The sequence below is a fragment of the Cellulosimicrobium funkei genome, assembly GCF_900155925.1.
GTDB lineage: Bacteria > Actinomycetota > Actinomycetes > Actinomycetales > Cellulomonadaceae > Cellulosimicrobium > Cellulosimicrobium funkei.
Map to the genome: position 1 here is coordinate 741,576 of NZ_FTMI01000002.1, position 113,732 is coordinate 855,307.

Annotated in this window: 104 protein-coding genes, 1 tRNA gene and 1 pseudogene (2 of these 106 cut by a window edge); 69 read left to right on the forward strand and 37 right to left on the reverse strand. The window is 75.2% G+C overall.

Annotation, left to right across the window (positions count from 1 at the left end):
* The 8 genes from BXA05_RS07550 to BXA05_RS07585 all read left to right on the forward strand — a co-directional run.
* Positions 1 to 330: the 3' portion of a MetQ/NlpA family ABC transporter substrate-binding protein gene (locus tag BXA05_RS07550; RefSeq protein WP_061268967.1), read on the forward strand. 573 nt of this gene lie to the left of the window's left edge; 330 of the gene's 903 nt are visible here — the last part of the coding sequence; its start codon lies beyond the left edge, outside the window; its stop codon occupies positions 328 to 330.
* A 170-nt stretch (positions 331 to 500) separates the two neighbouring features.
* A complete protein-coding gene (locus tag BXA05_RS07555; protein ID WP_372490675.1) occupies positions 501 to 1,709 on the forward strand; it encodes a methionine ABC transporter ATP-binding protein in 1,209 nt (402 codons plus the stop codon).
* A complete protein-coding gene (locus BXA05_RS07560; RefSeq protein ID WP_021483094.1) occupies positions 1,709 to 2,371 on the forward strand; it encodes a methionine ABC transporter permease in 663 nt (220 codons plus the stop codon). The genes BXA05_RS07555 and BXA05_RS07560 overlap by 1 nt, the downstream gene beginning before the upstream one ends.
* Before the next feature lie 78 nt (positions 2,372 to 2,449).
* A complete protein-coding gene (locus BXA05_RS07565; RefSeq protein WP_076404664.1) occupies positions 2,450 to 5,602 on the forward strand; it encodes a DNA polymerase III subunit gamma and tau in 3,153 nt (1,050 codons plus the stop codon).
* Between the two features lie 43 nt (positions 5,603 to 5,645).
* Positions 5,646 to 6,242 carry an RNA polymerase sigma factor gene (locus BXA05_RS07570; RefSeq protein WP_083711640.1) on the forward strand — a complete coding sequence of 199 codons (597 nt, stop codon included), beginning with the start codon at positions 5,646 to 5,648 and terminating at the stop codon, positions 6,240 to 6,242.
* Positions 6,239 to 7,105, forward strand: a complete 867-nt coding sequence (locus BXA05_RS07575) for a hypothetical protein (protein WP_076404489.1) — start codon at positions 6,239 to 6,241, stop codon at positions 7,103 to 7,105. Before BXA05_RS07570 ends, BXA05_RS07575 begins: the two co-directional genes overlap by 4 nt.
* 86 nt (positions 7,106 to 7,191) lie before the next feature.
* A complete protein-coding gene (recR, locus tag BXA05_RS07580; RefSeq protein ID WP_021483478.1) occupies positions 7,192 to 7,791 on the forward strand; it encodes a recombination mediator RecR in 600 nt (199 codons plus the stop codon).
* A gap of 15 nt (positions 7,792 to 7,806) precedes the next feature.
* Positions 7,807 to 8,376: a DUF5063 domain-containing protein gene (locus BXA05_RS07585; RefSeq protein WP_043659926.1), complete on the forward strand. Its 570-nt coding sequence runs from the start codon at positions 7,807 to 7,809 to the stop codon at positions 8,374 to 8,376.
* Between the two features lie 42 nt (positions 8,377 to 8,418).
* Here the strand turns inward: BXA05_RS07585 and BXA05_RS07590 are convergent, their stop codons facing one another.
* Positions 8,419 to 8,973 (reverse strand): SRPBCC family protein, encoded by a 555-nt coding sequence (locus tag BXA05_RS07590; RefSeq protein WP_083711642.1) that lies wholly within the window; start codon positions 8,971 to 8,973, stop codon positions 8,419 to 8,421.
* Positions 8,970 to 9,335, reverse strand: coding sequence for an ArsR/SmtB family transcription factor (locus BXA05_RS07595; protein ID WP_076404490.1), 366 nt, complete (start codon positions 9,333 to 9,335; stop codon positions 8,970 to 8,972). The genes BXA05_RS07590 and BXA05_RS07595 overlap by 4 nt, the downstream gene beginning before the upstream one ends.
* 114 nt (positions 9,336 to 9,449) lie before the next feature.
* Here BXA05_RS07595 and BXA05_RS07600 point away from each other — a divergent pair, with 114 nt between their 5' ends.
* The 5 genes from BXA05_RS07600 (at position 9,450) to BXA05_RS07620 (ending at position 13,427) form a co-directional block, all read left to right on the forward strand.
* A complete protein-coding gene (locus BXA05_RS07600; protein WP_076404491.1) occupies positions 9,450 to 10,265 on the forward strand; it encodes a TSUP family transporter in 816 nt (271 codons plus the stop codon).
* A gap of 94 nt (positions 10,266 to 10,359) precedes the next feature.
* Complete coding sequence (locus BXA05_RS07605) at positions 10,360 to 10,890, forward strand: histidine kinase (protein ID WP_076404492.1); 531 nt, start codon at positions 10,360 to 10,362, stop codon at positions 10,888 to 10,890.
* Positions 10,891 to 10,963: 73 nt separating this feature from the next.
* On the forward strand, positions 10,964 to 11,806 hold the full coding sequence (locus BXA05_RS07610) for a DUF4097 family beta strand repeat-containing protein (protein WP_076404493.1): 843 nt from the start codon (positions 10,964 to 10,966) through the stop codon (positions 11,804 to 11,806).
* A 29-nt stretch (positions 11,807 to 11,835) separates the two neighbouring features.
* On the forward strand, positions 11,836 to 12,666 hold the full coding sequence (locus tag BXA05_RS07615; RefSeq protein ID WP_076404494.1) for an ABC transporter ATP-binding protein: 831 nt from the start codon (positions 11,836 to 11,838) through the stop codon (positions 12,664 to 12,666).
* Positions 12,663 to 13,427, forward strand: coding sequence for an ABC transporter permease (locus BXA05_RS07620; protein ID WP_076404495.1), 765 nt, complete (start codon positions 12,663 to 12,665; stop codon positions 13,425 to 13,427). The genes BXA05_RS07615 and BXA05_RS07620 overlap by 4 nt, the downstream gene beginning before the upstream one ends.
* 140 nt (positions 13,428 to 13,567) lie before the next feature.
* Here BXA05_RS07620 and BXA05_RS07625 read toward each other — a convergent pair whose 3' ends face one another.
* The 6 genes from BXA05_RS07625 to BXA05_RS07650 form a co-directional block, all read right to left on the reverse strand.
* Entirely contained in the window at positions 13,568 to 14,737 is a 1,170-nt protein-coding gene (locus BXA05_RS07625) for an ABC transporter permease (RefSeq protein ID WP_083711644.1), read from the reverse strand.
* Between the two features lie 3 nt (positions 14,738 to 14,740).
* Positions 14,741 to 15,724: an ABC transporter permease gene (locus BXA05_RS07630; RefSeq protein ID WP_076404496.1), complete on the reverse strand. Its 984-nt coding sequence runs from the start codon at positions 15,722 to 15,724 to the stop codon at positions 14,741 to 14,743.
* 5 nt (positions 15,725 to 15,729) lie between these two features.
* Complete coding sequence (locus BXA05_RS07635) at positions 15,730 to 16,533, reverse strand: ABC transporter ATP-binding protein (protein WP_076404497.1); 804 nt, start codon at positions 16,531 to 16,533, stop codon at positions 15,730 to 15,732.
* On the reverse strand, positions 16,530 to 17,423 hold the full coding sequence (locus BXA05_RS07640; RefSeq protein WP_076404498.1) for an ABC transporter ATP-binding protein: 894 nt from the start codon (positions 17,421 to 17,423) through the stop codon (positions 16,530 to 16,532). The genes BXA05_RS07635 and BXA05_RS07640 overlap by 4 nt, the downstream gene beginning before the upstream one ends.
* A 76-nt stretch (positions 17,424 to 17,499) precedes the next feature.
* Entirely contained in the window at positions 17,500 to 19,170 is a 1,671-nt protein-coding gene (locus tag BXA05_RS07645; RefSeq protein ID WP_076404499.1) for an ABC transporter substrate-binding protein, read from the reverse strand.
* A 116-nt stretch (positions 19,171 to 19,286) separates the two neighbouring features.
* Positions 19,287 to 21,800 carry a beta-glucosidase family protein gene (locus BXA05_RS07650; RefSeq protein ID WP_076404500.1) on the reverse strand — a complete coding sequence of 838 codons (2,514 nt, stop codon included), beginning with the start codon at positions 21,798 to 21,800 and terminating at the stop codon, positions 19,287 to 19,289.
* A gap of 257 nt (positions 21,801 to 22,057) precedes the next feature.
* On the opposite strand from BXA05_RS07650, the gene BXA05_RS07655 reads away from it, so the two are divergent.
* The 4 genes from BXA05_RS07655 (at position 22,058) to BXA05_RS07670 (ending at position 26,293) form a co-directional block, all read left to right on the forward strand.
* Positions 22,058 to 22,789 (forward strand): TetR/AcrR family transcriptional regulator, encoded by a 732-nt coding sequence (locus BXA05_RS07655; protein WP_083711646.1) that lies wholly within the window; start codon positions 22,058 to 22,060, stop codon positions 22,787 to 22,789.
* A gap of 90 nt (positions 22,790 to 22,879) precedes the next feature.
* The gene (locus BXA05_RS07660; RefSeq protein WP_076404501.1) at positions 22,880 to 23,674 is read left to right on the forward strand and encodes a formate/nitrite transporter family protein; all 795 of its coding nucleotides are present in this window, start codon (positions 22,880 to 22,882) and stop codon (positions 23,672 to 23,674) included.
* 139 nt (positions 23,675 to 23,813) lie between these two features.
* Positions 23,814 to 25,151 carry an aspartate kinase gene (locus BXA05_RS07665; RefSeq protein ID WP_031316267.1) on the forward strand — a complete coding sequence of 446 codons (1,338 nt, stop codon included), beginning with the start codon at positions 23,814 to 23,816 and terminating at the stop codon, positions 25,149 to 25,151.
* Between the two features lie 23 nt (positions 25,152 to 25,174).
* Positions 25,175 to 26,293: an aspartate-semialdehyde dehydrogenase gene (locus tag BXA05_RS07670; protein WP_076404502.1), complete on the forward strand. Its 1,119-nt coding sequence runs from the start codon at positions 25,175 to 25,177 to the stop codon at positions 26,291 to 26,293.
* A 99-nt stretch (positions 26,294 to 26,392) separates the two neighbouring features.
* Here the strand turns inward: BXA05_RS07670 and BXA05_RS07675 are convergent, their stop codons facing one another.
* Positions 26,393 to 26,800: a VOC family protein gene (locus tag BXA05_RS07675; protein WP_076404503.1), complete on the reverse strand. Its 408-nt coding sequence runs from the start codon at positions 26,798 to 26,800 to the stop codon at positions 26,393 to 26,395.
* A 125-nt stretch (positions 26,801 to 26,925) separates the two neighbouring features.
* Positions 26,926 to 27,618: a hypothetical protein gene (locus BXA05_RS07680; RefSeq protein ID WP_076404504.1), complete on the reverse strand. Its 693-nt coding sequence runs from the start codon at positions 27,616 to 27,618 to the stop codon at positions 26,926 to 26,928.
* 190 nt (positions 27,619 to 27,808) lie between these two features.
* On the opposite strand from BXA05_RS07680, the gene BXA05_RS07685 reads away from it, so the two are divergent.
* From BXA05_RS07685 to BXA05_RS07710, 6 genes are all read left to right on the forward strand, one after another.
* Positions 27,809 to 28,228, forward strand: coding sequence for a GntR family transcriptional regulator (locus BXA05_RS07685; RefSeq protein ID WP_031316974.1), 420 nt, complete (start codon positions 27,809 to 27,811; stop codon positions 28,226 to 28,228).
* 5 nt (positions 28,229 to 28,233) lie between these two features.
* Positions 28,234 to 29,217: an ATP-binding cassette domain-containing protein gene (locus BXA05_RS07690; protein WP_083711648.1), complete on the forward strand. Its 984-nt coding sequence runs from the start codon at positions 28,234 to 28,236 to the stop codon at positions 29,215 to 29,217.
* Positions 29,214 to 30,005, forward strand: a complete 792-nt coding sequence (locus BXA05_RS07695) for a hypothetical protein (RefSeq protein ID WP_076404505.1) — start codon at positions 29,214 to 29,216, stop codon at positions 30,003 to 30,005. The genes BXA05_RS07690 and BXA05_RS07695 overlap by 4 nt, the downstream gene beginning before the upstream one ends.
* Positions 30,006 to 30,092: 87 nt before the next feature.
* Positions 30,093 to 31,175, forward strand: coding sequence for an ABC transporter ATP-binding protein (locus BXA05_RS07700; RefSeq protein ID WP_083711650.1), 1,083 nt, complete (start codon positions 30,093 to 30,095; stop codon positions 31,173 to 31,175).
* Positions 31,172 to 31,981, forward strand: coding sequence for an ABC transporter permease (locus BXA05_RS07705; protein WP_076404506.1), 810 nt, complete (start codon positions 31,172 to 31,174; stop codon positions 31,979 to 31,981). The genes BXA05_RS07700 and BXA05_RS07705 overlap by 4 nt, the downstream gene beginning before the upstream one ends.
* 118 nt (positions 31,982 to 32,099) lie before the next feature.
* Positions 32,100 to 32,834, forward strand: coding sequence for a glutamine amidotransferase (locus BXA05_RS07710; protein WP_076404507.1), 735 nt, complete (start codon positions 32,100 to 32,102; stop codon positions 32,832 to 32,834).
* 69 nt (positions 32,835 to 32,903) lie between these two features.
* Here the strand turns inward: BXA05_RS07710 and BXA05_RS07715 are convergent, their stop codons facing one another.
* Positions 32,904 to 33,833 (reverse strand): sulfite exporter TauE/SafE family protein, encoded by a 930-nt coding sequence (locus tag BXA05_RS07715; RefSeq protein ID WP_034652036.1) that lies wholly within the window; start codon positions 33,831 to 33,833, stop codon positions 32,904 to 32,906.
* A 119-nt stretch (positions 33,834 to 33,952) separates the two neighbouring features.
* On the reverse strand, positions 33,953 to 34,411 hold the full coding sequence (locus tag BXA05_RS07720) for an RrF2 family transcriptional regulator (RefSeq protein ID WP_034652034.1): 459 nt from the start codon (positions 34,409 to 34,411) through the stop codon (positions 33,953 to 33,955).
* 79 nt (positions 34,412 to 34,490) lie between these two features.
* Here BXA05_RS07720 and BXA05_RS07725 point away from each other — a divergent pair, with 79 nt between their 5' ends.
* Together BXA05_RS07725 and BXA05_RS07730 are read left to right on the forward strand one after the other, a co-directional pair.
* Positions 34,491 to 35,303 carry an alpha/beta fold hydrolase gene (locus BXA05_RS07725; protein WP_076404508.1) on the forward strand — a complete coding sequence of 271 codons (813 nt, stop codon included), beginning with the start codon at positions 34,491 to 34,493 and terminating at the stop codon, positions 35,301 to 35,303.
* Entirely contained in the window at positions 35,303 to 36,871 is a 1,569-nt protein-coding gene (locus tag BXA05_RS07730; protein WP_076404509.1) for a PP2C family protein-serine/threonine phosphatase, read from the forward strand. The genes BXA05_RS07725 and BXA05_RS07730 overlap by 1 nt, the downstream gene beginning before the upstream one ends.
* On the opposite strand, the gene BXA05_RS07735 is transcribed toward BXA05_RS07730, so the two are convergent.
* Positions 36,845 to 37,342, reverse strand: coding sequence for an NUDIX hydrolase (locus tag BXA05_RS07735; protein ID WP_076404510.1), 498 nt, complete (start codon positions 37,340 to 37,342; stop codon positions 36,845 to 36,847). The genes BXA05_RS07730 and BXA05_RS07735 overlap by 27 nt on opposite strands.
* A gap of 384 nt (positions 37,343 to 37,726) precedes the next feature.
* Here BXA05_RS07735 and BXA05_RS07740 point away from each other — a divergent pair, with 384 nt between their 5' ends.
* From BXA05_RS07740 to BXA05_RS07765, 6 genes are all read left to right on the forward strand, one after another.
* Positions 37,727 to 38,809 carry a 3-deoxy-7-phosphoheptulonate synthase gene (locus BXA05_RS07740; protein WP_074804177.1) on the forward strand — a complete coding sequence of 361 codons (1,083 nt, stop codon included), beginning with the start codon at positions 37,727 to 37,729 and terminating at the stop codon, positions 38,807 to 38,809.
* A gap of 163 nt (positions 38,810 to 38,972) precedes the next feature.
* Positions 38,973 to 39,545 (forward strand): ECF RNA polymerase sigma factor SigK, encoded by a 573-nt coding sequence (gene sigK / locus BXA05_RS07745; RefSeq protein ID WP_076404668.1) that lies wholly within the window; start codon positions 38,973 to 38,975, stop codon positions 39,543 to 39,545.
* Positions 39,538 to 40,305: an anti-sigma factor gene (locus tag BXA05_RS07750; protein WP_076404511.1), complete on the forward strand. Its 768-nt coding sequence runs from the start codon at positions 39,538 to 39,540 to the stop codon at positions 40,303 to 40,305. Before sigK ends, BXA05_RS07750 begins: the two co-directional genes overlap by 8 nt.
* A gap of 134 nt (positions 40,306 to 40,439) precedes the next feature.
* The gene (locus tag BXA05_RS07755; RefSeq protein ID WP_076404512.1) at positions 40,440 to 41,141 is read left to right on the forward strand and encodes a fasciclin domain-containing protein; all 702 of its coding nucleotides are present in this window, start codon (positions 40,440 to 40,442) and stop codon (positions 41,139 to 41,141) included.
* A gap of 157 nt (positions 41,142 to 41,298) precedes the next feature.
* Positions 41,299 to 43,302, forward strand: coding sequence for a cytochrome c biogenesis protein DipZ (locus BXA05_RS07760; protein ID WP_076404513.1), 2,004 nt, complete (start codon positions 41,299 to 41,301; stop codon positions 43,300 to 43,302).
* A 183-nt stretch (positions 43,303 to 43,485) separates the two neighbouring features.
* Positions 43,486 to 45,471: a LamG-like jellyroll fold domain-containing protein gene (locus tag BXA05_RS07765; RefSeq protein ID WP_076404514.1), complete on the forward strand. Its 1,986-nt coding sequence runs from the start codon at positions 43,486 to 43,488 to the stop codon at positions 45,469 to 45,471.
* A gap of 58 nt (positions 45,472 to 45,529) precedes the next feature.
* Here BXA05_RS07765 and BXA05_RS07770 read toward each other — a convergent pair whose 3' ends face one another.
* Positions 45,530 to 47,026 (reverse strand): DUF4232 domain-containing protein, encoded by a 1,497-nt coding sequence (locus tag BXA05_RS07770; protein WP_143311088.1) that lies wholly within the window; start codon positions 47,024 to 47,026, stop codon positions 45,530 to 45,532.
* A gap of 214 nt (positions 47,027 to 47,240) precedes the next feature.
* Between BXA05_RS07770 and BXA05_RS07775 the strand changes: the two genes are divergently transcribed.
* Complete coding sequence (locus tag BXA05_RS07775) at positions 47,241 to 47,981, forward strand: DUF2625 family protein (RefSeq protein ID WP_083711654.1); 741 nt, start codon at positions 47,241 to 47,243, stop codon at positions 47,979 to 47,981.
* 18 nt (positions 47,982 to 47,999) lie between these two features.
* Here BXA05_RS07775 and sigJ read toward each other — a convergent pair whose 3' ends face one another.
* Positions 48,000 to 48,935 (reverse strand): RNA polymerase sigma factor SigJ, encoded by a 936-nt coding sequence (gene sigJ, locus BXA05_RS07780; protein WP_076404517.1) that lies wholly within the window; start codon positions 48,933 to 48,935, stop codon positions 48,000 to 48,002.
* Entirely contained in the window at positions 48,932 to 49,687 is a 756-nt protein-coding gene (locus BXA05_RS07785; RefSeq protein ID WP_244550409.1) for an SDR family oxidoreductase, read from the reverse strand. The genes sigJ and BXA05_RS07785 overlap by 4 nt, the downstream gene beginning before the upstream one ends.
* Before the next feature lie 108 nt (positions 49,688 to 49,795).
* Between BXA05_RS07785 and BXA05_RS07790 the strand changes: the two genes are divergently transcribed.
* From BXA05_RS07790 to BXA05_RS07805, 4 genes and pseudogenes are all read left to right on the forward strand, one after another.
* Positions 49,796 to 50,524 (forward strand): GntR family transcriptional regulator, encoded by a 729-nt coding sequence (locus BXA05_RS07790; protein WP_076404519.1) that lies wholly within the window; start codon positions 49,796 to 49,798, stop codon positions 50,522 to 50,524.
* A 29-nt stretch (positions 50,525 to 50,553) separates the two neighbouring features.
* Positions 50,554 to 52,068 (forward strand): annotated as a pseudogene (locus BXA05_RS07795) (MmgE/PrpD family protein); the annotation flags it as partial.
* Positions 52,069 to 52,166: 98 nt separating this feature from the next.
* Entirely contained in the window at positions 52,167 to 53,084 is a 918-nt protein-coding gene (prpB, locus tag BXA05_RS07800) for a methylisocitrate lyase (protein WP_076404520.1), read from the forward strand.
* Positions 53,085 to 53,163: 79 nt separating this feature from the next.
* Positions 53,164 to 54,297 (forward strand): bifunctional 2-methylcitrate synthase/citrate synthase, encoded by a 1,134-nt coding sequence (locus BXA05_RS07805; RefSeq protein ID WP_076404521.1) that lies wholly within the window; start codon positions 53,164 to 53,166, stop codon positions 54,295 to 54,297.
* A gap of 138 nt (positions 54,298 to 54,435) precedes the next feature.
* Here the strand turns inward: BXA05_RS07805 and BXA05_RS07810 are convergent, their stop codons facing one another.
* The 3 genes from BXA05_RS07810 to BXA05_RS07820 all read right to left on the reverse strand — a co-directional run bounded on the left by BXA05_RS07810 (position 54,436) and on the right by BXA05_RS07820 (position 57,343).
* A complete protein-coding gene (locus BXA05_RS07810) occupies positions 54,436 to 55,671 on the reverse strand; it encodes an NAD(P)/FAD-dependent oxidoreductase (RefSeq protein ID WP_076404522.1) in 1,236 nt (411 codons plus the stop codon).
* A gap of 273 nt (positions 55,672 to 55,944) precedes the next feature.
* Positions 55,945 to 56,607, reverse strand: a complete 663-nt coding sequence (locus tag BXA05_RS07815) for an NADPH-dependent F420 reductase (RefSeq protein WP_076404523.1) — start codon at positions 56,605 to 56,607, stop codon at positions 55,945 to 55,947.
* A 37-nt stretch (positions 56,608 to 56,644) separates the two neighbouring features.
* The gene (locus tag BXA05_RS07820) at positions 56,645 to 57,343 is read right to left on the reverse strand and encodes an SDR family NAD(P)-dependent oxidoreductase (protein WP_076404524.1); all 699 of its coding nucleotides are present in this window, start codon (positions 57,341 to 57,343) and stop codon (positions 56,645 to 56,647) included.
* 113 nt (positions 57,344 to 57,456) lie between these two features.
* Between BXA05_RS07820 and BXA05_RS07825 the strand changes: the two genes are divergently transcribed.
* Positions 57,457 to 58,344, forward strand: coding sequence for a helix-turn-helix domain-containing protein (locus BXA05_RS07825; protein WP_076404525.1), 888 nt, complete (start codon positions 57,457 to 57,459; stop codon positions 58,342 to 58,344).
* Positions 58,345 to 58,532: 188 nt separating this feature from the next.
* Here BXA05_RS07825 and BXA05_RS07830 read toward each other — a convergent pair.
* The 3 genes from BXA05_RS07830 to BXA05_RS07840 all read right to left on the reverse strand — a co-directional run bounded on the left by BXA05_RS07830 (position 58,533) and on the right by BXA05_RS07840 (position 62,131).
* Positions 58,533 to 58,609 (reverse strand) — tRNA-Pro (locus BXA05_RS07830).
* A 226-nt stretch (positions 58,610 to 58,835) separates the two neighbouring features.
* Positions 58,836 to 59,783, reverse strand: coding sequence for a metallophosphoesterase (locus BXA05_RS07835; protein ID WP_425291918.1), 948 nt, complete (start codon positions 59,781 to 59,783; stop codon positions 58,836 to 58,838).
* Positions 59,780 to 62,131, reverse strand: a complete 2,352-nt coding sequence (locus BXA05_RS07840) for a transglycosylase domain-containing protein (RefSeq protein ID WP_083711660.1) — start codon at positions 62,129 to 62,131, stop codon at positions 59,780 to 59,782. The genes BXA05_RS07835 and BXA05_RS07840 overlap by 4 nt, the downstream gene beginning before the upstream one ends.
* Before the next feature lie 138 nt (positions 62,132 to 62,269).
* On the opposite strand from BXA05_RS07840, the gene sp36 reads away from it, so the two are divergent.
* Positions 62,270 to 62,434: a Sp36 family protein gene (gene sp36, locus BXA05_RS20035; RefSeq protein WP_021481786.1), complete on the forward strand. Its 165-nt coding sequence runs from the start codon at positions 62,270 to 62,272 to the stop codon at positions 62,432 to 62,434.
* Entirely contained in the window at positions 62,434 to 62,922 is a 489-nt protein-coding gene (locus tag BXA05_RS07845) for a RidA family protein (RefSeq protein WP_061267989.1), read from the forward strand. Before sp36 ends, BXA05_RS07845 begins: the two co-directional genes overlap by 1 nt.
* 85 nt (positions 62,923 to 63,007) lie before the next feature.
* On the opposite strand, the gene BXA05_RS07850 is transcribed toward BXA05_RS07845, so the two are convergent.
* Entirely contained in the window at positions 63,008 to 63,685 is a 678-nt protein-coding gene (locus BXA05_RS07850; RefSeq protein WP_047232250.1) for a Crp/Fnr family transcriptional regulator, read from the reverse strand.
* 98 nt (positions 63,686 to 63,783) lie between these two features.
* On the opposite strand from BXA05_RS07850, the gene nth reads away from it, so the two are divergent.
* A complete protein-coding gene (gene nth, locus BXA05_RS07855) occupies positions 63,784 to 64,509 on the forward strand; it encodes an endonuclease III (RefSeq protein WP_076404527.1) in 726 nt (241 codons plus the stop codon).
* A gap of 33 nt (positions 64,510 to 64,542) precedes the next feature.
* On the opposite strand, the gene BXA05_RS07860 is transcribed toward nth, so the two are convergent.
* A complete protein-coding gene (locus BXA05_RS07860) occupies positions 64,543 to 65,487 on the reverse strand; it encodes an alpha/beta fold hydrolase (protein WP_076404528.1) in 945 nt (314 codons plus the stop codon).
* Positions 65,484 to 66,266: a winged helix-turn-helix transcriptional regulator gene (locus BXA05_RS07865; protein WP_061267987.1), complete on the reverse strand. Its 783-nt coding sequence runs from the start codon at positions 66,264 to 66,266 to the stop codon at positions 65,484 to 65,486. The genes BXA05_RS07860 and BXA05_RS07865 overlap by 4 nt, the downstream gene beginning before the upstream one ends.
* 358 nt (positions 66,267 to 66,624) lie before the next feature.
* Here BXA05_RS07865 and BXA05_RS07870 point away from each other — a divergent pair, with 358 nt between their 5' ends.
* The 3 genes from BXA05_RS07870 to BXA05_RS07880 are packed head-to-tail and all read left to right on the forward strand — an operon-like array spanning position 66,625 to position 68,360.
* Complete coding sequence (locus BXA05_RS07870) at positions 66,625 to 67,359, forward strand: hypothetical protein (protein WP_076404529.1); 735 nt, start codon at positions 66,625 to 66,627, stop codon at positions 67,357 to 67,359.
* Entirely contained in the window at positions 67,356 to 67,844 is a 489-nt protein-coding gene (locus tag BXA05_RS07875; protein WP_076404530.1) for a thioredoxin family protein, read from the forward strand. Before BXA05_RS07870 ends, BXA05_RS07875 begins: the two co-directional genes overlap by 4 nt.
* A gap of 36 nt (positions 67,845 to 67,880) precedes the next feature.
* Positions 67,881 to 68,360, forward strand: a complete 480-nt coding sequence (locus BXA05_RS07880) for a DUF4395 domain-containing protein (protein ID WP_076404531.1) — start codon at positions 67,881 to 67,883, stop codon at positions 68,358 to 68,360.
* Between the two features lie 51 nt (positions 68,361 to 68,411).
* Here BXA05_RS07880 and BXA05_RS07885 read toward each other — a convergent pair whose 3' ends face one another.
* Positions 68,412 to 68,807 carry a DsrE family protein gene (locus tag BXA05_RS07885; protein WP_076404670.1) on the reverse strand — a complete coding sequence of 132 codons (396 nt, stop codon included), beginning with the start codon at positions 68,805 to 68,807 and terminating at the stop codon, positions 68,412 to 68,414.
* Between the two features lie 254 nt (positions 68,808 to 69,061).
* On the opposite strand from BXA05_RS07885, the gene BXA05_RS07890 reads away from it, so the two are divergent.
* The 9 genes from BXA05_RS07890 (at position 69,062) to BXA05_RS07930 (ending at position 76,589) form a co-directional block, all read left to right on the forward strand.
* Positions 69,062 to 69,658, forward strand: coding sequence for a heme-binding beta-barrel domain-containing protein (locus tag BXA05_RS07890; protein ID WP_043654723.1), 597 nt, complete (start codon positions 69,062 to 69,064; stop codon positions 69,656 to 69,658).
* 64 nt (positions 69,659 to 69,722) lie between these two features.
* Positions 69,723 to 70,865, forward strand: a complete 1,143-nt coding sequence (gene ygfZ, locus BXA05_RS07895) for a CAF17-like 4Fe-4S cluster assembly/insertion protein YgfZ (RefSeq protein WP_076404532.1) — start codon at positions 69,723 to 69,725, stop codon at positions 70,863 to 70,865.
* Positions 70,862 to 72,004, forward strand: a complete 1,143-nt coding sequence (locus tag BXA05_RS07900) for an FUSC family protein (protein WP_076404533.1) — start codon at positions 70,862 to 70,864, stop codon at positions 72,002 to 72,004. The genes ygfZ and BXA05_RS07900 overlap by 4 nt, the downstream gene beginning before the upstream one ends.
* Positions 72,005 to 72,068: 64 nt before the next feature.
* On the forward strand, positions 72,069 to 72,401 hold the full coding sequence (locus tag BXA05_RS07905; protein WP_076404534.1) for a type II toxin-antitoxin system prevent-host-death family antitoxin: 333 nt from the start codon (positions 72,069 to 72,071) through the stop codon (positions 72,399 to 72,401).
* A gap of 10 nt (positions 72,402 to 72,411) precedes the next feature.
* Positions 72,412 to 72,849, forward strand: a complete 438-nt coding sequence (locus BXA05_RS07910) for a type II toxin-antitoxin system VapC family toxin (RefSeq protein ID WP_043660314.1) — start codon at positions 72,412 to 72,414, stop codon at positions 72,847 to 72,849.
* Positions 72,850 to 72,859: 10 nt separating this feature from the next.
* On the forward strand, positions 72,860 to 73,198 hold the full coding sequence (locus BXA05_RS07915; RefSeq protein WP_308200541.1) for a DUF2516 family protein: 339 nt from the start codon (positions 72,860 to 72,862) through the stop codon (positions 73,196 to 73,198).
* A gap of 8 nt (positions 73,199 to 73,206) precedes the next feature.
* A complete protein-coding gene (locus BXA05_RS07920; RefSeq protein ID WP_083711737.1) occupies positions 73,207 to 74,289 on the forward strand; it encodes an asparaginase in 1,083 nt (360 codons plus the stop codon).
* Positions 74,286 to 74,726, forward strand: a complete 441-nt coding sequence (dtd, locus tag BXA05_RS07925) for a D-aminoacyl-tRNA deacylase (RefSeq protein WP_076404536.1) — start codon at positions 74,286 to 74,288, stop codon at positions 74,724 to 74,726. The genes BXA05_RS07920 and dtd overlap by 4 nt, the downstream gene beginning before the upstream one ends.
* Before the next feature lie 222 nt (positions 74,727 to 74,948).
* Entirely contained in the window at positions 74,949 to 76,589 is a 1,641-nt protein-coding gene (locus tag BXA05_RS07930) for a glycosyl hydrolase family 18 protein (protein ID WP_076404537.1), read from the forward strand.
* 52 nt (positions 76,590 to 76,641) lie between these two features.
* Here the strand turns inward: BXA05_RS07930 and BXA05_RS07935 are convergent, their stop codons facing one another.
* Complete coding sequence (locus BXA05_RS07935) at positions 76,642 to 77,667, reverse strand: CorA family divalent cation transporter (protein WP_061267978.1); 1,026 nt, start codon at positions 77,665 to 77,667, stop codon at positions 76,642 to 76,644.
* Positions 77,667 to 77,882: a hypothetical protein gene (locus BXA05_RS19690; RefSeq protein ID WP_137280719.1), complete on the reverse strand. Its 216-nt coding sequence runs from the start codon at positions 77,880 to 77,882 to the stop codon at positions 77,667 to 77,669. The genes BXA05_RS07935 and BXA05_RS19690 overlap by 1 nt, the downstream gene beginning before the upstream one ends.
* A gap of 505 nt (positions 77,883 to 78,387) precedes the next feature.
* Here BXA05_RS19690 and BXA05_RS07940 point away from each other — a divergent pair.
* The 3 genes from BXA05_RS07940 (at position 78,388) to BXA05_RS07950 (ending at position 84,428) form a co-directional block, all read left to right on the forward strand.
* Entirely contained in the window at positions 78,388 to 81,438 is a 3,051-nt protein-coding gene (locus tag BXA05_RS07940; protein WP_143311090.1) for a helix-turn-helix transcriptional regulator, read from the forward strand.
* A 211-nt stretch (positions 81,439 to 81,649) separates the two neighbouring features.
* A complete protein-coding gene (locus tag BXA05_RS07945) occupies positions 81,650 to 83,560 on the forward strand; it encodes a glycosyl hydrolase family 18 protein (RefSeq protein WP_083711664.1) in 1,911 nt (636 codons plus the stop codon).
* Between the two features lie 256 nt (positions 83,561 to 83,816).
* Entirely contained in the window at positions 83,817 to 84,428 is a 612-nt protein-coding gene (locus BXA05_RS07950; RefSeq protein WP_076404540.1) for a hypothetical protein, read from the forward strand.
* Positions 84,429 to 84,513: 85 nt separating this feature from the next.
* Here BXA05_RS07950 and BXA05_RS07955 read toward each other — a convergent pair whose 3' ends face one another.
* Positions 84,514 to 85,194 carry a hypothetical protein gene (locus BXA05_RS07955; protein WP_061267975.1) on the reverse strand — a complete coding sequence of 227 codons (681 nt, stop codon included), beginning with the start codon at positions 85,192 to 85,194 and terminating at the stop codon, positions 84,514 to 84,516.
* A 207-nt stretch (positions 85,195 to 85,401) separates the two neighbouring features.
* Positions 85,402 to 87,228 carry a DUF4012 domain-containing protein gene (locus BXA05_RS07960; RefSeq protein ID WP_083711666.1) on the reverse strand — a complete coding sequence of 609 codons (1,827 nt, stop codon included), beginning with the start codon at positions 87,226 to 87,228 and terminating at the stop codon, positions 85,402 to 85,404.
* 138 nt (positions 87,229 to 87,366) lie between these two features.
* Between BXA05_RS07960 and BXA05_RS07965 the strand changes: the two genes are divergently transcribed.
* The 9 genes from BXA05_RS07965 (at position 87,367) to BXA05_RS08000 (ending at position 97,144) form a co-directional block, all read left to right on the forward strand.
* Entirely contained in the window at positions 87,367 to 87,930 is a 564-nt protein-coding gene (locus BXA05_RS07965; protein ID WP_061267973.1) for an RNA polymerase sigma factor, read from the forward strand.
* A 70-nt stretch (positions 87,931 to 88,000) separates the two neighbouring features.
* Entirely contained in the window at positions 88,001 to 89,503 is a 1,503-nt protein-coding gene (locus BXA05_RS07970; protein WP_076404541.1) for a hypothetical protein, read from the forward strand.
* 279 nt (positions 89,504 to 89,782) lie between these two features.
* On the forward strand, positions 89,783 to 91,030 hold the full coding sequence (locus tag BXA05_RS07975) for an inositol-3-phosphate synthase (protein ID WP_076404672.1): 1,248 nt from the start codon (positions 89,783 to 89,785) through the stop codon (positions 91,028 to 91,030).
* On the forward strand, positions 91,027 to 91,956 hold the full coding sequence (locus BXA05_RS07980) for an SCO3242 family prenyltransferase (RefSeq protein WP_076404542.1): 930 nt from the start codon (positions 91,027 to 91,029) through the stop codon (positions 91,954 to 91,956). Before BXA05_RS07975 ends, BXA05_RS07980 begins: the two co-directional genes overlap by 4 nt.
* Complete coding sequence (locus tag BXA05_RS20270) at positions 91,953 to 92,867, forward strand: sugar phosphate isomerase/epimerase family protein (RefSeq protein ID WP_244550411.1); 915 nt, start codon at positions 91,953 to 91,955, stop codon at positions 92,865 to 92,867. Before BXA05_RS07980 ends, BXA05_RS20270 begins: the two co-directional genes overlap by 4 nt.
* The gene (locus tag BXA05_RS20275; protein ID WP_206154037.1) at positions 92,864 to 93,565 is read left to right on the forward strand and encodes an EboA domain-containing protein; all 702 of its coding nucleotides are present in this window, start codon (positions 92,864 to 92,866) and stop codon (positions 93,563 to 93,565) included. Before BXA05_RS20270 ends, BXA05_RS20275 begins: the two co-directional genes overlap by 4 nt.
* Positions 93,565 to 94,443, forward strand: a complete 879-nt coding sequence (locus tag BXA05_RS07990) for a TatD family hydrolase (RefSeq protein ID WP_061267969.1) — start codon at positions 93,565 to 93,567, stop codon at positions 94,441 to 94,443. The genes BXA05_RS20275 and BXA05_RS07990 overlap by 1 nt, the downstream gene beginning before the upstream one ends.
* 17 nt (positions 94,444 to 94,460) lie before the next feature.
* The gene (eboE, locus tag BXA05_RS07995) at positions 94,461 to 95,729 is read left to right on the forward strand and encodes a metabolite traffic protein EboE (protein WP_170963151.1); all 1,269 of its coding nucleotides are present in this window, start codon (positions 94,461 to 94,463) and stop codon (positions 95,727 to 95,729) included.
* Positions 95,726 to 97,144, forward strand: coding sequence for an alkaline phosphatase family protein (locus BXA05_RS08000; protein ID WP_076404543.1), 1,419 nt, complete (start codon positions 95,726 to 95,728; stop codon positions 97,142 to 97,144). The genes eboE and BXA05_RS08000 overlap by 4 nt, the downstream gene beginning before the upstream one ends.
* 11 nt (positions 97,145 to 97,155) lie before the next feature.
* Here BXA05_RS08000 and BXA05_RS08005 read toward each other — a convergent pair whose 3' ends face one another.
* The 4 genes from BXA05_RS08005 to BXA05_RS08020 all read right to left on the reverse strand — a co-directional run bounded on the left by BXA05_RS08005 (position 97,156) and on the right by BXA05_RS08020 (position 103,626).
* Complete coding sequence (locus BXA05_RS08005) at positions 97,156 to 98,385, reverse strand: alpha/beta hydrolase family protein (RefSeq protein WP_076404544.1); 1,230 nt, start codon at positions 98,383 to 98,385, stop codon at positions 97,156 to 97,158.
* Between the two features lie 125 nt (positions 98,386 to 98,510).
* Complete coding sequence (locus tag BXA05_RS08010) at positions 98,511 to 99,059, reverse strand: hypothetical protein (RefSeq protein ID WP_043658818.1); 549 nt, start codon at positions 99,057 to 99,059, stop codon at positions 98,511 to 98,513.
* A gap of 85 nt (positions 99,060 to 99,144) precedes the next feature.
* The gene (locus BXA05_RS08015; protein ID WP_163188632.1) at positions 99,145 to 99,837 is read right to left on the reverse strand and encodes a DUF4241 domain-containing protein; all 693 of its coding nucleotides are present in this window, start codon (positions 99,835 to 99,837) and stop codon (positions 99,145 to 99,147) included.
* 186 nt (positions 99,838 to 100,023) lie between these two features.
* Positions 100,024 to 103,626, reverse strand: a complete 3,603-nt coding sequence (locus BXA05_RS08020; protein ID WP_076404545.1) for a S8 family peptidase — start codon at positions 103,624 to 103,626, stop codon at positions 100,024 to 100,026.
* A gap of 297 nt (positions 103,627 to 103,923) precedes the next feature.
* Between BXA05_RS08020 and BXA05_RS08025 the strand changes: the two genes are divergently transcribed.
* Both BXA05_RS08025 and BXA05_RS08030 read left to right on the forward strand, forming a co-directional pair.
* Positions 103,924 to 104,640 (forward strand): hypothetical protein, encoded by a 717-nt coding sequence (locus BXA05_RS08025; RefSeq protein ID WP_076404546.1) that lies wholly within the window; start codon positions 103,924 to 103,926, stop codon positions 104,638 to 104,640.
* Positions 104,641 to 104,754: 114 nt separating this feature from the next.
* A complete protein-coding gene (locus tag BXA05_RS08030) occupies positions 104,755 to 105,198 on the forward strand; it encodes an OsmC family peroxiredoxin (protein WP_076404547.1) in 444 nt (147 codons plus the stop codon).
* A 97-nt stretch (positions 105,199 to 105,295) separates the two neighbouring features.
* Here the strand turns inward: BXA05_RS08030 and BXA05_RS08035 are convergent, their stop codons facing one another.
* Together BXA05_RS08035 and BXA05_RS08040 are read right to left on the reverse strand one after the other, a co-directional pair.
* Positions 105,296 to 106,339, reverse strand: coding sequence for an NAD-dependent epimerase/dehydratase family protein (locus BXA05_RS08035; RefSeq protein WP_076404548.1), 1,044 nt, complete (start codon positions 106,337 to 106,339; stop codon positions 105,296 to 105,298).
* A 41-nt stretch (positions 106,340 to 106,380) separates the two neighbouring features.
* Complete coding sequence (locus BXA05_RS08040; protein WP_076404549.1) at positions 106,381 to 107,091, reverse strand: TetR/AcrR family transcriptional regulator; 711 nt, start codon at positions 107,089 to 107,091, stop codon at positions 106,381 to 106,383.
* 113 nt (positions 107,092 to 107,204) lie between these two features.
* Here BXA05_RS08040 and BXA05_RS20280 point away from each other — a divergent pair, with 113 nt between their 5' ends.
* Entirely contained in the window at positions 107,205 to 108,092 is an 888-nt protein-coding gene (locus BXA05_RS20280; RefSeq protein WP_076404550.1) for a hypothetical protein, read from the forward strand.
* Positions 108,089 to 110,191 (forward strand): YhgE/Pip domain-containing protein, encoded by a 2,103-nt coding sequence (locus BXA05_RS08050; RefSeq protein WP_076404551.1) that lies wholly within the window; start codon positions 108,089 to 108,091, stop codon positions 110,189 to 110,191. The genes BXA05_RS20280 and BXA05_RS08050 overlap by 4 nt, the downstream gene beginning before the upstream one ends.
* A 269-nt stretch (positions 110,192 to 110,460) precedes the next feature.
* Here the strand turns inward: BXA05_RS08050 and BXA05_RS20040 are convergent, their stop codons facing one another.
* A complete protein-coding gene (locus BXA05_RS20040) occupies positions 110,461 to 110,622 on the reverse strand; it encodes a hypothetical protein (protein WP_170963152.1) in 162 nt (53 codons plus the stop codon).
* 371 nt (positions 110,623 to 110,993) lie between these two features.
* Here BXA05_RS20040 and BXA05_RS08055 point away from each other — a divergent pair, with 371 nt between their 5' ends.
* Positions 110,994 to 113,732 carry the 5' portion of an FAD-binding and (Fe-S)-binding domain-containing protein gene (locus BXA05_RS08055; RefSeq protein ID WP_076404673.1) on the forward strand. Its footprint extends 180 nt past the window's final position, so the window shows 2,739 of its 2,919 coding nt (coding positions 1-2,739); it begins with the start codon at positions 110,994 to 110,996; the stop codon falls past the right edge of the window.

Sequence of the window (113,732 nt, forward strand, 5' to 3'; positions counted from 1 at the left end):
GACGCCGCGCAGACCCCGATCCAGCTCCAGTCGGTCGACGCGTCGATCATCAACAACGACTTCGTCGAGGACGCGGGCCTCTCGCCCGACGAGGCCCTCTTCCAGGACGACCCCGACTCCGACGCCGCCAAGCCCTACATCAACGTGTGGGTCGCGCGCGCCGAGGACAAGGACGACGAGACGCTGCTCAAGCTCGCCGAGCTCTCGCACTCGCCGGAGGTCGTCGAGGCCGAGAAGAAGGCGTCGGGCGGCACCGCAGTCATCAAGGAGAACTCCCCGGCGGAGCTCCAGGAGATCCTCGCGGGCATCGAGGACGACATCCGCGGCTGACCCCGGCACGTCCCGGGCGACGGGAGGGCGGGCGCGCACGACGCGCCCGCCCTCGCGCGCCGTCGTGCCGGGGAGAGACGATGGCAGGCGGACGGCTCGCCCGACGGCGGGCCCCCGACCGCGCCAGGCGGCCCGGCCCTCGGCCCGGCCTCCGACGAGAGGATTCCGACGTGACCGACGTCCCCCGCGACCCGGGTGGTGACGAGCAGCCCGCGATCGAGCTGCGCCACGTGAGCAAGACCTTCGGCGAGGGCGACGGTGCCGTGCACGCGGTCGACGACGTCTCGCTGTCCATCCGCCGCGGCGAGATCTTCGGCGTCATCGGCTACTCCGGCGCCGGGAAGTCGACGCTCGTGCGGCTCGTCAACGCGCTGGAGACGGTGACGAGCGGCGAGGTCGTCGTCGACGGGCAGGTCATCACGGGCCTGCCCGAGCGCCGCGTGCGCGAGGTGCGCTCGCGCATCGGGATGGTGTTCCAGCAGTTCAACCTCCTGTCGTCGCGCACCGTGGCCGGGAACGTGGCCTACCCGCTCAAGGTGGCGGGCTGGTCGCGCGAGAAGCGCGCGGCGCGCGTCGCGGAGCTCCTCGCGTTCGTCGGGCTCGCCGACAAGGCGAAGGCGTACCCGCGCCAGCTCTCGGGCGGGCAGAAGCAGCGCGTCGGGATCGCCCGCGCGCTCGCGGCGCAGCCCACGATCCTCCTCGCCGACGAGGCGACCTCCGCGCTCGACCCCGAGACGACCCGCGAGGTCCTCGCGCTCCTGCGGCGCGTCAACGCCGAGCTCGGCATCACCATCGTCGTCATCACGCACGAGATGGAGGTCGTGCGCTCGACGTGCCACCGCGTCGCCGTGATGGAGCACGGGCGGGTCGTCGAGACGGGCGACGTGTACGACGTCTTCTCCGCGCCCCGCGCCGACGCCGCGCAGCGGTTCGTCGGCACCGCGCTGCACGACCGGCCGTCGCGCGAGACGCTCGCCCGCCTGCGCGAGCGCCACCCGGGCCGGCTCGTGACGGTCGGCGTGCGCGAGGGCGCGAGCACCGGGACGGACCTGTTCCGCCTGCTGCGCGAGCACGACGTCGACGGGTCCGTCGTCTACGGCGGCATCTCCGAGGTGGGGGAGCGGCCGTTCGGGTCGCTCACCGTCCAGCTCGACGCGCCCGAGGACCGCATCGCGCCGTTCCTCCTCGCGCTGGGCGAGCGCGCCGACGTCGTCGACCTCGGGACGGCGGAGCACCCGCTCGACGACCCGCGCGTCGCGCGCCTCGCCGCGGCTCCGGCCGACGAGGACGCCCCCGACCCGACCGACGACGACCCGGGCGACCCGTACGGCCTCGCCCGCGACACCCTCTTCCGCCACGGCAACCTCGGAGGCCGCTGATGAACCGCGACTGGTCCCAGCTGTGGCCGATCCTCGTCGAGTCGTTCGGCCAGACGCTCCAGATGGTGTCCGTCGCCCTGCTCACGGGCGGCGTCGCGGGCCTCGCGCTCGGCATCGCGCTCTACGTGACGCGGCGCGGCAACCTGCTCGCCAACCGCTGGGTGTTCGGCGTGCTCAACGTGCTCGTCAACATCGTGCGGCCGATCCCGTTCATCATCTTCGTCACCCTGCTCGGACCGGTGACGCTCCAGGTGGTCGGGACGACGCTCGGCACGGAGGCGTTCATCTTCCCGCTGTCGGTGATGACGGCGTTCGGCACGAGCCGCATCGTCGAGCAGAACCTCGTGGGCATCGACCCGGGCGTGATCGAGGCGGCGCGCGCCATGGGCGCGTCGTCGTGGCGCATCATCACGACGGTGCTCGTGCCCGAGGCGCTCGCGCCGCTCATCCTCGGCTACACGTTCCTCTTCATCGCGGTGCTCGACATGTCGGCGATCGCCGGGATCATCGGCGGCGGCGGGCTGGGGAACTTCGCGATCGTCTACGGCTACCAGCGCTACAACTGGGGGGTCGTGGTCGTGACGGTGCTCGTCATCATCGCGATCGTGCAGGTCGCGCAGCTGCTGGGCAACTGGCTCGCGCGCAAGGCGCTGCACCGCTGAGGTGGCCGGGCCGGGACCGGCGGGACCGACGGCGGAGCGACCTCGTGCGTGTGGGTCGCGACGTCTAGAGTGACCGGGGTGAGCACCGCCCTGTACCGCCGCTACCGGCCCGAGACCTTCGCCGAGGTGATCGGTCAGGACCACGTGACCGCACCGCTCATGCAGGCGTTGCGCAGCGGTCGGGTGAACCACGCCTATCTCTTCTCCGGGCCCCGGGGGTGCGGCAAGACGACGAGCGCGCGCATCCTCGCGCGCACGCTCAACTGCGAGCGGAACACCCCCGAGAGCCCGCTGGACACGCCGTGCGGGCAGTGCCCGTCGTGCGTCGAGCTGGCGCGCGGCGGCCCCGGCAGCCTCGACGTGGTCGAGATCGACGCGGCGTCGCACAACGGCGTGGACGACGCGCGCGAGCTGCGCGAGCGTGCCGCGTTCGCCCCCGCGCGCGACCGGTACAAGATCTTCATCCTCGACGAGGCGCACATGGTGACGCCGCAGGGCTTCAACGCGCTGCTCAAGCTCGTCGAGGAGCCGCCGGAGCACGTGAAGTTCGTCTTCGCGACGACGGAGCCGGACAAGGTCATCGGCACCATCCGCTCGCGCACTCACCACTACCCGTTCCGCCTCGTCCCGCCGGACGTGCTCGGCCCCTACCTCGAGGAGCTGTGCGCGGCCGAGGGCGTGTCGATCGGCAGCGGCGTGGTCCCGCTCGTCACGCGCGCGGGCGGCGGCTCGGTCCGTGACTCGCTGTCGGTCATGGACCAGCTCATCGCGGGCGCCGAGGACGGCGCCGTCGAGTACGAGCGCGCGGTCGCGCTGCTCGGCTTCACGCACGCGACCCTGCTCGACGACGTCGTGGACGCGCTCGCCGCGCGCGACGGCGCGAGCATCTTCCGGGTCGTGGACCACGTCATCGCGACGGGGCACGAGCCGCGGCGCTTCGTCGAGGACGTGCTCGAGCGCCTGCGCGACCTCATCGTCATCGCGGTCTCGGGCGACGAGGCGCAGGCCGTCCTGCGCGACCAGCCCGCCGACCAGCTCGACCGCATGCGCACGCAGGCGCAGCACCTCGGGGTGGCCGAGCTGTCCCGGGCCGCCGACCTCGTCAACGCCGCGCTCACCGAGATGACGGGCGCGACGTCGCCCCGCCTGCACCTCGAGCTCCTCATGGCCCGCCTGCTCCTGCCCGGGGCGGACGACGGCGCGGCCGGGTTCGCGGCGCGCCTCGACCGGCTCGAGCGCGGGGGCCTGGGCAACGTCGTGGTCCCCCCGGCCGCGGGGACGCCCGCCTCGGGCGACGGCGCCACGGCCACCGCGACGGCCCCGGTTGCTGCTCCGGCCGGCGCGCCCTCCTCGGGCCTCACCGGTGCCGCTGCCGTCCGCGCGGCGCTCCGGCCCGCGCGACCGGGCCAGCCCGCCGCGGCACCTGCGAGCACGCCGGCCGCGCAGGACCCGACGCCGGTCGGGCGCGTCGCGGCTCCCGCCACGCCGGAGCAGGAGCGCCCGTCCAGCGACGCCTCCGCGTCGCCTGCTGCCGCGTCGCCCGCTGCCGCGTCGCGCGCGGCCGACGGCGCGGGGTCGTCGGCGGTCGACAGCGCCGGGTCGGCCGTCGCGTCGTCCGCTCCCACGCACTCGTCCGCGCAGGGCGAGGAGACCACGCCTGCCGAGGCGTCCGGCCCCGAGCGGACCGGATCCGTGTCCGGTGCGGCGAGCACCTCGCCCCCTACCGCGTCCGACGCGACGTCGGGCACCGAGTCCGGCACGACGTCCGTCGCGGAGTCCGAAGCCCCGGACGACCACGCCCGCGGGACCGCTGCCTCTGCTGCCTCGGCGGATGCTCTCTCCCACGCCCCCGAGGCACGGCACCCCGAGGCGTCGCGCCCGGAGACGTCGCGCCCGGAGGCGTCACGCGAGGAGACCCCGCGGCCGTCGACGCCGCGCGAGGCGGCTCCCCGGCAGGAGGCGGCTGCGTCGTCTGCTCCGGCGGCGGGTGGCGCGAGCCCTGCCCTGACGACGGAGGAGCTGCGCCGGCGCTGGCCGGAGGTCCTCGAGAACCTGCGTGCGAGCCCCGTGACGTGGTCGCTGGTGAGCGCCAACGCGCAGGTCGCGGAGCTCGGCGCCGACGTGCTCTACCTCGCCTTCCCGTCGCCCGGGCTGGCCCGCACGTTCTCGTCGTCCCGGCACACGAGCGCGGTCCAGGACGTCGTCTACCAGACGCTCGGGCTCCAGGTTCGCGTCGAGCCGCGCCTCGACGAGGGTGGTCAGGCGGGCGGTGGCTCGGCGCCGTCGTCCGGCCCTGCGCCGGTAGCGCCCGCGCCGTCCGGCGGCCCCGCGCCGTCGGGACCCGCGTCGCCCGTCGCCACGTCGTCCGGCCCGGCGGCGAGCGCCCCGACGGCGGCCGCTTCCGCCGCGTCCGGCCCTGCGGGGTCCGCCTCGGCGAGCGTCGGGGCTGCCGCCCTCCACGGCTCGAGCGGCGTGCAGGCAGGAGTGCCGGTGGCGACCGTCGCGGCGCCGAGCGCGCCCGGCGCCGCCCGCTCCGCGAGCACCTCCCGCCCGGCGGACGAGGCCGCGGAGGCGCACGAGACCCCGCGCACCGCCGTCGCGCTCCAGGAGCGACCGAGCACCGAGACCGCACCCGCCGCGCCGCGGGCAAGCTCGACCGTGGTGGACGCCGCCGACGAGGCCTGGCTCGCCGGGGCGTCGGTCCCGGCGTCCGCACCGGCGCCCGCACCGCGCGTGGACAGCGCGGACGAGGCGTGGCTCGCGGGGCTGCCCGCGGAGCCGCCCGTCGACCTCGACGACGGCCCCGAGCCGGAGCCCGTGCTCGAACCTGCCCCGCCGACCACCCCGGCCTCCACGCAGGCCCCCGCCCGCACCGCGCCGTCCGCCGCCACCGCGCCGACGGCGCCCGGACGGCCGTCCGCGGCGTCGCCCGCGGCCTCGTCGCAGGGGGCGCCCGCCCGCGCGGCGGCCCCCGCCGCACCGGCGTCCGCAGGCACGTCGGCCGCACCGTTGCGCGGCGTCTCCGCCGCTCGCGCGGCGATCGCGGCGGCCCGCGTCCCGCGGCCCGCCGAGGAACCCGCCCGGCGGGGCGAACCGTCCACGGCCGACCCCATGGACGACCTCCCGTCCGCCGACGACCCCGACATCGTCTCGACGGGCCTCGTCGGGACGGCGCTCGTGGTGAGCCTGCTCGACGGCAAGATCATCGAGGAGATCCAGGACCAGGGCTGACGCCCCTCGAAACAGCGGGCCGGCTGCCGGACACGTACGAGGTATGAGCCCACCTCCCGTGGCGGACCGTGAGGAACGGTTCCGCGACCTCTACCGAGACACGTACGCCGACGTGCTGCGCTTCGTGCGGCGACGCACCGACGACGACCACGCCGAGGACGTCGTCCACGAGGCGTTCGTCGTCGCGTGGCGGCGGATGCGCGACCTCCCACCGACCCGGGACGCGCAACGGGCGTGGCTGTTCGGGGTCGCGCGCGGCTGCCTCCTCAACGACCGGCGGGCGAGCACGCGACGCGGTGCGCTCGGTGTCCGGCTCGCCGCGCAGCCCGAGCCGATGCTCCCGGCCCCCGACGAGCAGACCGCCGCGCGCTCCGACCTCGCCGCGGCGTGGCGCCGGCTCACCCCGGAGCAGCAGGAGGTGCTGTCGCTGCTCCTCTGGGAGGACCTGCCGTCCGCTGACGCCGGACGCGTCCTCGGCATCTCGGCGGTCGCCTACCGGCTCCGCCTGCACCGCGCTCGCACGGCGCTCCGCCGGCTGCTCGCCCTCGACGAGGGAGCCGGCGCGGACGGCGAGGACCACCGGCCCGCCGCCCTCCCGACCCCATCCCTCGACGTCACCGCCCAGGAGGCGCTCCGATGACGCACGACGACCTGACCATGCTCCGCGGGCTCGATCACGCCCCCGCGTCCGACCTCTCCGCCGCCGAGGCCGCGCGAGCGGCGCAGGGCCTCGACCGCATCCTCGCCGGCGAGGAGCCGGGCACGACGGGCGCGCTCGCCGTCGGGCACCTCGCCGTGCAGGCCCGGCGCCGCGCGGCCCGCCGGATCGGCATCCCGGTGGCCGTGGCCGCCGCCGCGGCGGCGGCGTTCGCGCTCCCGTTCGTCGGTCCGGCACCGCACGCGCTCGCGTCGTGGACGCCCGAGCCGGACGCCCTCTCCTCGCAGGACCTCGCCGTGCTCGACGCGGCGTGCCAGGCGCGGCTGGGCTCCGAGCGGGCGGTGACCGTCGACGACGTGGTGCTCGCGGAGCGTCGCGGCTCGTGGGCGGCCGTGATGTACCTCCACGACGACGCGCAGGGGCAGACGCTGCAGTCGTCGTGCGTCGGCTACCTGCCCCCGGGCGCGGACGAGGCGAAGGACGTCTCCGCCGGGTCCGCGGGCGGTGGCGACCTCGTCCCCTCCGCCCGGGGCGTCGCGGAGGGCGCGATGTTCCAGTCGGGCGGCAAGGCCTACCCGTGGAGCCGCGAGCGTCCCGTCCTGTCGATGACGGGTGGCCGTGCCGGCGCCGACGTCGTGGCGCTCACGCTCCGGCTCGCGGACGGGACCGCCGTCGAGACGACGCTCGAGGACGGCCGCTTCGTGGCCTGGTGGCCCGGGCCGATCTTCGACCCGGAGACGGTGGACGGTCCCGACGGCGAGGGCGGCCCGCTGCCGACCCTCGCTTACGAGGCGACGTACACGGACGGCACCACGCGGACCGTGACGCCCGAGCTCCCGGACTGACCCCGGTGCCCGGGCACGGACCCGGCCTGTCCGCGACGGCGGCGGGCCGGGTCCGCCGTGCGGGCCGCGCCCCGTAGGCTGGGGGCGTGTACGAAGGCGCTGTCCAGGACCTGATCGACGAGCTCGGCCGGCTTCCCGGCGTCGGGCCCAAGAGCGCGCAGCGCATCGCGTTCCACCTGCTCGCCGCGGACGCGGTGGACGTGCGCCGGCTCGCCGACGCGCTCACCGAGGTGAAGGCGCGCGTCCGCTTCTGCGAGACGTGCGGCAACGTCGCGGAGTCGGAGCAGTGCCGCATCTGCGCGGACCCGCGCCGCTCGCCCGAGGTGATCTGCGTCGTCGAGGAGCCCAAGGACGTCGTCGCGATCGAGCGCACGCGCGAGTTCCGCGGCCGGTACCACGTGCTCGGCGGCGCCATCAACCCGATCGAGAACGTCGGGCCGGGCGACCTACGGATCGCGGAGCTCATGAGCCGGCTCGCGGACGGGCAGGTGACCGAGGTGATCCTCGCGACCGACCCGAACGTCGAGGGCGAGGCCACCGCGACCTACCTCGCGCGCATGCTCGGCCCCATGGGCCTGCGCGTGACCCGCCTCGCGTCGGGCCTCCCGGTCGGTGGAGACTTGGAGTACGCGGACGAGGTGACGCTCGGCCGGGCGTTCGAGGGCCGCCGCCTCGTCGGCGGCTGACGGGAGGTGACGAGCATGGGGGAGATCCACAACGACCCCGACCTGCGGGAGATCGCCGAGGGCATGGCGGAGCAGGCCCGCGCCTACCTCACCACGACGACGCAGGTCGCGTCCGGCGCGGCCCCCGGCGCGGTGCTGCCGCTCCTGCTCCTCGCGCTGTCCGACGCGCTCGCCGCGGGCGCCCGCCTGGGGGCCGTGGGCGACGTCGTGCCGGTCGAGCGCTTCGAGCCCGACGCCGGCCGCGACACGGACGTGGACCCGCTGCGGACGGCGCTCGCGCGCCTCTTCGACGGGTTCGACGACTACGCCGAGATCACCGACCCGCTCGTCGGCGCCGAGGTCGGCGCGGCGTCGCTCTCGGGCGACCTCGCGTGCGTGGCCGAGTGCCTCGCGAAGGGCCTGCAGCACTACGACGGCGGCCGCGAGCTCGAGGGCCTGTGGTGGTGGCAGTTCTCCTACGTCTCGCTGTGGGGGGAGCGCGCCGCGAGCGCGCTGCGCGTCCTGCAGCTCGCGCTCGCGCACCTGCGTCTCGACGTGGAGGACGACGTCGCGACCGAGGCGGAGTACGACGCCCTCCAGTCCTGAGCCGTCGCTCCCGGCGTCCCCGGCGCGGCGGACGTCCCGCGGTCAGACGGCGCCGGCCGCCCGGCCGTAGTGGTCCGCCAGCCCGGCGAGGTACGGCTCCCACGGCACGGTGGCGGCGTCGCGCCCCTCGCGCACGGCGACGAGCCGGTCGAGGTAGTACTCCCACCCGGGCCCGATGTTCCGGGCGTCGTCGCCGGGGCCGAGGAGCTGCCGGAAGGTCAGCGTCGTGACGCCGTCCTGCTCGGTGAGCTCGAAGGACAGGTGCCACGTCTGGTCGCCCGAGGACGTCACCCCGGCGAAGCGGTGCGGCGGCTCGCACCGGGTGATGCGGTACTCCTCGGGATCGGGGTCGTCGCTCTCGGCCGTCATGAAGAACTCGACGCGGCCGGTCGCGGGGTCGCCCTCCCAGTAGCCGATCCACCGCGCGAGCCGGTCGGGATCCGTGAGGCTCGCCCACACGTCGTCGGCCGGCGCGCGGAACGTCCGCGTGACGACGAGCTCGTCGCCCGCGGCCCCGCGCTCCACCGTCCCGCCGGGTGTCGGCAGACCGGGTGCCGCCGGGACGGGCGCTGTCGAAGGGGTCGTCGGGTCGCTCATGCGCTCTCCTCGTGACGGGTCGTGCCGCGCCCGGCACGACGTTCTCGGGTCGTGCGGCGGACCTCGAGGTCGAGGCCGTCGAGCGCCCGCGCCGGGACGGGCGGGGCGGGTCTGGTGAGCGCCGCGACGAACGCGGCGAGGGGGTCGAGCGCGGCGGGCCGCAGCGAGTAGACGCGACGGCGTCCCGCGACGACGGCCTCCACGAGCCCCGCCTCGCGCAGCACGCGCAGGTGGCGGCTCACGGCCGGGCGGGAGACGTCGTCGCGCACGCGCGCGAGCTCGCCCGCGCTCAGCGACCCGGCCCGCAGCGCGCGGAGCAGGTCGCGGCGGACGTCGTCGGCGACGGCCTCGAACACGTCCATCCGTCAAGCGTAACCGCACGGTTACGCATTGGGAAGGGTCGCGGCCTCCTCCGCGCCCGGGACCGGCCGTGGACCCGGCCCGGGCGCGCCCCGTGGGCGTGGTACCACTGGGGGGTGCTTCCCGCCTTCTCCCTCCCGGTCTCCGGCGGGCTCGAGATCGACGGCGTGACCGTCCTCCTGCTCGTCCTCGCCGCGCTCACGGCGGGGTGGATCGACGCCGTCGTCGGCGGGGGCGGCCTCGTCCAGCTCCCGGCGCTCCTCCTGGTCCCCGGCATCAGCCCCGTGCAGGCGCTCGCGACGAACAAGCTCGCGAGCATCATGGGGACGTCGGTGAGCGCCGCGACGTACTACCGGCGCGTCGGGCCGGACCTGCGCACCGCCGGGCCCATGGCGCTCGCGGCGCTCGTGGGCGCCGTCGGGGGAGCGGCGCTCGCGTCGCGCATCCCGGCCGACCTGTTCAAGCCGATCATCCTCGTGGTGCTCGTCGGCGTCGCGGCCTACACGATCGCGAAGCCGAAGCTCGGGCACACGACGAACCTGCGCTGGGAGGGAAACGGCCACCGCTGGGCCGCGGCCGGGATCGGCCTCGTCATCGGCACCTACGACGGCCTGCTCGGCCCGGGCACGGGGACGTTCTTCGTCATCGCGCTCGTGAGCATCCTCGGGTACGCGTTCCTCCCGGCGTCGGCGCTCGCGAAGATCGCGAACTTCGCCACGAACGCCGGCGCGCTGATCTTCTTCGTGCCGTACGGCGCGGTGCTGTGGGGGCTGGGCCTCGTCATGGGCGCGGCCAACCTGCTCGGGGCGTACGTGGGCGCCCGGATGGCGGTCGCCAAGGGCAGCGCGTTCGTGCGCGTAGTGTTCGTGGTCGTCGTCGGCGCGCTCATCGTCAAGCTCGGGTACGACGTCGTCCACGACCTCACGGCCTGAGATCCCGGCGTCTCGAGGCGGGTGCCACCCGTGGTGTCATCATGTTGTCAACAAGGGGTTGCGGTGACACCACTCGTGGTGCCATGATGGCGTCATGGACCTCACCCCGTACGTCGACGACCTCCAGGACCGCCTCGCCGCTGCTGCGGACGCCGCCGGTGACGACGGCCGTCGGCTCGCCGAGCGCCTGACCGCTCCGCTGGACGCGGCCGTGCGCCTCGTCCTCCTCGACGCGCTCTCCGCCGCGGCGGGGGAGATCTCCGCGGAGCTCGCCCCCGGGTCGGTGGACGTGCGGCTGCGCGGTGGTGCCCCTGAGTTCGTGGTCGCCGTCCCCGCCGTCGCGCCCGCCCCGACCGAGGCGCTCGTCCCGGCGAGCACCCCGGCCGCGCCGGCCGGCCCCGCGCCGGCCGACGTGGAGGCGGGGGCCACGACCCGCACGACCCTGCGCCTGCCCGACCACCTCAAGACGCAGGCCGAGACCGCCGCCGCGCGCGACGGCGTCTCCGTCAACACGTGGCTCGTGCGCGCGGTCGCCGCGGCGCTCGAGCAGTCCACCGGACGCCCTGCCGCGCAGGCCCGCCCGCAGCAGCGCGGCTCCGCCCGCGTCACCGGCTGGGTGCGCTGACCGCCTCGGTCCCCGCCCCCGCCTCCTCCGACCGCACCTGACACCACCACGACACCACTCCTGGAGCTTCGTCATGCCCACTTTCCCCGCCCCCCAGCCCCTGCCCGTCGTCGTCGACGTGCCGTTCGCCCAGCTGCACGTGGTCGCCGGGGACCGCGACGACGTCGTCGTCACGGTCCTGCCGACCGACCCTGCGAAGTCCGGCAGCGTCCGCGCCGCCGAGGCGGTCCGCGTCGACGGCGACGGCAGCGCCCTGACGATCTCCTACCCCGGGTCGTGGAAGCAGTACGTGCTGCCGTTCGCGTCCGGCACCGCCGACATCACCGTCGAGCTGCCCGCGGGCTCCGACGTGCGCGGCAAGGCGGGCTCGCTCTACGCCGAGGGCAGCCTCGGCACCGTCGAGATGGCGCTGTCCGCCGGGGACGCCCGCGTCGAGGACGTCGACCGGCTCGACGTCAAGGCCTCGGCGGGCTCCGTGGCGGCGCGTCGCGTGCGGGGCTCGCTGGACGCCCGCGTCAGCGCCGGGTCGGTCCGCGTCGAGGAGGTCCGTGGCGAGGGCACCATCAAGGCGACCAACGGCACGACGACGGTCGGTGCCGTCACCGGCTCGCTCGCCGTGCACGGCGCGCACGGCGACATCGCGGTGGCGCGCGTGAGCGGCACGCTCACGGCCAAGTCCGCGCACGCCGGCATCCGGGTCGAGCGCCTGGAGTCGGGGAGCGTCACCCTCGCGACGTCGTACGGCTCGATCGAGGTGGGCGTGCCCGAGGGCACCGCCGCGTTCCTCGACGCGAGCTCCGAGCACGGCAGCGTGCGCAACCACCTCACGCCCACGGAGGGCCCCGTCGAGGACGAGGCCACCGCGGAGATCCACGCCAGCACCGGGTTCGGCGACGTCGTCGTCCGCCGGCCCTGACCACACCTGAGAGAGACGGAGGCCTGGACATGTCTGTCGACCAGACCCTCGCACCCGCGGTACGGGTACGAGACATCGAGAAGTCGTTCGGCGACCTGCACGTGCTGCGAGGGGTCGACCTGGACGTGGCACGCGGGAGCATCTTCGCGCTGCTGGGGTCCAACGGGGCGGGCAAGACCACGCTCGTGCGGATCCTGTCGACGCTGCTCGCGCCCGACGCGGGGACCGCGAGCGTCCACGGGCACGACGTCGTCGAGCAGCCCGGGCAGGTCCGGGAGTCGATCTCGCTGACCGGGCAGTTCGCCGCGGTCGACGAGGTCCTCACCGGACGGGAGAACCTCGTGCTCGTCGCGCGCCTGCGCCACCTGAAGAACCCCGGTCAGGTGGCGGACGACCTCCTCGCCCGCTTCTCGCTCACCGACGCGGGCTCGCGTCGGGCCGGGACCTACTCGGGCGGGATGCGCCGTCGCCTCGACATCGCGATGAGCCTGATCGGCGACCCGCCGGTCATCTTCCTCGACGAGCCGACGACCGGCCTGGACCCCCAGGCTCGCATCGAGGTCTGGGCCACGGTGCGCGAGCTCGCCCAGGGCGGCACGACCGTGCTGCTCACCACGCAGTACCTCGACGAGGCCGAGCAGCTCGCGGACCGGATCGCGATCCTGCACCGCGGCACCATCATCCAGAACGGCACCCTGGCCGAGCTCAAGGCGCTCCTGCCGCCCGCGCAGGTCGAGTACGTCGAGAAGCAGCCGTCCCTGGAGGACGTGTTCCTCACCCTCGTCGGCGAGACCGGCGACGACCCCACGACCCCGACGACCCCCGAGGGCACCCAGCCCGCCGGAGAGGAGCTCCGATGACCACGCACGTCCTGGCCGACACCCGTGTGCTGACCGGCCGCTCGCTGCGCCACATCCTGCGCAGCCCGGACACGATCATCACGACCGCAGTCACCCCGATCGCGCTCATGCTGCTCTTCGTCTACGTCCTCGGCGGCGCGATCGACACCGGCGCCGCCGGGTCGTACATCGACTACATGCTGCCCGGCATCCTGCTCATCACCGTCGCCTCGGGCGTCGCGTACACGTCGTACCGGCTGTTCCTCGACCTGCAGGGCGGCATCTTCGAACGCTTCCAGTCGATGCCCGTCGCGCGGTCCAGCGTCCTGTGGGCGCACGTGCTGACGTCGCTCGTGGCGAACCTCGTCTCCGTGACGATCGTCGTGGGCGTGGCGCTCCTCATGGGGTTCCGCACCGGGGCGTCGGTGGGCGCGTGGCTCGCGGTGCTGGGCATCCTCGTGCTCTTCACGCTCGCCCTGACATGGCTCGCGGTGGTCGCCGGGCTCTCGGCCAAGACGGTCGACGGAGCGTCGGCGTTCAGCTACCCGTTGATCTTCCTCCCGTTCATCAGCTCCGCGTTCGTCCCCACGGACACGATGCCGGGCCCGGTCGCGTGGTTCGCGGAGAACCAGCCGGTCACCGCGATCGTCGACACGCTGCGCGCGCTGTTCGGCGGGCAGCCGGTCGGGTCCGACATCTGGGTCGCGCTCGCGTGGCTCGGCGGGATCCTCGTCGTCGCCTACGCGTGGGCCGTCGCGATCTACCGGCGCAAGATGCGCTGACCCGAGGGACGCGGACGGTCCCGGCACGGGTGGAGGCGTGCCGCCCGCGCCAGGGGCGTGGCGCGGACGGCGTCCCGTGCCGGGACCGGCTGCCGGTGAGGGGCCGCGGCGCGGCCCCTCACCCGTCTGTGCGGCGTCCGCTACGCGGAGCGCTCGGGCCGACCGGCCGGGATCACGTCCGGGCCGTCGGTCGCCTGGTCCGCCTCCACGACCGCACCGATGTCGTCGCCGTGCACCGGCGCGCCCGGGAGGTCGACGGGCGGCGAGTCGGGCGGGGGAGGGGTGACGCTCCCCGCGAGCAGGTCGGGCCGGTCGGCGACGGTCGTGATCCCGCTCGACGCCGCGTAGCCCTTCTTGCGCAGGGCGCGCGCACGCTCGCCGGCCGAGCGCAGGCGCGGGTTCACGTACTCGTCGATGCCGAAGTTGACGAGCGACAGGGCCGTGCCGAGCAGCGCGATGCACAGGCCGGCGGGGACGTACCACCACCAGTAGTCGGGGAAGGCGCCGTTCTGCTGGGCCCAGAAGAGGATCGTGCCCCAGTTGAGGTTCGTGATGGGGATGACCCCGATGAAGGCGAGGGTCGTCAGGCCGAGGACTGCGGCGGTCACGGTGCCGACGAAGCTCGACGCGATGATCGCGGTGAGGTTCGGCAGCATCTCGACGGCGATGATGCGGTGGATCGGCTCGCCGTTCGCCCGCGCGGCCTGGATGAAGTCCCTGTTCCGCAGCGACAGGGTCTGCGCCCGCAGGACGCGCGCGCCCCAGGCCCAGCCCGTGATCGCGAGCACCGTGGAGACGAGCAGCAGGCTCGGGTTCTCCTGCTGCGACGCCACGATGATCATGAGCGGCAGGCCCGGGAGCACGAGGAACACGTTGGTCACGGCCGAGAGCGACTCGCTCCGCCACCCCGCGACGTACCCGGCGGTCACCCCGACGACCACCGCGACGAGCGTCGCGATGATGCCGGAGACGAAGCCGACGACGAGCACGCCGCGCGTGCCGTAGATGATCTGGCTGAGGACGTCCTCGCCCATGTGCGTCGTGCCGAGCAGGTGCTGGGCGGACGGCGGCTGCTTGAGCGCGGTGAAGTCCTTCTCCAGCGGGCCGTAGGGCGCGAGGAGGTCGCCGAAGACCGCCACGAGCGCGAACACGCCGAGGATGATCAGGCCCGTGAGCGACTTGCCGTTGCGGAACATCGCGAACGACGCCCCGGCACGGCTCGTGAGGCCGCGGCCGGAGGACGTGCCCGGGTCGGGCGGGGTCGTCGCGGGCGTGGGACCGCTCGCCGCGGTCGTGGTGGTGGACGTCATGGCTCAGGCCTCCGTCTGGCGCGTGCGCGGGTCGAGGGTGGCGTAGGCGACGTCCGCCAGGATGTTCGCCACGAGGACCGAGAGCGTGATGACGAGGAAGAGCCCCTGCATCAGCGGGTAGTCCTTCGCGTTGGTGGCGTCGAGCAGCAGCTTGCCCACCCCGGGGTAGGAGAAGACGAGCTCCATGACGAGCGTGCCGCCCACGATGAAGCCGAGGGAGAGGGCGAAGCTCGACAGCTGCGGCAGCACCGCGTTGCGCGACGCGTAGCGCGTGAGCACCTTGCGGGGCGGGAGGCCCTTGGCCTGCGCGACCGTGACGTAGTCCTCGTCGAGGACGGTGATCATCATGTTGCGCATCCCGAGGATCCAGCCGCCGAGCGACGCGACGACGATGGTCAGCGCGGGCAGCGTGCCGTGCTGGACGACGTCCCACGCGAACTCCCACGACCACTCGGGCGACGCGCCCTTGCTGTACGCGTGGGAGGCGGGGAACCAGCCGAGCGTGCTGGAGAAGACCGCGATCGCGATGAGCCCCATCCAGAAGTACGGCACCGTCGAGAAGAACGTCGAGACGGGCACGATCGCGTCGGCCCTGCTCCCGCGGCGCCACCCGATGATCGCGCCCAGCCCGCTGCCGAGGAAGAAGCTGAGGATCGTGGCGATGCCGACGAGCCCGAGCGTCCACGGCAGGGCAGCGGCGATCACGTCGCCGACAGGAGCGAGGCCCTTGGAGAACGAGCGCCCGAGGTCGCCGCGGAGCATGAGGCCCCAGTAGTCGACGTACTGCTGGACGAGCGAGCGGCCGTCGTCGAGCCCGAAGAGGGTGCGCAGCGACTCGGCCGCCTCGGGGCTGATCTTCCCCTGGTTCTTCGCGAGGTACGCGGAGACCGGGTCGCCCTTCATCATGCGGGGCAGGAAGAAGTTGATCGTGATCGCCGCCCAGGCGGTGAACAGGTAGAAGGCGGTGCGGCGGGCGAAGAATCGCAACGGGATCAGCTCCTCGACGATGCGCGGCCGGCGCCGGAGAAGTGGACCTCCGGGTTGGGCGAGGCATCGCGTAGCGCGCGGGTGTAGGGGTGCTGGGGGGCGAGGATCACGTCGTCGGCCGGGCCGTGCTCCACGACCTGGCCGTGGTGCAGCACCATGATCTCGTCGCTGAAGTGGCGCGCGGTCGCCAGGTCGTGCGTGATGTACAGGACCCCGAGGTTCGCCTCGCGCTGGAGCTCGGCGAGGAGGTTGAGGACGCCGAGGCGGATGGACACGTCGAGCATCGAGACCGGCTCGTCCGCGACGAGCAGCGCCGGTCGCGAGGCGAGGGCGCGCGCGATCGCGACGCGCTGGCGCTGGCCGCCGGAGAGCTCGTGCGGGCGCCGGTCCACGACCCCGCCGTCGAGGTGGACCCGGTCGAGGAGGCGGTGCACCTCGGCGTCGACCTCGTCCTTCGGGACCACGTGGTCGAGGCGCAGCGGGCGCTCGAGGTGGTGGCGGATCGTGTGGTACGGGTTGAGCGACGCGAACGGGTCCTGGAAGACCATGCGGACCTGCTGCCGGTAGCGGCGCAGGGCGCGTCCGCGACGGGGGACCGGCGCGCCGTCGAGCAGGATCTCGCCCGAGGTGGCGCGCTCGAGCTGCGTGAGGATCTTCGCGATCGTCGACTTGCCGCTGCCGCTCTGCCCGACGAGCGCGACGGTGCGGCCCGAGGTGAGCGTGAAGCTGACGTCGTCGAGCGCGAGCAGGTCGCCGGAGCCCCGGACCTTGTACTTCTTGCTCACGTGCGAGAGCTCGAGGGTGGTCATCGGGCCTGGCCTCCTGCGCTGGTCGTGGCCGTGCTCGCGACCGTGGCCGCGGGCTCCGAGCGGCCGCGCACGAAGCCGCCCCGGTCCCCGGTGAGGCTCGGGAACGAGCCGAGGAGCGTGCGCGTGTACTCGTGCCGGGCGTGGTAGTAGATGTTCGACGCCGTGTCGAGCTCGACGATCCGGCCCTGGCGCATGACCGCGATCCGGTCGGAGATCTCGAGGAGCAGCGGGAGGTCGTGCGTGATGAAGATGACCGAGAAGCCGAACTGCTTCCGCAGGTCCGAGATCTGCTGGAGGATCTCGCGCTGCACGAGGACGTCGAGTGCCGTCGTCGGCTCGTCCATGATCATGAGCTGCGGCTTGAGCGCGAAGGCCATCGCGATCATGACGCGCTGGCGCATGCCGCCGGACAGCTCGTGCGGGTAGGAGCGCAGCCGGTCGCGGCCGACGCCGACGAGGTCGAGGAGCTGGGCGCTCTCCTCGGTCCGCTCGGCCTTGCTCATCCGGGGGCGGTGCGTCTCGAACACGTCGCCGAGCTGCTTGCCGATGTTGGCGACCGGGTTGAGCGCGTTCATCGCCCCCTGGAACACCATCGACGCCTTGTCCCACCGGAACCGGCGCATCGCGTCGTCGTCCAGCGCGTTGAGGTCGACGTCCTCGCCCGACTCGTCGTGGAAGACCGCCGACCCCGAGGGGATGACGGCCGGCGGCTTGAGCAGCCGCTGGATGCCGTACGCGAGCGACGTCTTGCCGCAGCCGGACTCGCCGGCGAGACCGAGGATCTCCCCCCGGTGCAGCGTGAGGGAGACGTCGCTGACGGCCTCGACGGGCGGGTCGACGTCGTAGACCACGCTGAAGTGCGAGACGGTCAGCAGGGGTTCGCTGTTCACTCGTCCTACCTGTTCCTGTGCTGGGGGCCGGGCCGCACCGAGGCTCGCGCGGCAGGGCCGCGCGAGCCTCGGGGTCTCACTCGGCCGGCTTGAGCTGGGTGAGGATCAGCACCGCGGTCGGCTGCGTCGGGTCCGCGTTGATGTACGGGTCGTCGTCGCTGGGCCAGCCGACGTAGCTGCGCGTGTTGAACTCCGTGATGAACGGGCGCGTGCCGATCGGCATGACCGGGACCTGCTCGACGAAGATCTTCTGCGCCTCCGCGATGGCCGTGGCGCGGTCCTCGTCCGTCGTCGCGGCGAGGTACGCGTCGAGGGCGGCCGTGGCCTCCGGGCTGTCGAAGCGGCCGAAGTTGTAGTCCGCGGCCTCGCCGACCGGCTTGAGCCAGCGGGCGTCCATCGTGTCGCTGTAGATGTCGTACGGGGTCGCCCCGGTCTCGGTCCAGTGCAGGATCGCGTCGAAGTCGCCCGTGCCCTTCGCGGCCCACCAGGAGTCGGAGTCGGGCGTGTCGACCGTGGCCTCGACGCCGATCGCCTTGACCGACTCCGCGATGAGGCTGATGCCCGTGACGTAGTCGTTCCAGCCCTGCGGGACGCTCAGCCGGAACGTGACGGGCTCGCCGTCCGGGTCGACGAGGGAGTCGCCCTGGAACGTGTACCCCGCGTCGGTGAGCACCTTCTTGGCGCCGTCGACGTCGACCTCGTACTCCTCGCCCGCGTACTCGTCCGAGATGAACGGGTCGCCGGCCGGGGTGGGCAGGCCCGTGACGGAGGTCAGGAGCGGCACGCCGCCCTCGCGGGCGATCTGCTGGTGCTGCTCGCGGTCGATCACCATGTTGACGGCCTGGCGGAACGCGACGTCGTCGAACGGCTTCTTGGTCGTGTTGACGAACATCGCGTCGATGCCGAGACCGGCGGGCGCCCAGTACACGTTGTGCTCCGGGTCCTTGTCGACGAAGGCCGACTGCACGTTCGGCAGGAACGCCTGGGCCCAGTCCGCGTCCCCGTTGGCGAGGGCGGTCGTCAGGGCGCTGTTGTCGTTGTAGGAGACGTAGTACAGCGTCGGGACCGCGAGCTCGCCGCCCCAGTAGTCGTCGCGCGCGTCGAGCTGGACGCTCTCCGTGCTGAAGCTCGTCAGCGTGTACGGGCCCGTGCCGACGGGGTCGGGGTTCGTCTCCGTCGTCGGGTCGGCGATGCCCTCCCACACGTGCTTCGGCACGACGAACCGGTGCAGCACCTTGTCCTGCTTGGCGAACATCGGCGTGCCGAACGAGACGGTGACCGTGTCGCCGTCGACGGCGACGTCGGTGATGTCGAGCGCCGCGGTGTTCAGCTCGGGGGTGTCGACGAGCATCTGGTACGAGTACGCGATGTCGTCGGCCGTGAGGTCCTGGCCGTCGCTCCACTTCACGCCCTCGCGGGTCGTGAGCGTGACCGACGTGTAGTCGTCGGACCACGTGATCTCGGACGCCAGCCACGGACGGACCTCGTCCGACGGGTCGACCACGTTGACGATGCCGACGGGCTCGTAGATCGCGTTGACGTAGCCGAGCTTGAGCGCGGACGAGTCGCCGATCCAGGGGTTGTTCGACTCGGTCGCGATGGCGCCGTCCGGCTTGGCGATCGTGAGGGCTGCGCCCCCGCCGGAGCTGGTCGTGCTGTCGTCGTCGTTGCCGCCGGACGACGAGCAGCCGGTCAGCACGAGTGCTGTCGCGATGCCGAGGGCGATCGCGGAGGCCTTCAACCTCATGAATCTCTCTCCTTCGAGGGAACGACGTCCCCGGCGCGCTGCCGGGGCGGTGGAGCGTGGGGTGTGACGGAAGGTGCGGGGCGCTGGGTCGCCCCTCGGCTGGACCGCGGTCCGGGCTACTCCTCTTCGGTGGTGCTCTCCTGCACCCGGACCGCGGTGTCCAGGCGGAGGTCGTGGACGGAACGCCCCACCCGCAGCCGGTACGTCCCGGCCGGGAGGTGCCAGCGTCCGCCGTCGGCGTCCCACACCTCGAGCTGACGACGGGGGACGGTCACGGTGACGTCGGCGGAGGCGCCCGCAGCGACGTCGACGACGGCGAACCCGCCGAGCCAGCGGACCGGACGGTCGCGCTCGGCGACCGGGGCCGACGCGGGCACGACCGGGGGCTCGACGTAGACCTGGACGACCTCGCGGCCGTCGCGCGGTCCCGTGTTGGTGACGTGGACCGTGAGGACGGTGTCGCCGTCGGGCGTGCGGGCCGGCCGGCCTACGCGGTCGTACGACCACGTCGTCCAGCCCAGCCCGTGGCCGAAGGGTGCGGCGGGGACGGCGCCCGAGCGCTCCCACGCGCGGTACCCGACGTGGACGCCGTCGTGGTACTCGACGATCCCGCCGGCGGGCACCGCGTGCGGGACCGGGACGTCCGCCTCGGCGGCAGGGAGCGTCCAGGGGAGCCGGCCGGCCGGCTCGACGGCGCCCGCGAGCACGTCGGCGATCGAGTGCCCGGCCTCCTGGCCGGGGAACCAGACCCAGAGCACGGTGCGCGCGCGGTCGAGCCAGGGGAGCAGCACGGGCGCGCCGGCGTTGACCACGACGACGGCGTCCGGGTCGGCGTCGAGGACGCGCTCGACGAGCTCGTCCTGGCGACCGGGGAGCGCGAGGGACGTGCGGTCCCAGCCCTCCGACTCGACCTCCTCGTTCGTCCCGACGACGACGACGGTGAGGTCCGCCGCGCGGGCGGCCTCGACGGCGTCGGCGATCTCTCGCTCGACGCTCGGGGCGGGCACCCGGTGGCGCAGCTCCGCGCGCACGAGGTTGCCGTACCCCTCGGCGCGCGTGACGAGCAGCGCGGCGCTGATCCGCACGCGGCGCGGAGCGTCGACGTGGACGGTCGCCGGGACCCCCGCCGGGTTGTTGATCGAGGAGTCGAGGATGACCTCGACGCCCGACCGGTGCTCGTCCTTCGCGACGACGGCCCCGTCGATCTCGATCGAGTGGCCGGGGACCGTCCCGACCTCGAGCACGTGGTCCCCGGGCTCGTCGAGCAGCACGTCGACGTCGAGCACGACGGTGTCGACCTCGTCGGGCAGGTCGCGCAGGAACCCGTCCCAGCGCGGCAGGACCTCCTCGTGGAGCGTCGCGCCCTCGGCGTCGAGCCAGGTCACCGAGACGGCGGCGCCGTCGGGGCTGCGCCCCTCGACGTCGAGCCGCGGGGCGAACCGGCGTGCGTCGCCGCCGCGGGCCACGGTGAGCGTGGCGTCGGGCCAGCGGGCGGCCAGACCCTCGGCGGGCGTGACGACGTGCGCGGGGTTCACGGTCGAGCTGCCGCCGCCGAGCACGTGCGGGCGCACGGCGTTGGGGCCGACGAGCGCGATCGAGCGCGGCGCGGGGCGGTCCCAGACGGGGTTCTCGGCGTCCGACCGCAGGACGACGGTGCCGGTCGCGGCGGTGCGGCGCACGAGCGCGCGCAGGTCGCCGTCGTGGGTGACCGGGCGGCCGGGCTCGTCGAGCGCACCGACGCGGCGCGCGAGCAGGAGGATGCGGGCGACCTTGTCGTCGATCTCGCTCCGGGGGACGCGACCCTCCTCGACCGCGCGGACGAGGGCGTCCTCCCACGGGCCGCCGGGCCCGGGCATGACGACGTCGAGGCCGCCGTTCGCCGAGAGCTCGGTCGTGCGCGTCGCGACCCAGTCGGAGACGACGGCGCCGTCGAACCCGAGCTCGTCCTTGAGCACGGCGGTGAGCAGGTGCCGGTGCCCGGTCATGGGTCCGGACTCGACGCCGTCGTCCACCTGGTTGTAGGCGGCCATGACGGACCAGGCGCCGGCTGCCACGGCGTCCTCGAACGGCGCGAGGTAGACCTCGCGCAGCACGCGCGGGTCGACGTGCGACACGTACGACGTGCGCTGCGTCTCGGAGTCGTTCGCGACGTAGTGCTTGACGCACGCCGCGACGCCCTGGTCCTGGAGCCCGCGCACGACGCCGGTGCCGATCTGCGCGGTGAGGTACGGGTCCTCGGAGTAGCACTCGAAGTGCCGGCCGCCGACGGGCGTGCGCTGGATGTTGACCTGGGGTGCGAGGACGACGTCGACGCCGTGCGCACGCGCCTCGCGGGCGAACGCCTGCCCGGTCTCGCGGGCGACCTCTCGGTCCCACGTCGCTCCCACCGCGCTCGGCGACGGGAAGAGGACGGAGGTCTCGCCCTCGACCTCGCTCGTGCCCCGGACGCCGACGGGCCCGTCCGACAGGACGACAGGCCGCAGCCCGAGCGCGTCCGACGCGTGCAGGCGCCACATGGACTGCCCGGTGAGGAGGCGGACCGCGTCGCGGAGGGGCAGGCCCTGCGCGGTGGTGCGCAGCGTGGCGAGCTCCGCGGGATCGCGCTCTCCCGCCAGGGACTGCGATGTCACGTTCGTGCTCCTCGTCGTCGAGTCGGCTGTCGATCCGTGAACTTACCGTGCAGTCAGTAAGTGCGCAAGAATCTGCGTTTGCGCAGGTCAGATCGATATCTGTCCGTGATCTTCGGCGCGGTGGGGACTCGGACGCGGTGCGGCGTGCGTAGGATCGCCCCGGACGGTGACGGACCGAGGACGTGCTCGGCGCCCGCGAGCCCGCGTCGACGCCGACGGCGGCGCACCGGGCACCACGACGAGAAAGTGACGAGGCGATGACCACGAGCAGGCGGCGTCCGCGGGTGCGGGAGGAGACCCTCCGGCGCCGTGAGGAGATCCTCAAGGCCGCCATGGCGACCTTCGGGAGCAAGGGCTACCACAACGGCCCGCTCACGGAGATCGCGGAGCAGGTCGACATGACCCACGCCGGGATCCTCCACCACTTCGGGTCCAAGGACCACCTCCTCCTGGAGGTGCTCCGCTACCGCGACGAGAGCGACGTCGCCGGCCTCGACGGGCAGCACATCCCCGGCGGCATCGACATGTTCCGCCACCTGGTGCGCACCGCGTTCCTCAACGCGCAGCGGGCCGGGATCGTGCAGACGTACGCCGTGCTCTCCGCGGAGTCCGTGACCGACGCCCACCCGGCGCGAGAGTTCTTCGAGGTCCGGTACCGGACCCTGCGGCGCGAGGCGGTCGAGGCGTTCGAGGCGTTGTGCGCGGAGCGGGGCGTCACGGTGCCGACGACCGTCCGGCACGCGGCGGCCTCGATCCTCGCGGTCATGGACGGGCTCCAGGTGCAGTGGCTCCTCGACCCGACCCAGGTCGACCTCGGCGAGGCGAGCGAGTTCGCGATCGAGGCGATCGTCTCGGCGGTGCTCGACCCGCGCCCGTCCCCGCTGGGGGGCCGTGCGCCGGCCCCGGCGGAGGAGGACGGCGTCGCGGACCCGGCCCCCACCGGGGAGACGGGGGCGCCGGTCGAGCCCGCGGAGGCGGCGAAGGCCTGACGCGCGCGGGCCGGGTCCGGACCTTCGGCCCCGCGGCGTCGCGACGACCGGCCCTGTCCGGGGGGCGGCCCAGCTGCGAGGATCGAGGGTGTGCAGACCCTCGCCCAGGCGGTGACCACCCAGTCGGAGGCGGCCCGGGAGAAGGTGCTCCTCGCCAGACGCCCCGGGCGCTACCTCGTCGCGGCGATGCTCGCGGGCGCGTACATCGGCGTCGGCGTCGTGCTCATGGTCGCGACGGCGGGACCGTTCCTCGCCGCCGGGGCGCCGGGCGAGCGGCTCGTCGCCGGCGGCGTGTTCGCCGCGGCGCTCACCCTCGTCGTCTTCGCCGGGGCCGAGCTCGCCACGTCCGCGATGATGGTCCTCACCCAGGGCGTCGCGACGCGCGCCGTCCGGGTGCGCGACGCCGTCGTCACGCTGGGCCTGTGCCTCGTCGGCAACCTGGCCGGGTCGATGCTCTTCGCCTGGGCCGTCACGCAGGCGGGGGTGCTGCGCTCCAACGCGGCGGCGGGCGAGATGGTCGCCTCGATGCTGCGGGCCAAGGCGCACGAGACCGGGGGAGAGCTGTTCTTCCGCGGCGTGCTCTGCAACGTCCTCGTGTGCGCCGCGATCTGGGCCTGCGGGCGCCTGCGCTCGGAGGCGGGCAAGGCGGTCATCCTGTTCTGGGGGATCCTCGCGTTCATCGCGTCCGGGTTCGAGCACGTCGTCGCCAACATGACGACGTTCTCCCTCGGGCTCTTCGGCGGCCTCGGCCCGACGACGTGGGCCGACTTCGGCCGCAACCTCACCTGGGTGGGCCTCGGCAACCTCGTCGGCGGGGCCGTCGTCGTCGGGCTGGCGTACGTCGTCGTGGCCGGTCCGCGGGCGCGCGTGCTGCCCGAGGTGTGACCCCGGGCGTCGGTCGTCACGGTCCGCAGGGCGGGACGGGCTTGGCCGGGGCGTGGGACTCGTGCCTATCATCGACCGACCCACAAGCACCCGGCGGGCCGTTGAGAGAGACGGAGGCCGGCGACAGATGGAGCAGCACGTGGCACTTGTCGTGCAGAAGTACGGCGGTTCGTCCGTCTCGGACGCCGAGAGCATCAAGCGGGTGGCCAAGCGCATCGCCGAGGCGAAGCGGGCCGGGAACGACGTCGTCGTCGTGGTCTCGGCGATGGGCGACACGACCGACGAGCTCATCGACCTCGCCCAGCAGGTCAGCCCCCTCCCTCCGCAGCGCGAGATGGACATCCTCCTCACCGCGGGCGAGCGCATCTCGATGTCGCTGCTCGCGATGGCGATCACGAGCCTCGGCGTGAAGGCGAAGTCGTTCACCGGGCAGCAGGCCGGTCTCATCACCGACGCGGTGCACGGCAAGGCGCGCATCGTCGACGTCGTCCCGACGCGCGTGCGCGAGACCCTCGACCGCGGCCAGGTCGCGATCGTCGCGGGGTTCCAGGGCGTGACGCAGTCGACGAACGACGTGACGACGCTCGGGCGCGGCGGGTCGGACACGACCGCCGTCGCGCTCGCGGCAGGTCTCGACGCCGACGTGTGCGAGATCTACACCGACGTGGACGGCGTGTTCACGGCCGACCCGCGCATCGTGCCGTCCGCGCGCAAGATCGACCGCATCACGTACGAGGAGATGCTCGAGATGGCGGCGAGCGGCGCGAAGGTCCTCGCGCTGCGCTGCGTCGAGTACGGCCGCCGGTACGGCGTCCCCATCCACGTGCGCTCGTCCTTCAGCGGCAAGGACGGCACGTTCGTCAGCGCGGACGCGTACACCGCGCGCCCCGGCGCGAGCGCCGGCTCCCCGGCCGGCACCGCCGGCAGCACCGCAGACCTTCCCGAGGAGACCGTCATGGAAGACCCGATCATCTCCGGCGTCGCGCACGACCGCAGCGAGGCCAAGATCACCGTCGTCGGCGTGCCCGACGTCCCGGGCACGGCCGCGCGGATCTTCGAGGTCGTCGCGGGCTCGGGCGTGAACATCGACATGATCGTGCAGAACGTGTCGGCGGCCCGCACGGGCCTCACCGACATCTCGTTCTCCCTCCCCGAGGGCGACGGACCCGCCGCGATGTCCGCGCTCTCGGCGCTGCAGGCCGAGATCGGGTTCGACTCGCTCCAGTTCGACGACCAGATCGGCAAGCTCTCGCTCGTCGGCGCGGGCATGAAGTCGCACCCCGGCGTCTCCGCGAAGCTCTTCGGTGCGCTGCGCGACGCGGGCATCAACATCGAGATGATCTCCACCTCGGAGATCCGCATCTCGGTCGTCACGCGCGAGGACTCGCTCGACGACGCGGTGCGCGCCGTGCACACCGCCTTCGAGCTCGACGCCGCCGACGGCGAGGCCGTCGTCTACGCCGGCACCGGCCGCTGACCCGACGCAGGAGAGGACCCACCATGAGCACCCAGAGCACCCCCGGTCTGCACCTCGCCGTCGTCGGCGCGACCGGCCAGGTCGGCGCGGTCATGCGCCGCCTCCTCGAGGAGCGCGACCTGCCCGTCGCGAGCGTCCGCTACTTCGCGTCGGCGCGCTCCGCCGGGTCGACGCTCCCGTGGCGCGGGACCGACGTCGTCGTGGAGGACGTCGCCGCGACCCCGACCGAGGACCTGCGCGGGATCGACGTCGCGCTCTTCTCCGCGGGCGGCGCGACGTCGAAGGCGCAGGCCGAGCGGTTCGCCGCCGCGGGCGCCGTCGTCATCGACAACTCCTCCGCGTGGCGCATGGACCCCGACGTCCCGCTCGTCGTCTCGGAGGTGAACCCGGGCGCGCTGCGCGAGGCGCGCAAGGGCATCATCGCCAACCCCAACTGCACGACGATGGCCGCGATGCCCGTCCTCAAGCCGCTCTCGGACGAGGCCGGGCTGGAGCGCCTCGTCGTCGCGACGTACCAGGCCGTCTCCGGGGCCGGGCTCGCCGGTGCGGAGGAGCTGCGCGCCCAGGCCGTCGCCGGCGCGGCGGCCGAGGGCACGGGCGCCGGGCTCGTCGGGCTCGTGCACGACGGCGGCGCGGTCGCCTTCCCCGAGCCCACCGTCTTCCCGCGCAACGTCGCGTTCAACGTCGTCCCGCTCGCCGGGTCGATCGTCGACGACGGGCAGGAGGAGACGGACGAGGAGAAGAAGCTCCGCAACGAGTCGCGCAAGATCCTCGGGCTGCCCGAGCTCGCCGTCGCGGGCACGTGCGTGCGCGTCCCCGTGTTCACCGGGCACTCGCTCGCGATCCACGCGGAGTTCGGCGCCCCGATCACGCCCGACCGGGCGCGCGAGATCCTCGCCGCCGCCCCCGGCGTCGCGCTCGCGGACGTGCCGAACCCGCTGGAGGCGGCGGGCAAGGACCCGTCGTTCGTCGGTCGCATCCGCACCGACCAGTCCGTCCCCGGCGGGCGCGGCCTCGTGCTGTTCGTCTCGAACGACAACCTCCGCAAGGGCGCCGCGCTCAACGCGGTGCAGCTCGCCGAGCTCGTCGCGCAGGACCTCGACGGCGTCCGCGCCGCGTTCGCCCCCGCCCTCGCGAGGTAGAGCCCCGGTCCCGCGAGGTAGAGCCCTGGTCCGCCGAGGTAGAGCCCTGGTCGTGACCAGGGCTCTACCTCGCGAGCCGGGGGTGTCAGCGGGCCGCGTTCAGCCCTCGACGAGCCGGGCCATGTCGTCCCCGTCCGCGAGGCCCACGATGTTGCCGGCCGGGTCGGTGAACCAGGCGCCGTCGCCGCCCTCCATGAAGCCGCGCGCGATCCCCTTCTCGTCCTGGTCGAACCCGTCGTAGCGCTCGAACGTCACGCCCTTCGCGGTGAGCTCGTCGACGACCTGGTCCACGTCGTCGACGGTGAGGTGCATGACCGTGAAGGCGGCCGGCCGATGGTCCTCCTTCGGGTAGACGAACACGTCCGAGCCGCCGCCGAGGTGGAGCACCAGACCGTTCCCGCCGTCGAGTGCCGTGACGGGGAGCCCGAGGGTTTCCCCGTAGAACGCGCGCGCCGCGTCGAGGTCGTCCGCCGAGAAGCTGGAGAACCCGCGCTTGATGGTGACCATCGTTGCCTCACTCCTTCGGGACCGCCGGCGGTCGGAGGGCGGGGCCCGCCGCGGACGCCGGATCCTCCCAGCGTCCCACCGCCGGCCCGCGGTGGGTACCGCCCGGGGCGGGTGAAGGGAGCGGGTCAGGGCGAGCGTGCGGGCGCGGGGCGGGTCCCGAGCGTCGGTGCGAGCACCCACAGCGCCGTGGCGGCGAGCACGTGCCAGACGGCGTGCCCCTGGAGCGTGACGCCGAGCGCGCCGTCGGCGTCGCACAGCGGCCAGCCCGGGCGGGTCAGGGTCCCCGCCGTGCCGCCGACGGCGAGCAGCACGAGCGCGGCGACCGTGCGGCGTCGGACGGCGGGCCGTCGCCACGCGCGCGCGGCGCTCGCAGCCACGGCGACGCACGCCGCGACCACCTGGGCGGCGGTGGACGCCGGCACCGAGACCGCCGCGAGCACGACCCCGAGCAGGGTCGGCGCGAGCCACCACCACGTCCGCAGGCGGCGCCCGGTGAGGTCCGCGACGGCGTCGGCGGCGACGAGCGCGAGCGTCCCGAGCAGCGGCGGGTCGTGCACGACGGGGTTCCACGACGGCGACGGCCCGTGCTGCACCACGGAACCCACCCCGATGAGGGCGACCAGCACCCCGAAGGCCACGCGGAGCCGCGACGCCGCACCCACGGCGTCGGCCACGCCCGGGGCGGGGCGGGGCCCGGGTCCGGACCGCCGCGCCGCCACCACGACGGCCGCGCCGGCCACGACGAACGCGAGGCTCGTCCACGTGCTCAGCGGCTCGGCCCAGGGCGTCCCTCCCGCGAGCTCGCGCGCTCCGCCCACCCCGCCTCCTCCGCCTCGCAGCCAGTCGGACCCGGCCTACCGGGACGGGCCTCGGCACCGATGTCCCCATCGTTCCGCCCGGCGCCGGTCGCCGCGCGTCCGGACGAGGGGTTGCGCCGGGCAGGCCATCTGTGGTTCATTACTCAAGTAATGAACCACAGAACGCGCGAGGCGGGAGAGGATGGGACCCATGTTCGACGGACCTGAACCCATCTACCTCCAGATCGCGCAGATGATCCGTGCGCAGGTGCTCGCGGGGGAGCTCGCGGAGGAGGAGCAGGTCATGTCCACGACGCAGTTCGCGACGACGTTCCGGATCAACCCGGCGACGGCGGCCAAGGCGTTCGCCGGGCTCGTCGACGAGGGCGTCCTCTACAAGCGGCGCGGGCTCGGCATGTTCGTCGCACCGGGCGCGCGCGAGCGGCTGCTCGCCGAGCACCGCGCGCGGTTCTTCGACGAGGTCCTCGACCCCGCGCTGGCGCAGGCGGACCTCCTCGACATCCCGGCCGCCGAGATCGTCGAGCACGTCCTCGGCCGCCCGCGGCCCGCCGGTCCCGGGACCGGCGACGCACCCCGTACCGGCCCCGACACCGACCCCACCCCGAGGTGAGACCCGTGACCGCCCGGCCCACCAGCCATCCCACCGACCACCCCGCCGCGACCGCGCCCTTCGGCGCCGAGGTGCGCGACGTCGTCGTGCGGTACTCCCGCGGCGACGACCCCGCGCTCGACGGCGCGACCCTGACGATCCGCCCCGGCGTCATCACCGGCCTCCTGGGCCGCAACGGCGCCGGCAAGACGACGCTCGCGGCCCTGCTCGCCGCGTTCCGGCGCCCGACGTCGGGCACGGTCCGCGTCGGTCCGGACGGCGAGCTCGAGGACCCGTTCGAGAACGTCTGGGCGACGATGCACACCCAGCTCGTGCGCGAGAGCGGCGACGTGGGGGAGTCCGACAAGGCGCGCGACACGCTCGAGTACTACGCGGACGTGCGACCGCACTGGGACGCCGACCTCGCAGGGCGCCTCCTCGACACCTTCAAGGTGGACGTCCGCAAGAAGCCCAACGAGCTCTCGCGCGGCAAGCGCTCGGCGCTCGGCGCGGTCGTCGGGCTCGCCGCCCGCGCGCCCCTGACGATCTTCGACGAGGTCTACCTCGGCATGGACGCCCCGAGCCGCTACGCGTTCTACGACGCGCTCGTCGCGGACTACGCCGAGCACCCGCGCACGATCCTGCTCTCGAGCCACCTGATCGCCGAGGTCGAGCGGCTCTTCGAGGACGTCGTGATCATCGACCGCGGGCGGGTCCTGCTCGCCGAGAACGCCGACGACGTCCGCGCGCGCGGCGTCAGCCTCACCGGGCCGGCGGACGTCGTCGAGCGCCACACCGCGGGCCGGGAGGTGCTCGCCCGGCAGCGGCTGGGCAGCACGGCCCAGGTCACGCTCTTCGGCACGTTCGCCCCCGACGAGCGGGCCGCGGCCGCCGCGGCCGGGCTCGAGGTCGGGTCGGTGCCCGTCCAGGACCTGTTCGTCCACCTCACGCGCACCGACCGCACCGCGGACGGCGCGCCCGCCCGCACCCGCACGCAGGAGGCACGATGACCGCCACGATCCCGCGCTCCGCGGAGCGCCGCGCGCTCGAGAAGGCCGCCCACCGGCGCGGCGTCCGCGCCGTCGCCTGGTACTTCATCGGCGGCACCTGGTACGTCGGCGTGTGGTTCTGGCTCATCGCGCTCGCCATCGGGGCCCTCGTCCTGTGGATCATGCTGCGCAACGACGACGTGAGCATCGAGGGCGTGGGCGGCGTCGCGGGCTCGGCGAAGTTCTTCCTCTTCGTCATGGGCATCCTCCTGCCGCTCATGACCATCGCGCTGCACGTCGCCGCCGGCGGCACGCGGCGGTCGTACACGCACGGCCTGTGGATCGGCGCCGCCGTCTCCGGGCTCACGTTCGGGATCGCGACCGCGCTCGTGCGGTGGGCGGAGTGGGCGCTGTTCCGCCAGGCCGGCTGGCCGACGGAGCAGGACCTCACGCAGCTCTACGCGGACGGGTCCGAGGTCGGGCTCATGATCCTCGTCGAGGGCACGTTCTGCGTCGTCTACTACCTCGCGGGCATGGTCGTCGCCGCGGGCTTCTACGGCTTCGGGTTCCTGCGCGGCGTGCTGCTCGTCGTCGCGTCGCTCGCGACCGTCCTGGTGAGCGAGGTGTTCCTGCGCTCCGGGTTCTTCGGCCACGCGCTCTCGCGCGTCGTCGGTCTCGACGGCACCCCCGTCTGGCTCGCCGTGCTCGGCGGGCTCGTCGGGGTCGTGCTCGCCGCACTGCTCCTGCGCGTCGTCCTGCGGGGCGTCGCGATCCGTCCGGTCGAGTTCGCGGGCACCGCGAGCGCCTGACCGGCAGCACCCTCCCACCGCACTCCCACCCGTCCGGGCGGCGCACGGCGCCGCCCGTGGGTGCCGCACACCCTCCTGGAGGTCACCATGAGCACCGCAGCACCGCCCCCGGGCGGCACGACGGCGACGTCGCCCGCCCCGCCCGCCGACCGCACGGCCGGGCCCGCCCCGGTCGTCGAGATCCGGAACCTGCGCAAGACGTACCCGGGACCGCAGGGTTCCGGCACGCGCACCGTCGCGGTCGAGGACGTGAGCCTCACCGTCCGGCAGGGCGAGATCTTCGGCATCCTCGGGCCCAACGGGGCCGGCAAGACGACGACCGTCGAGTGCCTCGCCGGGCTGCGCCAGGCCGACGGCGGCACGGTGCGCGTGCTCGGCGTCGACCCGCAGGCCGACCCCGCCGCGGTGCGCGACGTCGTCGGCGTCCAGCTCCAGGAGGCCGCGCTCAACGAGAAGATCACGGTCGAGGAGGCGATGCGGCTCTTCGCGTCGTTCTACGCGTCGCCCGGCGACGTGGAGGAGCTCCTCGACCTGCTCGACCTCGCCGCGCACCGGCGCGTCGCGTTCGCCAAGCTCTCGGGCGGGCAGAAGCAGCGCCTGTCGATCGCGCTCGCGCTCGTGGGGAACCCGCGCGTCGCGGTCCTCGACGAGCTGACCACCGGGCTGGACCCGGCGGCCCGCCGCGCGACGTGGGAGCTCGTCGAGCGTGTGCGCGACCGCGGCGTGACGATCCTGCTCGTCACGCACTTCATGGACGAGGCGGAGCGCCTGTGCGACCGGCTCGTCATCATCGACCGCGGCCGGGTCGTCGCGCAGGGCACGCCCGCGGAGCTCGTCGACTCCGTCGACACGTCGCGCACCGTGCGCCTGCGCGTGCCGCCCGCGGACCACGACCTCGCGCTGCACACGATCGCGGGGCTCGCGGACGTCGAGCGCGTCGAGGCGTCGCCGACCGGCGGGCGCGAGATCGAGGTCACGGGCTCCCGGCGGGTGCTGCCCGCCGTCGTGCTCGCGCTCGCCGAGCACGAGGTCGTGCCCGACGACGTCCGGACCGTCTCCCGCACGCTCGAGGACGTCTTCGTGGCCGTGACCGGCCGCACGTACGACCCGGACGCGACCGACGCCTCGGACGCGACCGACGCCCGACCGACCCGAGGGGAGTCCCGATGACCGCCACGACCCTGACCCCGTCCGCCGTGCCCGTCCGCCGCGGCAGCGGCTGGCGCGGGTTCGGCGTCCTGCTCGCCACGGAGGCGCGGCTCTGGCTGCGCGACCCGGGGACGGTGTTCTTCGCGCTCGTGTTCCCGACCGTCCTGCTCGTCGGGGTCGGGTTCGCCATCCCGGGCATGCGCGTGCCGATCGAGGACGCGCCCCCGCCGTGGGGCGGGCTCACGCCCGTCGCTCTCTACGCGCCCGTGGTGCTCGCCGCGGCGATCGCGACCCCGGCCCTGACGACCATGCCGGTCTACTTCGCCACGTTCCGCGAGAAGGGCCTGCTGCGGCGGCTGTCGACGACGCCCATGCGCCCGCAGGGGATCGTCGTCGCGCACCTCGTCATCAACCTCGTGGCCGTCGTGGTCGCGTCGGCCGTCGCGCTCGTCGTCGGGCAGCTCGTGTTCGGCCTGCCGGCGCCGCAGAACGCGGCGACGGTCGTGCTGGCGTTCGTCCTCGGCGTCGCGTCGATGTACGCGCTCGGCACCCTCGTCGCGGCGCGCGCGCCCAAGGCGAGCACGGCGTCCGCGATCGGGACGCTCATCTACTTCCCGCTCCTGTTCCTCTCCGGGCTGTGGACGCCGGGGCCGATGATGCCGGAGGCCGTCGCGCAGGTCGGCAGGTTCACGCCGCTCGGCGCCGCGTCGCAGGCGATGACGGCGGGGTGGTTCGAGGAGGGCTTCCCCACGGTGCAGGTGGTCGTCATGGTCGTGTGGACGGCCGTGCTCCTGCCGCTCGGCATCCGGCTCTTCCGCTGGAGCTGAGGCGGGACGGACCGCGGGGCCGGGCCCTCGGCCCCGTCCGGGCCGCTGCTCTGTCTGCTCCGGGCCGGGGCCCGGCGCCCGCGGGCGTGGCTGCCGGAGCGCCCCTAGCCTGACCGGCATGAAGCCCTTCCTGCTGCTGGCGTCCCGGGCGGAGGACCCGGCCGCGGACGGCGAGCACGCGGCGGTGCTGCGTCACTCCGGCCTCGCGCCGCACGAGCTGCACCGCGTGCGGATGGAGGCGGGCCCGCTGCCGGCGATCGACCTCGACGCGTACTCGGGGGTGATCGTCGGCGGCAGCCCGTTCGACTCGTCGCGGCCCGAGGCGGAGAAGTCGGCGACGCAGCGCCGGGTCGAGCGCGAGCTCGCACCGCTCCTGGACGAGATCGTCGAGCGCGACGTCCCGTTCCTCGGGGCGTGCTACGGCGTCGGGACCCTCGGCCTGCACGAGGGCGCGGTGCTGGACGACACGTACGCCGAGCCCATCTCGCCAGTGACGATCCGGCTCACCCCGGAGGGCCGGGCCGACCCGCTGCTCGCGGGCCTGCCCGACGCGTTCGAGGCGTACGTGGGCCACAAGGAGGCGGTGCGGGAGCTGCCGCCGCACGCGGTGCTGCTCGCGACGTCGGACGCGTGTGCGGTGCAGATGTTCCGCGTCAAGGAGAACCTCTACGCGACGCAGTTCCACCCGGAGCTCGACCTGGAGGGCATCCTCACGCGCATCGGCGTCTACCGGGACTACGGCTACTTCCCGCCCGAGGCCGCGGGCGACGTCGAGGCGGCCGTCCGGCGCGGCGACGTCCGGGAGCCCCACCGCATCCTCGCAACCTTCGTCCGCCGCTACGCGAGCAACTGAGGTCGAGCAGGTGGTCGTGGTCCGTCCTGCCGCCAGGACGGACCACGACCACCTGCTCGGCGGAGCGGGTCAGCGGGTGGCGGGGGCCGGGTGGGGGGTGTCGGCGGGTGTCGGGTCGGCCGCTGCCTCCGCCGCTACGGCGCGGCGGTGCGCCCGCACCGACCAGACGACGGCGGCCGCCCAGACGACCGCGACGAGCGCCAGCACGACGCCCTGGACCGCGCCGCTCGCGTCGACCCAGTCGGAGCGCAGCAGCGTGCGGACGTTGGTGAGCACGATGACGCCGCCCACGGCCGAGCCGAGGATCCGGGGCGGGAGCATCCGCACGAGCCAGGCCGCGATCGGCGCGGCGACGAGCCCGCCGAGGAGGAGCGCCACGACCCACGTCAGGTCGATCCCCTGCGAGCCGAGCGACCAGAGGAACCCGAGCGACGCGGCGACCGCGACGAGGAACTCGCTCGTGTCGACGGACCCGATGACCTTGCGCGGCTCGATCCGGCCCGACGCGAGCAGGGCGGGCGTGCCCACCGGGCCCCAGCCGCCGCCGCCCGTGGCGTCGACGAAGCCCGCCACGAGACCGAGCGGCGCGAGGAACCGCTTGCGCAGCGGCAGCCCCAGGCGGCCCGTCGGCAGCCCGGCGAACGTGAAGCGCGAGAGCACGTAGACGCCGAGCGCGAGGAGCAGCAGCGACATGACAGGGGCGGCGACCTCGGTCGACAGGTTCGCGAGGAACGTCGCGCCCGCGAACGCCCCGAGCGCGCCCGGCACGCCGATGCGCAGCACGACCTTCCAGTCGACGTTCCCGAACCGCCAGTGCGCCGCGCCGGACGCGAGCGTCGTCCCGATCTCCGCGAGGTGGATCGTCGCGGACGCCGCCGCGGGGTTGGTCCCGATCGCGAGGAGGAGCGTCGTGGACGTCACGCCGTACGCCATGCCGAGGCTGCCGTCGACGAGCTGGGCGCCGAGGCCCACGAGGGCCAGCAGGACGAGGGTCCGCACCGGGGCCTCCTTGCTCGGGCGCCGGGAGGGTCCCGACGTGTCCTGACAAGGTTGACCGGGCGGGTCCACTATGTGAAGCGCCGCCCGCATCGTGGGCCAGTGTTAACGGGAGCGTCCCGTCAGGGGTTCTCCCACGCGTCGGCGCGGGCCGCGAGCGCGTGCACGTCGTCGGGCAGGTCGCGGCGCACGACGTCGTCGATCGTCACGCGGTCCAGCACGTCGCGGACGCTCGCGCGCAGGGCGATCCACACCTCGAGCAGGCCCGCGGCGGAGCCGTCGTACTCGAGGCTCGGGGGGCGCTCGTCGCGGACCGTGACGAGCGGGCCGTCGACCGCGCGGAAGACGTCGGCGAGCGTCACCTCGGACGCCGGGCGCGCGAGGCGGTGGCCGCCGGAGCGCCCGCGGACGCTCGCGACGATCCCGGCCCGGCGCAGGTCGCCGAGGATCCGTTCGAGGAAGCTCACCGGGAGGCCCTGACCCGTCGCGAGGTCCTCCGCCCGTACCGGGTCGCCGTGCGGCGACGCCGCGAGCTCGGCGCACGCCCGCACCGCATAGTCCGCCTTCGCCGAGACACGCATGAGGACATTGTGCCGTGCGCGGGTCTCACCCCGGGGCGCCGCTGCCCCTCGCGACCCCTTCCCCCCTACGCTGTGACGCGTGGACGTGCACGAGCGCAACAACGTGCGGGTCATGGGGGCGCAGGACGGCCCGACGATGGTCTTCGCGCACGGTTTCGGCTGCGACCAGTCGATGTGGCGCTTCGTCGCGCCCGCGTTCGCGACGGACCACCGGGTCGTGCTGTTCGACCACTCGGGGTGCGGGGCGTCGCACCCGACCGCGCACGACGCCGTCCGGCACGCCGACCTCGCGGGCTACGCCGCGGACGTGGTGGAGATCGTGGAGGCCGTCGGGCCGGGGGAGGGGCGCGGGCCCGTGGTGCTCGTGGGCCACTCGGTGAGCGCCGTGATCGCGCTGCTCGCGGCGGCCGACCGCCCGGACCTGTTCGACCGGCTGGTGCTCGTGGGCCCGAGCCCGCGGTACGTCGACGACGACGGCTACCGCGGCGGGTTCACCGCCGAGGAGATCGACGAGCTCCTGGAGACGATGGACGCGAACTACCTCGGCTGGACGCAGGTCATGGCACCCGTGATCGCCGGGAACCCGGACCGCCCGGCGCTCGGCGACGAGCTCGCCGCGGTGTTCCGGCGCAACGACCCGGCGGTCGCCCGGCAGTTCGCGCGCGCGACGTTCCTCGGCGACAACCGGGCGGACCTGGCGCGCGTGCGCACCCGGAGCCTCGTGGTGCAGAGCCGGGAGGACGTCATCGCGCCGCCCGAGGTCGGGCGCTACGTGCACGAGCACCTGCCGGGCAGCGACCTCGTCGTCATCGACTCGGTGGGGCACTGCCCGAACCTCTCGCACCCGGACCTCCTCGTGCGCGCGATGCGCGACTGGCTGGGCGCCGCCTGATGGCGATGTCCCGCGCCGAGCGCTGGGCGCTCGCCCCCGTCGCGCTGCTCCTCCTCGACACCGAGGCGCGCGTCCTCGACGCCAACGACGAGTTCCTGCGGACGATCGAGGTCCCGGACGTCGAGGCGGTCGCGGGCCGCCGGCTGGCGGACCTGCTCACCGTGGGCGGGCGCATCTTCTGGGAGACGCACGTCGGTCCGCGCCTGCACATCGAGGGCCGCGTGGACGAGGTCGCGGTGGAGCTCCGCACGCCCGGGGGCCGCGAGCCCGTGCTGCTCACGGCGATCGAGCGCGAGGCGCGCGGCGAGCGGCTGATCGAGGTCGCGATGCTCGGCGCGCGCGAGCGGTCGCGCTTCGAGCACGAGCTCGTCGAGGCGCGCCGCGCGGCGGAGGAGGCGGAGCGCCGGGTGCGGCTGCTGCACGGCGTCGCCGCCGACCTCGCGAGCGTCGCCGGTCTCGACGGCGTCGCGTGGGTCCTGCTCCGGGCGGCCGTCACGATGCTGGGCGCGGGCGACGCCGCGCTGTGGACGGCGCAGGAGCGCGGCCCGCTGCGGCGGTGGGGCGGCGCCGTCGGCGTGCTGGCGCCGACGATCGACGAGCTCACCGAGGCGACCGTGCGGGACGACGGGACGGTCGTCGTGCCGCTGCGCACCGCGGGCGCGCTGCTCGGCGTGCTCGCGCTCGAACCACGTCGCGCCGCGGGCTCCGACCCCGTCGACCTGGGCACCGCCGCCGCCGCGGGCCAGCTCGCGGCGCTCGCGCTCTCGCGCGCGCGGGTCCACGAGCAGAGCGTCTCGGTCGCGAGCGAGCTCCAGGGCGCGATGCTCTCGGACGGGATCGTCACCGACCCGCAGGTCGAGGTCTCGGCGTGCTACCGCCCGGGCGTCCACGACCTCCAGGTCGGCGGCGACTGGTACGACACCTTCCGGGTCGCGCCCGACGTCGTCGCGCTCAGCGTGGGGGACGTCGTCGGCCGCGGGCTCAAGGCGGCGACGTCGATGGGGCAGCTGCGCACCGCCGTCCGGGCCGCGTCCGACACGGGGCTGCCGCCGGAGGAGGTGGTCGAGCGCGTCGACCGCTTCGTCGACCGGACGGGCACGGGCTTCATGGCGAGCCTCGTGTACGGGGAGCTCGACCTGCGGGCCGGGGTGCTGCGCTACACGTGCGCGGGCCACCTGCCGCCCCTGCTCGTGCGCGCGGGCGGCTCCGCGGCGTACCTGTGGGAGGCGCGGTCGACCCCGCTGGGCGTGCGGGGCACGACGCCGCGCGTCGCGAAGGCCGTGCGGCTCGCCCCGGGCGACCTCCTGCTGCTCTTCACGGACGGCGTGGTCGAGCGCCGCGACCGGCCGCTCGCGCTCGCGCTCGACGAGCTCGCGGACGTCGTCACGCGCGCCCTCGACGTCGGCCTGCGCGACGACCGGCTGCTGGAGGCCGTCGTCTCGCGCGCTCCGGAGGACGACGACGCGTGCCTGCTCGCGGTGCGCTGGCTGGGCCCCGCCACGGACGGGAGGGCGCCGGTGCCCGACGCGCCGGCCGCCGCGTCAGCGGACGAAGAACGGGCCGGCTGAGGGGTCGGCGAGCCGCGCGAGGGCGTGGCCGAGGCGCTCGGTCGACGAGCGCGCGACGTCGTCGGGCAGGGCGTCCGGGGCGAACCACGCGACGGCGAGGGACTCGTCGTCCGCGACGTGCGCCGCCGCGGCGGCCGCCGGCGACGCCGGGCGGCACAGGAACGCCAGGTCGAGGTACTGCGACCGGTCGCCGTTGGGGTACTCCATCGGCTCCGTGACCGTCACCGCGACGAGCGCGTCCACCACGACCTCGACGCCCGTCTCCTCGAGCACCTCGCGCGCGAGCCCGACCGCCGGGTCCTCGCCCGGCTCGAGGATCCCGCTGATCACGGCCCACTGGCCGGAGTCGGCGCGCTGCCCGAGCAGCACCCGGCCGGCGTCGTCCACGACGACGCCCGACACCCCCGGCATCCACAGCAGGTCGGTCCCGACGTGGGACCGGAGGGCGGCGACGAACTCGGGGATCGGCATGCCCCGAGCGTAGGCGCTGCCCGACCGGCCCGTGAGACGGGCCGTCCGCCCCTCGGAGGCGCTGTGCTACCGTCGGCTCGTGACTTCTCAGTGGTATTGGCGCTTTACGCAGGCTCCCGGTGGGGCCGTGCGGGCGTCAGCCTGACCACAGATCACCACCCGGAGCCAGCACAGGGCCTTGGACGCGGACCGCGTCCGGGCCCTTCGTCGTGAGACGGGCCGCTCCGGGACCACGGGCGGCAGCAGGCCGGTGGAGCGCCGCTGGGCATCCCGACTCACGGCGTTCCCAGACCCCGCCGCACAGACCAGGAGCCCCCCGTGACCAGCACCACCACCTCGCCCGAGACCGCGACGACCGACGGCGCGACGAGTACCGTCGACCTCGTGGACAGCCCCGAGCTCCAGGCGCGCACGAGCGACCTGCGGGTCCGCGCGCTCGACGCCCTCCCCGCGCCGCGCGCCATGCTCGCTGACCTGCCCCTCGGTGCGACGCGCAGCGACCTCGTGACGACGTCGCGCCGCGAGGTCCGTGACGTTCTCGCGGGCGACGACGACCGCCTCCTCGTCATCGTCGGCCCGTGCTCGGTGCACGACCCCGAGGCCGCGCTCGAGTACGCGGGGCGCCTGGCCGCCGTCGCGCACGAGCTCGCGGACGACCTCATGGTCGTCATGCGCGTCTACTTCGAGAAGCCGCGCACGACCGTGGGGTGGAAGGGCCTCATCAACGACCCGCACCTCGACGGCTCGCACGACGTGCACCACGGCCTGCGCCTCGCGCGCGAGGTGCTGCTCGGCGTGCTGGACGCCGGCGTCCCGGCCGCGTGCGAGTTCCTCGAGCCGACGAGCCCGCAGTACATCGCCGACGCGGTGTCCTGGGGCGCGATCGGCGCGCGCAACGCCGAGTCGCAGGTGCACCGCCAGCTCGCCTCGGGCCTGTCCATGCCCGTCGGGTTCAAGAACGCGACCGACGGCGACGTGCAGATCGCGGTCGACGGCTGCATCACCGCGGCGAGCGAGCACACGTTCTTCGGCATGGACTCGCTCGGCCGGGCCGCCGCCGTGGAGACCGCGGGCAACCCCGACTGCCACGTCATCCTGCGCGGCGGGCGCTCGGGCCCCAACTACGGGGCCGACGACGTCGCGGCGGCGCTCGCGGTCGCGCGCACCTCGGGCCGCGGCGGGGTCACGGAGCACGGGCTCGTGGTCGACGCGTCGCACGGCAACTCCGGCAAGAGCCACGTGCGCCAGGCGGAGGTCGTGCGCGAGGTCTCCGCGCGGCTGGCCGAGGGCGAGCAGGGCATCACGGGCCTCATGATGGAGAGCTTCCTCGTGGCGGGCGCGCAGAAGCCCGCGCCGAGCGGCCTCGTGTACGGGCAGTCCGTCACGGACGCGTGCATCGACTGGGACACGACGGCCGACCTCCTGCGCGAGCTCGCGGGCGCGGTCCGCGCCCGACGCGCGCTCTGAGCGGTGCCCGCGGGGCGGGGACCCATCCGTCCGGGCGTCGGCGCCGAACCCAGGGTGTCCCGGACGGACCGGGACGGCGCTGGCGACGGGAGGTCGGGTGCCGAGAGCCGTGGTCGACGCGCCGCAGCGCGTGCGGGAGGCGCCCGTGCTGCACACTGACCGGGTGCCACCTCCCGTGACGACGAACCCGGCGGTCGACGCCGCCCTCACGGCGTGCGCCGGCGGCGACCCCGCCGCGTTCGCGCCCGTCTACGACGCGCTCGCGCCGGTCGCGTACGGCACGTGCCTGGGGGTCCTGCGGGACCCGGACCATGCGGCGGAGGTCGTGCAGGAGGTGATGGTGGAGGTGTGGCAGACGGCGGCGCGCTACGACGCGACCCGCGGCTCGGCGCGGACCTGGGTCGCCACGCTCGCCCGGCGGCGCGCGGTGGACCGCGTGCGGGCCGAGCAGGCGCGCCGCGACCGCGACCAGCGCGACGTGGACGCCTCGACGGCCGCGGCACCGCGGGACGTGGTGGTGGAGGACGTCGAGCGACGTCTCGAGGGCGCGGCCGTGCGGCGGTGCCTGGACTCGCTCACGGCGACGCAGCGGGAGGCGGTCGTGCAGGCGTACTACGGCGGGCTCACCTACCGGGAGGTCGCGGAGCGGCTCGACGCCGCGCTGCCGACCGTGAAGTCCCGCATCCGGGACGGGCTCCTGCGGCTCCGCGACTGCCTGGGGGTGCGTCGTGGCTGACCCGACCACGCCCCGCAGTGACGGCGCGGACGACCGTCCGGACGTCCGCGACCTGCTCCCCGCCTACGCGCTCGACGCAGTGGACGACGTCGAGCGGCGCGCCGTCGAGCGCCTGCTCGCGGCCGACCCCGACGCGCGGCGCGAGCTCGACGAGTACCGCGACGTCGTGGCGGCGTTCGCCGTCGAGAGCGCACCGCCGCCCGCGCTGCGCGACACCGTCCTGGCCCGGGTGGCCGCGTCCGCGGCCACGGTCCCGGCCGCCGGGGAGAGCACCGGCGGTGTGGTCGTCGACCTCGCGGCCGCGCGTCGCGCCCGCCGCCGACGCTGGACCGGGCTCGCGGCGGCGGTGGCCGCGGTGGTCGCGGTGGCCGTCCCGACCACGGTCGCGGTCCGCGCGACGCAGGAGCAGTCCCGCCTGGAGGCGCGGGCGGACGCGATCGAGCGCATGCTCGCCGACCCCGACGCGACGATCCTGCACGGCGACGTGGCGGGCGGCGGGCAGGCGTCCGTCCTCGCGGCGGGCGACGACATGTACTTCCGCGCGTCCGACCTGCCGGACGCGGGCGACGACCGCGACTACCAGCTCTGGGTGGTCGAGCCCGACGGCGCCGTCGTCTCGGCGGGCGTCCTCGACGTCCAGGACGGCAGCACGTCGCGGCTCGTCCAGGGCGAGCCGGGCGTCGGCATGGCCGTGACGGTCGAGCCGGCGGGCGGCTCGGAACAGCCCACGACGGACCCGGTGGTCGCGCTCGTCGGCTGAGCGCAGCGGCCCGGAGGGGTCGGGACGCGCGCGGGAGAAACTCGTGCCGATCCCGACCCATCCACCCGGGGCGGCGCTCCGAACCCTCGGCATGACGCCCCGCACCGGCGGGGCGACGACCCGAGGAGAGACCGATGAACGTTCGCACCCGCACGTCGTACGCCGTCGCCGGCATCGCCACGCTCGCCGTGCTCGGCCTGTCCGCGTGCAGCTCGGACACGGACACGGGGTCCGACTCGACGACGACCGATTCGCAGTCCGACACCATGACGGACGACTCGACGTCCGACGACATGACCGACGACTCGACCGAGGGCTCGGACGACATGGCGGCCGACCCCGCCGCGAACCTCGTGGGCCCCGGCTGTGCCGCCTACGCGGAGCAGGTGCCCGACGGCGCCGGGTCGATCACCGGGATGTCGACGGACCCCGTCGCCGTGGCGGCGTCGAACAACCCGCTGCTCACGACGCTCACCGCGGCCGTCTCGGGTGAGCTCAACCCGGACGTCAACCTCGTCGACACGCTCAACGGCGGCGAGTTCACCGTGTTCGCCCCCGTCGACGACGCGTTCGCCAAGATCGACGCCGCGACGCTCGAGTCGCTGAAGACGGACTCCGACACGCTGACGAAGATCCTCACGTACCACGTGGTGCCCGGCCAGCTCACGCCCGACCAGGTCGCCGGCGAGCACGAGACCGTCGAGGGCGGCACGGTCGAGGTCACCGGATCGGGCGACGAGCTCATGGTCAACGACGCGGCCGTCGTGTGCGGTGGCGTGATGACGCAGAACGCGACCGTGTACCTCGTGGACACGGTGCTCATGCCGACGATGTGATCCTCCCTGCGCGTCCAGAAGCGGGCGCGCGGTGGACCCGCGAGAGCGGGTCCCGACGGCCCCGACCGGACGGTCGGGGCCGTCGTCGTGCGCCCGGCGACGTCCCCTCGGCGCGCGGCGGACCCATCCGCGAGGGCCGCCGGTCCGAACCCCGGGCATGGAGACGCTCATCGTCATCGGCCTGCTCGGCGGACTCATCACGGGGATCTCGCCGTGCATCCTGCCCATGCTGCCCGTCATCTTCTTCGCGGGCGGCGTGCAGGGCGCGCGCACGGGGGCGACGCCGTCGGGCACCGCGGAGACCGGGACGGGCGGCGTCTCCCCGGGGCTGTTCGCGGGCGTCCCCGACGCGGTCCGCGTCGGCGGTCGCCCGGCCGCGGGGCTGCGTGGCCGGGGTGGCCCGGTCGGCGCGCCGGAGGCCGCCGGGTCGCGGGAGGTCGCGGCGCGTCCGACGCGTGGCGGGGCGCTCGCCCTCGACCTGTCGACGGGGGACGCGGAGCCCGCCGCCCCGGCCGGCGGCGGGCCCGGGCCCCGCGCGACGCGGCGGACCACGCGCCGCTCGTGGCGCCCCTACCTCGTCATCGCGGGCCTGGTCCTCAGCTTCAGCGTCTTCACGCTCCTCGGCTCCCTCCTGCTGACCGCGCTCGGGCTCCCGCAGGACCTGCTGCGCTGGGCGGGCATCGTCCTCCTCGTCGCGATCGGCGTGGGGATGATCGTTCCGCGCGTCGAGGAGGTCCTGGAGCGGCCGTTCCGGCGGGTCGCGGCGCTCGGGGCACGACGCGGCGCCGCCCGCCAGGACCGCGGGGCGTTCGTGCTCGGCCTCGGCCTCGGCGTGCTGTACGTGCCGTGCGCCGGGCCGGTCCTCGCGGCGATCACCGTGGCCGGGGCGACGGGGAACATCGGCCCGGGCACCGTCGCCCTCACGGTGTCGTTCGCGGTCGGTGCGGCGATCCCGCTCCTGGTCTTCGCGCTCGCGGGGCGCCGCGTCGCGGAGCGGGTCCGCGGGTTCCAGCGGCACACGCGCGGCATCCGCGTCACGGGCGGCGTCGTGATGATCGCGCTCGCGGGCGCGCTCGCGCTGAACCTCCCCGCCGCGCTCCAGCGCGCCCTGCCCGACTACACGGGTGCGCTCCAGCAGCGGGTCGACGAGAACGACGCCGTGCGCGAGGCGCTCGACCTCGGCGGGCTCGTCACCGACGAGAACCGCGAGCTGTCGAACTGCTCGAACGGCGCGCCCGTGCTGGAGGACTGCGGCACCGCCCCGGAGCTGCGCGGCATCGACACGTGGCTCAACACCCCGGACGGCGAGGCGCTGACGCTCGAGGGGCTGCGCGGCAAGGTCGTGCTCGTCGACTTCTGGACCTACTCCTGCATCAACTGCCAGCGCGCGATCCCGCACGTCAACGCCTGGTACGACCGCTACCGCGACGTCGGCGCGGGGTTCGAGGTCGTCGGGGTCCACACGCCCGAGTTCGCGTTCGAGCGCGAGACGCGCAACGTCGTCGCCGGCGCGCAGGACCTCGGCGTCACCTACCCCGTGGCCCAGGACAACGCGTACGCGACCTGGACGGCCTACCGGAACCGTTACTGGCCCGCGCAGTACCTCGTCGACGCCGACGGGACCGTGCGCCACATCCGCTTCGGGGAGGGCGGGTACGAGGACACCGAGCGTCTGGTGCGCGAGCTCCTCGAGGACGCGAACCCGGGCGTCGAGCTGCCCGAGCCCACCACCGTCGGCGACACCACCCCGCAGGACGAGACGACTCCCGAGACCTACTTCTCCATCAAGCGCGTCGTGAACTACGCCGGCGAGCCGCGCTACGCCGCGGGGCAGCAGGACTTCACGCTCGCCGACGACCAGCGGCAGGACACGTTCTCGCTCGGCGGCACGTGGGACGTCGACTTCCAGGGCGCGACCGCCGTGTCCGACGACGCGCGCGTGCGTCTCGCGTACCGCTCGACCGACGTGTTCACGGTGCTCGGCGGCGAGGGCACCGTCACGGCCCGTGTCACGACGGACGGGCGGACCACGACCCGCGAGATCGACGTGTCCGGCAGCCCGACGCTCTACCCCGTCCTGGAGGGCGACGGCCCGACGGACGGTCTCGTGGAGCTCGACGTCCCGCCCGGCGTCCAGGTGTTCACCGCGACGTTCGGGTGAGCACGGGCCGGTCCGCGACCGGACGACGGCGCCGCGCGCCGCGGTGTCGCAGGGCGGGTGTACATTTCCGGCATCTGCCGTGGGACGACCTGGTCGAGGACGACCGGAGCATGCGGCAAGCACCTCGCCGACGACGGCGAGCGGGTGATCGGGGGAGACGTGGGACGAACGACGCGGAGGACCGTGGGCGCGCTGCTGGGCGCCGTGCTGGCCCTCTCCGGTCTGACGGCGGGCGCCGCCGCGGCGAGCGCAGGACCGCTGCCGGCCGGTGCGCTCGCGGAGGACGGCGCGCGCGTCGTCCTCGCGGGGGACGGCGCCGCGCGGACGGTGCTGCGGTCGGCGCTGCCGCGGTCGGCGTCCGGGTACGGGTTCACGGGCGGGCAGGCCGTCGGCGGGTGCGACTCCGGTCTCCTGTGCGCGGTGCTGGGCGAGACCCGCGTCGCGTGGGACTTCACGGACGCGATCGGCTCGGCGGTGCCCGCGGGCGCGACCGTCACCGGGGCGACGCTCCGGACGTCGGGCGTGCAGGGCGCGCAGTGCCGTACCGCGCCGGTCACGGCGCACGGGGTGGGCGCGGTGGTCCGGTCGAGCACGTGGGCGAACCACGCCTCGACGTGGGGCGCCGCCGTCGCGTCGGCCGCCTCGGCGGGGCGCTGCGACCGCTGGGGCGCCGTGTCCTGGGACGTCACCGCGCCCGTCGCGGAGGCGGTCGCGTCCGGCGGTCCCGTCGCGCTCGGCCTCTCCGGTGCACGGTCCGGGCTGGCGGTGCTCGGTGCGGGGACGGCGCTCGAGCTCGAGCTCGCGCCTGCCGCAGGGGCGACCGCGACCGCGCTCGGGACCGCGGAGCCCGAGAGCGCGTGCGTGACGGGCGAGGCCCGCCCGGCCGTGCGGTCGGGAACGCCGACGCTCCGGGCGGAGCTCTCCGGCGAGGGGTCCGGGGCGCTCCTCGCTCGGTTCGCCCTGCAGGACGTCGCGACGGGCGCCGAGCTGTGGACGGCGGAGACGCCGCCGCAGTCCCCGGGGACGGTCGCGTCGGTGGTGGTGCCGTCGGGTCTGCTGCAGCACGACGGCGTGTACTCGTGGGAGGCACGAGCGGCCACGGCGGACGGCGGGACCTGGAGCGAGGCGAGCAGCTGCGAGTTCGTCGCCGACCTCGTGCGGCCCGAGCGGGAGCCCGTGATCACGCCCGTCGAGGGTGAGCCCGCGGTCTACCGGGAGGGTGCGACGACCGGGGGTGTCGGCGTGCGCGGCGCGTTCGTGCTGTCCACCGACGAGCCCGGGGTCGTGGCGATCCGCTACTCGTTCGACTCGGACGCGCTCGACCGTTCGGCGGTGCCGGGCGAGCGGGTCGAGTTCACGCCGACGGCGAGCGGGAGCCATCGCATCTCCGCGCAGGCGGTCGACGCCGCCGGGGCGACGGGCCCGGTGCGCCTCTACCGGTTCTCCGTGGCGAGCGCGGCGCCGGTGCGCTGGGCATTCTCCGAGGGCGCGGGGCCGGAGGCGCGGGACGCCTCGGGCAGCCGCTCGCTCACGCTCGCCCATGGCGGGATGTGGGGTCGCGGTTACCTCGCGGACTTCGAGATCGACCCGTCGGACGGCGCGCTCGTGATCGCCGACGACGCGTCCGCCGCCTGGTCCGCGACTCCCGTGGCGCCGACGGGCGGGGCCTTCTCCGTGGGCGCGACGGTGCGGGCCGACGCGACCGGGGCGACGCGTGCCGCGGTGAGCCAGGCGGGCGACCGGGCGAGCGCGTTCTCCCTGGGCGTGCGGCACGACGCCGCGTGCGGGACGGCGTCCGGCACGTGCTGGGCGTTCTGGACGGCGGACGCCGACGCCGACGGCTCGGCGTCGACCGTCGCTCTCTCGGGCGTCGACGTGAAGCCCGGGGCGTGGGTGCGGCTGACGGGCGTGCGGGACGCCGCCGCGGGCGAGCTGCGCCTCTACGTCTGCGAGATCGGCTCGGTGGACGATCCGGGCGCGGGCGAGACGACGCTCGCGGGGACCGCCACGACCACGAGCCCGGGCTGGCCGTCGAGCGGTGCGCTCCAGGTGGGTCGGGCACAGCGCGACGGCACGTGGACGGACCACTGGCGGGGCGCGGTCGACCGGTTGTCGGTCGTCGACGGTGTGCAGTCGGTGAGCCAGATGTCCAGGGAGTGCCTGAGCTGACGCTCTCGGGGTCCGTCGGCGGGCCGCCGACGGGCCCCGCAGCCCGCGTGCGTTCTCGTCACCCCGCCCGCGCGGGCGTCCACGACCCGACCGTCGCGGTCCCGCCGCCGAGCAGGTCGAGGCCGTCCCCGACGCCGGGGATCCCCGCGAGCCCGACGACCGACTCGGGGTCGCCCGGGTGCGGGGCCACGAGCAGCGTCGTGACGAGCGGCGGGTCGTCCGCCGTCGACCCGCCGCGCCACGAGAGCGCGGCCCAGGCGGTGGCGCCCGGCGCGAGGGTGATCGGGGCGAGACCGTCGTCGTCCGGCTCGAGGAGCACGTCCGTCTCCGAGCCGTCGTCGGCGACGAAGCGGACCACGGGCGCGCCCGCGAGGACACACTCCGCGGCGCCGTCGTTGCGGGCCGTGACGGTGAGGAACCGGCGCCCCGCCGCGGCGTCGAACCCGAGGGCCCCGAGCGTGAGGTCGCCCGGGGCGCACGCGCCCGCGGGGGGCGTCCCGGTCGTCGGTGCGGCGGCTCCCGCGACGAACCCGGAGCGCGTCGCGGACGCGCCGCCGTCGGTCGAGCCGTGGACCTGGTACGCGAGGGTCGGGCCGGCATAGGCGGCGCCGTCGAGGGTCCGCGCGACCACGGCGGCGTCGCCCGAGGTGATGACGGTGAGCAGGGGTCTCGGCGGGAACGTGTCCCGCGCGGTCTCGTGCACGACCTGCGTCACGCCAGGTTCCGCGGCGACCTCTCCGAGCAGGGTGAGCAGCGCGTCGTCGGGGACGGACTGCCCGCCGTCGTCGTAGGTGCCGACGGCGCCGCCGGCGACACCGAGGCTCGTCAGCCCCCGGCCCTCGGCACGGACGAGCGCGGCGGCCGCGACGAGGTCCCCGGCCGCGCGGACGTCGACCGACGCGGACCCCGGGGACAGGAACACGCGGCGCACGGGGTCGTGGGCGACGAGGCGCACGGCGTCGGCGACGGCGTCGGCCCCGAGGAGCTCGGGGCGGGGCTCCCCGGTGGCCGGGTCGATGCCGCGGTCGGTGTCCGCGCCCGGGCCGTGCGCGACGGCGAACGTCCCGCCGCCCGCGCCCGTGCCCTCGACGCGGAGCGACCAGGCACCACCGCCGGGCACGGCGGCGACGATCGCGCTCGCGTCGTCGGCGGTGCGCTGCGCCTCCTCGGGTGTCGGCAGCGGGCTGACCAGCGTGACGCGCGCGGACTCGCCCGCGGTCCCCAGGGCATCCACGGCCGCGACGCCGGGCAGCGCCCGCAGCCGCGCCGCGACGGCCTCGTGGTCGCTCTCGGGGGAGGTCGGCGCGGGCGTCGCACCGGGTGCGGGGGTCGTCGGGGCGACCGACGAGGTGGTCGGGGCGGGCTGCTCGGCCGCGGTGCGCAGCGCCGCCAGCCCGACGACGGCGGCGACCACCGCGAGAACACCGCCCACGCCCGCGGCGGCCACCGCGACGAGGGGGCCGCGCCGTCGTGCCCGTGGCGGGACCGTCCCGGTGCCGGTGCCGGTGCCGGGGTCGGTGGCGGGCTCGGGGGAGGGTGTGCCGTCGTCGTCCACGGCCGTGACCGTACCGGTCACCGCGACCGTGCGGGGTGGCGCGCCGACGTCCTCCCCAGGGTCCGCCCGGCGTCTTCACCGTGCCAGGGCCTACCCGGGCCGCCGCGCGGGGGAACCGGTCTTTTCGGCGCATCGACGGACGAGCCGGGCGCGTACCGACCCCGCGCTTTTACCAGGACTCCTGCTGACGGGCAACATCTGGCATGATCCGGCCATGACAGTGCGGACGGCTGCGGAGCTCGCTGCGGTCGACGACCCGGCGTGGCCGACGCTCTCGCGCATGCTGGGTCGCGGCGGCGTCGAGGTCGTGCCCGCGCCCGCCTGGTCGCTCGAGGTCCTCTACCGGCTCCAGGTCACCGTCCGCTCGACCCTCGGCGCGCTCGCCCTGCACACCGGCGGGGTCCTCGTCGACGGCGGGTGGCTCCGGATCATCGGCGGGGGCGGGGCCGGGCTGCCGGACCTCGCGACCGTCAACGGCCTCGGGGAGCCGGGGGAGAACAGCGTCGCGCCGTCCGTCCTCGTCGTCGCGTACGACGTGCTCGGCGGCACGTTCGCGATCAACGGCGGCGGGCTCCCCGGCCCGCTCGGCAACGTCCACTACTTCGCGCCGGGCTCGCTCTCCTGGCTCGACCTCGGGTTCGGCCAGGCGGCGTTCCTCGAGTGGTCCGTGAGCGGGGGGACCGCCGAGTTCTACGCGCCCGTGCGCTGGCCCGGCTGGTACGACGAGATCGGCTCCGTGCGCCTCGACGAGGGCCTGAGCGTCTACCCGCCCCTGTGGTCGGAGGAGGGGCGCGACGTCGCCCGCTCGTCGCGCACCCCGGTGCCGCTCGGCGAGCTCGTGGACTGGCACTTCGAGATGGCCGAGCGCATGGCCCCGGTCGACGACTACGTGCGCGACGCCGACGAGCACCTCGACGGCTACGGCGCCTGGCCCACGGACGGCTACCGCCCCTGAGCCCCGGTCACGCCCTCGTCATGCCGGGTCCGCGTCGAGAAGGTCGGCGCGCACCGTCCCGAGCTTGTCGGGGTTGCGCACGACGTCGAGCGCCGCGACCCGCCCCCCGACGACCGTGAACGCGATCACCGTGAGCACCCCGGTCCCGTCGCGCAGGAGCAGCCCGGGCGCGCCGTTGACGTCGACCAGGCGCATCGCTTCGGGCGGCGTGCGCAGATAGCTGAGCAGCACGGGACCTGCCGTCCCCGCCCCACGCACGGTGTGCCGCAGCGCGCGGACCTTGCCGCCGCCGTCGCCCCGCAGCACGACGTCCGGGTCGAGCACCGCGAGCAGGGCCGGCAGATCGGCGTCCGAGCAGGCCGCGACGAACGCCTCGACGGCGCGCGCCTGCTCGGCGCGCGTCGCGGTCCCGCGCGGCCGCCCCGCCTCCACGTCCTTGCGGGCGCGCGCCGCGAGCTGGCGGACGGCGGCCGGCGAGCGCCCGACGACGTCGCCCACCTCGTCGAACGGCAGCCCGAACACGTCGTGGAGCACGAACGCGACGCGCTGCGCGGGGGAGAGGCGCTCGAGCACGACGAGGAGGGCCATGCTCACCTCCTCGTCGAGCGTCACGCGGTCGGCCGGGTCCGCCGCGTCGACGACGCCCGTCGCGACCGGCGAGGCGGCGCCCGGGGTCGTCACGACCGGCTCCGGCAGCCACGTCCCGACGTAGCGCTCGCGGCGCGCCCGCGCGCTCCCGAGCACGTCGAGCGCGAGCCGCCCGACCGTCGTCGTCAGCCAGGCCGCGAGGTTGCGGATCGAGCCTGCGTCCTGGGTGCGCAGCCGCAGCCACGCGTCCTGGACGCAGTCCTCGGCGTCGGACCAGGAGCCGGTCGTCGTGTACGCGAGCCGCAGGAGGCGCGGGCGCTCGGCCTCGAACGCGCGCGCGAGGTCGTCGGCGGCCGGGCCGGTCACCGGGCTGCCGCCCGCTCGGCGCGCTGCGCCGCGAGCCAGTCGCGGAACGTCGTGGTGCCGCGCACGTCGGGGTGCGGGTCGGTGAGGCCGCCGGCGCGCAGCGCGCGGCCGAGCGCGCCCGGGAGCGGCACCCGGACGGGGACGGCGCGCGAGCCGGTGACGTCGCGCCAGGCGCGCGCCAGGTCGCGCAGGTCGACCGCCTCGGGACCCGCGACGGTCGTGGTGCCGCCGAGCGGGTCGCGCTCGGCCGCGTCCGCCACGGCGGCGCCGACCTCGGCGGCCGCGACCGGCTGGACCGGGGCGCGTAGCAGCGGCACGACGCCCCGGCGCGCCGCGGCCCCGAGCGTCGCGGCGACGAGCTCGTGGAACTGGGTCGCGGCGACGACCGTCGACGGCACGCCCCCGTCCGCGACCTCGCGCTCCTGCGCGACCTTGGCGGCGTAGTAGGCCATCGGCACATCGTGGCACCCGACCACCGACAGGAGCACGTGGTGCCGCACCCCGGCGTCGCGCTCGGCGGCGAGCAGGCGCCGCGTGCCGTCGACGACGGCCGCGCGCACGTGCCGCAACGACGTCGCGGTGTTGCTCGCGTCGACCACGACGTCGACGCCGTCGAGCGCCGCCGCGAGACCTGCGCCCGTCGTGAGGTCGACGGGGTGCTCCCGGGCGTGCCTGCTCAGCGCCCGCACCTCGTGGCCGCGCGCGGCCAGGCCCGCCACGACGTGCCGACCGACGGTCCCCGTCCCACCCACCACAGCGATCCTCATACCCGGACGACGACGCGGCGCCATCCGATGTGACATCTCCAGCCTCCTCCCGAGTTGTATACAAGTGCGCAGGACGTGTGGCACGATGGCCGGGTGACGACGACGCCCGAGCTGCGCACCGCCGTCGGGCCGTCCGCGGCGCCTGGCGACGCGGGCCTCGCGCGCCGCCAGTCCGGGGCCCGCGCGGTCTACGACCTGCTGCGCGGCCGCATCATCGACGGCTCCCTCGCGCCCGACGCGCGGCTCACCGAGCCCGTGCTCTCCGCCGAGCTCGGCGTCTCGCGGACCCCGGTGCGCGAGGCGCTGCGGCTGCTCCAGGCCGAGGCGCTCGTCGTCGAGCTGCCCACCGGGGGAGTGCGCGTCGCGCCGCTCGACCTCGCCGACGCGCGGCGCGTCTACGACGTGCGCGCCCGCCTCGAAGGCCTCCTCGCCCGGGACGCGTGCGAGCGCGCCACGCCCGACGACGTCGCGCGGCTCGCGCGCCTCGTGACGCTCATGGACGCGGTCCGCGACCACGAGGACGAGGTGCTGCGCATCGGCGCCCAGTTCCACGGCGAGATCGAGGCGCTCGCCGACAACCGCTGGGGCTCGGCGCTCCTGCGCCAGATCCGCGGCCACGTCGACCGGTACCGCGCGCTCGCGGCTCGCCGCCGCGTGGGCACCACCGACCACGTCGACGAGCACCGCGCCGTCGCCGACACCATCGCGAGCCGCGACGCCGCCGCCGCCGAGGCGGCGATGCGCGCCCACATCGAGCGCAGCGCCGCCCTCGCCGAGCAGTCGCTGCGCGGCGCGGGGTCGGCGACCGACGACCTCCCCTGACCACCGCCCACCGCACGACGGAGACACCGATGCCGTACACCCACCACCTGCGCGTCTACCCCAGCGCGGAGCCGCTCGACCGCACCGACCAGCTCGCGTGGAAGCTCGCCGAGCTCGCGACCGACCCCGTCGAGGTCACGCCCGAGGTCGTCGACATGGTCGTCAACCGGGTCATCGACAACGCCGCGGTCGCCGCGGCCAGCCTGACGCGCGGCCCCGCGGTCGCGGCGCGCGGCCAGGCGCTCGCGCACCCCTACACCCCGGGGTCGACGGTGTTCGGCTGCGGCCTCACCACCCGCACGAGCCCCGAGTGGGCGGCCTGGGCGAACGGCGTCGCGGTGCGCGAGCTCGACTTCCACGACACGTTCCTCGCCGCCGAGTACTCCCACCCGGGCGACAACATCCCGCCGATCCTCGCCGTCGCGCAGCACGCCGGGTCCGACGGCGCCGCCGTCGTCCGGGCGATCGCAACCGGGTACGAGGTCCAGGTCGACCTCGTGCGCGCGATCAGCCTGCACCGGCACAAGATCGACCACGTCGCGCACCTCGGGCCGTCGGCCGCCGCGGGCATCGGGACGCTGCTCGGCCTCGACACCGAGACGGTGTTCCAGGCGATCGGGCAGGCCCTGCACACGACGACGGCCACCCGCCAGTCGCGCAAGGGCCAGATCTCCACGTGGAAGGCGCACGCCCCGGCGTTCGCGGGCAAGGTCGCGGTCGAGGCGGTCGACCGCGCGATGCGTGGCCAGACGTCGCCCGAGCCGATCTACGAGGGCGAGGACGGGGTCGTCGCGTGGCTGCTCGACGGCCCGGACGCGGCGTACGACGTCGTGCTCCCGGCCCCCGGCGAGCCCAAGACGGCGATCCTCGACACGTACACCAAGGAGCACTCCGCGGAGTACCAGTCGCAGGCGCTCATCGACCTCGCGCGGGCACTGCACGACGAGCACCCGTGGCTCGCCGACCCCGAGAACGTCACGTCGATCGTCATCCACACGAGCCACCACACCCACTACGTCATCGGCTCCGGCGCGAACGACCCGCAGAAGTACGACCCGACGGCGTCGCGCGAGACGCTCGACCACTCGATCCCCTACATCTTCGCGGTCGCGCTGCAGGACGGCGGCTGGCACCACGTCGACTCGTACGCCCCCGAGCGCGCGGCCCGCCCCGACACCGTCGCGCTGTGGGCCAAGGTCACGACGGCCGAGGACCCCGAGTGGACGCGCCGCTACCACTCGACCGACCCGGCGGAGAAGGCGTTCGGCGGGCGCGTCGAGATCGAGCTGGCCGACGGCGGCCGCCTCGTCCGCGAGATCGCCGTCGCCGACGCGCACCCGCTCGGCGCGCGGCCGTTCGGGCGCGAGCAGTACGTGCACAAGTTCCGCACGCTCGCCGCGGGCGTCCTCGAGGACGCCGAGATCGAGCGCTTCCTCGACCTCGCGCAGCGGCTCCCGGAGCTCACGCCCGCGGAGGTGCGCGAGCTGACGATCGTCGGGCGGCCCGGTCTGCTCGACTCCGTCCCCACCCCGACCGGCCTGTTCGAGCTCGGTCGCGACGACGCCCCCGCGCACCCCGAGGTCGAAGGCGACGGGTTCACCATGCACGAGGCCGACGCGACCACCGAGGGAGAGGCGCGCTGATGCTGTACAGCCAGGTGACGCCGTCGGACAAGCGGCGCGCGTTCCGCGCGGCGCTCGACGCCGCGGCGACCACGGGGGAGCCGCTGCGGCTCCCGGGCGCGTTCAACCCGCTGTCCGCGCGCCTGATCCAGGACAAGGGCTTCGAGGGCGTGTACGTATCGGGGGCCGTGCTGTCGGCCGACCTCGGCCTGCCCGACATCGGCCTCACGACCCTCACCGAGGTCGCGGGGCGATCGCAGCAGATCGCGCGCGTCACGGACCTGCCCGCGCTCGTCGACGCCGACACCGGCTTCGGCGAGCCGATGAACGTCGCGCGCACCGTCCAGGCGCTCGAGGACGCAGGCGTGGCGGGCGCGCACGTCGAGGACCAGGTCAACCCCAAGCGGTGCGGCCACCTCGACGGCAAGGAGGTCGTCGGGCTCGACGAGGCGGCGAAGCGCGTGCGGGCGGCCGCCGACGCGCGCCGCGACCCCGGCTTCCTGATCATGGCGCGCACCGACGTCCGCGGCACGATCCCCGGCGACGCCGGGCTGCGCGCCGCGATCGACCGCGCGAAGGCGCTCGTCGACGCGGGGGCCGACGCGATCTTCCCCGAGGCGATGAAGGACCTGTCGGAGTTCGAGGCCGTGGCGTCGGCCGTGGACGTGCCCGTGCTCGCCAACATGACCGAGTTCGGCAAGTCCGAGCTCTTCACGCGCCGTCAGCTCGGCGACGCCGGCGTGCGGCTGATCATCTACCCCGTCACGCTCCTGCGAGTCGCGATGGGCGCCGCCGAGCGCGCGCTCGACGAGATCTCCGCGACCGGCACCCAGGCAGGCCAGGTCGAGGGCATGCAGACGCGCGCACGCCTCTACGAGCTGCTCGACTACGCCGCCTACAACACCTTCGACGAGGGCATCTTCACCTACCGGCCCTGACGACCGGCCGGTGCCGCGCGCCCGTCGGCCGCGGCACCGGCATCTCCCCGCGACCCGTGCTGCACGAAGGAGTGACCGCATGACCACCACCGCACCGACCACCGACGCGCCCGAGATCCGCAAGGGCCTCGCGGGCGTCGTCGTCGACGTCACCGCGATCTCGAAGGTCAACCCCGAGACGAACTCGCTCCTGTACCGCGGCTACCCGGTGCAGGACCTCGCCGCCCGCCGCAGCTTCGAGGAGGTCGCGTACCTCCTGTGGCACGGCGAGCTGCCCACGCCGGAGCAGTTCGCCGAGCAGACCGCCGTCGAGCGGGCGCACCGCGCGCTGCCCGGCCACGTGCGCAACGCGATCCTCGAGCTCCCGACGACGTGCCACCCCATGGACGTCGTCCGCACCGCCATCTCCCAGCTCGGCGCGCACGACCCCGACGCCGAGGACTCCTCGCCCGAGGCCGAGCAGGCCAAGGCGGTCCGCCTGTGGGCCGTGCTGCCCGCCGCGGTCGCGCTCGACCAGCGTCGTCGCCGGGGCCTCCAGCTCGTCGAGCCGCGCGACGACCTCTCCTACGCCGAGAACTTCCTGTGGATGACGTTCGGCGAGGAGCCCGAGCCCGCCGTCGTGCGCGCGTTCGAGGTGTCGATGGTGCTGTACGCCGAGCACTCGTTCAACGCGTCCACGTTCACGGCGCGCGTCATCACGTCCACGCTGTCCGACCTGCACTCCGCCGTGACGGGCGCCGTCGGCGCGCTCAAGGGGCCGCTCCACGGCGGCGCGAACGAGGCCGTCATGGCGACGTTCGCCGAGATCGGCACCGCCGACCGCGCCGCCGCGTGGCTCGACGACGCGCTCGCCCACAAGCGCAAGATCATGGGCTTCGGGCACCGCGTCTACAAGCACGGCGACTCGCGCGTCCCCACCATGCGCGCGACGCTCGACGACCTCGTCGACCACTACGGCCGCCCGGACCTCCTCGAGCTCTACACCGCGCTCGAGACCGCGATGACCGAGCGGAAGAACATCCTGCCGAACCTCGACTACCCGGCCGGCCCGGCGTACCACCTCATGGGCTTCGACACCCCGATGTTCACGCCGCTGTTCGTCGCGTCGCGCGTGGTGGGCTGGACCGCGCACGTCATGGAGCAGCGCGCCGCCAACGCCCTCATCCGCCCGCTCAGCCAGTACGTCGGCCCGGAGCAGCGCGACCTCCCCTGACTCTGCCCCTGCCCCTGCCCCTGCCGCTGGCCCCCCGCCCCTGCGCCGAACAGGTGGTCCTGGCGCGTCCCGTCCCCCGGACGAACCGGGACCACCTGCTCGGACCGCTGGGATCGCGTGGTCGGCCGGCCGAGGGCGTCAGGCGACGAACGACTCCAGCTCGGCGCGGTCGGGCGGGCCGTCGCGGTGGATGAGGGCCTTGATCTCCTCCGTGCGGTCCCAGACGTTGACGGCCATGCCGGCCTCGACGCGGCCGTCCTCGAGCCAGAACGCGACGAGCTCGCGGTCCGGGACGGAGCCGGAGACCACGACCTCGTCGTAGGCGTCCGGGCCGGCGACGAAGCCGAGGTACTCCATGCCGACGTCGTACTGGTCGGAGAAGAAGTAGGGCAGCTCGGGGTAGGGGTCGGTCGCGCCGAGCATCGCGCGCGCGGCGTGCGGGCCCTGGTGGAGGGCGGTCGCCCAGTGCTCGACGCGCAGCGACCGCCCGTAGCGCGCCGAGGGCACGCTCGCGACGTCGCCCGCGACGAAGACGTCGGGGTCGGTGGTCTGGAGCGTCGCGGACGCGACGACGCCGCCCGTCGCCGAGTCGAGGGCGAGCCCGGCGTCCCGCGCGAGCCCGACGTTCGGGACCGCGCCCACGGCGACGAGCACGAGGTCCGCGTCGACATGGGTGCCGTCGGCGAGGTCCACCCCCGTGGCCCGACGACCGTCGCCGGAGATGCCGGTGACCTGGGCGCGGCGGTGGAGGTGCACCCCGTGGTCGGCGTGGACCTGCCCGTACAGCTCGCCCATCTCGGGCCCCAGCACGCGCTCGAGCGGGTGGGTCCCGAGCCCGATCACGGTGACGTCGAGGCCGAGCGTGCGGGCGGATGCCGCGACCTCCAGGCCGATCCAGCCGTCGCCGACGACCGCCAGCCGCCCGACGCCGTCGTCCCGGGCCGCGCGCACCGCCGCGCCCAGGGCGTCGCTGTCGTCGAGCGTCCGCAGCTCGTGCACCCCGGCCAGGTCGCCGCCGGGCAGGGGGATCCGGCGCGGGTCCGAGCCGGTCGCGAGCAGCAGCTTCTCGTACGACAGCGCGCGGCCGTCGTCGAGCGTCACGCTCCGCCCGGCGAGGTCGAGCGCGGTTGCCGCCGTCCCGGTGAGCAGCTCGACGTCGTGCGCGGCGTACCAGTCCGCCGGGAGCGGGAACACCGCGTCGCGCTCGGCCTCGCCGCGCAGGTAGTCCTTGGACAGCGGCGGTCGCTCGTACGGGCGGTACGGCTCGCGCGCAATGACGGTGATCCCTCCGTCGTAGCCCTCGTCGCGAAGGGTCTCGACCGCCTTCGCGGCGGCGAGACCGCCTCCGACGACGACGTGACGTCCAGCGCTCATGGCGACCTCCGCGGTGTTTCGGGACAGCGGACGGCCTCAGTCTCGCGCGAACCGACGGACCATGCCGGGGGAGCGGGGAGCGGGGAGCGGGGAGCGGGGAGCGGGGAGCGGGGAGCGGGGAGCGGGGAGCGTAGCGCATGTACCAGTCCTTCAGGGTGGTGTCGGTCATGGGTCCTTCTCCTGCGGTGGGTATGTGGGGTCGATGCGGGCGAGCGGGGGCCGGGCCGACGCACCCCTCGGGGCGTCGGCCCGTGCAACGGCGTCTCCCGGACGTCATCCGCGGTACGGGTACGGGATGCGGCGTGCTCTCGCGAGGTTGGCCGCCAGCTCCTCACGGGTCTGGTGCGCGTGCGCGAACCAGGCGGGCTGGCCGGGTCCGCTCCGCCAGGACTCGCTCAGCGGGCTGTTGTCCACGGTGTCGAAGCCGAGCTCGTCGTACAGCCGGGTGACGAGCTCCACCGCCTCGGGGTGGTCGCTCGAGACCGAGAGCGCGTGGCGTCCGGGCGTCCCCGCGGGCCGGGCCGAGCCGAGCAGCCGGGGCGCCTGGATATGGCTGAACGCCTTGGCCACCATCGACGTCGGCAGGTGCTCCTGGCGCAGCTCGTGGACGGTCTTCTCGCCCGTGTCGACGGCCGGGAAGCGTCCGTCACGCCAGGGCATGTAGTTGTTGGTGTCCAGCACGATCTTCCCCGCGAGCTCGTCGACCGGAAGCGTGTTCACGAGCCGTAGCGGAGCGGCGACGATCACGAAGTCGCCCGCTTCCGCGGTCTCGGCGGCGGTCGCCGCGCGTGCCGAGCTCCCGAGGGCGCCGACCAGGTCCCGCAGCGTCTCGGGTCCTCGCGAGTTGGCGAGGACCACCTCGTGGCCGTGGGCGATCACCGCGCGGGCGAGCTGGCCGCCCACCTCGCCCGCGCCGATGATGCCGATGGTGGTCATGGCTGTCTCCACGGTGCGACGTCGGGGGCCGGGTGGGTCACCACGGGAGCACCCCGTACCGGTCGATGATCCGGCCCGTGCCGGCGCCGGGCTTCTCGGTGGCCAGGGTGATGATGGCGTCGGTGCCCTCGGTCACCGTCTGTGTGCCGGTGTTCCCGTTGAGGTCCGTCGCCGTGTACCCAGGGTCGGCGGCGTTGAAGCGGACGTCCGTGATCGCCTTGGCGTACTGCGTGGTCAGCATGGAGACCGCCGCCTTCGAGGCGGTGTAGAGGGGCGCGATCACCTGCGACTCGACGCGCTCGGGGTCGAGGGTGAGGGCGATCGAGCCCAGTCCGCTCGTGACGTTGATGACGGCGGGCGCGGCGCTCCGGCGCAGGAGGGGCAGGAACGCGCTGGTGACCCGCACGACGCCGACGACGTTGGTGTCGAGCACCGCGGAGGCGTGCACACCGGTCAGGTGATCGGCCGGGGCCGGCTCGCCTGCGATGCCGGCGTTGTTGATCAGGAGGTCGAGGCTGCCCTCGTGGGCCGCGACGTCGGCGGCCGCGGCGGCGACCGAGGCCTCGTCGGTGACGTCGATGTGGACGAACCGGGCACCGAGCTCTGCGGCGGCCCGCCGCCCGCGCCGAGGGTCGCGGGCGCCGACGAGAACCGTGTGGCCGAGTGCGGTGAGGCGACGGGCGGCCTCGTAGCCGAGGCCTTTGTTGGCTCCGGTGATGAGAGTGGTCGTGGACATGACCCCAGGCTCCGGCAGCGGCGGGGCGACGACCAGGGAGGGGCGCTCCCTGGGAACGCCGGTACCACCCACCGCTCTCCCGCGCCCGACGGACCCGGCGGCACAATGGCTCCGTGCACGCCGACGAGAACCGCCTGGGAACGACGCTCCGAGCCTGGCGGGACCGTCTCTCGCCGCAGGTCGCAGGCCTTCCTCGGCGTGCCGGGACGCGCGCACCGGGTCTGCGGAGAGAGGACCTGGCCGAGCTCGCGGGAATCTCCGTCGACTACGTGGTGCGGCTGGAGCAAGGGCGGGCCTCGACGCCCTCCGACCAGGTCGTCGCCGCCCTCGCGCGCGCTCTGCAGCTCGACCCGGACGAGCGCAGCCACCTGTACCGGCTGGCCGGCCTGTCCACGCCGTCGCCGGGCCACGTGGTGGACCGCATCCCGCCCGGGATGCACCGGCTGCTCACCCGGCTCGACGACACCCCGGTCGCGGTCTTCGCCGCCGACTGGAGGTTGGTGTGGTGGAACCAGCCCTGGGCCGGGCTCTTCGGCGACCCCTCCCACCTCGACCCGGAGGTCCGCAACCTGGTCCGGCTGCGGTTCCCCGTGGCCGACGACCGCGGGAGGCTCACGAGCTGGCCGGTGATCCCGGCCGATGCCGAGGCCTCCGACCGTGCGCTCGTAGCGGACCTCCGCCGGGCGTCGGCGCGCTATCCGGACGACCCACGACTGGGCGCGCTCGTGAGCCGCACGCTCACCGGGAACCCCCGGTTCGCCCGCTTCTGGGCCGACGGCACCGTCGCTCGGCACGCCGAGGACCAGAAGAGGATCCGGCACCCCGAGGTCGGCGAGATCGTGGTCGACTGCGACGTGCTGACCGACGGTGACACCGACCTGAAGGTGATCGCCTACACCGCGGCTCCCGGGAGCGAGAGCGAGCGCAAGCTCAGGGCGGTCGCGTCGTCGTCGGAGCAGCAGGCTGGTGCGGGAGGCCGACGCGACGCCGCGGTGTCGTGACCTGCGCGACCGACGGCCCGCCGTGATCGCCTGCCGGACGGCGGCCCGGCTCCGGGAGCCGCGGAGTGCCGGGGGAACGAGGGGGCGTGGGGCGGCCGCCCATGGTGCCCGGCGCCTGCGGGAGCCGCCGGTGACGAGCGAAGGGCCCTCCGGACCAGCGTTTCCGCTGGACCGGAGGGCCCTCCTGATGGTCGGGGTGACAGGATTTGAACCTGCGACCTCTTCGTCCCGAACGAAGCGCGCTACCAAGCTGCGCCACACCCCGGTTGCTGACCCACGTGACGGTCCGACGGGAAGCTTCCCGTCTTCCCCGCGGGAAGCCTGCCCAGAATAGCCGACGAAGTGCCGTGCCACGAAACCCGATCCCCGTGACCCCGACGACACCCGCCAGCAACCGCCCCCAACCACCCGCCGAGCACGGGGTCGGCGACCGAGAACCCGGGATCGCGGTCGCTGACCCCGTGCTCGGTGGAGCGGTGGGGAAGGGGGCGTCAGCGCGACGTCAGGGTGAGCAGCGTGGCCTCCGGGCGGCACGCGAACCGGACCGGCGCGTAGGGCGACGTGCCCGCGCCGGCGGAGACGTGCAGCCACGTCGAGTCCTCGCCGCCCGCGGCGTCGGGGCGAGGGCCCGGCCAGCCGTGCAGGCCCTTGGCCCGCCTGCGGTCGATGTCGCAGTTCGTCACGAGCGCGCCGAACCCGGGCACGCAGAGCTGCCCGCCGTGGGTGTGGCCCGCGAGGACGAGCTCCGCGCCGTCGTCGTGCATCTGGTCCAGGACCCGCAGGTAGGGCGCGTGCGTGACCCCGAGCCGGAGCACGCCGCCCTCCGGCGGGGTGGCGGGAGCCTGCGACGCGGGCGCGGGGAAGACGTCGCGGTCGAGGTGCGGGTCGTCGACGCCCACGAGGTCGAGGCGGACGCCGCCGACGTCGAGGACGTCACGACGGTTCGTGAGGTCGACCCACCCGGCGTCGCGCATCGCGCCGGCCATCTCGGCCGCGGGCAGGAGGCGGGCCTGCGACGCGAACGGCAGCCGGGCGTCGGGCAGGAGGTAGCGCGCGGGGTTCTTCGGGACCGGCGCGAAGTAGTCGTTCGAGCCCAGGACGAACACGCCCGGTCGCGCGAGGAGCGGGGCGAGCGCGTCGAGCAGGGGCCCGAGCGCGTCGACGTGCGCGAGGTTGTCCCCGGTGTCGACGACGAGGTCGGGCTCGAGCTCGGCGAGCGAGCGCACCCACTCGATCTTGCGCCGCTGGGTCGGCACGAGGTGCAGGTCGGAGACGTGCAGCACCCGGAGGTCGCGCGACCCGGGCGGCAGCACGGGGACGGTCGCCTCACGGAGCGTGAAGAGCTTCGTCTCCACGTGCGCGTACGCGACACCCGCCACGCCCACGGCGGCCAGCGCCCCGAGCCCTCGCAGGGCCCGACGCGCCCCGTCGGCGCTCAGCCGTTCCTCCCGCCGAGGCCCTCCAGCCAGGCACCGAGGTCGCTCTCGCGGCCCGCGCCGTTGCCGCGGTCGCCGCGGTCGCCGCGGTCGCCGCCGTCCGCCTCGCTGTCCGGCTGGTCGGCGCCGGAGTCGTCACCACCGGGCTGCGCGGCCCCCGGGTCGCCTCCACCCTGGTCGCCCCCCTGGCCGCCCTCGGGCGTCGAGGGGGTGCTGGGCGGGGGCGTCGGGGCGTTCACGCGGCCCCAGTCCGGGTCGGCGAACCCGGGAGCGGGCTGTCCGGCGAGGATCTGGTTCATGTAGTCGCGCCACGTCGGGGCGGCGAGGCTCGAGCCGTACCAGTACGGACGCGTCTTGCCGTTGATGGTGAAGCGCCCGTTCATCGGGACGTCGCTCTCGGCGTTGCCGATCCACACGGCCGTGACGACCTGCGGGGTGTACCCGATGAACCACGTGTGCGTGTTGTTGTTCGCCGTCCCGGTCTTGCCGGCTGCGGGGCGCCCGTCCGCGAGGGCGTTGCCGCGCCCCGAGCCCTGCGTGAGGACCTGCTGCAGCGCGTAGGTGACGGTGTTGGCGATGTTCGGGTCGATCGCTCCGGGCTGGCAGCCCGCGGAGGGCACGGGGAGCTCCGTGCCGTCGCCCGCGACGACCCTGGTGATCGCGATCGGGGAGCAGTAGGTGCCGCCGCTCGCGAAGGTCGCGTACGCGGCCGCCATGTGCAGCGGCGAGGAGTTCTGCGTGCCGAGGATCATGGACGGGCGCACCTTGACCTCGCCCGCGTCCGCGAGCATCGACGGCTGGAACCCGGCGGCCTTGGCCGTGTTCGCCACGCCGCACAGGTCGAGCTGGCTCGCCATCGTCGTGTACGCGGTGTTCACCGAGTTGAACGTCGCCTGCAGGACGGACATCGAGCCGCTCCCGGGACCGTCCGAGTTGGCCGGCGTCCACTGCTCGTTGCCGAAGCGCGCGCAGCTCGCGCGGAAGTCGCGACCCAGCGTCCACGTGCGCTTGTTGGCGCTCACCGTGTCGTAGAGCGAGTGGCCCTCCTTGAGCCACTCCGCGAGCACGAACGGCTTCCACGTCGAGCCGGGGGAGAAGCCGTTCGACGACCCGTGGGCCTGGTCGACGCTGTAGTTGACCGCGGTCGTGTTCGGCGCCGGGTCCTGCGTGTTGTCGAACGCGCGGTTCTGCGCCATCGCGAGGATCTTGCCGGTGCCGGGCTCGATGGTGACGATCGAGTCCTCGATCTGGCTCGGGTCGTCCGCCGGGACGGCGGCTGCCGCGTGCTGCTCAGCGGCCGCCTGCATGGTCGGGTCGAGCGTCGTGTAGATGTCCAGCCCGCCGCGGTACAGCAGGGCCTCGCGGTCGGCCTTCGTCTCGCCGAACACCGGGTCGGACATGATGATCTTCGTGACGTAGTCGCAGAAGAACGCGGAGCCGCCGGACGCCTGGCAGCCCGCCTCGAGCGGCTGGATGGCGAGCGTGTCCGCGATGGGGGTGGCCAGCCCGGCGTCGTACTCCTCCTTGGTGATGTACCCCTGCTGGTACATCGTGTTGAGGACGACGTTGCGGCGGTTCTGGGCCTTCTCCGGGTCGGCCGTCGGGTCGTACGTGGACGGCGCCTTGGTGATCCCGGCGATCGTGGCCGCCTGGAGGTAGTTCAGGTCCTTCGCCGAGACGCCGAAGTAGTGCCGCGCCGCCGTCTCGACCCCGTAGACGGAGCGCCCGAACTGCGCGATGTTGAGGTAGCCCTGGAGGATCTCCTCCTTGCTCATCTTCTTCTCGAGCGAGATGGCGAGCTTCGCCTCGCGCGCCTTGCGCCCGAGCGTGTCGGCCTTGGCCTCGTGCTGCGCCATGACGTCGCCGTCACGCACGGCCTGCTCGATGAGGACGTTCTTCACGTACTGCTGCGTCAGGGTCGAGGCGCCCTGCGTCGAGCCGCCCGTCAGGTTGTTGACGAACGCGCGCGGGATGCCCTCGACGTCGACCCCGCCGTGCTCCCAGAAGCGCTTGTCCTCGATCGCGATGACCGCGTTCTTCATGGGCTCGGAAACCTGGTCCAGAGGGACGACGATGCGGTTCTCCGTGTAGAACGTCGCGAGCCGCGTCGTGCCGTCGTTCGCGTAGATGCGCGACTGCTCGGACAGCGGGCCCGGCTCGAGGTCGGCCGGCAGCTCGTCGAACACCTCGACGGCGGTGTCGGTCGCCGTGTTCGCCCCGGCGGCCAGCGGCACGAGGAGTCCGGCCGCGAGCACGCCGCCGACGCCGGAGACCAGCACGAACGCCAGGAAGAGGGCGACGAGCTGGTACGCGTTGATCTGCCGGCCGCGAGGACGCACAGGGGAAGCCATGGTGCCAACCCTACGGGAGCAACCCCGGGAGAGGCCCGGAAAGCCGCCTCTCCCGGGTGTGCGGGTTGTGTAAGCATCCCGGGACGGCGCGCCCGTCCGGCCGCGCCGCGGCCCGCGCCGTCCGACTACGCTCGCCCCATGGCAACCACGTGGGAGTACGCGACCATCCCCCTCATCATCCACAACACGAAGGCCGTCCTCGACCAGTGGGGCTCCGACGGCTGGGAGCTCGTCCAGGTCGTGACCGGCCCGGACGGCAACGGCCTCGTCGCCTACCTCAAGCGCCCCACCGGGGAGAAGTAGTGACGGGCGTCCCCGCCGGGACGGTCGCCGCGCGCCTCGCGGAGCTCGGGATCACCCTCCCGCGGGTGGCGGCGCCGGTCGCCGCCTACGTCCCCGCGGTGCGCTCGGGCCGGTACGTCCACACCTCGGGCCAGCTCCCGTTCGTCGACGGCGCGCTGCTCGCGACCGGCAAGGTGGGCGACGGCGAGGGCCTCGTCGCGCCCGCCGATGCCGCGGGCCTCGCGCGCGTGTGCGCGCTCAACGCGCTCGCGGCCGTGCACGACGTCGTCGGCAACCTCGACGACGTCGTGCGGGTCGTCAAGGTGGTCGGGTTCGTGGCGAGCGACCCGTCGTTCACGGGCCAGCCCGGGGTCGTGAACGGTGCGAGCACCGTCCTCGGCGAGATCTTCGGCGAGGCGGGGGTGCACGCGCGCAGCGCCGTCGGCGTCGCGGTCCTGCCGCTCGACGCACCGGTCGAGGTCGAGCTCGTCGTCGAGCTGGCGGACTAGCCCGCACGCCCGCACGAGAACGGGGTCGGCGACCGGGTCCGTGAGGATCCGGTCGCCGACCCCGTTCTCGTCGGCATCTCGTCGGTCAGCGTGCGCGGCGCTCCAGGCGGTCCATGTCGAGCAGGACGACGGCCCGGCCCTCGCGGCGGACCCAGCCGCGCGTCGCGAAGTCGGCGAGCGCCTTGTTCACGGTCTCGCGCGACGCGCCGACGAGCTGCGCGAGTTCCTCCTGCGTGAGGTCGTGCGCGACGCGGACGCCCTCGTCCGTCTCCTCGCCGAAGCGGGTCGACAGGTCGAGGAGCGCCTTGGCGACACGGCCCGGCACGTCGGAGAACACGAGGTCGGCCAGCGTCTCGTTCGTACGACGCAGGCGGCGCGCGAGGGCGTTGAGCAGGTGCTTGGCGACGCTCGGGTGCTTCTCGATCCACTCGACGAGCTGGTCGTGGCCGAGCTCGTAGATCACGGAGTCGGCGACGGAGCTCGCGGTGGCGGTGCGGGGGCCCGGGTCGAAGAGCGAGAGCTCGCCGAACATCTCGCCGGGGCCGAGGATCGACAGGAGGTTCTCGCGGCCGTCGTTGGAGCGGCGCCCCAGCTTGATCTTGCCGCTCGCGATCACGTAGAGGCGGTCGCCCGGCTCGCCCTCGCGGAACAGCACGTCTCCGCGCGAGAGCTCGATCTGCTGCATCGACTCGAAGAGGGTGCGCGTCTCGTCCGCGTCCATCGTCGCGAACAGGGGGGCGGAGAGCACAACGTCGTCGTCCACGCGGGGTGTCCTATCGTCTCGTCCTCGGAAATGTTCCAGGACAAGTCTGCCCTACCGCTGCAACTCGGGTGTCAGGGGCGGCGGCTACGGTGGGTTTCGTGACCACCACCGAGCAGGCCCGCGCGCGGGCCCCGAAGCCCGAGTCGCACCTCGCGCTCGTGCGGCGCGCGCGCCGCACCAACCGTGAGCTCGCGGTCACCTACCCGGACGCGCACTGCGAGCTCGACTTCACCACGCCGCTCGAGCTGCTCGTCGCGACGGTCCTCTCGGCGCAGACGACGGACAAGCGCGTGAACCTCACGACGCCCGCGCTCTTCGCGCGCTACCCGGACGCCGCGGCGTACGCGGCGGCGGACCGCGCCGAGCTCGAGGAGATCCTGCGGCCCACGGGCTTCTTCCGGGCCAAGGCCCAGTCGGTCATCGGGATCGGCCAGGCGCTCGTCGAGCGGTTCGACGGCGAGGTGCCCGCCCGACTGGAGGACCTCGTCACCCTGCCTGGCGTGGGGCGCAAGACGGCGAACGTCGTGCTCGGGAACGCGTTCGGCGTGCCGGGGCTCACCGTGGACACGCACTTCGGCCGCCTCGTGCGTCGCCTGGGGTGGACCACGGAGGAGGACCCGGTCAAGGTCGAGCAGGTCGTCGGCGGGCTCATCGAGAAGTCGGAGTGGACGATGCTCTCCCACCGGCTGATCTTCCACGGCCGGCGGGTGTGCTTCGCGCGCAAGCCCGCGTGCGGCGCGTGCTCGATCGCGCGGTGGTGCCCGTCCTTCGGCGTCGGCGAGGTCGACCCGGTCAAGGCGGCCGCGCTGGTCAAGACGAGCTGAGGGTCTCGCGCGGACGGTCGGGCGAGGGCGCGGTCAGCCCGCGGGCCGCTGCGTCGTGGGGAGCCAGTCCAGGAGCAGGTCCGTCACGGTGCCCGGGGCCTCCTCGGGGAGGAAGTGCCCGGCGTCGTCCACGACCTCGAAGCGGAAGTCCCGGGCGAGCGCGGCGCCGTCGGCGTCCGCGAGGTCGCGCCGCAGCAACCCGTCGCGCGCCGCGTGCACCTGGAGGGCGGGGACCTCGACGGGGCGGCGGAGCGCGGCGAGGAAGCGGCGCCCGTCGGGACGGGGGGTGGAGCGCACGGCCCAGCGCAGCGACTCCATCGCGGTGTGCGCCGCGAACGGGATGCGCATGACGGTGCGGTACGTGTCGACGACGTCGGGCGCGAAGGGCTGCGCGGCGCCCGTCGCGAGCACGTCGGCCACGAGGTCGCCGCGGACGAGTGCGCGCTCGGGCAGCGTCGGCACCTGGTAGAACGCGAGCTGGCGCTGCGCGGCGGGCGTGAGGAGCCGCCGGGCCGACGTGTGCAGGCGTGCGGGGTGCGGCGCGGAGAACGCGGCGACCCCGGCCGTCACGGCGGGCTGGAGCGCCGCCATCGCCCAGGCGAGGCTGCCGCCGGTGCCGTGGCCCACGACGACCGCGCGCCCCGACCCGAGCGAGCGGATCACGCCGGCGATGTCACGCGTGCGCGTCGGGGCGTCGTAGCCGATCGGCGGCTTGTCGGACGCCCCGACGCCCCGCACGTCCATCGCGGCGACGCGGTAGCCCGCGGCGGCCAGCGGCTCGAGCTGGTGCCGCCACGCCCACCAGAACTGGGGGAACGAGTGGAGCAGCACGACGAGCGGCGGGCCGGGGTCCCGCACGCCGCGGTCCTCGGGACCGGCGAGCGCCACGTGGAAGCGGGCCCCGTTGGCCGGCACGAACTCGTGTCGCCAGGGGCCGTCGAGGAGGGCGGACGTGAAGTCGGAGGGGTCGGGCGTCACCCGGACGAACCTACCGGCGTCCCGGACCCGCTGTCGGCCGACGACCCGGAGCCGGCGCCGGCGGCGTCCGCTCCGGACGTCTCCGCGGCCGCCGCGGGCCGGCGGTCCTTCGGCGGGTCGAACCGGTAGCCGACGTTGCGCACCGTGCCGATGAGCTGCTCGTGCTCCGGCCCGAGCTTGGCGCGCAGACGGCGCACGTGGACGTCGACGGTGCGCGTGCCCCCGTAGTAGTCGTAGCCCCAGACCTCCTGGAGGAGCTGCGCGCGCGTGAACACGCGGCCCGGGTGCTGGACGAGGTACTTGAGGAGCTCGAACTCCTTGTACGTGAGGTCGATCGGGCGGCCGCGCAGCCGGGCGGTGTAGCCGCTCGCGTCGATCGCGAGCTCGCCCGCCGCGATCTCCTGCGGGCCGTCCTCGGCCGGACCCCGCGCGGAGCGCTCGATGACGAGGCGGAGGCGAGCCTCGACCTCGGCCGGTCCGGCACCCTCCAGCAGGAGGTCGTCGGCACCCCACTCGGCGGTCACCACGGTGAGCCCGCCCTCGGTGAGCACGAGCACGAGCGGGACCGTCAGGCCCGTGGCGTGCAGGAGCCGGCACGTGGTGCGGGCCGCGACGAGGTCGCGGCGCGCGTCCAGCAGCACGACGTCGGAGTCCGGTGCGTCGACGAGCGCCGACGGCTCCATGGGCAGGACCCGGATACGGTGCGAGAGCAGGCCGAGCGCGGGCAGCACCTCGACGGAACCGCCAGTGGCGGGGGTGAGGATGAGCAGGTCGGCCATCCGGCACCTCCTTCCGGGTCGCGGGGCGCGGGCGGCGCCCCCGGGCGTCGACGCGTGGCGACCGGGCGGGACGGACCTCTACGGGGCACGCCACGTCGTCGGCCACGTCCGCGGTCCGTGGACGGTTACCGTATCGCGTGCCGGCCGCGCGCACGGTGCGTGTCTCACATCGCGCGCGTCCGCACTCCCCGGCCGGTGACAGCGCTGCCCGGCAGCGACGCCGCGGCTCGCTCGCGAGACCGCCGCCCGGCCGCCGACGGGCAGCCGGTGAGCGGCCCGCGGCGAGTCTCTGCGACACTCTGAGGCGTGCTGCACGACCCGACGCCCTCCCGCGACCCCCGAACGGGGCGCTGACCGCGTGGACCTCTCGACCCGTGCCGTCGTGACGGCATGCCTGGCGGCGGTCGTGGCCGTCGCCGCGTTCTTCGGCCCGCTGCCGCTCACGATCGCGTCGGGCGCGCTGGCGCTGAGCGTCGCGATGGGCTGGCCGCGGCTGCTCGACATCCCCGTCCACGGCGGGACCCGGGTCGTCATCGCGATCGCCGGGCTCGGCGCCGTGGCCGCGACCGCCGCGACGCGCGGGGAGCCCGCGCTGCGCCACCTGCCCGTCGTGCTCGCGCTCTCCGTCGTCCTCGCGTTCGTCGCCGAGCTCCTGCGGCGCGACGGCCGCCCGCGTCTCGTCGAGTCGCTCATCGGCACGGTGAGCGGGATCGTCGTGGCGACGTCGAGCGCGGGCTGGATCGCCGCGGGCCGCACCGACGCGGGCGAGTCCCTCGTCGTCACGACGGCGGTCGCGCTCGCCGTGGCGTCCGCGGTGTCCGCGCTGCCGCTCGGCGGCTGGCTCAACGCCGCGCTGACGCTCGGCCTCGCGGTGCTCGCGGGCGGCGCCGTCGGCTACGTCATGCCCGACCTCGAGCTGCTGGGCGGCGTCTGGGCGGGGGTCGTCGCGGGCCTGCTCGTCGCGTCGCTGCACGCGCTCTTCGACCAGCTCCCCGAGCTGCGCGGCCGGCTGGGCGCGTTCTCCGCGACGGCGCTGCCCGTCGCCGTCGGCGGGACCCTGATCTTCGTCGTCGGCCGGGTGATCGTCGGGTGACCCCCTCGCCGCTCGCCGTCGTGCTGCTCGTCGTGACCCTCGTCGCGACGGCCGCGCTCGGCGTGTGGTGGCAGCGCCGCCAGGGCGTCGTGCGGGCCGCGCGGGAGAGAGGGCCCGCGTCGCCCGCGGCTGCCGTCGCCGGGCCCGCGCCCGTGGACTGGGCGGCGCACGGCGTCGCGCTCGCGGAGCGCCGCACGTTCGTCCAGTTCTCCGCCGAGCTCTGCGCGCCGTGCCGCGCCACCGCCCGGGTCCTGCGCGACGTGAGCGCCGCGCACCCGGACGTGACGCATCGTGAGATGGACGTCGACGACCACCTCGACCTGGTGCGAGCATTCGGCATACTGCGCACGCCGACCGTCCTCGTGCTCGACGCGGAGGGCCGCGAGGTCGCCCGCGCGAGCGGGGGCATGAACCGCGCCCAGGCGCTCGCGGCGCTCGCCGTCGCGGACCCGGGCGCGCGGCCCGCGAGCGTGCCAGGCAGCTGACCGCCGTCTCCGACGGCCCGACCGGAGGAGACCCGAGTGAGCGACCAGGCAGGCCCGGAGGCCACCGTCACCGAGCCGGGCGGCGCGCCCGCCGGCATCGACCCGCGCGGGCCGCGCGCGGGGGCGGGCATGACGGCCGTCCTGCTCGCCGTGGTGATCCTGCTCTGGACGTCGCCCGCGGCGCTCGTGCTGCTCGCGGTCGTCGCGGCGAGCTTCCTGCTCGGCACCGTCCGCGGCGCGCAGGGCACGTGGCAGGCGGCCGTCTACCGGCTGGTCCTGCTCCCGCGCATCGGCCCGACGACGGAGCGCGAGGACCCGAGGCCGCCGCGGTTCGCGCAGGCGGTGGGCCTCGTGATCACCGGTGCCGGGGTCGTGCTCGGGCTGATCGGCGTCGCGGGCGCCGTGCCGGCCGCGGCGGCGCTCGCGCTCGTGGCCGCCGTCCTCAACGCCGCGTTCGGCCTGTGCCTCGGGTGCGAGCTGTACCTGCTGCTGCGCCGGGTCGCGCCGGCCCGCTGACGGCCCGGCGCGCGCCCGCCCGGCAGGCGAGCGCCCGCGGGCGCGGCTCGCTCAGTAGACGAGCGCCTGGGCACCCTCGCGCAGCGCCTCCTCGACGAACACCGCCGCCCCCGCGATGCGCACGCCGGGCAGGACGTCGTCGGCCGTGATCCCGCGACGCGCCGCGCACTGCGTGCAGACGGTCAGCGTGCCCGCGGCGAGGACCGCGTCGAGCAGGTCGGGCAGCGGCGCCGCGTGCTCGAGCTCGAGCTCCGCCGCGCGGCCCGGCACACCGAACCACGCCGCCTCGCCCGTGAGCCACACGCTCACCTCGACGCCCGCCGCGACCGCGGCGGCGGCGACGGTGAAGGCCTGGTTCGCGGCCTCGGGCCGGTCGAGCCCGGAGGTCGTCTTGACGACGAGCGAGCGGGAGCGGGGGGCGGCGGCGGGGAGCGTGGAGTCGGTCACGCGGCCGAGCGTAGCCCCGCGGGTGACCACGGCCACGGCGTGCGGGCGCCGTCCGGCCGGTAGGATCGCCCGCATGAGCCCGCACACTCTCGAGCTGATCTTCCTCGGCCTGCTCCTCGCGGCGACGGTGACCATCACGTGGTTCGCCGGGTACGTCGTCTACAAGCTCTTCAAGGGCCAGCGCTGACGTCGCCGCGCGGGGCCCGTCCCCGCGCGGGCGCCGCGCGCCGCCCGACTCCGAGAGGTGGTCGCTGATGCCGTTCGAGTTCCCCGAAGGCCTCGCTCCCGAGGTGTACCCGCTCGCCTGGCTCGTCGGGAGCTGGCGTGGCGAGGGCGTCGTCAAGTACCCGGGCATCGAGGAGACGCCGTTCGTCCACGACGTCGTGTTCGACCACGACGGCGGCCCCTACCTGCGCTACGAGTCGACGCTGCGCGTCCTCGACGCCGCGGTCCCCGAGACGGTGCCCGCGGAGGGCGAGTGGCCGGAGCGTGACGAGGCCACCCTCGACGCCGCGGCCGCCGCGTCGCCCGTCTGGTCCACGGAGACCGGCTACTGGCGCGTGTCGACCGACCGGCCCGAGGGCCTGGAGGACGACCGCCACCCCCTCGAGGTCCTCGTCGCCGACCCGGCGGGTCGCGTGTCGGTGTACCTCGGCGCCGTCGGCAACGGCCGCGTGGACCTGGCGAGCGACCTCATCGCGCGCACGTCCACGGCGTCCGAGGTCACGGCCTCGAAGCGGCTCTACGGGTTCGTCGAGGGCCAGCTCCTGTGGGTGTGGGAATTGGCGGCCTTCGGTCAGCCGTTGCAGTCGTACGCGTCCGCGAAGCTGACCCGGCGCCCGTCGGCCTGACGCAGGCCACCGGGCGGCCCGAGGGCCCGCCCGGTCCGGACGCGTCGACGAAGGAGGACCACCCGTGACCACCGGTTACACCAGCCCGCTCCTGTCCCGCCACGGCGCCGTGCCCGCGACGGGCCCCGACGAGGGCGTCGCCTGGCACTACGGCGACCCGACCGGGGAGCAGCGGGCGCTGCGCACGGGCGGCGCCGTCGTCGACCAGTCGCACCTGGGCGTCGTCACGGTCACGGGCCCGGACCGGCTGAGCTGGCTGCACTCCATCACGTCCCAGGACCTCACGGACCTCGCGCCGCGCACCTCGACGGAGCTGCTCGTGCTCTCGCCGCAGGGCCACGTCGAGCACGCCGCGTCGGTCGTCGACGACGGCACCACGACCTGGCTCGTCACCGAGCGCTCGCACGCGGCCGACCTCGCCGCGTGGCTGGACCGCATGAAGTTCATGCTCCGCGTCGAGATCGCCGACGCCACGGACGAGTGGGCCGCGCTCGGCGAGCCGGTCGACGCCGAGGGCGCCGAGGACGAGCCCGTGACGTGGCGCGACCCGTGGCCGCGCGTCCTCGCGGGTGGCACGCGGTACGGCCCGCCCGAGGACGAGCACCCGGGCCGCGAGCGCCCGTGGCGGCTCGTGCTCGTCCCGCGCGCGGAGCTGGCCGACGCCGTCGCGGCGCGCGAGGCCGCCGGGTGGCGCCTCGTGGGCACGTGGGCGAGCGAGGCCGCTCGCGTCGAGGCCTGGCGCCCGCGCCTCGCGACGGAGGTCGACCACCGGTCGATCCCGCACGAGACCGACTGGCTGCGCACCGCCGTCCACCTGCACAAGGGCTGCTACCGGGGGCAGGAGACCATCGCGCGCGTGCACAACCTCGGGCGTCCGCCGCGGCGCGTGGTCATGCTGCACCTCGACGGGTCGGGCCATCTGCTGCCCGCGCCGGGGGCCGAGGTCACGCTCGACGGTCGCGCCGTCGGGGCGGTCACGTCGGTCGCGCGCCACCACGAGCTCGGGCCGATCGCGCTCGCGGTCCTCAAGCGGAGCGCGCCGGTCGACGCCGAGCTCCTCGTCGACTGCGACGGCGGCGCGATCTCCGCGGCGCAGGAGGTCGTGGTGCCCGGCGAGGGCGTCTCCGTCGACCGTCCGGCCGCGCGCGGTCCCGTCGGGCGCGGCGTCACGCCGCGCGGCGAGGGCGCACCCACGAGCATGCTGTGACGTCGGGGCCGGCGCGCGGGCAGTCCCCGGGGGCGGTCCACGTCGCCCGGACGGCGTGGCGCCGGCTCCTCCTGCGGGCCCGGGTCCGTCAGGGCGCGTCGCGCGTGCGCGTGGCGCTGTGGCCCATCCTCCAGGCGTCGGCGGCTGCCGGCCTCGCGTTCGGCATCGCCCGGTACGGGCTCGGGCACACAGCCCCCTTCTTCGCGCCGGTCTCCGCGTGGATCTGCCTCGGCTTCAGCCAGGACCGTCAGCTCCGCCGCGTGCTCGAGCTCGCGGTGGGCGTCGCGATCGGCGTCGGCCTGGGGGACCTCGTGGTCCACGCGATCGGGTCGGGCTGGTGGCAGGTCGCCGTCGTCCTCGCGGTCTCGGCCCTCGCCGCACGCTTCATCGACCGGGGCGCGATGCTCACGACGCAGGCGGGCGTGCAGGCCATCGTCATCGTCGGGCTGCCGGCCGCGCAGGCGGGCGGCCCGCTCGGGCGGTGGACGGACGCGCTCGTGGGCGGCGCCGTCGCGCTCGCCGTCGCGGCCCTCACGCCGGGCGACCCCCGACGACGACCCCGCCTGCTCGGGTCCGAGGCGACGTCGGAGCTCGCGGGCGTGCTCGACGTGCTCGCGCGCGGTCTGCGAGCGCGCGACCCCGCGGACCTCGACGCGGCGCTGGTCAAGGGCCGGGCGTCCGAGGGCGCGCTCGAGGAGTGGCAGTCGTCCGCGACCTCCGCGCGCGAACTCGCGCGCGTGAGCGCCGCCGGGCTGCGGCACCGGGACGAGCTTGGCGGGCTCGAGCGGCAGGCGGTGCTCGTCGACCGCGCGATGCGCAGCGTGCGCGTCCTGGCGCGGCGTGCGCGGCCGGTCGCGAGCGGCCCGGACCACCACGAGCTCGACGCCGTGGCGGACCTCGTCGCCCGGTTCGGCGCCGGGGTGCACGTGCTCGCCGAGGCCGTCGGCGCGGGGCGCGACCCGGCGGTCGCGCGAGAGGTCCTCCTCGAGGTGGCCCGCAGCGCCGACCCCCACGCGCTCGGCGACGGCGACTGGCAGGTGCAGTCGCTCGTGATGCTCGTGCGGTCACCGATCGTCGACGCCCTGGAGGCGGCGGGCGCGACGCCCGAGCAGGCGCGCGACGCGCTCCCCGAGCTCTGAGAGCGTTCGCACCCGGGACGACAGACCCCTGCACAGCGGTACCGCGGGCCGGTACGGTCGGGGCATGGAGGTCCCTGTCAGCGCGCTGCGCGCCGAGCTCAAGTCGTGGATCGAGCGGGCCAGGGACGGTGAGGAGGTCGTCATCACCGAGCGCGGCGTCCCCGTCGCCCGGCTGACCGGCGTCGCGACGGCGGACCTCGTCACCGAGCTCGTGCGCGACGGCGTCCTGGTCCCTCCGGCGGGGGAGCGCCCCGTGCACGCGGTGCCCGCGCCGGTGCTCGCCGCGGCGACGGACGGGGCACGTCCGGCGGGTCCCGACGGCTCGCGCCCGTCCGACGGCGCCCGGGTCGCCCGCGGCGGCGGGGTCGCGGCGCTCGTGCGCCGGATCCGGCGCTGAGGGGCCCGCGGTGGCCCTCGTCTACTTCGACGCGAGCGCGCTCGTGAAGCTGTGCGTCCCGGAGGCCGGCTCCGCGCTCGCGAGCCGCCTGTGGAACCGTGCGGACGTCGTCGTCACGAGCCGCCTCGCCGACGTCGAGGTCCGCGCCGCGCTCGCCGCGGGGGCCCGCGGCGGGGTCATCGACGGCCCGGCGCACGCCCGCGCGCTCGGCACCTGGGACACGCTGCGACCCGCGCTGCACGTGGTCGAGGTGTCCGGCGCCGTGACCGACCGCGCGTCGCGGCTCGTCGCCGCCGGGTCGCTGCGCAGCAACGACGCGGTGCACGTGGCGAGCGCGCTCGCCGTCGCGCACGACGACACGGTCGTGGCCGCGTGGGACCCGCACGTCGTGACCGCGGCGCGTGCCGCCGGGCTGCGCGTGGTGCCGTGGCCGCTCGCCAGACCGTAGGCTCGTGCCCGTGGGAATCTTCGGGTCGCTGCAGTGGATCGTCTACCTCCTCCTGTCGCTGGTCGTGTTCGGGACGCAGCTCTTCGCGCTCGTCGACGCGATCCGGCGGCCCGCGAGCGCGTTCACGGCCGAGGGCAAGCTGAGCAAGCCGATCTGGCTCGCGATCCTCGGCGTCGCCGCGGCGCTCGGCTTCCTCTCCATCCCGCTCGGCGGCGGGATCAACCTCGGCTTCATCGGGATCATCGCGGTCGTCGCGGCGATCGTGTACCTCGTCGACGTGCGTCCCCGCCTCCAGCCGTACGGGAACGGGCGCGGCAACGGGTCGTCCGGCCGGCCCGGCGGCTGGTGAGCGCCGCGGTGACCGACGACGTCCGCACCGGGGTCGCGCGCGCCGCCGTCCCGCTGGCCGAGGTCGTGCGCGGCGACCTCGTGGAGTCCGTCCACACGGGGCACCTCGTGCTGCTGGAGCCCGACGGCGGCACGCTCCTCGAGCGCGGCGACGCCGGCACGGTCGTCTGGCCGCGCTCGAGCGTCAAGCCGTTCCAGGCCGTCGCGATGCTGCGGCACGGCCTGCGCCTGCCGCCGCGCCTCCTGGCCCTCGCCGCCGCGAGCCACAACGGCGAGCCCGAGCACCTCGCGGGGGTGCGCGAGATCCTCGCGGGCGCCGGGCTCGACGAGTCCGCGCTGCGCAACACCCCGGACCTCCCGCTGCACCCGCCGGCCGCGCTCGCGTGGCAGGAGGCGGGGAACGGCCCGTCGTCGATCACCCAGAACTGCTCGGGCAAGCACGCGGCGATGCTCGCGACGTGCGTCGTCGCGGGCTGGGACCCGCGCACGTACCTGGAGCACGACCACCCGCTGCAGGTCGCGGTGCGCGAGACCGTCGCGGCGGCGACGGGCGTCGCCGTCGAGCACGTGACGGTCGACGGCTGCGGGGCGCCGCTCTTCTCGACGACCGTGCGCGGGCTCGCGCGCGCGTTCGGGCGACTCGCCGCGGCCCCGCAGCACGACCCGGGTTCCCCCGAGGCGGAGGTCGCGCGCGCCATGGCGGCGTTCCCCGAGATGGTGGGCGGCACGGGACGCGACGCGACCCTCGCGATGCGCGCCGTCCCGGGCCTGGTCGCCAAGGACGGGGCCGACGGGGTGTACGGGGCCGGGCTGCCCGACGGCCGTGCCCTCGCCCTCAAGGTGCTCGACGGCGCGTCCCGGCCGCGCCCGGCGGTGCTCGCCGCGGCGCTGCGCCGTCTCGGCGCGCTCGACGTCGCGGGCGCGGACGGGCCGGCGCTCGACGCGCTCGGCGACGTGCCCGTGCTCGGCGCCGGGCAGCCGGTGGGCGCCGTGCGCGCGGTGCTCGACGAGCCCGGGACGGACGCGGCGTACGACGCCTCGCAGGACCTCTCGTCCGACGCAGCGCGGCGCGACGACAGGGGACGGCCGTGAGGGCCGTCGTGCAGCGCGTGACTCGCGCGAGCGTGAGCGTCGTGGCCGACGACGGGACGGCGGAGGTCGTCGGCGCGATCGACCGACCGGGCCTGCTCGCGCTCGTCGGCGTCACGCACGACGACGGCGACGCGCAGGTGGAGACGATCGCGCGCAAGATCGCCGAGCTGCGGATCCTCGCGGGGGAGCGGTCCGTGCTCGACGACGGCGCGCCCGTGCTCGTCGTCTCCCAGTTCACGCTCTACGCGGACACGCGCAAGGGCCGTCGGCCGTCGTGGAACGGCGCGGCGCCCGGTCCTGTCGCGGAGCCGCTCGTCGACGCGGTCGTCGAGGCGCTGCGCGCCCGCGGGGTCGAGGTGGCGACCGGGCGGTTCGGCGCGCACATGGCGGTCGACCTCGTCAACGACGGCCCGGTCACGCTGATCCTCGAGGCCTGACGCGGCGTCGTACGGGCTGTCCCGTACGGGGCCTGCGTACGGAGGACCGCGTACCCCGCGCGGCGCGCGTGACGCGAAGAGTGTGGGAAGCACGTAGTCCCGCGGGCCCCGCCCACGGCTACGGTCGCTCACGTCAGCCGGTCGCTCAGGCCCCGCAGGAGGCCGCACCGCCGCGCGTCCGCGCGGGTCGGCGACCGACCTCGTCGACGAGAGGTCCTCTCGATGCACCGTCCTCGCCCGTCCGCCCCGCGCCGCGCCCGCGCCACGCGCGCGGCCGCCGGCCTCACCGCCCTCGCGCTCGCCGCGAGCGGGGCCGTCGCCGCCGCGACGACCGCCGCCGCCGCGCCGACCGCCCACCTGACCGCCACGACGGCGGCCACCACCCCGACGCCCGACTCGCCGAACGGCGACGCCGCCCTCAACGGGTACCGCAACGTCGGCTACTTCATGTCCTGGGCCCCGGAGAACTACGGCTACACCGTGCGCGACTTCGTCGAGTCGGGCCAGGCCGAGCAGATCACCCACGTGAACTACGCGTTCGGCAACATCCACCCGACCGACCTCACGTGCTTCCTCGCGGACGCCCCGGGCACGCCCGAGCCGGGCGGCAACGACGGCGCCGGCGACGCGCAGGCCGACTTCGTGCGAGCCGTCTCCGCCGAGGACTCGGTGGACGGCGTCGCGGACGAGCCGGGCCAGGCGCTCGCGGGGAACTTCAACCAGCTCCGCAAGCTCAAGGAGGAGCACCCCGACACCAAGGTCCTCATGTCGCTCGGCGGCTGGACCTGGTCCAAGTTCTTCTCGAAGGCCGCGGCGACGCCCGAGAGCCGCGAGAAGTTCGTCGCCTCGTGCATCGACCTCTACATCGACGGCAACCTGCCCGTGATCGACGGCCGCGGCGGCCCCGGCGCGGCCGCGGGCCTGTTCGACGGCATCGACGTCGACTGGGAGTGGCCCGGGGCCCCCGACTGGTCGCAGCACCCCGAGAACCACGTCGACCCGGTCAACGACAAGGCGAACTTCACCGCCCTCCTCGCCGAGTTCCGCAAGCAGCTCGACGAGCGCGGTGCCGCGCAGGGCAAGGACTACCTGCTCTCCGCCTACATCCCGGTGAGCCCCACCGTGGTGAACGCCGGCTGGGACGCCCCGACGATCTTCGACTACCTCGACTACGGCAACATGCAGGGCTACGACCTGCACGGTGGCTGGTCGCCGAACCTCGCCGGGCACCAGGCGAACCTGCACGACACCTCGCAGCCCGGCACGATCTCGCTCGAGGACGGCATCGACCTCTACCTGTCGCGCGGCGTCGACCCCGCCCAGCTCACGCTCGGCATCCCGGCGTTCGGCCGCGGCTGGTCCGGCGTCGAGGCCGGCGACTCGAACGGCGCCTGGCAGCCCGCCGCGGGCGTCGCCCCCGGCACCTACGAGGCCGGGAACAAGCAGTACTTCGAGCTGCGCGACCACGGGACCGAGTACTTCGACGAGGTCAGCGGAGCCTCGTGGCGCTACGACGGCGACCAGTGGTGGAGCGTCGACACGCCGCGCGCCGTCGAGTTCAAGGCGTCGTGGATCACGGAGAAGGGCCTCGGCGGCTCGATGTTCTGGGACCTCGCGGGCGACTACGAGGACGAGCTCGTCGGCACGGCGGCCGACGTCTACCGCGCGGCCCCGGCCGGTCCGGTCGACCCGACCGCGCCCGGCTCGTGCTTCCCGGGCTGGGACCGCAGCACCTCGTACGTCGGGGGGCGCGTCGTCGCGCACGAGGGCGTGAACTACCGCGCCGCGTGGTGGGTCCGCACGAACGTCCCGGGCACGGAGAAGTGGTACCCGGCCTGGCGCGTCGTCGGCACCTGCGCCTGACACCCTGACGGTGCGGTGCGCGGCCTCTGCCGCGCACCGCACCGTCCGTCGCTCAGCGCAGCCAGCCGCGGCGCTTGATGTACGCGAGCGGGATGACGGCGGCGACGAGCGTCACCAGGACCGTGAGCGTGAACCCGTACGGCCGGTCGAGCTCGGGCATGTGCGTGAAGTTCATGCCGTAGAACGACGCGATGAGCGTCGGGGGCAGGAACACCGCCGTGATGATGGTGAAGACCTTGACGATCTGCGCCTGCTTGACGTCGAGCGACGTCATGATCGCCTGCTGCAGGTAGCGCACCTTGTCGTGCTCGAACCCGGCGTGCTGCTTCACGCCGTCGACGTCCGCGACGAGCGTCTCGACGAGCCCCGCGAGCACGGGGTCCGAGTCCGCGATCTCGCTGCGCAGGTGCCGCGCGGCGCGGGCGAGCGAGAGCTGGGACTCCTGGGCGCGCGACACGATCTCCTCGGCGCGGTTCATGCGCGTGATCGTGTCCTGCATGTCGCTCACCCCGATCTCCCGGCCGCGCGAGTCGACTCCGCGCGTGGCCTCGTCGATCTCGTCGGACATGTCCTCGAGCAGGTCGCTCGCGTAGGACACGACGCGGTCGGCCGCCTCGTTGAGCGCGTAGAGCAGCGCGTACGCGACGCCGTACGACGAGCCGATGAGCCACGGCGTGCGGCGCATGCGGGCGATCGCCTTGTCGAAGACGGCGTAGTGCCGCTGCGGCTGGGCCGTCACGACGACGTCGGCGGACAGGGCGAGCACGATGCGCTCGTCCACCACCCGGTCGCCGTCGCGCCGGGTCGCCGTCACCGGCAGGTAGACGTGCGCGTCCGTCTCCCAGACACGTCCTCCGGCAGCCGCGAAGTCGACGCCGTGCTCGGCCGCGCGGGCCGCGGAGTCCGGGTCCCCGACCGCGACCTGCACCCAGCGCGAGCGCAGGACGCGCGGGTCGAACCGGGGCGAGCCGTCGCCGTGCGCGCGGGCGTGCAGGTCGAGCCCGCCGCGCGCCGGGGCGGGCAGGCGGGTCTCCGTGCCGGGGGCGAGGCCCGGGGTCTCGGGCAGCATCGTCGTCATCACGCACCGCCGGCCGTGAAGTGCGCGGTGAGGAGCGCGGCGCAGATGAACAGGTAGAGCCCCACGGTGAAGGAGATCGACTGCCGTTCGAGGTTCGGCCGGCGCGCGCGGCGCCGCTCCTCGCGCGGGGCGCGCAGGGGCGTCCGGGCGGGGCGGGCCCGCACCGGGGTGGCAGGGGTGGTGGTCGGCGCGGTCGCAGGGGAACGCTGGGTCATGGTGGTCGTCCTTTCCGGCGGGCGGACGGCACGGGCGCGGCCACGGGTGGGCGGCGCGGGTGCGTCGGCGGGGGAGGTCCGGCGGCGCGCGCGAGGCGCGCGCGGAGCGCACTGGCGACCTCCCCGCGCGGGACGGACGACGGCCGGGGACGCAGGGACCTGCGTCGGCCGGGCTCAGGCGTCGGGTCGCGAGCCACGGGGGGTGAGCGCGCAGTGCACGGATCTATGACTGCTGCCGTCAGGCATGGGGCTCACCTCGCTCTCGTGGCGGCGGCGCCGTGGGCGCCGCACCCGGGTCGGGGCGCACGGGGGTCGTGGCCGCGACGGGGATCGAGGCCAGGCTAGCCCTCCGGGCAGCGGGCAGCAACCGTCGAGGTGCGAGCGTCGGCCCAGGTGGCGACCGTGTGACGAGCGGGAAACGATGAGGTGATCCCTTGTTTACGGAGGGTTGTTAACATTTCATCCGGTCGACGGGCGACGAAGCCCCCGGACGGAGGGTCCCGACATGTCAGAACAGCAGGACTACATGGTTCCCGAGCCGGTCCGTCGCGCGGACTCGCGGTTCGCGCGACGGCTCGAGCGGCTCTCGTCCCGCGCGCAGGAGGTCGACCGCGCGCTCGCCGCCGTGAGCGAGGGCAAGGGCGGTCTCGTGTGGACCGCCGAGCACGGCATGGGCGCGAGCGCGACGCTCGAGCTCGTGTGCGAGGCCGTCGCGACGCACGAGTTCGCGCAGCCGACCGTCACGCTCCGCTGTCGCCCGCCCGCGGGCGTCCCCGCTCCCGGGTCGGCCGTCGTCTCCGTCGTGTCGCAGGTGTCGCAGCTCGCGGGCGGCGTGGTCCCCGAGCGGCTCACGCGGGTCCTCGAGCCGGTCGACCCGGGCTTCGGCCACCTCCCCGAGGTGGCGGCGGTCGCGCTCGCCGAGCTCCTCGTCGCGACGTTCGACGGCGCGACCGTCGTCCTCGTCGCCGACGACCTGCACCTCCAGGACGAGCTGAGCCGGTCGGTGCTCGCGAGCCTCGTCGCGCAGCGGCACGCGCCCGTCGTCCTGCTGGGGACGGCGCCCGCGGGCGCGCTCGACCCGTCCGCGGGGCCGTTCGAGCTGCGCGCCGTCCCGCCGCTCGCGCCGGCCGACGCGCTCCACCTCCTGCTCGTCGAGCGGCGGCTCGCCGTCGCCCCGCACGTCGCGGCGCGGCTCGCGCACCTCCTCGGCGGCAACGCCGCGGCCATCACGCAGACGGCGGCGCTCCTCACCCCCGAGCAGCTCTCGGGCGGGTCGATCCTGCCCGACCCGCTGCCCGCCGTCCCCGCCGTCCGGTCGCTCTTCGCCGACCGGCTCGCCGCGCTCAGCGAGGCGGAGCGCCAGGCGCTGCTCGTCGCGGCGGTCGCCGTCGTCGACCGCACCGAGCTGGTGCTGTCCGCGACGGGGCTCGCGATGGAGCAGGTCCTCGACGGCCCGCTCGCGGAGCACCTCGTCCTCGCGGGGGGCCGCTTCGCGTTCGTCGACCCGCGCATGCGCTCGCTCGTCCACGCCGACGCCCGCCTCGCCGAGCGCACGGCGGCGCACGTCGCGCTCGCCGAGGCGCACCGGCGGGCGGGGGAGGAGGACGTCGCGGTGTGGCACTCGGCGCTCGCGACCCTCGTGGGCGACCCGGCGCTCGTCCCGGGCCTCCTGCGCATCGCGCGCCGCCACCTCGACCGCGGCGACGTCGTGTGGGCGCACGAGGTCGCGCGCGAGGCGGCGAGCCAGGCGGGTGCCGAGCACCGCGCCGAGGCGTTCGCGATCGCCGGGGTCGCGGCCCTGCGCTCGGGCCACGTGCAGGACGCCGCCGACTGGCTGCGCAAGGCCTCGCGGAGCGGGGACGACGCGCTGCGCGCGTGCACGCTCGGCCCGCTCGTCGCGGCGCTCACGCTCGCCGAGGGCCAGGTGCCCGACGACGTCCTGTCGCCCTACCTGCGCGGGGGCCGTCCTGACGGCCTCCCGTCGGACGCCGTCGCCGGGGTCGTGACGGGCGTGCTCACGGCGGCGCGGCTGCACGCCGAGCGGGGCGACGGCGTGAGCACCTCCCAGCTCCTCGACACCGCGACGTTCCTCGCGTCGTGGTGCGAGGACGACGCGACCCCGGCCCGTCTCGCCCTCGCGCGCTCCTGGGCCGCGGTGTTCGGGGTGGGGGAGCGCGGCGTCGTGCCCGACGTCGACCTGGGCCCGGACCACGAGGCCGCGCTCCAGGTGAGCCGGGCGCTCGGGCTCGCCGCCGACGACCGGCTGGACGACGCCGCGCAGACGCTCGCGAGCGTCGTCGCCTCCCTGGCCCCGGTGCGCGACGGCGGCCGGTGGTTCGACGGTCCGGACGCCGCCCTCACGCCGCTCGCCGAGGCGCACGTCCGGCTCGCGCAGGCGCTCGTGCACCTGTGGCGCGGCACCCTCACGCGAGCCGCGGACGAGCTCGCGGAGGCCGCGTTCCGCCTGCCGCTCGGCCTGCCGTTCGCGGGGATGGGCGTGGCCGCCGCGCGCCGCCTCGACATGATGACCCGGGGCGTCGTCGGGCCCGTCGCGACGGCGCTCGAGGAGACGTGCGCGAGCCCGACGTCGCGACCCGTGCGCCTCGGCCTGCTCGTGGACCGCGCCATGGGTGCGGCGTTCGCCCACCACGTGACCCAGGCCGCGACGCTGCTCGAGCTCGCCGCGGAGCGCGAGCGTCCCGACAGCGCACGCATGCTGCCGCTGCCCGGGCTGGACGACGTCGAGGCGTGGGTCGTCGCCGGGCGGCACGACGCGGCGCAGCGCGCGCTCGCGCGCCGCCGGGTCGACGCCAAGGAGCTCCCGCCGTCGCTGCGGTCGGCGACGCTCGTGCGCGCCGACGTCTCGCTCGCCGCGCCCGAGGACCTCACCGCGCCGCTCGAGCGGGCCACGCGCGTGAACCGCACGACCGCGTCGCCCTACGAGCACGCGCGGACCGACCTGTGCGCCGCGCGCGCCCTCGTGCGCGCGGGCGAGCTGCAGCGCGCCCACGGCCTGTTCCTGTCCGCGATCGAGCTGTTCGACGACGCGGGCGCGGACGCCTGGACGACGATCGCGCTCGACGAGCACGCCGAGGTGGTCCGCCTCCTCGGGGGCCCGGTGCCCGAGGACCTGACCGCGGTCGTGCCGGGGGTGCCCGGCGTCCTCGGCGGCGGGGCCGTCGTCCCGGGCGGCACGTGGCCCGCGGCCCCGCGGGCCGGGAGCATGCACGCCGCCCTCGGGGTCGCGCGCGCCGGCGTCGAGGCGCAGGCCGCGCTGCGGCCCGCCCCGCCGGACGCGTGCCGGCTCGCGGTGCGCGAGAGCGACGTGACGGACGAGGCGCTCGCGGAGCTGCGGGGCCGGTGGGCGGACGAGCTCACGGAGCGCGAGCTCGACGTCGCGCTCCTCGTCGTCCAGGGCGCGTCGAACCGGGAGGCGGCGGACCAGCTCTACCTGTCGGTCCGCACGGTGGAGGTCCACCTCGGGCGCGTGTTCCGCAAGCTCGGGGTGCGCTCGCGCGTCGAGCTCACGGTCCTGGCGCACCGCGTGGGGCGCTGAGCCGGGGTCGATTCGGGGCCTCTCGTCAGCATCTGTCCGCTTTTGTCCTACGGGTCTTCCCCTACGCCGCCGCGCGGAGGAGCCGCGAACACTGCGGGAAGCGCGGATCACGCGCGGGTCCCCTCGTGGCTACGTTCGGGGTGACCTGAGGGCAGGGCGGTCCGGAGCACGGAGCCGCCGCAGCTCCCCGTACGAGCACGAGGCAGGACCCATGGACGTGTCCCTCTCCACCCGACCACCGCGCCCGGCCCGGCGGCGCGGCGCGCGCCTCGCGGCGCTCGCGACGGCGGCCGCCCTCGTCGGCGGCCTCCTCGCGGGCGTCGCGCCGGCGCAGGCGGCGCCGACCGCCACGACGGCGGTCGGCAACCCCGGCGACAGCGACGTCAACGGCTACCGCAACGTCGGCTACTTCACCCAGTGGGGCGTGTACGGCCGCGCCTTCCCGCTCAAGAAGGTGCAGGACTCCGGCGCGGCCGCGGACCTCACCCACATCAACTACTCGTTCGGCAACATCCACCACCAGAACCTCACGTGCTTCATCGCGAACAAGGCGCAGGGCACGGGGCCGAACGGCTCCGACGGCGCGGGCGACGCGTGGGCCGACTTCGGCATGGGCTACACGGCCGCGAACTCCGTCGGCGGCGTCGCCGACGCGTGGGACCAGCCGCTCGCGGGCTCGTTCAACCAGCTCAAGCAGCTCAAGGCGAAGAACCCGCAGCTGCGCGCGCTCATCTCGATCGGCGGCTGGACCTGGTCGAAGAACTTCTCCCGCGCGGCGGCGACGCAGGCGTCCCGCGAGAAGCTCGTGTCGTCGTGCATCGACCTCTACATCAAGGGCAACCTGCCCGTGATCGACGGCCGCGGCGGGCCGGGTGCGGCCGCCGGCGTGTTCGACGGCATCGACATCGACTGGGAGTGGCCGGGCTCGAACAACGGCGAGGTCGGCAACTCGGTCGACCCCGTGAACGACCGCGAGAACTTCCGGCTCCTGCTCGCCGAGTTCCGCAAGCAGCTCGACGCGTACGGCGCGCAGACCGGCAAGCACTACCTGCTCTCGGCGTTCCTGCCCGCCAACCCGGCCGACATCGCGGCCGGCGGCTGGAACGACCCGCGCATCTTCCAGTCCCTCGACTACGGCAACGTGCAGGGCTACGACCTCCACGGCGCCTGGGACCCGGCGCTGGCCGGCCACCAGGGCAACCTCTACGACGACCCGGCCGACCCGCGGGCCGCGAGCCGCCAGTTCAGCGCGGACAAGGCCGTCCAGGAGTACCTCCGCGCCGGCGTCGCCCCGAGCCAGCTCGGCCTCGGCCTCGCCATGTACGGCCGCGGCTGGAAGGGCGTCACGTCGTCGCAGCCGTGGTCGGCCGCGAACGGGGCGGCCCCCGGCACGTGGGAGGCGGGGAACGAGGACTACGACAAGCTCCGCACGCGGGGCCAGGACTACTACGACCCGACGACCGTCTCCGCCTGGCGGTACGACGGCGACCAGTGGTGGAGCTACGACAACGCCCGGTCGGTGGCGGCCAAGGCCGAGTACATCGACCGGCTGAACCTGGGAGGCGCCATGTGGTGGGACCTGTCCGGCAACCACGACGGCACGCTGCTCGGTGGCTTCACGGACAAGGTCCGCACGCTCCCGGCCGGTCCCGTCGACGGCGCGAGCGGCCCGACGAACCCGCCGACGAACCCGCCCACCAACCCGCCGACGAACCCGCCGACGAACCCCCCGACCACCCCGCCGACGGACCCGACGGCCTGCGTGGCCGCGTGGTCGGCCGCGACGGTCTACACGGGCGGGGCGACGGCGTCGTTCGAGGGCAAGAACTACCGCGCGAAGTGGTGGACCCAGGGCGACCGGCCGAGCGCGGGCGGCCCCTGGGAGGCGACGGGCGCGTGCGGCGGGACCACCCCGACGACCCCGCCGCCCACGAACCCCCCGACCACGCCGCCCACCACGCCGGGCACGTGCACCGCGCCGGCCTGGTCCGCGACGGTGGCCTACACCGGGGGTGCGACGGTCTCCTACCAGGGCCAGTCGTACCGCGCGAAGTGGTGGACGCAGAACAACGTCCCGGGTGCGGAGCAGTACGGCCCGTGGCAGGCCCTCGGCGCGTGCTGACGCCCGGCCGCCCCTCCTGACGGGGGACCACCGGGGCGGCCCGCGGGTACGGGGAATCCCGTACCCGCGGGCCGCCATCGTGTGGTTCTCCCGCATCTCGACCAGCCCTCGCGCTCGTTAGCGTGAAGGGGCCGACGAGGAACTCCGCAGCCCTCCCCAGTGGGTTGCGGGGCTCCTCCGACCGTGAAAGGCGGTCAGCGTGCCCGTGCGTCACCGAACGACCCGACCCCGCACCTCCCGTCCCCTCCCGCCGTCCGTGGCCTCCGCCCTGCCCGTGGCCCTGACGGCCGTGCTCGGCGCCGCGCTCCTCGCGGGCTGCACGAGCGGCTCCGACGACGCCGGGGCGACCGTCGACGGCGGGTCGGGACCCGCCCAGGCCGAGGATCACGGCTCGCACGGCGACCACGCCGACGCGGGCAAGGTACCCGTCGGCCCCCTCCAGCTTCCCGGTGCCGACTACTGGTCGGTGCTCCAGCCGGCCGACGGCGTCACGCAGGTCCGTGCGGGCGGGTGCCCCGAGGACGCCGCGTGCCCGAGCTTCGAGGTGCTGACCGGTGCGGCGCTCGACGGTGTCGACCCCGCGACGGCGCTCCTGCCCGACGGCGCCACGTGCCCCGGGGCGGACGCGCTCGCGGCCCGCGCGGTCGGCGACCCCGCGGAGTCGGACGTCGAGGTCGCCGGCACGCCCGCGACGCTCGCGCGCTGGACGCTCTCGTGCGTCGACGCCGCCGGGGCCGAGGTGCGGACCGTCGAGCAGCTCCAGTGGTACGTGCCCGACGCCCCCGGCGGTGCGGTGCTCGTCGTCGACCGCTGGGCGTTCGAGGGGCTCGAGTCGCGCCTCGCCGCGGGAGGCTGGGCGTCCGCCTGACCGACCCCGGCCCGCACCGACGACGGCCTCGCACCCGGGAGGGTGCGAGGCCGTCGTCGTGCACCCGGCCGTGCCGGCGGCCGGGTCAGCCCTTGCGCGTGCGGCGCGTCAGCAGCACGACCGCGGCGCCCACGGCCGCGAGCCCCGCGGCGACGGCGGCGTACAGGCCCACGGTCGCGCCCGTCGTCGCGAGCGACGAGGACGACGAGCCGGTCGCGACGGTGCGCGAGACCTGGGACGCCGTCGTGGTCGTCGTGGGGTTCCCCTGTCCCGGCGGGTTCGTCGCGCAGCTCGGCGACGACGGCGGGTAGTCCACGCTGACGACCGTCTCGGGGTTGACCTGGAAGAGCACCTGGACGCTGGGGCGCACCCAGTCGAACTCGTCGCCCTCGACCCACTGCCCGTCGACCAGGCTCCAGCCGGGCCAGTCGGCGCCGCGGCCGTCCGCCCCGACGACGGCGCCGGGCCACAGCACGCGGCCCTGCAGGGGGAGGCCGGACTGGACGACGTCCGCGCCGCCCGGGTTGAGCCACGTGATGGTCGCGGTGTCGTTGTCCGTGCCGGTGACGGCGATGGCGTACTCGAGGTACGGGACGTCCCCGTCGCAGACGGGGGACAGGGTGGTGAGCTCGATCGTCGGCTCCGGCACGTACGTGTCGTCCTCGGCGGCTCCCGCGACCGGCGCGGTGAGCAGCACCACCGTCGCGGCTGTAGCGGTGACGGCCAGCGCGCGGCTCCCGGCGCGGCGTCCTCCCGACGTCTTCATGGTGAATCCTGTCCGTGGGCGGGAAAGGCTGTTCGTGGAGAGGGAGCCGTGCCCCGAGGTCCCTGATACGTGCAGGTGCCACACGTGCGCGAGGTGTTTCCGTCCTGCCAGGCTAGCGAGGCGGACGCCCGAGTTGGACGCTTGTCCAGGGTGAAAAAGCGTCGGTGCGCGGGATCGTGACCGCGCCGTGACGCGACCGGACGCGGCTCAGCCGCAGGGCGCGACGTCGACCGTGCGCAGGCCCGGCTGGGTGGTCGTGGGCGTGCTCCACACGTCGAGCGAGGTCGCGGCGGCGGTCCCCGCGTCCCGCGGCGTCGTCGTCGTGAACGACAGGGTCGCGGACTGCCCGGGCGTGAGGTCGACCATCGCGGAGAGCGCGCCGCGGCCCGCGACGTCGCCGGGCTGCGCCGGGAGCGGGGCGTCGTCGCGGCGCAGGCCCGAGACCTGCCCGTCGCGCGGCGGGTAGAGCACGACGAACGTGCGCGTGACGCCCGGCTCGACGCCCGCCGTCCCGCCGCCGGTGACGTACCAGGGCAGGCTCGTCGCGGCGTCGGCCGGGGCGGACGACGCGAGGTCGACTTCGAACGTGTCCACGCGGCCCGCGGCCGTGCACGTGCTGCCCGCGAGGCGCACGTCGCTGCCGAGGTAGACGCCCATCTTGCCGCCGGTGCCGTCGTTGAGGAACACGCCGACCGAGCCCGCGGCCTGGTCGGCGGTGTCGATGTCGCCCGCCACGACCGTGCCCGCGAGACGCTCCTGCTCCGCCTCGTGCGCCGACCACAGCAGCACGCGGTGCTCGTCCGCGCCGCGCACGAGCGCGTCCCGCGCGACGGCCGGGTCGGCCCCGCCCGCGAGGAACTGCTCCAGGACCTGGGCCGCGACCGCCGCGAAGAACGTGTCCGTCTGCTCGCCGGGCTCGAGCTCGCCGTACGCGTCGGAGAGGAGGGTCTGCACGACGTTGCCCGCGTCCAGGTCGACCGCGCCGCCGTCGACCGGGACGGTCACCGGACCCGTGGCCTCGAGCAGGTAGGAGAGGGCGACGGGGTCGGTCGCGACCACGCCGTCGACCTGCTCGCCCTGCGCGCGCTCCCACATCGTCGACGCGAGCGCGGCGGTCGTGGGGAAGTCCGGCGTCAGCGGGGTGTCCTGGAGGTAGCGGCCCACGCGGTCGGTGAAGAGCTGCTCGACCCCGGGGTCGAGGGGCAGCACCGGCTCGTCGAACGACGGGAAGCCGACCGTCGAGGCCTGCCGCTCCAGCGTCACCCTGCCCTGGTCCGCCGAGATCACCGCGAGCGCGCCGGGGATCCCGCCGCCGGCGCGCAGCTCGGCGTTGTTCAGCGCGAGGACGAGGTAGCGGCGCGGGCCGTCGGCGCCGAGCATCGCGGGCGCGAGCGCCGTGAGCCGGTCGGCGGTGCGGACCACCGGGCGCAGGTCGTCGGTGCGCGCGACGAGCGCGGCGTACGGGTCGGCGACCTCCGCGTGCAGCGCGTCGCGGTCGACGGTCGCGAGGCGCGCGTCGATCGCGTCGAACGCGTCGGCGGCGCGCGCGACCGTCGGGGCGGCCGCGACGAGCGGTGCGAGGTCGACGCCGTCGCCCGTGAGCGCGAGCCCGTCGCCCTCGACGCTGCCGAGGGTCTGCGTGAGGGACGGCAGCACGACGGCGGCGAGGTCGTCGGCCGTCGCGGCGGCCACGGAGAAGGCCCGCACGTCCTGCCCGTAGACCGGCAGGTGGGCGGCGAGCGACCACAAGGGGCCGTCGGTGTGGGCCCGTGCGGACGCGGTGAGGGGCTGGACCCGCTCCAGCGCGGCGTCGGCGGCCGCGACGTCGCCGTCCCGGAGCGCCTCCTCGGCGGCGGGGACCTCGTCCAGCGCGCGCGTCAGGGCGTCCCGCGCGGCGAGCGCGTCCCGGGCGAGGAGCCCGGCGCACACGACGAGCGCGACCGCGAGCAGGATGAGAACCCAGCCCAGCCAGGCCGCCCGGCTCCGCCGACGGCGGGGGTGGCGCGGCGGGGCGTCCCGCTCCGTCGTCGTCATGCCTCTCAGCGTAGGGGCCGGGGATGGCAGGATCGGGGCCGTCGCGGGTGAGGTTCGGGTGAACCGCGGGGCGTGCAAGGAACGCGGGCCCCGGGACACAGAGCGGTTGACAGCCCGCCCCGCCGACGAGGAGCCGCCGTGACGACCGACGAGGGCAGTGACGAGACCACCGAGGCCGCCGTCCACGACGAGGCCTGGTTCGCCGCGCTCTTCGCCGCGCACGCGACACCGCTGTACCGCTACTTCCGCCGGCGCCTGCCGAGCGCCGTCGGGGGCGTCGCCCCCGACGCCGACGACCTGACGGCCGAGGTCCTCGCGACCGCCTGGCGGCGTCGCGCCGACGTGCCCGACGGCGCCGAGCTGCCGTGGCTGTACCGCACGGCGGGGTTCCTCCTCGCCAACCACCGCCGCAAGGCGCGGGCCCTGCCCGTGGCCGAGGTGCCCGAGCGCCCGGACGACGGCGCCGACGTCGAGCACGTCGTCGTGCAGGACGACGAGGTGCGCCGCGCGCTCGGCGCGCTCTCCGACCGCGACCGGCGCATCCTGCTCCTGCACGCGTGGGAGGGGCTCGGTGGGGCGGACCTGGCCGCCGTCCTCGGCACGTCGCGCGGGGGCGCGGACGCCGCGCTGTCCCGGGCCCGCGCGCGCCTGCGCACGGCGTGGGCGGAGCAGTCGGCGCTCGCGCAAGAGACCGGCGCCTGAGCACACATCACGGGTAGACCCGACCGGCCGCACCTGCGCGGTACGGCCCCTGCGGTACCTGGAGGGCGACATGACCACCCGAACCCCCGAGCAGCCCGACGACGCGGACCTGGAGCGCCTGCGCGCGGCCGACCCGGCCGCGGACGCGACCCCGGACGCCACGGTCCTGGAGGCCGCGGTGCGCGACCGCGTCCCCGAGGCGTTCGCCCGTCCCGCGACGAGCGGCCCGGGCGCGGCTCCTGCGAAGCTCCCGGACGCGGCCGGCCTCGCCGGGGCGGACGGCCCGACGGCCGCGCTCGTCGACGAGCTCGCCGAGCGTCGCGCCCGCCGGCTGCGCCGTCGGGCGCCGCTCCAGGTGGCGGCCGCCGTGGTGGGCGCGCTCGTCATCGGGACGGGCGGCTACGCGCTCGGCGCCGGCGAGTGGAGGACCACTGCGGGCGGCTCCGCCGCGGAGAGCACGGCGCTCGCCCCGATCCGGCTCGGCAGCGCGGACGCACCCGCGGGGGCGGACGCGTTCGCGGGCGGCGCCGCCACCGAAGGGGGCGCTGTCGATGCGTCGCGCGCGGCGAGCGTCGTCCCGGGGTTCGCCGGGGGGTTCTGGGGAGCGCGCACGGTGTTCCACCAGGACGGCCTGCCCACGCAGGGCGCGAGCGCCGAGGCGTGGGCCTACGACGCGGCGGGCGTGTTCTCGCAGGAGACGGTGCGCCGCGTCGCCGACACCCTCGGGGTCGCGGGCGAGGTGCGCGAGGAGTACGGGTCGTACGCCGTCGGCTCGGCCGACTGGACGGGACCCAGGGTCTCGCTCCAGCCGGACGGTCTCGCGAGCGTGAGCTTCACCGACCCGGCCAAGGACCCGTGGGGCTGCGTCGCCGTGACGCCGATGCCTGCTGACGGTGCGGACGGCTCAGGGCCGGCGGGCTCGTCCACCTCGTCAGCGGAGCCAGGGGAGTGCGCGGAGGAGGGGCACGGGGCGCCGCCAAGCCCCGACGCCGCCGTGGACCAGCTTCGCGAACTGCTCGCGCGACTCGACGTCGACGTCTCGGGATACGAGGTCGTCGCGCGCGAGATGACGCCGGAGCAGGGCGCCCGGGCCACGTTCCTGGCGGCCTACGAGATCGTCGACGGTCAGCGCACGGGAACCACGTGGGAAGCGACGTACTCGGGTGCGGGGCTCGCGTCGCTCTCCGGACCGCTTGCGCCGCGGGTCCCGCTCGGCGCGTACGACGTCGTCAGCCCGGCCGAGGCGGTCGAGCGGCTCGGCGACGCACGGTTCGGGTTCGGCGGCGGGGGGATGATCGCGTGGGCCCGCGAGGACGTGCAGCCCCTCCCGGAGACCGCGTCCGAGCCCGAGGCCCCGACGGTCCCGCCCACCGTGGGGGAGGGTGCGCGGTTCGCCTGGCCCGTCACGGACGTGACGATCACGGACGCGCGCCTGGGCCTGGCGGTGCAGCACCAGCCGGACGGCGCGGCCGTCCTGCTGCCCGCCTACGAGCTGTCCGACGCGGACGGGAACGTCTGGTCGGTCGTGGCCGTGGTGGACGACGAGCTCGACTTCACGCCCGCTGCCGGATGACGGAGCACGACCCGGCGGTCGGTATCGTGATACCGACCGCCAGGTCGGCTTCGCCTGCGCGCTTTTGCACGTTGCAAGCATCCGAGGTCGCGAAAGTGGCCACGCTTTTGATTGACCACCGACAAAAGTGTGGTTAGGGTCGCAGCAGACCGAGCGCCACCGGGTCGGAGAGCGAGCAGAGCGACCCTCTCCCGGGGCGTGCGGTCCGACGGTGGCAGGGAGGCCATCGTCGTCGTGATCGGCGGCGCCGCGGCGTCCGCCGTCGGAACGGGAGCAACGATGCACCACTTCGCCCCTGACGGATCGTCGGACCGCCCCGCCCCGGACGCGCGCACCGGGCTGTGGCTCGTCGGCGCCCGCGGCTCGGTCGCCACCACCGCCGCCCTCGGCCTCGCGGTGATCGCCGACGGGCGCGCGGAGCCGACCGGGTGCGTCACCGCGGGCGAGCCCTTCGCCTCCGCCCCGCTGCCCGCCTTCGGCGACCTCGTCGTGGGCGGCCACGACATCTCCGACGTGTCGATGGTCAAGCGCGCCGAGCTGCTCGTCGAGGCCGGCATGATCGCGCCGCGCCTGCTCACCGCCGCGCACGCCGCGCTCGAGCGGGCCGACGCCGAGGTGCGCCCCGGCTACTCCGCCCACCCCGCGGAGGGCAGCGCGCGCGAGTCGCAGCAGGCCGCCGCGGAGCGCCTCGCCGCGGACATCGTGGACTTCCGCGAGCGCCACGGCCTCGCGCGCGTCGTCGTCGTCGACCTCGTGTCGACCGAGCCGCTGCCCGAGCCCGCGCCCGAGCTCTCCGACCGCGACCTGCTGCGCGCGGCGCTCGCGGACCCGGAGCGCGCGGTGCTGCCGCCGAGCTCGGTCACCGCGTACGCCGCGCTGCTCGCGGGCGCCCCGTTCGCCGAGTTCACGCCGTCGGCGAGCATGCACCTCCCGGTGCTGCTCGAGCTCGCCGAGGAGCGCGGCGTCCCCGTCGCGGGCCAGGACGGCAAGACCGGCCAGACGTGGCTGCGCACGATCCTCGCCCCGGCGTTCGGGGCCCGCGGGCTGCGCGTCCTGTCGTGGGCGGGGGCCAACCTGCTCGGCGGCGGGGACGGCGCCACGCTCGCCGACCCGCAGGCGGTGCAGAGCAAGCTCGTGTCCAAGTCGCGCGGGCTCCAGGACCTCACGGGCAGCGACGTCACGCCGCTGCACATCGACAACGTGCCCGACCTCGGGGACATCAAGGTCGCGTGGGACCACGTGCACGTCGAGGGCTTCCTCGGCTCGCGGCTCACGCTGCAGACCACGTGGTCGGCGTACGACTCGATGCTCGCCGCGCCGCTCGTGCTCGACCTGGCGCGCCTGCTCGCGCTCGCGGACGCGGCCGGGTACGCGGGCCCCGTCCCGGAGCTCGGGTTCTTCTTCAAGGACCCCTGGGGCAGCGGCGTGCACGACTTCGCCGCGCAGACCGTCGCGCTGTCCGACTGGGTCCGCGCGGCGACCGCCCGGGTGGGCGGCGACGCGACCGCCGCGGCCGACCGGTCGTGACGGGCTCCCTCCACGACCACCTGGACCTCGTCCGCGCCCCCGCGGTCCTCTCGGTGGTCGGTGACACGCTCGCGGGCGCGGCGGCGGCCGGGCACGCGCTCACGCCGCGCCGCGCGCTCCTGCCCCTCGCCTCGGCGTGCCTGTACGCGGGCGGCATGGCGCTCAACGACTACGCGGACCGGCACCTCGACGCGGTCGAGCGGCCCGAGCGGCCGATCCCGTCGGGCCGCGTGACGGAGCGGCGCGCCCTCCAGGTCGCCGTCGGCCTCACGGCCGCGGGCGTCGGTCTCGCCGCCGCGGGCGGGGGAGCGCGCGCGCTCGCCGTCGCCGTCCCGCTCGCCGCGAGCGTGTGGACGTACGACACGGTCGCCAAGGAGCGCGCGGCCGGTCCTCTCGTCATGGCCGCGTGCCGCGGGCTCGACGTGCTGCTCGGGGCCGGCGTCGGGCACCTGCGCGCCGCGCTGCCGGCCGCCGCGGGGATGGCCGTGCACACCGCGGGCGTCACGTACCTGTCGCGCGGCGAGGTGCACGGCACGACGTCGTCCCTCGCCGCGGGCGTGGCCGCCGCCACCGCGGTGGGCGGGGCGGTCGTCGGCACCGGGGTGGTGCGCCGCGCCCGGGTGGCCGACGGCGGCGCGAGCCACCGGACGCGCGTCGCGACGGCGGTCGCCGGGGTCGCGGCCGCGGGCGCCTACCTCGCGACGTGCCTGCCCCGGCAGGTCGACGCCGCGATCACGCCGTCCGCGCAGAACGCGTTCGCCGCGACCAAGGCCGGGATCCGCGCGATGCTGCCGCTGCAGGCGGCGTGGTCCGCGCGCGGGGGGAGCCTGGCGTCGGTGGGGGTGCTCGCGGGCGTCGAGGTCGCGGGCCGGCTGCTGCGCCGCGCGGGGCGGGCCCCGGGCCGCGCCGAGATGAGCGAGACGTGAGCGCGCCCGGCACCGCCGGGGGCGCGATGCCCTTCACGCTCGGGTACGGCACCAACGGCTTCACCGACCACCCGCTCGACGTCGCGCTCGACGTGCTCGCCCACGAGGGGTACGGCGCCGTCGCGCTCACGCTCGGCTTCCCGCACCTCGATCTCTTCGCGGACGGCTGGGAGGACGAGGCCGCGGCGCTGCGTGCACGGCTCGCCGCAGCGCACGAGGGTGCGGGGATGCGCGTCGTCGTCGAGACGGGCACGCGGTTCCTCCTGGACCCGTTCCGCAAGCACCGCCCCACGCTCGTGGACGTCGAGGCCGACGCGCGGCTGCGGTTCCTGCGCCGCGCGGTCGAGATCGCGGCCGTGCTGGACGCGGAGTGCGTGTCCTTCTTCTCGGGGGTCCTGCCCGACGACGTGACCCCCGCCGAGGGCTGGACGCTCCTGCGCGAGCGCCTGCCCGCGCTCGTCGAGCACGCGCGCGACCACGGCGTGCGGCTCTCGCTCGAGCCCGAGCCCGGGATGCTCGTGGAGACGGTGGGCGACGCGCTGCGGCTGCGCGAGGAGCTGGGCGGCGACGGCGGCGACCTCGCGGACCTCGGGGTCACGGTCGACGTCGGGCACTGCCTCGTCGTCGAGCCCGACGGCGTGGTGGGCGCGCTGCGCGCGGCCGCGCCCTACCTCGCCAACGTGCAGCTCGACGACATGCCGCGCACCCACCACGAGCACCGCCCGTTCGGCGAGGGCGAGATCGACCTCCCGCTCGTGCTCGGCACGCTCGCCGACGTCGGGTACGCGGGCGTCGCGGCGGTCGAGCTGCCCCGCCACTCGTACGACGCCCCCGGCCTCGCGCACCGCAGCATGACAGCGCTGCACCGCGCGTGGGACGACCGCCCCCACCACCCCCAGGAGGTGCCATGACCGAGACCACCCGTCCCGACGCCCGCACGGCGGACGGGACCGCCCCGGGCGAGCGCTGGCTCGCCGAGGCGCGCGCCGCCGTCGCGCAGGACCCCGCGGCCGTGACGCGCGCGTTCGCGCTCGCGGGCCGCCAGGTGGGCCGCGCGCCCGTCCGCCCGGACACCGACCCCGCGGGGGTCGTGCACGGGACGGTCGACGACGCCGCCCGCGCCGACCTCGTGGTCGCGCTCGCCGAGGGCGCGGGTCGCGGCGGTGCCGACGGCGAGGCCGCCCTCGCGGCGCGGCTCGCGGACCTCTATCAGCACGGCGACACCGCCGAGCGGCGGGGCGTCCTGCGCGGTCTCGACGCCCTCACGGCGCGAGGTGCGCTCGCGGAGGACGCCGCGCCGTCGGTCGTCGCGGTGGGCCGGGACCTCGCCGCGGACGCGCTCCGCACGAACGACCAGAGCCTCGTCGCGGCGGCCGTCGGGCCGTTCGCGGCCGCGCACCTCGACCCGCACGCGTGGCGCCACGCCGTGCTCAAGCTCGTGTTCATGGGCGTGAGCCTCGACGCCGTCGCCGGTCTCGACGACCGCGCGGACGACGAGCTCGCCCGCATGGCCCGCGACTTCGCCGCCGAGCGCCGCGCCGCGGGCCGCGTCGTGCCCGACGACGTCGCCCGCCTCGCCCCTGACGTCACCACCGGGAGGACCGCCTGATGCGCATCTTCGACCCCCACATCCACATGACCAGCCGCACGACCGACGACTACGAGGCCCTGTACGCCGCGGGCGTCCGCGCGCTCGTCGAGCCGGCGTTCTGGCTGGGCCAGCCGCGCACGAACGTGGGGTCGTTCCTCGACTACTTCGACGCGCTCCTGGGCTGGGAGCGGTTCCGGGCCGCGCAGTTCGGCATCCGCCACCACGCGACGATCGCCCTCAACCCCAAGGAGGCGAACGACGCGCGGTGCCGCGAGGTGCTCGACGAGATCCCGCGCTACCTGCTCAAGGACGGCGTCGTCGCCGTCGGCGAGGTCGGGTACGACTCGATGACGCCCGAGGAGGACGAGGTCTTCTCGCGCCAGCTCCAGATGGCCCGCGACGCGGCGCTGCCCGTGCTCGTGCACACCCCGCACCGCGACAAGCTGTCGGGGACGCGGCGCACGCTGGACGTCGTGCGCGAGTCGGGGATCGCGCCCGAGCACGTGCTCGTGGACCACCTCAACGAGACCAACGTCGCGCTCGTGCTCGACGCGGGCGCGTGGGCCGGGTTCTCGATCTACCCGGACACGAAGATGGACGAGGACCGCATGGTCGCGATCCTCCAGGAGCACGGCACCGAGCGGATGATCGTGAACTCCGCCGCCGACTGGGGCCGCTCCGACCCGCTCAAGACGCTCAAGACGGGGCAGGCGATGCTCGCCGCGGGCTTCACCGAGGACGACGTCGACCAGGTGCTGTGGCGCAACCCGGTCGAGTTCTACGGGCAGTCGGGCAACCTCGTGCTGGACCCGGTCCCCGGGTTCGTCGAGGGCGACCTCCCCACCCCGGGCGTGGAGTTCGAGGGCTCCTCCGTGCTGCGCGGCGCGCGGGCGTAGCGCGGGAGGGCACCACGATGCTGCTGTCGTACTGCACCAACGTCCACCCGGCCGAGCACCTCGACGGGGTGCTCGACCAGCTCGTGCGCTACGCCGCGCCCGTGCGCGAGGCCGCGGGGCTCGACGTGCTCGGCGTCGGGCTGTGGATGCCGGCCGTGCTCGCGCACCGCCTCGCGGGCTCGCCCGACGACCGCGTGCGCCTGCGCGCCGTGCTCGACGAGCACGGCCTCCAGGTCCACACGCTCAACGCGTTCCCGTACGGCGGCTTCCACGCCGACGTCGTCAAGCTCGACGTCTACACGCCCACGTGGGCCGACCCGGAGCGGCTCGCGTACACGCTCGAGTGCGCCGAGGTGCTCGCGGAGCTCCTGCCCGACGGCGTCGCCGGGTCGATCTCGACGCTCCCGCTCGCCTGGCGCGAGCCGTGGACGGACGCCGACGACGACGCCGCGTCGCGCGCGTTCGCCGCGCTCGGGGAGGGCCTGCGCGACCTGCGCGAGCGCACGGGCAAGGTCGTGCGCGTCGCGGTCGAGCCCGAGCCGGGCTGCGTGCTCGACACGGTGGACGACGTCGTGGCCTGGCTCGCGGCGCGCACCGGGCCGGACGTGCCGGCGGACCGGCGCATCGACCCCGAGCACGTGGGCGTGTGCCTCGACACGTGCCACCTCGCGGTGTCCTTCGCGGACCGCCGCGCGGGGACGGCCGCGACGGTGCGCCGCATCACCGACGCGGGCCTGCGGGTCGTCAAGGTGCAGGCGTCGGCCGCGCTGCACGTCGCGGACCCGGCCGACGACGCGGCGCGCGCCGCCGTCGGCGCGTTCGCCGAGCAGCGGTACATCCACCAGGTGCGCGAGCTCACCGCGACGGGCGACGTGCTCGCCGCCGACGACCTGCCCGACGCCCTGGACGGCGCGCTGCCCGCGGAGGGACCGTGGCGCGTGCACTTCCACGTGCCCCTGCACCACGAGCCCGCCGCGCCGCTCGCCGCGACGACGGACGTGCTGCGCGCGGCGGTCGACGCCGTCCGCGCGGCGCCGCACGGGGACGAGGCCCACCTCGACGTCGAGACGTACACGTGGGCCGTGCTGCCCGAGGGGGCCGCGACCGACTCGCTCGTCGCCGGCATCGCGGCCGAGCTGCGCTGGGCGACGAACCACCTCGCCGCGACCCACCTCGTCGCGGCGCACGACGTCGCTGCCGCCGGGACGGCGCGCACCGAACCACCCTCGGGACCGACCGCGGACGACGCCGCCGCCGACCCGGGCACGACCAGGAGGACCGCATGAAGCCCGTGCTGCTGCTCGACGTCGTCGGGCTCACCTCGACCGCGCTCGCCCACATGCCGCGACTGCGCCAGCTCGCCGCGAGCGGCTGGCAGTCCGAGCTCGCGACGGTGCTGCCCGCCGTGACGTGCAGCGTCCAGTCGACGATGCTCACGGGGCTCAGCCCGGCCGAGCACGGGATCGTGGGCAACGGCTGGTACTTCCGCGAGCTCGGCGACGTCTACCTGTGGCGCCAGCACAACCGCCTCGTCGAGGGGGAGAAGCTCTGGGAGGCCGCGCGCCGGGCGCGCGGCGAGTACTCGTCGGCGAACGTCTGCTGGTGGTACGCGATGGGCATGACGACGGACGTCACCGTCACGCCGCGCCCGATCTACCACGCGGACGGCCGCAAGTCCCCGGACGCCTACGTGCGCCCGGCGGCGCTCCACGACGACCTCGTCGGCCGGTTCGGCGAGTTCCCGCTGTTCACCTACTGGGGCCCGACGGCGGACATCACGTCGTCGCGGTGGATCGTCGACGCGACGCGGCACGTGCTGCGCACGCACGCGCCCGACCTCACGATGGCGTACGTCCCGCACCTCGACTACGACCTGCAGCGGTTCGGGCCCACGTCGCCGCAGGCCGACGCCGCGGCGGCCGAGCTCGACGCGACGCTCGCGCCGCTGCTCGACGACGCCGCGAACCAGGGCGTCACCGTGCTCGTCGTCTCCGAGTACGGCATCGCGGACGCCGACCGGCCCGTGCACCTCAACCGCATCCTGCGCCGGGAGGGCCTCCTCGAGGTCTACGTGCAGGACGGCAAGGAGCAGCTCGACCCGTGGACGTCGCGCGCGTTCGCGGTCGCGGACCACCAGGTCGCGCACGTGTACCTCGGCGACCAGCAGGACCCGGCGCTCCGGCGGCGGGTCACGGACCTGCTGCGCGGCGTCCCCGGCGTCGACGAGGTGCTCGACCGCGAGGCGCAGGCGCGGTACGGGCTCGACCACGAGCGGTCGGGCGACCTCGTCGTCGTCGCGGAGCCCGGCGCGTGGTTCACGTACTACTTCTGGCTCGACGACGCCCGCGCGCCCGAGTACGCGCGCGGCGTCGACATCCACCGCAAGCCCGGCTACGACCCCGCCGAGCTGTTCTTCGACCCGGCGGACCGGCTGGCGAAGGCGAAGGCCGGCCTCAACCTCGTGAAGAAGAAGGTGGGCCTGCGGTACGCGATGAGCACCGTGCCGCTCGACGCGTCGTACGTGAAGGGCTCGCACGGGCGGCTCCCCGACTCCTCGGCCGACACGCCGCTCGTGATCTGCTCGGACGCGGAGGTGCCGGCGTCGGTCGCGGGTGTGGTGGAGAGCGGGTCCGGGCAGGTCCCGGCCGCTGCCATCAAGGGCCTGGTGCTCGAGCTGCAGGGCCTCGGCGTCCGGGTCTGACGGTCCCCGCACTACCGGGCGAGGCGCTCGTCGAGCCAGTCGAGAACGCGCTGCTCGACGAGCGCCCGCCCGAGGGGCTCGCAGTGCCCGCTCGCCCCCTCGTCGTCGCTGAAGGTGACGAGCGTCGCCCCGGGGACGAGCCCGGCCAGCCGCTCCGGCTGGCCGGGCCAGAACTGCTCGTCCTCCGGGCTCGTGACGAGCAGCGGCGTCGTGACCTGAGCGGCGACGTCGGAGGCGTCGTACCGGCGGACCTCGCGCAGCGTCGCGGCATACCCCTGCTCGCCGTACGGGCGCGCGCGGAAGCGCCACGTGCGGGCGGCGCCCTTCGACAGGCGCAGGCCGAGCGCCATGTCGCGGTCGAACGCGTGGTCGTCGCCCTTGTCCAGGAGCTTGAGGAGGCTCTTCGGCACCTCGCGCTCCCACGAGGTGGCCACATCGACCACCCCTGGGTCGACGACGGCCGCGGCCGGGCGGTGCTCGAACGCGAGCGCGCGCGTGACCCAGTAGCCGCCCTGGCTGATCCCGTAGACCGCGACGCGGCCGGGGTCGACGTCGGCCCGCGCGACGACCGCGTCGAGCACGGGCGTGAGGACCGCCTCGAAGTCGGGACGGAACGGGACCCCGTGCTCGAAGAGCACCGACTGCTGGCCCGGGCCGTCGAACACGAGCGCGTGGTACCCGCGGCGCACCGCCCCGGACACGACGGCCGACCACAGCGACGGCAGCGAGCCGTCCGAGCCGTTCACCGCGACGACGACGGGCCCGCGCACCCCGGGGTCGACGCCCGGGGCGCGGAACAAGTACCCCGGGAGCGTCGTGCCCTCGTAGGGGATCGGGAGGCGCTCGACGTCGAGGTCCACGAGGTCGACCCAGCGGTCCCACGCCGCACGGTGCTTGCGGAACGTCGGCAGCAGCGGCGCGTCGTCCTCGAGCCCGGACACCGCGTTCACCGCGACGCCGAGGTAGGTCGCCGCACGCAGGTACGCGGAGGCGGCGCTCACGCGGTGCCCGCGCGCCGCGCACGACTCGCCGGTCGCGGCCAGGCGGTCGCCGAGCGCGTCCCAGGCGCGGAACCACGCACGGTGGTCCGTGCCGACGTCGGCCACGGCCGCGAGCACCTCGCCGGCGTCGGCGGCGCCGCTGAACGCTCCGCCGAGGACCGTGCGGATCTCGAAGTCGAGGTCGGGGTCGTGGGAGAAGCGTCCGGAGAGGCTGCTCCGGTGCGAGCCGTGCCCGGTCATGGGGTGCCCCTGCCGTCCTGGGAGGTACGGAACGCTCTCCAGGCTAGGAGCGTCGGCGCACGGGCGCGCGGCGAGCGAGGGGTGCGCACGGCCGTGCGCCGTCGGCGAGTCGCGCGGGCGGTCGGTCAGGCGCGGGTGACGGCACCCACGACGAGCGTCGCGACGACGCCCAGCACGAAGACGGCGGTGCACACGCCGCCCACGACCCGCGCTGCGCGCAGCCCTGCGGGGGCCGGCGCGTCGCCCGGGTCGAGGAACCCGACGAACGCCGACCCGGCGTACGAGGGCCGGATCGGCACGTGGAACTGACGGACGTCGTGGTCGGTCAGCGCCGGCGGCGGCTGGTGCGCGAGCGCCGCCTCGACGCGACGGCGGCGCAGGCGACCGACCTGCAGCACGTACCCCGCGAGGACGCCGTACTGGCTGAGGTAGAACAGGCCCAGCGCGAGCACCGTCGTCCCGAGGCAGACCCCCGTCGCGGACCGCATCGACACCAGCAGGGCCACCCCGCCGGCGGTGAGCGCCGCCCCGAGGAGCAGCCACAGGGGCAGGACGGCCCAGGAGCCCGAGCGGTCGTCGGCGTACGGCGAGGCGGGCTGCGCCGGACGGCTCGAGTCCGCGAGCTGGTCCGCGAGCCGGCTCGCGGACGGCTTCTCGTCTTCCCACCAGGCCATTCGGCCCCTCCTTCGTCGCGGGTCGTCACCTGCCCCGGAACGCTAGCCGCCCGCGCGCCACCGCTCCATGGGGAGCGGTGCCCGCCTAGTCGTCGTCCTCGTCGTCGGGCAGCGCGACGAGCAGGTCGAGGTGCAGCCCGAGCACCGTGCCGTCCGCGGCGACGGTCCGCACGAGCGGGTAGAAGCCGTCGCCCCAGCCGGAGTGTGCGAGCACGACGTTCTCGCCGTCCTGCGCGCCGGGCAGCAGGATGTTCGCCGACCCCTCGCGCAGGTGGTCGGGGGAGTCCGTGAGCGCGAACCAGCTCGTGTCGGTGCCGTCGTCGAACACCTCGTCGTACCAGTCGCCCTCCGGCATGAGCCGGGCGACGGCGTCGGCGTCGGCGAACGCGACCGTCCCGGCGTCCACCGGCACGCCGTAGGCGGCGCCGGCCTCCGGCGGGCCGTCCGCACCCTCGGGGACCACGGGCTCGACGGCGGCGACCTCGCCCTCGGCGAGCACGACGCTCAGGTACGCCTCGCGCAGGTGGGAGCCGTCCTGCTCGTCGGAGACGTCGGCGACGGTGACGCGCACCGGGTACCGCCCCGGCTCGACCGGCACGACGAGCCCGTGGCCGAGCAGCGTGAACGGGTCGGACGCCTCCAGGCGCCCGCTGGGGAGCACGAGCTCGCCCAGGTCGTGGACCGTGAGGGTGTAGTCGGGGCCGTCGGCTGCGCCCGTGCCGACGGCGGGGCCGGGGCGCAGGGCGAAGAACGTGTCGGGGGAGGGGAAGTCGCTCACGCCCGCGAGCGTAGCGGGCCGCGCCCACGCGGACGGCGGGGCCACCGCGCGGCGGCCGGCATACCCCGGCGGCGGCGGGAACCACGACGCGGCCCCGGACATGCCGACGGCGCCCGGTCCGTGGGGACCGGGCGCCGTCGGGGGGTGTCGCTCGAGCGTCCGCGAGGAGCGCTCAGGCGGCGGGCCTCACGAGCAGCTCAGCGCCTCGTAGTCGGCGTCGTAGGTCGTGGTGACCTCCTCGCCGTCGATCTCGGCGGTGAGCGTGGCCGTCACCGAGCCCGCGTCGAACGACGCGGCGCGCGACGAGAACGACCGGTAGGCGTTCTTGCCGTCCTTGACGTTCGGGAACGTCTTCTCGCCGTACGGCGTGGTCACGACGACGTCGGCCGTCGCGCCCGACTCGTTGAGCACGCGCACCGCGACGTGGGCCTTCCCGCCGAGGCAGCGGGCCTCGGCCGTGACGGTCGCGTCGACGACGGCGGACGTCGTGACGTCCACGGTCTGCCAGCGCGAGGTCGGGGTCGCGTTGTGCAGGTGCAGCAGCAGGAGCTTGCCGCTGCCGGCCTCGACCGCCGACTCCGAGCGGTGCACGGTGATCGGCGCGTCGTCGGCCCCGACGTAGACGAGCTCGCCCTCGCCCCCGAACCAGTAGGCCGGGTCGTACGGGTCGGCCGTGAACGTCTCGCTCGCGTCGACGAGCTGGTCGGCGGCCTGCGAGTACGGCGAGTACGTGAGGACCTGGAAGGTCGGCACGTCGCCCTCCTCGATGCCGAGCGACCCGATGCCGACCGGGATGACGACGACGTTGTTGTCGAACACCGAGGTGTCGACGTCGCCCCACACCGAGTTGACCGGCTGGAGGTCGACGTTGTCACCCGCCTCGTACTCGGTGCCGTCGGGAGCCGTCCAGTCCTTGAGCGTGTACGTGGCGGCGAGCGTGAGGTCGGTCTCGGCGTTGTACTTCACCGCCGCGACCTCGAAGTCGGCCGAGCCGTCGGAGTCGACGTCGATCTCGACCGCGGGGATCGAGACGGAGCCGAGGCTCGCCCACTCCCCGTCCATCGCGACGCCGATGCCCATGACGCCGTCGGCGGGGTCGCCCCCGGCCGCGGCCTCCTGCGGCGCCGTGGACGCGAAGCCGACGGCGCGCACGTCGGCCGCCGCGATGGCCGACGCCGAGGCGCCCACCGCCGCGTCCGCCTCGAGGCGGGGGCTCGTCGTCTTGAGCTCGAACGGCGCGACGATCGACGTCCAGCCGCCGGAGGCGACGCCGCGGCCGTCGAGGTCGAGCTCGGCGGTCGTCGCGGTGCCCGGGAAGGCGACAGGCTTGCCGGACAGGTCGCTCACGAGCCGCGGCGACGCCTGCACGGGGACGCGCAGCTCGCTGCCGCCGTCCGTCGGGGTGAGGACCACGCGGCCGCTCACCGAGGACACGAAGTCGCGCGGCACGCCGACGCCGGAGTCGGCCGACGACGTCGGGTCGAGCTCCTTGGCGAGCGTCGCCGGGTCGGCCGTGAGGGTCACGGTGACGACGGTGCGCTGGCCGGCGGGGACGGTGATCGACGCGGGCGCGACGGAGACGGTGGCGCCGCCGGCCGTGCTCGACTGCGTGAATCCGGTCGAGTACGTCTTCGGGGTGTCGCCGGTGTTCTGCACCGTCACGGTCTTGCGGACCGTCACCGGGTCCGCACCCACGGGCACGACGCCGAACGCGACGGAGACCTGGTCGGAGTCCTGCGACGCGTAGGCGAGGGTCGTGTTCGTGGCCGCGTCGACGGCGTCGACCCGGCCGGAGCCCACGCGCTCGGGACCGTACGCGGTGCCCGTGCCCGAGGGGCCGGTGAAGACGTCGTGCGTCGCGGTGTTCATGACCGACGCCTTGACCTCGGCCGGAGCCCAGCCCGGGTGGGCCTGCTTGACGAGGGCCGCGATGCCCGCGACGTGCGGGGTGGCCATCGAGGTGCCGGACTTGATGCTCGCGCCGACCAGGCGGCCGGACGCGACGGACGCGATGCCGGTGCCGGGCGCCGCGACGTCGGGCTTGGCGACGCCGAGCGAGCCGTGCACGCCGCGCGACGAGCCGCCGTTCAGCGTGTCGCCGATCTCCGGGATCGAGACGAACGACGACAGCGCGAGCGACGGGCCGACGGTCAGCGTGACCTCGCCGGCCTCGATCGCCGGGCGCAGCGCGGCGTGGCTCGGGCCCGTGAGCTGCGCGCCGGGGATGCCGGGGTTGCCCGCGATGCCCGCGACGAACGACGACAGCTCGGAGGACAGCAGGACGCCGACGGCGCCCGCGGCCTCCGCGTTGTTGAAGCGCGCGGCGCTGCCGCACGCGCGCGTCGCGTCGTCGTCGTCCCAGTAGAGGAACGCGATCTTGCCCGCGACGGCGGCCGCCTGCTCGGGCGTGAACGCGGTGCAGCCGGAGAAGTCGTCCGCGACGAACGCGACCGGGGCGGTCACGTCCGCGGTGCCCGCGTACGCCTGCGAGTTCTGCGCCGGGTACGTGCCGGCGAGGGACTCCGGCGCCTCGACGCGGACCGCGTCGAACGTCTGCGTGTCGCCAACCGAGTTCGCGACCGTCAGCGCGGTGCGCGCGTTGCCGGGCGAGCCGCCGACGTCGGTCACGTCGCCCGCGTTGCCCGACGCGATGACGGACAGCGTGCCCAGGCGCGAGAGCTGGTCGATGAAGAGGTTCTCCGGGTCGTCCGCGGGCGAGCCGTCGGAGCCGAGGGAGAGGTTGACGATGTCGAGGCGGTCGGACAGGTCGCCGTCGCCGTTCGGGTCGGCCGCCCACTCGAGCGCGTCGACGACGACGCCCGTCGAGCCGCCGAGGTCGCCGAACACCTTGAGCGCGTAGATGCCCGCCTCGGGCGCGGAGCCCGGGCCGACCTGCCAGTCGGAGATGTCCGTGAGCGTCGAGTAGTCGCCGTCGAACGTCTCGCCGTCGGCCGTGACGCCGTACGCCGCCGTCGTGCCGGCCACGTGCGAGCCGTGGCCCGAGCCGACCGAGTCGAGCGAGTCGATGGGGTTCTCGTCGGGCGTCGGCACGAGCGTCGTGCCGGGGACGGTGCCGCTCGCGTCGTAGTCGTACCCGGCGAAGTCGTGGCCGCCGAGGAACTTCAGCTCGTCGTACGTGCCCTCGGGGACCGGGCCGGTGCCGCGGTCGCCGTAGGCCTCGTCGAACGCCTCCTGCGTGCCGGGGCCGCCGAACGCCTTGTGGGTGTAGTCGACGCCGGTGTCGATGATGCCGATCCGCACGCCCTCGCCGGTGAGGCCGGTGCTCTGCCACGTCTCGAGCGCGCGCGTGAACACGTCCGTGCCCTTGTTCGCGGGCTTCTTGGGGATGATCCGGTAGACCGTGCGGACGGAGGCGTCGCGCGCGAGGTCGCGCACGCGGGCCGCGTCGCCCGTGACGACGACGCCCGCGACGAGCGTGCTCGTGACCGACACCTGCTGCGGGTTCCGCGCGCCCGCGCTGCGGGCGGTCGCCTGCTGCGGGACGACGTCGTCCGCGAGCTGCGCGACCTCCTGCGCGTTGGCCTCGACCTCGTCGGGGCTCGCGCCCTGCGCCGTGAGGTCGACCGCCGACGGCGCGTCGAGCTCGACGAACGCGGTGACCGTGCCGGTCGCCTTGGCGAGCGACGGCGCGACCTTCTCGGTCGGCTCGAGGGACGCGCCCGACTGCACGCCGAAGGCGTTGCCGGGGTCGGGCGGCGGGTCCGCGGCGGCGGGCGCGGCGGCGGCCGCGACGACCGCGAGGCTCGCGGCGGCGGCCGTCAGTGACACGGGTAGAGAACGGTGCTTCATCGACACTCATCTCCCCGGCAGTGCCGGTTCGGCGAAGGGTTCGTGGATGGGTCCTTCCCAGCGGTCTCGCCCGGGTGGGACCGAGGCCACCCGAGCACGGTAACCAACGACCGCCCGACCTGCCCAGCGGCAGGGGACCTCCGCCGGGCCCCGGGGGTCCGTCCGCCCTAGGATGCGGGCGGGGTCACGGGACGTGGCCGTCCTGTGGGAGTCCCCTTCCCGCGTCAGGTCCACGGGGTGCGAACCCGGGGGCGTGGCCCACGCAGAAGGAGAACCATGACCAGCACTCCGCTCCGCGCCCTGTCCGCCGGCCTCGTCGCCGGTCTCGTGCTGGTGGGCGCCGTCGCCGGCCCGGCGCTGGCCTCGCCGTCGGGCGTCCGGGCCGCCCCGGGGGATGACCTCGCGGCAGTCCCGCTCGCCGACCAGCCCGTCGCGACCGGCGAGAGCTGCGCCGTCGAGGCCCGGCCTCTCCTCCCCGGCGAGGACCCTGCCTCGCTGCCCGCCGCACCCGAGGTGTGCTTCGGCTCGCTGGAGGAGGCGCTCGAGTTCGTCTCCGGGGACGAGGTGGCGCCGTCGCGCCTCGCGCGCGCCACGCGGGCCGACGTCGACGGCCTCGTCGGCGAGCTCAACGCGACGACGACGGCGGGCCCGCGGGCCGCGGCGGAGCGGGCGACGACGGCCGCGGCCGGGTCGATCGTGCTCGGCGTGCTGTGGCGGGACCCGAGCTACAAGGGGGCGTCGAAGGTGCTCTACGGGTCGGGCACCAACGGGTGCCACACCGGCTCGACGTACGGGTTCCCGAACCTCGCGAACCTCCTCATGAACAACGTCGTCTCCTCGGCGTCGACGTACGCCGGGTGCTGGGTGACGCTCTACGACTCGTACTCCTACGGAGGGACGAAGAAGAACTGCACGCCGCACTGCGCGAGCCTCGGCTCGTTCGACGACCGCGCGTCGTCGGTCGTCTACCGCCCGGCGGGCACGCTCGGCTGAGTGCGCCGCGTGACGCAGACCTCACGCACCCCGTCCCGGCGGGGCGCGGCGCGGCGGGTTACCGTCGGGGCACCGGGTCCTGCCCGGGACCCACGACGTCGAAGGAGATCTCGCATGCCCACCCGTATCGCACGCACCGCCTGGAACGGCGGCCTCCAGGACGGCCAGGGCCAGGTCGAGCTCACGAGCTCGAAGGTCGGGACGTACGACGTGTCCTTCCCGCGTCGCGCCGCCGACGACGCGGGCGGGGTCACGAGCCCCGAGGAGCTCATCGCCGCCGCGCACTCGTCCTGCTACGCGATGCAGTTCTCCGCGCTGCTCGGCGAGGCCGGCGCGACGCCCGTCTCGCTCGAGGTCACGGCGGAGGTCACCCTCGCGCCGGACCCGGCGGGCGGCTTCCGGATCCCGGAGATCGCGCTGACCGTCCGCGGCGAGGTCGAGGGCATCGACGCCGCCGGCTTCCAGCAGGCGGCGGAGGCGGCCAAGGCCACGTGCCCCGTCTCGAAGGCGCTCGCGGGCGTGCCGACGATCACGCTGGACGCCACGCTCGAGAGCTGACCCCGGCACCGACGACGGACCCCGGACCGCGCACCGCCGGACGGTGCGCGACCCGGGGTCCGTCGTGTCAGGGGCGTGGTGCCGCGAGCGGGTCCGGTCAGCGGGGGAGGAGCGGGGGCGAGGACGTCCCCGCGCCCGCCCGGATGCCGTCGACGAGCTCGGCGAGCGTGTCCTTCGCGCCGTGCACGGGGCGCCAGCGCAGCAGCTCCGTCGCGAGCTCGGTGTCGAGCACGGGCACGCGCATCGCCATGTCGAGCCAGCCCTCGCCGACGGGCGCGAGGCGCGCGCGCCACGCGACGGCGACGGCGGTCCGCGCGGTCGCGTAGGGCACGGTGCGCAGCGAGCCGTCCGCGACGACGTCGGCCACGTCCTGCGCCGTGAGCACCGTGGGGTGAGCGACGTTGAACGGCCCGGGGTGCCGGCCCACGACGATCCGCGCGTACGCGTCCGCGAGGTCGTCGGCGTGCACGACCTGGAGCCGTAGGCCGTCGGGCAGCGGGACCGCCGGGAGCGGGTCGCGACGCAGCACGCGCGTGCCGAGCGGGCCGAGGAAGTACCGCGCGATCTCGGAGCCCGCGTCACGCTGGAACACGAGCGCCGAGCGGACGCGCGAGACGACGATCCCCGTCTCCCGGTCGAGGTCGTCGAGCAGCGTCTCGACGGCCGCCTTGTCCTCCGAGTACGACGAGCCCGGGACGCCCTCGACGGGCCAGCCCTCGTTCACCGGGGTGTCGCGCGCGTCGCCCGCGTACGGGGCGGGGGAGTAGGCGCCGACGGACGACGCCACGACGACGTGCGCGACGCCCGCCCGCTGCGCCGCCTCGACGACGCGGCGCGTGCCCTCGACGTTGACGCGCCGCAGCCGCTTGCGGTCGTGGCTCGGCTGGATCGCCCACGCGAGGTGCACGACGACGTCCGCCCCGGCGAACGCGGCGTCGAGCCGCTGGTCGGCGTCGGAGGCCGCGACGTCCGCGTACCGCCAGGTCGCGACGTCGTGCGGGAAGCGCACGGTGCTCGACCCGTCGGCGCGCGGCACGCGCCGAGCGACCGCCACGACGGACGTCACGACCGGCTCCTCCGCGAGCCGGCGCAGGACGGCCGTGCCGACGTTCCCGCTCGCTCCGACGACCACCACGCGCATGCGTTGCCTCCCGACCTCGTCCGCTGCCCGTCGCCCCGACGCTAGCCCGCCGCGGGCGAGTTCGCCCGGGCGATGGCCAGGACGGCGCCGCGCGCGGGCTCGGGGAGCTCGGGCACGAGCACGACGGCGCTCGAGAGCACGAGGCTCTCGATGTCCGCGCGGCTCAGGTCCCCGCCGCCGAGCCACGCGGCCGTGACGTTCTCCACGAGCGCGACCCAGCCCGCTGCGAGCAGCCGGAGGCGGGGCGTCGTGGGCAGCGCGTCCGTGGTGGTGGCGCTCACGGTCGAGGTCAGGCGTGCGACGAGGCTGTCGCGGACGCGCGCGAGCGCCTCCTGGGTGGCGTCGTCCTCGGCGAGCACCCCGCGCCACAGGTCCTGCCAGACGAGCCGGCGCGCCTCGACGGCGTCGAGGTAGGAGGCGACGGCGAGCGCCGGGCGCTCGACGAGGGGACGATCGTCCGGTGCGACCGTCGCCGCCTCGAGCTCCGCCACGGCCTCCAGCGCGACGGCCCGGCGCAGCCCGGCCGTGGACGCGAAGTAGTGGAAGACGAGCGCCTTCGACGCCCCCGAGCGGGCCGCGACGGCCGCCGGGGTCAGAGCGTCGAGGCCGTGCTCGTCGGCGTGGCGCGCGGCCGCGTCGAGCAGCTCGCGCCGTCGGTCGGCGGGCTCGCGCCGTCGGCGGGCGCCGCCCGGCCGGGCGCGCACGGAGCCGTCGGCGCCGGAGGGGCCGGCGGGGGTGGGCGTGCGAGGCATGACACCGTTCTACGCTGTTGTTGACCACGAGTCAACAAGAGGCGTAGCGTTGTTGACCGTGAGTCAACGGCGCCCCGGGGCAGGCCCGGGACGCCACGGAGGGGAAGAACCGGATGCAGATCACGCTGACGGACGTGCGCGTCGACGGGCGGCGCGAGCCCATGCTCGAGCCGATGGACCTCGCCTGGTCCACGGGCGAGTGCGTGCTCGTCGCCGGGGAGCCCGGGCACGGGCACACCGCGCTCGCCCTCGTCGCCACCGGCCGCTTCGACCCGTCCGCGGGGGAGGTCCGCCTCACCCCGGCGAGCACGCCGTCGCACCGCTCCGGCCGCCCCGCGCGCGGCGCCGCCGCGACCCTGCGCGACGTGACCGCCGTCGTCGACGTGCCCGGCATCAGCGAGCCCGACGACGCGCTCACCGTGGCCGACGTCGTCGCCGAGGGCCTCGCGCTCGCCGGCCGCCGCTCGCTGCCCACCGACGTGACCCGCTGGCTCGCGGACCACTCCCTCACCACCGACCGTGCGCGGCGCCTCGACCAGGTGCCGGGGGTCGTGCGCACCGCGCTGCTCGCGGCGCTCGCGGCCGAGGACCCGGACGTCCGGTTCCTCGTGCTCACGCTCCCCGACCGGCACGGGGGAGAGCCGTCCGGCTGGTGGGAGGTCGCGCAGAGCCTCGCGGGCGCCGGGTACGGCGTGCTCGTGCAGTGCACGCGCGCCTCGGCCCGCGACCTCGGCGTGGACCTCCCGCCCGCGCGCGGTGCGTCGATCCACCAGCCGCCGGCCGTCGTGCTGCGCACGCGCCCCGAGCCGCCGCGCGACCCGGACCCTGCGCCGGACCCGGACCTCGCGCCGGACCCAGACCCTGCGCCGGACCCCGACCCCGCGCCGGGGCCGGACCCCGCGCCCGGGCCGGACCCGGCTCCCGAGCAGCCCGTCCCCGCCGCCGCGCCCACCACGATCGACGAGCCCGCCGCCCCGCACGACCCCGAGGAGGACCGATGACCGCGATCCGCCTCGGGCTGTCCGAGCTGCGCCGCCTCGCCGCGGGCACGCTGCCCCGCCTCGCGATCCTCGCGATGGCGCTCATCCCCACGCTCTACGCGGGCCTCTACCTGTTCGCGAACCACGACCCGTACGACAAGCTCGACGAGATCCCCGCCGCGCTCGTCGTGCTCGACGAGGGCACGACGACCACCGACGCCCAGACGGGCGCGACGACGCGGCGCGACTTCGGGCGCGACGTCGCCGACCAGCTGCTCGACGACGGCGGCTTCGGCTGGGTCGAGACGAGCCAGGTCGACGCCGAGTACGGCGTGCGGTCCGGGCGGTACGACGCCGCGCTCGTCATCGGCCCGACCTTCTCGGCGGACCTCGCGTCCGCTGGCGAGTTCGAGCCGCAGCAGGCGAGCCTCACGCTCATCACCAACGACGCGAACAACTACCTCGCGCGGACGATCGCGGACCAGATCGTCGGCAAGGTGCGCGACTCGATCGCCGAGCAGGTGGGCACGGAGGCGGCCGACACGTTCCTGCGCGGCTTCGCGTCCATCCACACCAACCTCGCCGACGCCGTGGACGGCGCGGACCAGCTCCTCGACGGGTCGACGCAGCTCCGCGACGGCCTCGTCACCGCGGACGACGGCGCGCACACCCTCGCCGACGGCGCGGGCCAGGCCGCCGACGGCGCCGAGCGTCTCGACGCGAGCACCGGGACGCTCGCGGACGCCGTCGGGCAGCTCGACGACGGCGCGGAGGCGCTCGCGTCCGGGCTCGGCACGCTCCGGGGCGCGACGTCGTCCCTGCCCGCCCAGACCCAGCAGCTCGCCGACGGCGCCGCGCAGGTCGCGGACGGGAACGCGCAGGTGGCGCAGTACGGGCAGCAGGCCGCTGCCGCCGCGGGCGAGGTGCTCCCGACGCTCGACACAATCCGCAGCGACGTCGACGCGCGGCTCGACCAGCTCGTCGCCGACGGCGTCATCGACCGGGCGACCGCGGACCAGGTGCGGGCGCAGGTCGGGCCCGTGCTCGACCAGCAGCGCGAGCAGGTGCAGGGCGCCGTCGACCAGGTGACCGCCGCGTCCGGGAAGCTCGACCAGCTCGCGGACGGGTCGCGCCAGGTGTCCGACGGCGCGGCCCGGCTCGCGGGCGCGACGCCGCAGCTGACCTCCGGCATCGCGAGCGCCGCCGACGGCGCGGACCGCCTCGCCGACGGCACCGGACAGCTCGCCGCCGCGACCCCGCAGCTCGTGGACGGCGTCTCGCAGCTCGCCGACGGCACGCGCCAGGTGTCCGACGGCGCGACCTCGCTCGCGGACGGCACGTCGCAGCTGCGCGACGGCTCGGGCGAGCTCGTCGACGGCGTCACGCAGCTCCGCGACGGGCTCGCCGAGGGTCTCGGGCAGGTGCCGGACCTCGACGAGCAGACCCGCCAGGACACCGCCGAGACCATCGGCAACCCCGTGTCCGTGAAGAGCGACGCGCTGTCGTCCGCGGGCACGTACGGCGGCGGCCTCGCGCCGTTCTTCCTGTCGCTCGCGACGTGGATCGGCGCCTACGTGCTCTTCCTGCTCGTGCGCCCGCTGTCGTCGCGGGCCCTCGCCGCCGGGAGGTCGGGCCTGGCCACCGCCCTGGGCGGGTGGCTCACCCCGGCCGCGATCGGCGTCGTGCAGGTCGCCGCGATGTTCACCGTGACGAAGTTCGCGCTCGACATCGACCCGGTCCACGGGGTCGGGACCGCGCTGTTCCTCGTGCTGGTGTCGGCGACGTTCGTCGCGATCCTCCAGGCGCTCAACGTCTGGCTCGGTGCCGCGGGCCAGTTCCTCGGGCTCGTGCTCATGCTCGTCCAGCTCGTCACCGCGGGCGGCACGTTCCCGTGGCAGACGATCCCCGAGCCGCTGCGCTCCATGCACCGGTTCCTGCCCATGACGTACGCGGTCGAGGGTCTGCGCCAGCTCCTCTACGGCGGCAACATGGCGACGGTCACGCGCGACGTCACGGTGCTCGTCGTCGTGCTGGTCGCGGCCCTCGCCCTGACGACGCTCGCCGCCCGCAAGCAGCGCGTCTGGACCATCAAGAAGCTCCAGCCGGAGCTCGTCCTCTGACTCACGGGATAGAGCCCAGGTCTGCCGAGATAGAGCCCTGGTCTACCGAGATAGAGCCCTGGTCTGCCGAGGTAGAGCCCTGGTCTGCCGAGGTAGAGCCCTGGTCTGCCGAGGTAGAGCCGTGGTTCTCGTGCCCGACGGCGTGTGGTTGCGTCGGGTGGTCGGGGTGGGTGGTGGTGCCGCGTCTACCATCCGCGCCGCTCGTTCCTCGCGTCGCTCCCCCCTTCTCGGTCGGGATCGTCCTGCGTTCGCAAGCTCACTCCGGACGATCACTCGTTCCAGGGCCGCCACGACGCGGCACCACCACCCACCCCGCCCGGCGTCGTCTCGCCGTGGTCTTCGCTCACCTGGGCGAACCACCCGCGGCGTCGTTCGCTCACGTCGGGCAGCGGCGACCCGCCCGCCGTGGGCGACCGGCCGCCGTCGGGCATCAGGTGCCCATGCCGGCCGCAACCTCGGCCGTGATCGGTGACCCCGCGCCGTCTGGCATGACCAGGCCTCTACGTCGGCGGACCACCCTTCTACCTCGACGGACCACGCCTCTACCTCGGCAGACCAGGGCTCTACCTCGGCAGATCGGGGGTCAGGGGGCGGACGGCGCGGAGGGTCCGGGGGCAGGGGGTGCGACAATCGCGACGTGTCCGCTGAGATCGACGCCACCACGACCCCCGCCTCGCAGCACGGGAACGGCTCGCGGCGGTCCGGCTCCCGCGCGACGACGTCGCCGGAGGCTGAGCGCGCCGCTGCCGTCCGCGAGGCGGAACGGGCGGCCGACGCCGCGCGCACGGCGCTCGCGGACGCGCTGCGGACGGTCGTGCGCGGCACGGTCGACACCGCGACGCGTCGCCGCGCGGAGTACTCGACCGACGCGTCGAACTACCGCGTCGTGCCCGAGGCCGTGGTCTACCCGCAGGACGCGGACGACGTCGTCGCCGCGCTGGACGTGCTGCGCGAGCTCGAGGTGCCGGTCACGGCGCGCGGGGCGGGGACGTCGGTCGCGGGGAACTCGATCGGGCCGGGCGTGGTCCTGGACTTCACGCGGCACGTGAACCGCGTGCTCGACGTCGACCCGGAGGCGCGCACGGCACGCATCGAGCCGGGCGTCGTCATGTCGACGCTCCAGCAGGAGGCGGCGCCGCACGGGCTGCGGTTCGGCCCGGACCCCTCGACGCAGAACCGCGCGACGCTCGGCGGCATGATCGGCAACAACGCGTGCGGGCCGCACGCCGTCGCGTACGGGCGCACGGTCGACAACGTCCTCGCGCTCGACGTCGTCGACGGCCGCGGGCGCCGCTTCACGGCCGGCAAGGGCGACCCGACGTTCGCGGCGGTCCCCGGACTGGCGGAGCTCGTCCGCGAGAACCTCGCGCTCATCCGCACGGAGTTCGGGCGGTTCGGGCGCCAGGTGTCGGGCTACTCGCTCGAGCACCTGCTGCCGGAGAACGGGTCGGACCTCGCGAAGGCGCTCGTCGGCACCGAGGGCACGCTCGTGACGATCCTCGAGGCCACGGTGCGCCTGGTGCCCGTGCCGTCCAAGCCGACGCTCGTCGTGCTGGGCTACCCGGACATGCCGTCCGCGGCCGACGACGTCCCGACCTTCCTCGGTCTCAACCCGCTCGCGGTCGAGGGCCTCGACGCGCGGCTCGTCGACGTCGTGCGCCGCGCCAAGGGCGACGCGTCCGTGCCGCCGCTGCCCCCCGGCGCCGGCTGGCTCATGGTCGAGGTCGGCGGCGCGACCCCCGAGGAGGCGATGGCGAACGCCGAGGCGATCGTCGCGGCGTCGGGCAGCGAGGCCACGATGATCCTGCCCGCGGGCCCCGAGGCGACCAAGATGTGGCAGATCCGGGCCGACGGCGCGGGGCTCGCCGGGCGCACGCCCGCGGGCGAGCAGGCGTGGCCGGGCTGGGAGGACTCCGCCGTCCCGCCGGAGAGGCTGGGCGACTACCTGCGCGACCTCGACGCGCTCATGGCGCGCTACGGCGTCGACGGCCTGCCGTACGGGCACTTCGGCGACGGGTGCGTGCACCTGCGCATCGACATCCCGCTCGAGGCGTCGGGCTCGGTGCTGCGCACGTTCATGCTGGAGGCGGCCGAGCTCGTCGCCAAGTACGGCGGCTCGCTCTCGGGCGAGCACGGCGACGGCCGCGCGCGCTCGGAGCTGCTGCCGGTCATGTACAGCCCCGAGGCGATCGCGCTCATGGAGCGGTTCAAGGCGCTGTTCGACCCGCAGGACGTGATGAACCCGGGCGTCGTGGTGCGCCCGAGCGCCGTCGACGAGGACCTGCGCCGCCCGCACGCGCACCCGCTGCTGTCGAAGGTCGGCGCGCCGGGGACACCCGGGACGAGCACGGCCGCGCCCGCGAAGGTCACGAAGATCTCGCGCCGCGCCGGCTACCAGGGCTTCTCGTTCGCGCACGACCACGGCGACATGACCCAGGCCGTGCACCGGTGCGTCGGCGTCGGCAAGTGCCGCGCCGACACCAGCGCCGCGGGCGGCTTCATGTGCCCGTCGTACCAGGCGACGAAGGACGAGAAGGACGTCACGCGCGCCCGCGCCCGCGTGCTCCAGGAGGCGGTGAACGGCACGCTCGTCGGCGGTCTCGCGGCGCCCGAGGTGCGCGAGTCGCTCGACCTGTGCCTGTCCTGCAAGGCGTGCTCGAGCGACTGCCCCGCGGGCGTCGACATGGCGCAGTACAAGTCCGAGGTGCTGTACCGGACGTACCGCGGCAGGCTGCGCCCCGTCGACCACTACTCGCTCGGCTGGCTCCCGGTCTGGGCGCGCCTCGCGACGGGCATGCCCCGCCTGGCCAACAAGCTGCTCGGGTTCCGGCCGCTCGCGAAGGCGGTCCTGTGGGCGGGCGGCATGGACACGCGCCGCTCCATGACGGAGTTCGCCGAGGTGCCGTTCCGCACGTGGTGGAAGCGCGGCGGCGCGACCCAGGGCGTGCCCGGCCTGCGCATCGGGCAGCAGCCCGGCCGCCCCGTGCGCGACGAGCGCCCGAAGGTCGTCCTGTGGACCGACTCGTTCAGCGACAACATGTCGCCGGGCGTGCCGCAGGCCGCCGTGAAGGTGCTCACCGCGGCCGGGTACGACGTCGTCGTGCCCGACGAGCAGGCGTGCTGCGGCCTCACGTGGATCAGCACGGGCCAGCTCGACGGCGCGCGCAAGCGCCTGGAGAACCTGCTGTCCGTGCTCGGCCCGTACGCCGTGAACGGCATCCCGATCATGGGGCTCGAGCCGTCGTGCACGGCCGTGCTGCGCTCCGACCTCGTGGACCTGTTCCCCGACGACCCGCGCGCCCAGGCGGTCTCCGCCGCGACGCGCACGCTCGCCGAGCTCCTCACGTCGGTCGACACCGCGCCCGGGCGCGAGTCCGGGTGGCGCGTGCCCGACCTCTCGGACGTGACGGCCGTCGTGCAGCCGCACTGCCACCAGCACTCGGTGATGGGCTTCGCCGCCGACGAGCGGCTGCTGCGCGACGCGGGCGCGACCATCAAGGTCCTCGCCGGCTGCTGCGGCCTCGCGGGCAACTTCGGCATG

Coding starts and splice junctions, on each gene's coding strand:
- BXA05_RS08030 (WP_076404547.1), top strand. CDS start 104,755: ATGCCCACCCGTATCGCACGCACCGCCTGGAACGGCGGCCTCCAGGAC.
- BXA05_RS08050 (WP_076404551.1), top strand. CDS start 108,089: ATGACCGCGATCCGCCTCGGGCTGTCCGAGCTGCGCCGCCTCGCCGCG.
- BXA05_RS07960 (WP_083711666.1), bottom strand. CDS start 87,228: ATGACGACGACGGAGCGGGACGCCCCGCCGCGCCACCCCCGCCGTCGG.
- eboE (WP_170963151.1), top strand. CDS start 94,461: ATGCTGCTGTCGTACTGCACCAACGTCCACCCGGCCGAGCACCTCGAC.
- BXA05_RS07990 (WP_061267969.1), top strand. CDS start 93,565: ATGCGCATCTTCGACCCCCACATCCACATGACCAGCCGCACGACCGAC.
- BXA05_RS07720 (WP_034652034.1), bottom strand. CDS start 34,411: ATGCGTGTCTCGGCGAAGGCGGACTATGCGGTGCGGGCGTGCGCCGAG.
- BXA05_RS07695 (WP_076404505.1), top strand. CDS start 29,214: ATGACCGCCACGATCCCGCGCTCCGCGGAGCGCCGCGCGCTCGAGAAG.
- BXA05_RS07670 (WP_076404502.1), top strand. CDS start 25,175: ATGAGCACCCAGAGCACCCCCGGTCTGCACCTCGCCGTCGTCGGCGCG.
- BXA05_RS07815 (WP_076404523.1), bottom strand. CDS start 56,607: ATGACCACCATCGGCATCATCGGCGCGGGCGAGGTGGGCGGCCAGCTC.
- BXA05_RS07810 (WP_076404522.1), bottom strand. CDS start 55,671: ATGAGCGCTGGACGTCACGTCGTCGTCGGAGGCGGTCTCGCCGCCGCG.
- BXA05_RS07605 (WP_076404492.1), top strand. CDS start 10,360: ATGGACCTCACCCCGTACGTCGACGACCTCCAGGACCGCCTCGCCGCT.
- BXA05_RS07645 (WP_076404499.1), bottom strand. CDS start 19,170: ATGAGGTTGAAGGCCTCCGCGATCGCCCTCGGCATCGCGACAGCACTC.
- BXA05_RS07970 (WP_076404541.1), top strand. CDS start 88,001: ATGACCACCCGAACCCCCGAGCAGCCCGACGACGCGGACCTGGAGCGC.
- BXA05_RS07610 (WP_076404493.1), top strand. CDS start 10,964: ATGCCCACTTTCCCCGCCCCCCAGCCCCTGCCCGTCGTCGTCGACGTG.
- BXA05_RS07755 (WP_076404512.1), top strand. CDS start 40,440: ATGAACGTTCGCACCCGCACGTCGTACGCCGTCGCCGGCATCGCCACG.
- BXA05_RS20040 (WP_170963152.1), bottom strand. CDS start 110,622: ATGCCCGACGGCGGCCGGTCGCCCACGGCGGGCGGGTCGCCGCTGCCC.
- BXA05_RS07620 (WP_076404495.1), top strand. CDS start 12,663: ATGACCACGCACGTCCTGGCCGACACCCGTGTGCTGACCGGCCGCTCG.
- BXA05_RS07775 (WP_083711654.1), top strand. CDS start 47,241: ATGACAGTGCGGACGGCTGCGGAGCTCGCTGCGGTCGACGACCCGGCG.
- BXA05_RS07705 (WP_076404506.1), top strand. CDS start 31,172: ATGACCGCCACGACCCTGACCCCGTCCGCCGTGCCCGTCCGCCGCGGC.
- BXA05_RS07935 (WP_061267978.1), bottom strand. CDS start 77,667: ATGACGACGATGCTGCCCGAGACCCCGGGCCTCGCCCCCGGCACGGAG.
- BXA05_RS07905 (WP_076404534.1), top strand. CDS start 72,069: ATGGAGGTCCCTGTCAGCGCGCTGCGCGCCGAGCTCAAGTCGTGGATC.
- BXA05_RS07890 (WP_043654723.1), top strand. CDS start 69,062: ATGCCGTTCGAGTTCCCCGAAGGCCTCGCTCCCGAGGTGTACCCGCTC.
- prpB (WP_076404520.1), top strand. CDS start 52,167: ATGCTGTACAGCCAGGTGACGCCGTCGGACAAGCGGCGCGCGTTCCGC.
- BXA05_RS08010 (WP_043658818.1), bottom strand. CDS start 99,059: ATGGCCTGGTGGGAAGACGAGAAGCCGTCCGCGAGCCGGCTCGCGGAC.
- BXA05_RS07570 (WP_083711640.1), top strand. CDS start 5,646: ATGAGCCCACCTCCCGTGGCGGACCGTGAGGAACGGTTCCGCGACCTC.
- BXA05_RS07975 (WP_076404672.1), top strand. CDS start 89,783: ATGCACCACTTCGCCCCTGACGGATCGTCGGACCGCCCCGCCCCGGAC.
- BXA05_RS20280 (WP_076404550.1), top strand. CDS start 107,205: ATGCAGATCACGCTGACGGACGTGCGCGTCGACGGGCGGCGCGAGCCC.
- BXA05_RS07760 (WP_076404513.1), top strand. CDS start 41,299: ATGGAGACGCTCATCGTCATCGGCCTGCTCGGCGGACTCATCACGGGG.
- BXA05_RS20275 (WP_206154037.1), top strand. CDS start 92,864: ATGACCGAGACCACCCGTCCCGACGCCCGCACGGCGGACGGGACCGCC.
- BXA05_RS07955 (WP_061267975.1), bottom strand. CDS start 85,194: ATGAAGACGTCGGGAGGACGCCGCGCCGGGAGCCGCGCGCTGGCCGTC.
- BXA05_RS07625 (WP_083711644.1), bottom strand. CDS start 14,737: ATGACGTCCACCACCACGACCGCGGCGAGCGGTCCCACGCCCGCGACG.
- BXA05_RS07685 (WP_031316974.1), top strand. CDS start 27,809: ATGTTCGACGGACCTGAACCCATCTACCTCCAGATCGCGCAGATGATC.
- BXA05_RS07635 (WP_076404497.1), bottom strand. CDS start 16,533: ATGACCACCCTCGAGCTCTCGCACGTGAGCAAGAAGTACAAGGTCCGG.
- BXA05_RS07730 (WP_076404509.1), top strand. CDS start 35,303: ATGGCGATGTCCCGCGCCGAGCGCTGGGCGCTCGCCCCCGTCGCGCTG.
- BXA05_RS07585 (WP_043659926.1), top strand. CDS start 7,807: ATGGGGGAGATCCACAACGACCCCGACCTGCGGGAGATCGCCGAGGGC.
- BXA05_RS07655 (WP_083711646.1), top strand. CDS start 22,058: ATGACCACGAGCAGGCGGCGTCCGCGGGTGCGGGAGGAGACCCTCCGG.
- BXA05_RS07945 (WP_083711664.1), top strand. CDS start 81,650: ATGGACGTGTCCCTCTCCACCCGACCACCGCGCCCGGCCCGGCGGCGC.
- BXA05_RS08005 (WP_076404544.1), bottom strand. CDS start 98,385: ATGACCGGGCACGGCTCGCACCGGAGCAGCCTCTCCGGACGCTTCTCC.
- BXA05_RS19690 (WP_137280719.1), bottom strand. CDS start 77,882: ATGACCCAGCGTTCCCCTGCGACCGCGCCGACCACCACCCCTGCCACC.
- BXA05_RS07615 (WP_076404494.1), top strand. CDS start 11,836: ATGTCTGTCGACCAGACCCTCGCACCCGCGGTACGGGTACGAGACATC.
- sp36 (WP_021481786.1), top strand. CDS start 62,270: ATGGCAACCACGTGGGAGTACGCGACCATCCCCCTCATCATCCACAAC.
- BXA05_RS07575 (WP_076404489.1), top strand. CDS start 6,239: ATGACGCACGACGACCTGACCATGCTCCGCGGGCTCGATCACGCCCCC.
- BXA05_RS07710 (WP_076404507.1), top strand. CDS start 32,100: ATGAAGCCCTTCCTGCTGCTGGCGTCCCGGGCGGAGGACCCGGCCGCG.
- BXA05_RS08025 (WP_076404546.1), top strand. CDS start 103,924: ATGACCAGCACTCCGCTCCGCGCCCTGTCCGCCGGCCTCGTCGCCGGT.
- BXA05_RS07735 (WP_076404510.1), bottom strand. CDS start 37,342: ATGCCGATCCCCGAGTTCGTCGCCGCCCTCCGGTCCCACGTCGGGACC.
- BXA05_RS07865 (WP_061267987.1), bottom strand. CDS start 66,266: ATGGCCGACCTGCTCATCCTCACCCCCGCCACTGGCGGTTCCGTCGAG.
- BXA05_RS07820 (WP_076404524.1), bottom strand. CDS start 57,343: ATGTCCACGACCACTCTCATCACCGGAGCCAACAAAGGCCTCGGCTAC.
- BXA05_RS07590 (WP_083711642.1), bottom strand. CDS start 8,973: ATGAGCGACCCGACGACCCCTTCGACAGCGCCCGTCCCGGCGGCACCC.
- BXA05_RS08040 (WP_076404549.1), bottom strand. CDS start 107,091: ATGCCTCGCACGCCCACCCCCGCCGGCCCCTCCGGCGCCGACGGCTCC.
- BXA05_RS08035 (WP_076404548.1), bottom strand. CDS start 106,339: ATGCGCGTGGTGGTCGTCGGAGCGAGCGGGAACGTCGGCACGGCCGTC.
- BXA05_RS07940 (WP_143311090.1), top strand. CDS start 78,388: ATGTCAGAACAGCAGGACTACATGGTTCCCGAGCCGGTCCGTCGCGCG.
- BXA05_RS07560 (WP_021483094.1), top strand. CDS start 1,709: ATGAACCGCGACTGGTCCCAGCTGTGGCCGATCCTCGTCGAGTCGTTC.
- BXA05_RS07930 (WP_076404537.1), top strand. CDS start 74,949: ATGCACCGTCCTCGCCCGTCCGCCCCGCGCCGCGCCCGCGCCACGCGC.
- BXA05_RS07700 (WP_083711650.1), top strand. CDS start 30,093: ATGAGCACCGCAGCACCGCCCCCGGGCGGCACGACGGCGACGTCGCCC.
- BXA05_RS07805 (WP_076404521.1), top strand. CDS start 53,164: ATGACCACCACCGCACCGACCACCGACGCGCCCGAGATCCGCAAGGGC.
- BXA05_RS07595 (WP_076404490.1), bottom strand. CDS start 9,335: ATGGACGTGTTCGAGGCCGTCGCCGACGACGTCCGCCGCGACCTGCTC.
- BXA05_RS07675 (WP_076404503.1), bottom strand. CDS start 26,800: ATGGTCACCATCAAGCGCGGGTTCTCCAGCTTCTCGGCGGACGACCTC.
- BXA05_RS08000 (WP_076404543.1), top strand. CDS start 95,726: ATGAAGCCCGTGCTGCTGCTCGACGTCGTCGGGCTCACCTCGACCGCG.
- BXA05_RS07840 (WP_083711660.1), bottom strand. CDS start 62,131: ATGGCTTCCCCTGTGCGTCCTCGCGGCCGGCAGATCAACGCGTACCAG.